104 protein-coding genes and 1 tRNA gene (1 of these 105 running past the window's edge) are annotated in these 115,343 nt (G+C 37.6%); 42 read left to right on the forward strand and 63 right to left on the reverse strand.

All coding sequences use genetic code 11. The features are described from left to right. Window positions 1–139 precede the first annotated feature (139 nt). From HMPREF0693_RS05980 to agaR, 11 genes are all read right to left on the reverse strand, one after another. Window positions 140–1,210: a glycoside hydrolase family 88/105 protein gene (locus tag HMPREF0693_RS05980; protein ID WP_004244200.1), complete on the reverse strand. Its 1,071-nt coding sequence runs from the start codon at window positions 1,208–1,210 to the stop codon at window positions 140–142. A 17-nt stretch (window positions 1,211–1,227) separates the two neighbouring features. Then, complete coding sequence (gene kduD / locus HMPREF0693_RS05985; protein ID WP_004248613.1) at window positions 1,228–1,983, reverse strand: 2-dehydro-3-deoxy-D-gluconate 5-dehydrogenase KduD; 756 nt, start codon at window positions 1,981–1,983, stop codon at window positions 1,228–1,230. Between the two features lie 81 nt (window positions 1,984–2,064). Then, a complete protein-coding gene (gene kduI, locus HMPREF0693_RS05990; RefSeq protein ID WP_004244203.1) occupies window positions 2,065–2,895 on the reverse strand; it encodes a 5-dehydro-4-deoxy-D-glucuronate isomerase in 831 nt (276 codons plus the stop codon). A gap of 42 nt (window positions 2,896–2,937) precedes the next feature. After that, window positions 2,938–4,107 (reverse strand): N-acetylglucosamine-6-phosphate deacetylase, encoded by a 1,170-nt coding sequence (gene nagA / locus HMPREF0693_RS05995; protein WP_004244204.1) that lies wholly within the window; start codon window positions 4,105–4,107, stop codon window positions 2,938–2,940. Next, on the reverse strand, window positions 4,104–4,538 hold the full coding sequence (gene agaF / locus HMPREF0693_RS06000; protein ID WP_004244205.1) for a PTS galactosamine/N-acetylgalactosamine transporter subunit IIA: 435 nt from the start codon (window positions 4,536–4,538) through the stop codon (window positions 4,104–4,106). The genes nagA and agaF overlap by 4 nt, the downstream gene beginning before the upstream one ends. 99 nt (window positions 4,539–4,637) lie before the next feature. Beyond that, a complete protein-coding gene (locus tag HMPREF0693_RS06005; protein ID WP_004244207.1) occupies window positions 4,638–5,528 on the reverse strand; it encodes a PTS system mannose/fructose/sorbose family transporter subunit IID in 891 nt (296 codons plus the stop codon). Next, window positions 5,518–6,285 carry a PTS N-acetylgalactosamine transporter subunit IIC gene (gene agaW / locus HMPREF0693_RS06010; RefSeq protein WP_004244210.1) on the reverse strand — a complete coding sequence of 256 codons (768 nt, stop codon included), beginning with the start codon at window positions 6,283–6,285 and terminating at the stop codon, window positions 5,518–5,520. Before agaW ends, HMPREF0693_RS06005 begins: the two co-directional genes overlap by 11 nt. 49 nt (window positions 6,286–6,334) lie before the next feature. Beyond that, window positions 6,335–6,829, reverse strand: coding sequence for a PTS N-acetylgalactosamine transporter subunit IIB (agaV, locus tag HMPREF0693_RS06015; protein WP_004244211.1), 495 nt, complete (start codon window positions 6,827–6,829; stop codon window positions 6,335–6,337). Between the two features lie 24 nt (window positions 6,830–6,853). After that, window positions 6,854–8,044 (reverse strand): SIS domain-containing protein, encoded by a 1,191-nt coding sequence (locus tag HMPREF0693_RS06020; protein WP_004244212.1) that lies wholly within the window; start codon window positions 8,042–8,044, stop codon window positions 6,854–6,856. 12 nt (window positions 8,045–8,056) lie between these two features. After that, the gene (gene kbaZ, locus HMPREF0693_RS06025) at window positions 8,057–9,337 is read right to left on the reverse strand and encodes a tagatose-bisphosphate aldolase subunit KbaZ (protein ID WP_004244213.1); all 1,281 of its coding nucleotides are present in this window, start codon (window positions 9,335–9,337) and stop codon (window positions 8,057–8,059) included. Window positions 9,338–9,391: 54 nt separating this feature from the next. Then, entirely contained in the window at window positions 9,392–10,171 is a 780-nt protein-coding gene (agaR, locus tag HMPREF0693_RS06030) for a transcriptional repressor AgaR (protein ID WP_004244214.1), read from the reverse strand. Window positions 10,172–10,707: 536 nt separating this feature from the next. On the opposite strand from agaR, the gene HMPREF0693_RS06035 reads away from it, so the two are divergent. From HMPREF0693_RS06035 to HMPREF0693_RS06065, 7 genes are all read left to right on the forward strand, one after another. Further along, window positions 10,708–11,943 (forward strand): anaerobic sulfatase maturase, encoded by a 1,236-nt coding sequence (locus HMPREF0693_RS06035; protein ID WP_004244215.1) that lies wholly within the window; start codon window positions 10,708–10,710, stop codon window positions 11,941–11,943. A gap of 45 nt (window positions 11,944–11,988) precedes the next feature. Further along, complete coding sequence (locus HMPREF0693_RS06040; protein ID WP_004244216.1) at window positions 11,989–13,599, forward strand: sulfatase family protein; 1,611 nt, start codon at window positions 11,989–11,991, stop codon at window positions 13,597–13,599. 53 nt (window positions 13,600–13,652) lie between these two features. Continuing rightward, complete coding sequence (locus HMPREF0693_RS06045; protein WP_004244217.1) at window positions 13,653–15,128, forward strand: DUF2264 domain-containing protein; 1,476 nt, start codon at window positions 13,653–13,655, stop codon at window positions 15,126–15,128. A gap of 114 nt (window positions 15,129–15,242) precedes the next feature. Further along, the gene (locus HMPREF0693_RS06050) at window positions 15,243–16,097 is read left to right on the forward strand and encodes a tagatose bisphosphate family class II aldolase (protein ID WP_004248618.1); all 855 of its coding nucleotides are present in this window, start codon (window positions 15,243–15,245) and stop codon (window positions 16,095–16,097) included. After that, window positions 16,094–17,065, forward strand: coding sequence for a sugar kinase (locus HMPREF0693_RS06055; protein WP_004244221.1), 972 nt, complete (start codon window positions 16,094–16,096; stop codon window positions 17,063–17,065). The genes HMPREF0693_RS06050 and HMPREF0693_RS06055 overlap by 4 nt, the downstream gene beginning before the upstream one ends. Further along, on the forward strand, window positions 17,046–17,684 hold the full coding sequence (locus HMPREF0693_RS06060; RefSeq protein ID WP_004244222.1) for a bifunctional 4-hydroxy-2-oxoglutarate aldolase/2-dehydro-3-deoxy-phosphogluconate aldolase: 639 nt from the start codon (window positions 17,046–17,048) through the stop codon (window positions 17,682–17,684). The genes HMPREF0693_RS06055 and HMPREF0693_RS06060 overlap by 20 nt, the downstream gene beginning before the upstream one ends. Before the next feature lie 5 nt (window positions 17,685–17,689). Then, complete coding sequence (locus HMPREF0693_RS06065; protein ID WP_004244223.1) at window positions 17,690–18,271, forward strand: DJ-1/PfpI family protein; 582 nt, start codon at window positions 17,690–17,692, stop codon at window positions 18,269–18,271. An 88-nt stretch (window positions 18,272–18,359) separates the two neighbouring features. On the opposite strand, the gene HMPREF0693_RS06070 is transcribed toward HMPREF0693_RS06065, so the two are convergent. Next, a complete protein-coding gene (locus HMPREF0693_RS06070) occupies window positions 18,360–19,775 on the reverse strand; it encodes an NAD(P)/FAD-dependent oxidoreductase (protein WP_004244224.1) in 1,416 nt (471 codons plus the stop codon). Window positions 19,776–20,379: 604 nt separating this feature from the next. Here HMPREF0693_RS06070 and HMPREF0693_RS06075 point away from each other — a divergent pair. After that, complete coding sequence (locus HMPREF0693_RS06075) at window positions 20,380–21,267, forward strand: PhzF family phenazine biosynthesis protein (protein ID WP_004244227.1); 888 nt, start codon at window positions 20,380–20,382, stop codon at window positions 21,265–21,267. A 130-nt stretch (window positions 21,268–21,397) separates the two neighbouring features. Here HMPREF0693_RS06075 and HMPREF0693_RS06080 read toward each other — a convergent pair whose 3' ends face one another. Both HMPREF0693_RS06080 and HMPREF0693_RS06085 read right to left on the reverse strand, forming a co-directional pair. Continuing rightward, window positions 21,398–22,687, reverse strand: coding sequence for an arsenic transporter (locus HMPREF0693_RS06080; protein WP_012368266.1), 1,290 nt, complete (start codon window positions 22,685–22,687; stop codon window positions 21,398–21,400). A gap of 75 nt (window positions 22,688–22,762) precedes the next feature. Further along, window positions 22,763–23,098, reverse strand: a complete 336-nt coding sequence (locus tag HMPREF0693_RS06085) for a metalloregulator ArsR/SmtB family transcription factor (RefSeq protein WP_004244232.1) — start codon at window positions 23,096–23,098, stop codon at window positions 22,763–22,765. A 431-nt stretch (window positions 23,099–23,529) separates the two neighbouring features. Here HMPREF0693_RS06085 and HMPREF0693_RS06090 point away from each other — a divergent pair, with 431 nt between their 5' ends. Further along, entirely contained in the window at window positions 23,530–24,240 is a 711-nt protein-coding gene (locus tag HMPREF0693_RS06090) for a fimbrial protein (protein ID WP_004244233.1), read from the forward strand. A 154-nt stretch (window positions 24,241–24,394) separates the two neighbouring features. Beyond that, window positions 24,395–25,021, forward strand: a complete 627-nt coding sequence (locus HMPREF0693_RS06095; RefSeq protein ID WP_004244234.1) for a GrpB family protein — start codon at window positions 24,395–24,397, stop codon at window positions 25,019–25,021. 190 nt (window positions 25,022–25,211) lie between these two features. Here HMPREF0693_RS06095 and HMPREF0693_RS06100 read toward each other — a convergent pair whose 3' ends face one another. Further along, window positions 25,212–25,883 carry a DUF7424 family protein gene (locus tag HMPREF0693_RS06100; protein ID WP_004244239.1) on the reverse strand — a complete coding sequence of 224 codons (672 nt, stop codon included), beginning with the start codon at window positions 25,881–25,883 and terminating at the stop codon, window positions 25,212–25,214. Between the two features lie 403 nt (window positions 25,884–26,286). Between HMPREF0693_RS06100 and HMPREF0693_RS06105 the strand changes: the two genes are divergently transcribed. Further along, the gene (locus HMPREF0693_RS06105) at window positions 26,287–26,982 is read left to right on the forward strand and encodes a type 1 fimbrial protein (protein WP_004244241.1); all 696 of its coding nucleotides are present in this window, start codon (window positions 26,287–26,289) and stop codon (window positions 26,980–26,982) included. Window positions 26,983–27,068: 86 nt separating this feature from the next. On the opposite strand, the gene HMPREF0693_RS19860 is transcribed toward HMPREF0693_RS06105, so the two are convergent. Together HMPREF0693_RS19860 and HMPREF0693_RS06110 are read right to left on the reverse strand one after the other, a co-directional pair. Then, window positions 27,069–27,245 (reverse strand): phage tail fiber protein, encoded by a 177-nt coding sequence (locus HMPREF0693_RS19860; protein WP_004244242.1) that lies wholly within the window; start codon window positions 27,243–27,245, stop codon window positions 27,069–27,071. A 225-nt stretch (window positions 27,246–27,470) separates the two neighbouring features. Continuing rightward, window positions 27,471–27,547 (reverse strand) — tRNA-Arg (locus HMPREF0693_RS06110). A gap of 190 nt (window positions 27,548–27,737) precedes the next feature. Here HMPREF0693_RS06110 and folD point away from each other — a divergent pair. From folD to fruK, 3 genes are all read left to right on the forward strand, one after another. Continuing rightward, window positions 27,738–28,610 (forward strand): bifunctional methylenetetrahydrofolate dehydrogenase/methenyltetrahydrofolate cyclohydrolase FolD, encoded by an 873-nt coding sequence (folD, locus tag HMPREF0693_RS06115; protein ID WP_004244243.1) that lies wholly within the window; start codon window positions 27,738–27,740, stop codon window positions 28,608–28,610. A gap of 3 nt (window positions 28,611–28,613) precedes the next feature. Next, entirely contained in the window at window positions 28,614–28,826 is a 213-nt protein-coding gene (gene ybcJ, locus HMPREF0693_RS06120) for a ribosome-associated protein YbcJ (protein WP_004244244.1), read from the forward strand. 636 nt (window positions 28,827–29,462) lie between these two features. Next, window positions 29,463–30,404: a 1-phosphofructokinase gene (gene fruK / locus HMPREF0693_RS06125; protein WP_004244246.1), complete on the forward strand. Its 942-nt coding sequence runs from the start codon at window positions 29,463–29,465 to the stop codon at window positions 30,402–30,404. 65 nt (window positions 30,405–30,469) lie between these two features. On the opposite strand, the gene cysS is transcribed toward fruK, so the two are convergent. Beyond that, window positions 30,470–31,861: a cysteine--tRNA ligase gene (gene cysS, locus HMPREF0693_RS06130; RefSeq protein WP_004244247.1), complete on the reverse strand. Its 1,392-nt coding sequence runs from the start codon at window positions 31,859–31,861 to the stop codon at window positions 30,470–30,472. Window positions 31,862–32,252: 391 nt separating this feature from the next. Between cysS and ppiB the strand changes: the two genes are divergently transcribed. The 6 genes from ppiB to HMPREF0693_RS06160 all read left to right on the forward strand — a co-directional run bounded on the left by ppiB (window position 32,253) and on the right by HMPREF0693_RS06160 (window position 37,695). After that, window positions 32,253–32,747, forward strand: coding sequence for a peptidylprolyl isomerase B (gene ppiB / locus HMPREF0693_RS06135; protein ID WP_004244249.1), 495 nt, complete (start codon window positions 32,253–32,255; stop codon window positions 32,745–32,747). A 12-nt stretch (window positions 32,748–32,759) separates the two neighbouring features. Further along, the gene (locus HMPREF0693_RS06140) at window positions 32,760–33,482 is read left to right on the forward strand and encodes a UDP-2,3-diacylglucosamine diphosphatase (RefSeq protein ID WP_004244250.1); all 723 of its coding nucleotides are present in this window, start codon (window positions 32,760–32,762) and stop codon (window positions 33,480–33,482) included. A gap of 132 nt (window positions 33,483–33,614) precedes the next feature. After that, window positions 33,615–34,136 carry a 5-(carboxyamino)imidazole ribonucleotide mutase gene (gene purE, locus HMPREF0693_RS06145; protein WP_017627898.1) on the forward strand — a complete coding sequence of 174 codons (522 nt, stop codon included), beginning with the start codon at window positions 33,615–33,617 and terminating at the stop codon, window positions 34,134–34,136. Then, window positions 34,133–35,200 (forward strand): 5-(carboxyamino)imidazole ribonucleotide synthase, encoded by a 1,068-nt coding sequence (gene purK / locus HMPREF0693_RS06150; protein ID WP_004244253.1) that lies wholly within the window; start codon window positions 34,133–34,135, stop codon window positions 35,198–35,200. Before purE ends, purK begins: the two co-directional genes overlap by 4 nt. A 123-nt stretch (window positions 35,201–35,323) precedes the next feature. After that, window positions 35,324–36,592 carry an MFS transporter gene (locus tag HMPREF0693_RS06155; RefSeq protein WP_004244255.1) on the forward strand — a complete coding sequence of 423 codons (1,269 nt, stop codon included), beginning with the start codon at window positions 35,324–35,326 and terminating at the stop codon, window positions 36,590–36,592. A gap of 77 nt (window positions 36,593–36,669) precedes the next feature. Then, window positions 36,670–37,695: a mechanosensitive ion channel family protein gene (locus HMPREF0693_RS06160; protein ID WP_004244256.1), complete on the forward strand. Its 1,026-nt coding sequence runs from the start codon at window positions 36,670–36,672 to the stop codon at window positions 37,693–37,695. Window positions 37,696–37,794: 99 nt separating this feature from the next. On the opposite strand, the gene ybbP is transcribed toward HMPREF0693_RS06160, so the two are convergent. Further along, window positions 37,795–40,236 (reverse strand): putative ABC transporter permease subunit YbbP, encoded by a 2,442-nt coding sequence (ybbP, locus tag HMPREF0693_RS06165; protein WP_004244257.1) that lies wholly within the window; start codon window positions 40,234–40,236, stop codon window positions 37,795–37,797. Beyond that, window positions 40,233–40,919, reverse strand: a complete 687-nt coding sequence (gene ybbA, locus HMPREF0693_RS06170; RefSeq protein WP_004244258.1) for a putative ABC transporter ATP-binding protein YbbA — start codon at window positions 40,917–40,919, stop codon at window positions 40,233–40,235. Before ybbA ends, ybbP begins: the two co-directional genes overlap by 4 nt. Here ybbA and tesA point away from each other — a divergent pair. The 5 genes from tesA (at window position 40,890) to HMPREF0693_RS06195 (ending at window position 44,785) form a co-directional block, all read left to right on the forward strand. Next, complete coding sequence (gene tesA, locus HMPREF0693_RS06175) at window positions 40,890–41,519, forward strand: multifunctional acyl-CoA thioesterase I/protease I/lysophospholipase L1 (protein ID WP_012368271.1); 630 nt, start codon at window positions 40,890–40,892, stop codon at window positions 41,517–41,519. The genes ybbA and tesA overlap by 30 nt on opposite strands. Window positions 41,520–41,569: 50 nt before the next feature. After that, window positions 41,570–42,355 carry an SDR family oxidoreductase gene (locus HMPREF0693_RS06180; protein ID WP_004244260.1) on the forward strand — a complete coding sequence of 262 codons (786 nt, stop codon included), beginning with the start codon at window positions 41,570–41,572 and terminating at the stop codon, window positions 42,353–42,355. Window positions 42,356–42,440: 85 nt separating this feature from the next. Next, window positions 42,441–43,298 (forward strand): co-chaperone YbbN, encoded by an 858-nt coding sequence (locus HMPREF0693_RS06185; protein WP_004244262.1) that lies wholly within the window; start codon window positions 42,441–42,443, stop codon window positions 43,296–43,298. Between the two features lie 39 nt (window positions 43,299–43,337). After that, the gene (locus HMPREF0693_RS06190; protein WP_004244263.1) at window positions 43,338–44,261 is read left to right on the forward strand and encodes an SPFH domain-containing protein; all 924 of its coding nucleotides are present in this window, start codon (window positions 43,338–43,340) and stop codon (window positions 44,259–44,261) included. 2 nt (window positions 44,262–44,263) lie between these two features. Continuing rightward, on the forward strand, window positions 44,264–44,785 hold the full coding sequence (locus tag HMPREF0693_RS06195) for an NfeD family protein (RefSeq protein WP_004250295.1): 522 nt from the start codon (window positions 44,264–44,266) through the stop codon (window positions 44,783–44,785). On the opposite strand, the gene cueR is transcribed toward HMPREF0693_RS06195, so the two are convergent. Beyond that, window positions 44,751–45,152 carry a Cu(I)-responsive transcriptional regulator gene (gene cueR / locus HMPREF0693_RS06200; protein WP_004244266.1) on the reverse strand — a complete coding sequence of 134 codons (402 nt, stop codon included), beginning with the start codon at window positions 45,150–45,152 and terminating at the stop codon, window positions 44,751–44,753. The genes HMPREF0693_RS06195 and cueR overlap by 35 nt on opposite strands. Window positions 45,153–45,286: 134 nt before the next feature. Here cueR and copA point away from each other — a divergent pair, with 134 nt between their 5' ends. From copA to ybaK, 4 genes are all read left to right on the forward strand, one after another. Further along, the gene (copA, locus tag HMPREF0693_RS06205; RefSeq protein ID WP_004244267.1) at window positions 45,287–48,241 is read left to right on the forward strand and encodes a copper-exporting P-type ATPase CopA; all 2,955 of its coding nucleotides are present in this window, start codon (window positions 45,287–45,289) and stop codon (window positions 48,239–48,241) included. 335 nt (window positions 48,242–48,576) lie between these two features. Next, on the forward strand, window positions 48,577–50,127 hold the full coding sequence (locus tag HMPREF0693_RS06210; RefSeq protein ID WP_017627894.1) for a YadA-like family protein: 1,551 nt from the start codon (window positions 48,577–48,579) through the stop codon (window positions 50,125–50,127). A gap of 125 nt (window positions 50,128–50,252) precedes the next feature. Beyond that, window positions 50,253–51,062 (forward strand): TraB/GumN family protein, encoded by an 810-nt coding sequence (locus tag HMPREF0693_RS06215; protein ID WP_004244270.1) that lies wholly within the window; start codon window positions 50,253–50,255, stop codon window positions 51,060–51,062. A gap of 46 nt (window positions 51,063–51,108) precedes the next feature. Then, entirely contained in the window at window positions 51,109–51,588 is a 480-nt protein-coding gene (ybaK, locus tag HMPREF0693_RS06220; protein ID WP_004244271.1) for a Cys-tRNA(Pro)/Cys-tRNA(Cys) deacylase YbaK, read from the forward strand. A 123-nt stretch (window positions 51,589–51,711) separates the two neighbouring features. On the opposite strand, the gene ushA is transcribed toward ybaK, so the two are convergent. After that, window positions 51,712–53,376 carry a bifunctional UDP-sugar hydrolase/5'-nucleotidase UshA gene (gene ushA, locus HMPREF0693_RS06225; RefSeq protein WP_004244272.1) on the reverse strand — a complete coding sequence of 555 codons (1,665 nt, stop codon included), beginning with the start codon at window positions 53,374–53,376 and terminating at the stop codon, window positions 51,712–51,714. 888 nt (window positions 53,377–54,264) lie between these two features. On the opposite strand from ushA, the gene ybaL reads away from it, so the two are divergent. Then, entirely contained in the window at window positions 54,265–56,025 is a 1,761-nt protein-coding gene (gene ybaL, locus HMPREF0693_RS06230) for a YbaL family putative K(+) efflux transporter (RefSeq protein WP_004244273.1), read from the forward strand. Between the two features lie 110 nt (window positions 56,026–56,135). On the opposite strand, the gene HMPREF0693_RS06235 is transcribed toward ybaL, so the two are convergent. The 8 genes from HMPREF0693_RS06235 to HMPREF0693_RS06270 form a co-directional block, all read right to left on the reverse strand. Further along, window positions 56,136–57,446 (reverse strand): inosine/guanosine kinase, encoded by a 1,311-nt coding sequence (locus tag HMPREF0693_RS06235; protein ID WP_004244274.1) that lies wholly within the window; start codon window positions 57,444–57,446, stop codon window positions 56,136–56,138. A 102-nt stretch (window positions 57,447–57,548) separates the two neighbouring features. Then, window positions 57,549–58,667: an LPS O-antigen length regulator Wzz(fepE) gene (gene wzz(fepE) / locus HMPREF0693_RS06240; protein ID WP_004248652.1), complete on the reverse strand. Its 1,119-nt coding sequence runs from the start codon at window positions 58,665–58,667 to the stop codon at window positions 57,549–57,551. A gap of 163 nt (window positions 58,668–58,830) precedes the next feature. Next, entirely contained in the window at window positions 58,831–59,799 is a 969-nt protein-coding gene (gene hemH / locus HMPREF0693_RS06245; RefSeq protein WP_004244277.1) for a ferrochelatase, read from the reverse strand. Between the two features lie 159 nt (window positions 59,800–59,958). Further along, window positions 59,959–60,603: an adenylate kinase gene (gene adk, locus HMPREF0693_RS06250; RefSeq protein WP_004244278.1), complete on the reverse strand. Its 645-nt coding sequence runs from the start codon at window positions 60,601–60,603 to the stop codon at window positions 59,959–59,961. 182 nt (window positions 60,604–60,785) lie between these two features. Further along, complete coding sequence (gene htpG / locus HMPREF0693_RS06255) at window positions 60,786–62,669, reverse strand: molecular chaperone HtpG (protein WP_004244279.1); 1,884 nt, start codon at window positions 62,667–62,669, stop codon at window positions 60,786–60,788. A 203-nt stretch (window positions 62,670–62,872) separates the two neighbouring features. Continuing rightward, complete coding sequence (purT, locus tag HMPREF0693_RS06260; RefSeq protein WP_004244282.1) at window positions 62,873–64,072, reverse strand: formate-dependent phosphoribosylglycinamide formyltransferase; 1,200 nt, start codon at window positions 64,070–64,072, stop codon at window positions 62,873–62,875. Between the two features lie 111 nt (window positions 64,073–64,183). Further along, entirely contained in the window at window positions 64,184–65,095 is a 912-nt protein-coding gene (rarD, locus tag HMPREF0693_RS06265; protein WP_017827520.1) for an EamA family transporter RarD, read from the reverse strand. A gap of 240 nt (window positions 65,096–65,335) precedes the next feature. Beyond that, a complete protein-coding gene (locus tag HMPREF0693_RS06270) occupies window positions 65,336–66,283 on the reverse strand; it encodes an aminoimidazole riboside kinase (RefSeq protein WP_004244286.1) in 948 nt (315 codons plus the stop codon). Window positions 66,284–66,512: 229 nt separating this feature from the next. Here HMPREF0693_RS06270 and HMPREF0693_RS06275 point away from each other — a divergent pair, with 229 nt between their 5' ends. Next, entirely contained in the window at window positions 66,513–67,979 is a 1,467-nt protein-coding gene (locus HMPREF0693_RS06275; protein ID WP_004244287.1) for a glycoside hydrolase family 32 protein, read from the forward strand. A gap of 44 nt (window positions 67,980–68,023) precedes the next feature. Here the strand turns inward: HMPREF0693_RS06275 and HMPREF0693_RS06280 are convergent, their stop codons facing one another. Beyond that, a complete protein-coding gene (locus HMPREF0693_RS06280; protein ID WP_004244288.1) occupies window positions 68,024–69,019 on the reverse strand; it encodes a LacI family DNA-binding transcriptional regulator in 996 nt (331 codons plus the stop codon). 474 nt (window positions 69,020–69,493) lie between these two features. On the opposite strand from HMPREF0693_RS06280, the gene HMPREF0693_RS06285 reads away from it, so the two are divergent. The 6 genes from HMPREF0693_RS06285 (at window position 69,494) to allS (ending at window position 75,720) form a co-directional block, all read left to right on the forward strand. After that, complete coding sequence (locus tag HMPREF0693_RS06285) at window positions 69,494–70,129, forward strand: response regulator transcription factor (RefSeq protein ID WP_004244289.1); 636 nt, start codon at window positions 69,494–69,496, stop codon at window positions 70,127–70,129. Window positions 70,130–71,079: 950 nt separating this feature from the next. Further along, window positions 71,080–71,748: a CDP-alcohol phosphatidyltransferase family protein gene (locus tag HMPREF0693_RS06290; RefSeq protein WP_004244291.1), complete on the forward strand. Its 669-nt coding sequence runs from the start codon at window positions 71,080–71,082 to the stop codon at window positions 71,746–71,748. Continuing rightward, entirely contained in the window at window positions 71,745–72,425 is a 681-nt protein-coding gene (locus tag HMPREF0693_RS06295) for a lysophospholipid acyltransferase family protein (RefSeq protein ID WP_004244292.1), read from the forward strand. The genes HMPREF0693_RS06290 and HMPREF0693_RS06295 overlap by 4 nt, the downstream gene beginning before the upstream one ends. Further along, complete coding sequence (locus HMPREF0693_RS06300; protein WP_004244293.1) at window positions 72,418–73,353, forward strand: phosphatidate cytidylyltransferase; 936 nt, start codon at window positions 72,418–72,420, stop codon at window positions 73,351–73,353. Before HMPREF0693_RS06295 ends, HMPREF0693_RS06300 begins: the two co-directional genes overlap by 8 nt. A 272-nt stretch (window positions 73,354–73,625) precedes the next feature. After that, window positions 73,626–74,447, forward strand: a complete 822-nt coding sequence (locus tag HMPREF0693_RS06305; RefSeq protein WP_004244294.1) for a CPBP family intramembrane glutamic endopeptidase — start codon at window positions 73,626–73,628, stop codon at window positions 74,445–74,447. Between the two features lie 358 nt (window positions 74,448–74,805). Beyond that, window positions 74,806–75,720: an HTH-type transcriptional activator AllS gene (gene allS, locus HMPREF0693_RS06310; protein ID WP_004244295.1), complete on the forward strand. Its 915-nt coding sequence runs from the start codon at window positions 74,806–74,808 to the stop codon at window positions 75,718–75,720. Window positions 75,721–75,769: 49 nt separating this feature from the next. Here the strand turns inward: allS and HMPREF0693_RS06315 are convergent, their stop codons facing one another. From HMPREF0693_RS06315 to HMPREF0693_RS06340, 6 genes are all read right to left on the reverse strand, one after another. Beyond that, the gene (locus HMPREF0693_RS06315) at window positions 75,770–77,014 is read right to left on the reverse strand and encodes an MFS transporter (protein ID WP_004244297.1); all 1,245 of its coding nucleotides are present in this window, start codon (window positions 77,012–77,014) and stop codon (window positions 75,770–75,772) included. Window positions 77,015–77,038: 24 nt separating this feature from the next. Next, window positions 77,039–77,944 carry a carbamate kinase gene (locus HMPREF0693_RS06320; RefSeq protein ID WP_004244298.1) on the reverse strand — a complete coding sequence of 302 codons (906 nt, stop codon included), beginning with the start codon at window positions 77,942–77,944 and terminating at the stop codon, window positions 77,039–77,041. Window positions 77,945–77,991: 47 nt separating this feature from the next. Then, the gene (locus HMPREF0693_RS06325) at window positions 77,992–78,816 is read right to left on the reverse strand and encodes an oxamate carbamoyltransferase subunit AllH family protein (RefSeq protein WP_004244299.1); all 825 of its coding nucleotides are present in this window, start codon (window positions 78,814–78,816) and stop codon (window positions 77,992–77,994) included. Between the two features lie 36 nt (window positions 78,817–78,852). After that, window positions 78,853–80,118: a YlbE family protein gene (locus HMPREF0693_RS06330; protein ID WP_004244300.1), complete on the reverse strand. Its 1,266-nt coding sequence runs from the start codon at window positions 80,116–80,118 to the stop codon at window positions 78,853–78,855. A 12-nt stretch (window positions 80,119–80,130) separates the two neighbouring features. After that, window positions 80,131–81,798: an acyl-CoA synthetase FdrA gene (locus tag HMPREF0693_RS06335; protein WP_004244301.1), complete on the reverse strand. Its 1,668-nt coding sequence runs from the start codon at window positions 81,796–81,798 to the stop codon at window positions 80,131–80,133. Between the two features lie 598 nt (window positions 81,799–82,396). After that, window positions 82,397–83,074, reverse strand: a complete 678-nt coding sequence (locus HMPREF0693_RS06340) for a hydrolase (RefSeq protein ID WP_004244302.1) — start codon at window positions 83,072–83,074, stop codon at window positions 82,397–82,399. Between the two features lie 279 nt (window positions 83,075–83,353). On the opposite strand from HMPREF0693_RS06340, the gene HMPREF0693_RS06345 reads away from it, so the two are divergent. Further along, window positions 83,354–84,229, forward strand: a complete 876-nt coding sequence (locus tag HMPREF0693_RS06345) for a pirin family protein (protein WP_004244304.1) — start codon at window positions 83,354–83,356, stop codon at window positions 84,227–84,229. 73 nt (window positions 84,230–84,302) lie between these two features. On the opposite strand, the gene HMPREF0693_RS06350 is transcribed toward HMPREF0693_RS06345, so the two are convergent. After that, the gene (locus tag HMPREF0693_RS06350; protein ID WP_004244305.1) at window positions 84,303–85,208 is read right to left on the reverse strand and encodes a LysR substrate-binding domain-containing protein; all 906 of its coding nucleotides are present in this window, start codon (window positions 85,206–85,208) and stop codon (window positions 84,303–84,305) included. Between the two features lie 510 nt (window positions 85,209–85,718). Between HMPREF0693_RS06350 and HMPREF0693_RS06355 the strand changes: the two genes are divergently transcribed. Continuing rightward, window positions 85,719–87,191: an anion permease gene (locus HMPREF0693_RS06355; protein ID WP_004244306.1), complete on the forward strand. Its 1,473-nt coding sequence runs from the start codon at window positions 85,719–85,721 to the stop codon at window positions 87,189–87,191. Between the two features lie 53 nt (window positions 87,192–87,244). On the opposite strand, the gene HMPREF0693_RS06360 is transcribed toward HMPREF0693_RS06355, so the two are convergent. From HMPREF0693_RS06360 to HMPREF0693_RS06395, 8 genes are all read right to left on the reverse strand, one after another. After that, window positions 87,245–87,598: a helix-turn-helix domain-containing protein gene (locus HMPREF0693_RS06360; RefSeq protein ID WP_004244307.1), complete on the reverse strand. Its 354-nt coding sequence runs from the start codon at window positions 87,596–87,598 to the stop codon at window positions 87,245–87,247. Beyond that, window positions 87,591–88,574: a fimbrial protein gene (locus HMPREF0693_RS06365; protein ID WP_017827518.1), complete on the reverse strand. Its 984-nt coding sequence runs from the start codon at window positions 88,572–88,574 to the stop codon at window positions 87,591–87,593. Before HMPREF0693_RS06365 ends, HMPREF0693_RS06360 begins: the two co-directional genes overlap by 8 nt. Beyond that, entirely contained in the window at window positions 88,555–88,848 is a 294-nt protein-coding gene (locus HMPREF0693_RS06370; protein WP_004248670.1) for a helix-turn-helix domain-containing protein, read from the reverse strand. The genes HMPREF0693_RS06365 and HMPREF0693_RS06370 overlap by 20 nt, the downstream gene beginning before the upstream one ends. Window positions 88,849–88,870: 22 nt before the next feature. Next, window positions 88,871–89,368, reverse strand: coding sequence for a fimbrial protein (locus tag HMPREF0693_RS06375; RefSeq protein WP_004244312.1), 498 nt, complete (start codon window positions 89,366–89,368; stop codon window positions 88,871–88,873). Between the two features lie 12 nt (window positions 89,369–89,380). Next, window positions 89,381–89,902, reverse strand: a complete 522-nt coding sequence (locus HMPREF0693_RS06380; protein WP_004244313.1) for a fimbrial protein — start codon at window positions 89,900–89,902, stop codon at window positions 89,381–89,383. Window positions 89,903–89,968: 66 nt separating this feature from the next. Next, window positions 89,969–92,476, reverse strand: coding sequence for a fimbria/pilus outer membrane usher protein (locus tag HMPREF0693_RS06385; protein WP_004244315.1), 2,508 nt, complete (start codon window positions 92,474–92,476; stop codon window positions 89,969–89,971). Between the two features lie 16 nt (window positions 92,477–92,492). Further along, the gene (locus tag HMPREF0693_RS06390) at window positions 92,493–93,158 is read right to left on the reverse strand and encodes a fimbrial biogenesis chaperone (protein ID WP_004244317.1); all 666 of its coding nucleotides are present in this window, start codon (window positions 93,156–93,158) and stop codon (window positions 92,493–92,495) included. Window positions 93,159–93,228: 70 nt separating this feature from the next. Then, complete coding sequence (locus tag HMPREF0693_RS06395; protein ID WP_004244318.1) at window positions 93,229–93,753, reverse strand: fimbrial protein; 525 nt, start codon at window positions 93,751–93,753, stop codon at window positions 93,229–93,231. Between the two features lie 694 nt (window positions 93,754–94,447). On the opposite strand from HMPREF0693_RS06395, the gene HMPREF0693_RS06400 reads away from it, so the two are divergent. Continuing rightward, the gene (locus tag HMPREF0693_RS06400) at window positions 94,448–95,377 is read left to right on the forward strand and encodes a Dyp-type peroxidase (protein WP_004244320.1); all 930 of its coding nucleotides are present in this window, start codon (window positions 94,448–94,450) and stop codon (window positions 95,375–95,377) included. A gap of 131 nt (window positions 95,378–95,508) precedes the next feature. On the opposite strand, the gene HMPREF0693_RS06405 is transcribed toward HMPREF0693_RS06400, so the two are convergent. The 13 genes from HMPREF0693_RS06405 to licT form a co-directional block, all read right to left on the reverse strand. Then, window positions 95,509–96,528, reverse strand: a complete 1,020-nt coding sequence (locus tag HMPREF0693_RS06405; protein ID WP_004244321.1) for an MrpH family fimbial adhesin — start codon at window positions 96,526–96,528, stop codon at window positions 95,509–95,511. Window positions 96,529–96,599: 71 nt separating this feature from the next. Continuing rightward, on the reverse strand, window positions 96,600–97,145 hold the full coding sequence (locus HMPREF0693_RS06410; RefSeq protein ID WP_004244322.1) for a fimbrial protein: 546 nt from the start codon (window positions 97,143–97,145) through the stop codon (window positions 96,600–96,602). After that, on the reverse strand, window positions 97,138–97,704 hold the full coding sequence (locus HMPREF0693_RS06415) for a fimbrial protein (protein ID WP_004244323.1): 567 nt from the start codon (window positions 97,702–97,704) through the stop codon (window positions 97,138–97,140). The genes HMPREF0693_RS06410 and HMPREF0693_RS06415 overlap by 8 nt, the downstream gene beginning before the upstream one ends. A 15-nt stretch (window positions 97,705–97,719) precedes the next feature. Then, window positions 97,720–98,223, reverse strand: coding sequence for a hypothetical protein (locus tag HMPREF0693_RS06420; protein WP_004248673.1), 504 nt, complete (start codon window positions 98,221–98,223; stop codon window positions 97,720–97,722). A gap of 23 nt (window positions 98,224–98,246) precedes the next feature. Further along, window positions 98,247–98,957, reverse strand: coding sequence for a fimbrial biogenesis chaperone (locus HMPREF0693_RS06425; protein ID WP_004244325.1), 711 nt, complete (start codon window positions 98,955–98,957; stop codon window positions 98,247–98,249). 33 nt (window positions 98,958–98,990) lie between these two features. Next, the gene (locus HMPREF0693_RS06430) at window positions 98,991–101,489 is read right to left on the reverse strand and encodes a PapC/FimD family outer membrane usher protein (RefSeq protein WP_004248675.1); all 2,499 of its coding nucleotides are present in this window, start codon (window positions 101,487–101,489) and stop codon (window positions 98,991–98,993) included. 77 nt (window positions 101,490–101,566) lie between these two features. Beyond that, complete coding sequence (locus HMPREF0693_RS19445; RefSeq protein WP_004244329.1) at window positions 101,567–101,830, reverse strand: hypothetical protein; 264 nt, start codon at window positions 101,828–101,830, stop codon at window positions 101,567–101,569. Window positions 101,831–101,891: 61 nt separating this feature from the next. Beyond that, complete coding sequence (locus HMPREF0693_RS19450; protein ID WP_004244330.1) at window positions 101,892–102,134, reverse strand: fimbrial protein; 243 nt, start codon at window positions 102,132–102,134, stop codon at window positions 101,892–101,894. Window positions 102,135–102,193: 59 nt separating this feature from the next. After that, window positions 102,194–102,745 (reverse strand): fimbrial protein, encoded by a 552-nt coding sequence (locus HMPREF0693_RS06440; protein WP_004244332.1) that lies wholly within the window; start codon window positions 102,743–102,745, stop codon window positions 102,194–102,196. Between the two features lie 185 nt (window positions 102,746–102,930). Continuing rightward, the gene (locus tag HMPREF0693_RS06445) at window positions 102,931–103,239 is read right to left on the reverse strand and encodes a helix-turn-helix domain-containing protein (RefSeq protein WP_004244333.1); all 309 of its coding nucleotides are present in this window, start codon (window positions 103,237–103,239) and stop codon (window positions 102,931–102,933) included. Between the two features lie 758 nt (window positions 103,240–103,997). Beyond that, window positions 103,998–104,822: a PHP domain-containing protein gene (locus tag HMPREF0693_RS06450; protein ID WP_004244334.1), complete on the reverse strand. Its 825-nt coding sequence runs from the start codon at window positions 104,820–104,822 to the stop codon at window positions 103,998–104,000. 83 nt (window positions 104,823–104,905) lie between these two features. Continuing rightward, window positions 104,906–106,795, reverse strand: coding sequence for a beta-glucoside-specific PTS transporter subunit IIABC (locus HMPREF0693_RS06455; RefSeq protein WP_004244336.1), 1,890 nt, complete (start codon window positions 106,793–106,795; stop codon window positions 104,906–104,908). Window positions 106,796–106,902: 107 nt separating this feature from the next. Then, window positions 106,903–107,763, reverse strand: a complete 861-nt coding sequence (licT, locus tag HMPREF0693_RS06460) for a BglG family transcription antiterminator LicT (RefSeq protein ID WP_004244338.1) — start codon at window positions 107,761–107,763, stop codon at window positions 106,903–106,905. A gap of 416 nt (window positions 107,764–108,179) precedes the next feature. Between licT and HMPREF0693_RS06465 the strand changes: the two genes are divergently transcribed. Both HMPREF0693_RS06465 and mutS read left to right on the forward strand, forming a co-directional pair. Beyond that, entirely contained in the window at window positions 108,180–108,617 is a 438-nt protein-coding gene (locus HMPREF0693_RS06465; protein WP_004244339.1) for an acetyltransferase, read from the forward strand. Between the two features lie 200 nt (window positions 108,618–108,817). Next, entirely contained in the window at window positions 108,818–111,382 is a 2,565-nt protein-coding gene (gene mutS / locus HMPREF0693_RS06470) for a DNA mismatch repair protein MutS (protein WP_004244341.1), read from the forward strand. A 65-nt stretch (window positions 111,383–111,447) separates the two neighbouring features. On the opposite strand, the gene rpoS is transcribed toward mutS, so the two are convergent. The 4 genes from rpoS to surE form a co-directional block, all read right to left on the reverse strand. Beyond that, window positions 111,448–112,437, reverse strand: a complete 990-nt coding sequence (gene rpoS, locus HMPREF0693_RS06475) for an RNA polymerase sigma factor RpoS (protein WP_004244343.1) — start codon at window positions 112,435–112,437, stop codon at window positions 111,448–111,450. A 674-nt stretch (window positions 112,438–113,111) separates the two neighbouring features. Next, window positions 113,112–114,236 carry a murein hydrolase activator NlpD gene (gene nlpD, locus HMPREF0693_RS06480; RefSeq protein ID WP_004244344.1) on the reverse strand — a complete coding sequence of 375 codons (1,125 nt, stop codon included), beginning with the start codon at window positions 114,234–114,236 and terminating at the stop codon, window positions 113,112–113,114. Between the two features lie 153 nt (window positions 114,237–114,389). Continuing rightward, window positions 114,390–115,016, reverse strand: coding sequence for a protein-L-isoaspartate(D-aspartate) O-methyltransferase (locus HMPREF0693_RS06485; protein WP_004244345.1), 627 nt, complete (start codon window positions 115,014–115,016; stop codon window positions 114,390–114,392). Further along, window positions 115,010–115,343: the final stretch of a 5'/3'-nucleotidase SurE gene (surE, locus tag HMPREF0693_RS06490; RefSeq protein ID WP_004244347.1), read on the reverse strand. The gene runs 431 nt beyond the window's last position; 334 of the gene's 765 nt are visible here — the last part of the coding sequence; the start codon falls outside the window, past its right edge — the gene reads right to left on this strand; its stop codon occupies window positions 115,010–115,012. Before surE ends, HMPREF0693_RS06485 begins: the two co-directional genes overlap by 7 nt.

A 115,343-nucleotide genomic window follows, 5' to 3' on the forward strand; every position in this document is an offset into this window, starting at 1 on the left:
CCAAACAGTTTGATTCTGCCTCCATTTTTATCGGAGCGCAAGAGGAAATGAAAAAGTCGACTTTTATTTTAGCCAATATATTAGTTAGAAACAAATTAAAAGGAATAGGTATTAAATTACCAATTATTAATATAAAGAGCTAATTATTTAACGTCATTTTTAATACTTCACTACCCGCTAATAAGTATGCTCCAGCGCCATAATCCATATTATGCTCAAATTTTACCTCTCGCGGATTAAATGCCGGAAGTTGTACCCAACCAATCATGCCATTATCATGAATACAGGATTGTAATGCTGACCACGCTCTATGTAATGCGGGAAAATATTCTTCTTTATTTAATTCACCCTGATTTATTCCCCATGCAAGTCCATAACAAAAAAGCGCGGTAGCTGAACTTTCAGGTGCAGGGAAATTATCAGGATCTAATAAACTGGTGCGCCAAAAACCATCTTCATGTTGGTAATCTAGGATAGAACGCGCTAATTGTTTAAACAGTGTTATATAACGATCGCGCTCATGATAATCATCAGGCATATATTGAAGAATGCGAGGAATAGAAGCCAAAACCCAACCAATACCGCGACTCCAAAATACTTTTTCACCATTAGCTTCACGCATTTCATTTCCCTGACCATCAGGAATATAGCGGTGATCGCGGAAAATAAGTCCAGTTTCAGCATCACGTAAATGTTCAATAGCATCCCAATAAGCGGTATGCATATAATCCAAATAACGTCGTTCGCTAATAATTTCAGCCAAAGCAGCAAAACCAGGAGGTGCCATAAAAAGTGCATCGCACCACCACCAGTCTTCACGCCCTGGTTTTGGATCATTTAGCATGATATCAAACGCTTTAATCGTCGGTTCAAGAATTTCAGATTGTTCAAACAAAGGACTTATCGCCAAATAAGCTTGAGCGCAAACATGATCATCCGCAAAACGTGCATTAGGACCTGTTCTAAATCCAGTATGTAAGGTGTAATTTAACACACCATTAAGGTACTCTTTATCTTGTGTCGCTTGCCATGCCGCACTTACACAGGTCCATAAAACACCGCGTTCCCAATCTGTATCTTTAATAAAACGAGTTTTACCACTACGGCGACGAACACTACGAACTTGATGAGCCGATTGATAACGATAAACCCGTTTCATATTTTGTAACACGAGATCTCTTTGTAAAGCCTCTGTATTAGCGTGTTCCATCCTAGTTCTCCATAAGATTATCGAGCTAACCAACCACCATCAACCGCAATGGTATATCCATTGATATAATCACTAGCTTTAGAGGCTAAAAATATGGCAGGACCTGCGACATCTTCAGGTGTTCCCCAACGCCCCGCAGGAATACGCTCTAAAATAGCAGCATTACGCGCTTCATCAGCACGAAGTGCAGCGGTGTTATCGGTTGCCATATAGCCAGGAGCAATTGCATTTACATTAATATTATATTGTGATAATTCCGTCGCTAATGCTCGTGTTAATCCCATTACCGCGGATTTACTTGCCGTATAAGAAGGAACTCGGATACCTCCTTGATAAGAAAGCATTGACGCGATGTTGATTATCTTGCCACCTTCGCCTTGTTTGACAAACTGGCGAGCCACTTTTTGCGATAAGAAAAACAGTGTCTTTTGGTTAATATTAATCACATCATCCCAATCTTTTTCACTAAATTGCAAAAGATCTTCACGGCGAATAATACCGGCATTATTCACTAAAATATCAATACGTCCCATCACCTTAACAGCCTCATCCACTAAAGCATCTAATCCATCTTGTTGGATTAAATTTTGCGTGATGTAATGAAAACGACGGCCTAACGCTTCGACTTTTTGACGCGTTTCAGGAGCATCTTGAATACCCACGCCAACAATATCCGCACCGGCTTGTGCTAAACCTATTGCCATTCCTTGCCCTAAGCCTGTATTACACCCAGTAACAATGGCAACTTTGCCTGTTAAATCAAATAAATTCATGATTAAAACCTCTAGAAGTGTGGCAATAATTGCCACACTTTTTTTTGTAGGAATAAAGAATAAAATGTAATTAATTATCTGTTATTTCAGATCTTTCATAGCAACATGATCCATATCGTGGAATACCTGGTTTTCACCCACCATTCCCCAAATAAAGGTATAAGATGCGCTTCCTACGCCAGAATGAATTGACCAACTAGGACTAATGACAGCTTGTTCGTTGCGTACCACTAAATGACGAGTTTCAGTTGGCTCTCCCATATAATGGAAAACCACATTGTCATCTTTCATATCGAAATAAAGATATACTTCCATACGACGTTCATGAGTATGACATGGCATTGTGTTCCACAAGCTACCCGGCTCAAGCACTGTCATCCCCATGGATAATTGACATGTTGGTAACACTGAAGGATGTAAAAACTTATAAATCGTACGAACGTTACAATTTTCTGCATTACCTAACTTTTCAGGTGAGGCCTGCTGTTGAGTAATTTTGCGAGTAGGATAAGTGTGATGTGCTGGTGCACAGTTAATATAAAAACGCGCCGGTGTCTCTACAGAATCACTGGTGAATTCAACAGATTTGGCTCCCATACCAATATAAATGGCTTCACGAGGGCCAATTTCAAATACCTCACCGTCTATAATAACTTTACCCGCACCACCAATATTAATAGCACCTAATTCACGTCTTTCTAAGAAGAAATCAACACCAAGTGCTTTACCCGCCATTAATGCTAAAGGTTGAGTTGTTGGGACAACTCCCCCAACAATAATCCGATCTATATGGCTATAAGTGAGATTCATTTCCCCTTCACAGAATAGGTTCTCAATCAGGAACTCTTTACGAAGTCCTTCTGTATCAAGCCTTTTAGCATGTTCACTATGAATTGGCTGACGAATTTCCATTATAAATACCTCATTTTTACTGATGGGAGCATAACGAAAAGGTTATGCATTATCCCCGGATACAGAGTAAATATGATTTCCTCTGATGAATGTATCGGTAAGATGAAAACACTCATCCACCACGGCAAAGCTGGCTTGTTGACCTGCTTTGATATAACCCAATTTATCCCCTATGCCGAGATACTCAGCGGGGATCGCCGATGCCATTTGAACTGCTTCCCACTCAGGAATATGTGCAAGTTGCACCATGTTTCTTAACGCACTATCAAGACTGCAAGTGCTACCAGCTAGCGACCCATCGGCAGTTTTTGCCTGTCCATTGGTGACGGTGACCGTTTGAGCACCTAATGTGTAATCACCATCAGCTAAACCTCCCGCTCGCATACAATCTGTAATTAGGGCAATCTGTTGATATCCTTTCATGCGATATGCCAGTTGCATCATTACAGGGTGAACATGGATACCATCAGCAATAAGTTCAGCTAATACACTGTGATATAACACTGCACCACAACATCCCGGCTCACGATGATGAAGCCCGGTCATGCCGTTATACAGATGCACACCACAATCAGCACCGTGTGAAAAAGCTCGTGAAGCTTGTTCATAAGTTGCTGCTGTATGTGCCACACTTGGTTTAATTCCTCGGCTGACCAACCAATCAATCGCATTCATCGCACCTTCAGCTTCAGGTGCAACAGCAACACGCAATAGCGATCCCCCAGCACTGTCGAGTAATGTTTCTAATTCACAGATGGTCGGCGCTTTGAGATATTTCACAGGGTGTGAACCACGATGGCGTTCTGTAAAATAAGGGCCTTCTAAAAAGCTACCGAGTAACAACGCACCTGTTGCTTGAGGTTTTGATACAAACTCACGGACTTGTAATAGCGCATGACGGATATCCTCCATCGGTGCTGTGACAGTCGTTGCAACCCAAGCCACACCCCCTGTTTTAACCAGCGCATCGGCTATAGTTTGTAGCCCTTGTTGCGTTGCATCCATCACATCAGCCCCTTCACGACCATGAATATGGATATCCACAAAACCGGGTAATAATGATTTTCCTTTTAAGCGAATAACTGGGCAATCTGTTGGTGCTTGTGTGGTGATTGATTCAATATTTTCACCATTAACATGGACATAGCAGAGATAACGGATACCTTCAGGTGTAAAGGTTCTATCTGCTAAAATGGCATATCGCTGATTCATAAGCCGTCTTCTTCTTCAACATCATGACTATCTATTTGTGCCAATTGCTCTCGAATATCTTGAATGCTGTCTTGACCAATTTCGCGTAGCGTTTGCACCAATTCCGTCGTTGAACACCCTTCCCGTTCAAATGCCGCATTAACAATCATGGGTAAATTAACCCCAGCTAACACCTCAACAGAGGGATTTTGCATCATGATTGCCATTGCGCGATTACAAGGGGTACCACCAGGTAAATCTGTTAAGAACAGATATTGCTGGCATGACATAGCGTTAATCGCTTCACGCATTTTTTGTTCAAGCTCATCAGGAGAAATTGACTCAATAAAATCAATAAACGCGATATTTTCTTGCTCACCAGCAATCGCCTTTACAGCGGATGCCATACCTGTAGCAAAATTAAGATGTCCTGAGACAATAAGACCTATCATGAGTAACTCCTTGCGAGTAGCAGATAGTTCTACTACCCGTTTGTAGCAAGTTAATAATGTATTTCGATTAACAGTGTCGACAATTAGGGCATCTCTTTTTTATAAGAATCCTAATACATGCCCAATAACGCCAAATGCTAGGGTTGAAAAAATCAATACCGGGGGCTTACCCCAAAAACCGGTACTTTTCACCATTTTGTACATTAAGAAAACTAAGCACAGTGGCAGTAAATTCGGCATAATTTTGTCGAAGAGGGCTGTTTGTAATTCAACGACTTTTCCGCCAAGTTCCAGCGAGGCGGTGGTTTGCACTTTGATAAAGGTCGCCGAGAGCGCACCAATAACAAAGATCCCCATAATATTTGCCGCTTTCGCTAATTTTTCAGTGGCATCGCTCATATTGACCATTGCCGCAGTACCTGCGCGATAGCCCATAAACATCAGTCCGAAATACACTAAAAAATGCACAATTTGATACAAGAAGAAGAAAACGAAAGGTCCTGCAATCGAGCCTTCCATTGCAATAGAAGCACCTAATGCTAAGGTCAAAGGCATTAAGGTCATATGGTCGATAGCATCGCCAATGCCCCCAGTCGGCCCCATTCCTGCCACTTTCATCACATTAACAGTCGATGGCTTTTCTTTGTTCTCTTCCATTGCCACCGCCGTTCCTAATAAAAAGGTAAACAGCTTTGGACTGGCATTAAAAAATTGCAGATGGTTTTTCAACGATGTTGCATAATCGCGTTTATTATTGCCGTGAATTTTCTTCAATGCTGGAATAATTGAGAAAGCGAATCCACCACCTTGCATACGTTCAAAGTTGAAGTTACCTTCCATAAATAAGCCACGGAATGCACACTTCCAAAGTATGCCTTTAGTAATAACTTTTCTGACAGCAGTATCTTGATACTCATCAATGCCATCAATCAAAGAACCTGTTTCTGGTTTATCCTGCGTTTTCAATGCGGTGCTGTTATCAGATACCATCTTCGAAATCCTCATTCTGCTGACTTGAATTTTTATTGTTACCACTAAAGAAGAAGTAGAGTGCGGCGGCTGATGCGCCTAAAATAGCGACGGCCATAATTGGGAGTTTGAGATAGGTTGTCATCACGAAACCAATAAAGAACACACCGGCCACTTCTTTTGACCACATAATTTTTAGAAGCATTGCAAAACCAATTGCGGGTACCATTTTCGCCCCAATACCTAATCCTTCTAATAAGACTTTTGGCGTGTTCTCATCAATCCATTGAGCAGCATGTTCACCAAAATAAACAGTAACAAAAGCGACTAAAGCATAAAGGAGTGAACGGACAATAAGTGTAATAATCAGCAAGCGAGAGATCCCCGCACCGTCAGCCTTTTCTGCATATCGATCCGCTTTACCCATGGTAAATGCAGTCATAGCAAAGAAACCAATCACCAACATCTGCATTAAAACAGCAATAGGCATACCTATTCCCATTGCAACTTCCGGTGATTGTTTTGTCATTACCGCAAAAGCAACTGCTGCAATGGTGCCTAATGTCACATCTGGTGGCTGAGCTCCGGCATTAGGTACAAGCCCTAACCATGCAAGTTCTAAGGTAGCACCTGCAATTAATCCTACTTGCATATCTCCCATAATCAGACCGACAACGGGCCCTGTAATTAATGGTCGATGGATATTTAATGCCACGTCGTACTTATCGATACCGCAAAAGAAGGCCCATAAAGCCACTAAAGAAGCTTCAAAAATCATAAATTATCCTCAAACCTGCCTATAGCAGGTTTTCTTGATCAGGAAATAATCAGGCTGATGCGAGTGTTAGTACATCAACAGGAGTTTGATCTGGTGTGTTTTGGACTGTGCAAGTAACCCCTTTTTCGATAAGACGCTTAAAAGCACTAAGATCTTTTTCATCGATAGAGACTGTTTTCGCAATTTGACGTTTACCTTCATGAAAATGCATATTGCCAACATTACAATGAGTAATAGGCACGCCACCTTCAACTAAACGGGCTACATCAGTTGGGTTATTACACAGAACAAAAATTTTCTGACGAGGAGATGCTTTGCTAATAACATCAATAGTTTTTTGAATAGAGAAAAAGCGAACCGCATATTCGCCGCCAGCAGATGCTTTCATTCCCGCCTGCATAAATGCAGCATTGGGACCTTCAGCAGCATCATCATTAGCGACTAAAATTAGGTTTGCTTCCGTATGTTTACCCCATGTAATGCGGATTTGTCCATGAAGTAAACGTTCATCAATGCGGGTCCAGACAATATTAGGTGTGTTCATAACTAGCTCTCTTATTATATTTTATTAATTTAAAGCAGACTGTGTGTCTTCTGTTTTAAGTGAGAACGGATAAATTGTGACGCCTTGTACAACTCGATTGATTTCTCCGGTTGGAGATGGATTATCAGGCGTATTCCCTAGTGCAATAGAACTGTGAAATGCAAATGATTGCGCCAACATCAAATAAGGGAACAATAGCGCCACATCTGAACAGTTCTCTAACGCTGGAATATAAACAAAACTCTCTGGTGAAAAAGTTTTATCATTTCGTGCGGTGATCGCGATCACCTTGCCTGATGCATTATCGTGAATAACCTCTCGTAATAAATCTGTCTCGTATTGACGTGTATAAGGATCATTAGAGAAAAACATCACCACAAGGGTTTCTTTATTTACGATGGATTTAGGCCCGTGTCGAAAGCCTAATGGGGTATCAAAATTGGCTACGACTTTACCCGCCGTCAGCTCTAACATTTTTAATGCGGCTTCTTGTGCTAGCCCTTGTAATCCTCCGCTACCAAGATAAATAACGCGTTTGAATTTTCCTGCGTATTGATGGCGGATAATTTTATTTGCTTTGTCAAATTGCGCTTTGTAATCACTAAAAAACGGCGCAATAGCATCAGTAAATACACTATCGCCTAAAAAGATAGTGACCGCCGCCATCATCATTGAAGAAAAACTTGATGTCATTGCTAATGAGCGATCGTTTGACTCTTCCGGCATTAATAACGCCAATGCCTTATGACTATTTTGGCAATATTGATAAAGCTGGCCCTGAGGGTTACAGGTTAAAACTAAGTGGTAACATTGCGATAAGCACTTCTTTGCAATATCTAACGCAGCCACACTTTCGGGGCTATTCCCTGAACGAGCAAAAGAAATCAGTAATGTAGGGATATCTTCGGCTAAATATTCTTGAGGATCAGCAACTAAATCCGTTGTGGCAATAGCATCAACACGACGTTTTATAGCTCCCGTCAAAATAGGTGCTAACGCTCTACCGGCAAACGCGGATGTTCCAGCTCCCGTAAGAATTATTCTGCTATTTGATGCCTCCAATGCTTTTTCTAAAAAAGACTCAATATCAGCACGTTTTTCTCGAATTGATAGCCATGTTTTTTTCCAGCACTCTGGTTGCTGGTCAATTTCTTTCGCTGTCCAAAATGCGTTTAACTGCTCAAGTTCAGCGGTTTGATAGCTTAAATATTCCATGGTTTCCCTCAATTAATGGACATTGCACGCATCGGCATAAACCGACAACACATCACGAATTTTCGCAATAACAAATGACTCAGGCGTACCCGCAATTTTCCCCTCTCTAAACTGGGTAAATTGATAAGGCAAATATTGGCTAAGTAAGGGAAGTGGAATAGGCTTAACAGATAAATTATCCATTAATGTGTCAATAGCAGTATTAATCTCGGCATCAGGCCAATAATAACGAATACGATCACTAAAACTATAAACACGAGCAAAGGCGAGTTGACGTTCATCACCGTGATAATATTTTTGCCAAAAATTAGGCTCACGGCACATCAATTGTTCCATTTTTTCACGTAATCGAGAGCACTTCTCAAGAGGAAATAATGTTTCTTCAATGGCGCAAAGTGCATATAAACCTTCACGCATAGCAAATGTTAGCGCCGGCCCAACTTTTAAAATAGCAAAGTGATCATGGACGAGTTGCTGATAAGCTTGATTGGTTTGATAATCTGTAGAGTGAGCTTCAAAAACCAGATGAGAATAGTCATTTACTACTTGGCTTAACGCTTGTGCTTTTTCAGATTGATAATCAATAATACCGGTATGATCAAATTCAACCCCAGGCTGTACAACTAAACCTATAACACGAGTCCAACACTCTCCCACACCAGCGTCATAAAATGCTTGGCGATGGCACGCTAATGTTTTACGGGCAGCATCAGGTGAAGTCACCTCAACGGTATCAAGCTCTTCAGCAGCACCACCAGGAACGGGGACTTCTGTGCCAACAACATAAACAATATCACTAAAACCAAATATCTTTTTGGCGGTATTTTCTGCAATAACAGCAAGACGAGCTGCACGCGATGCCACGATTTCATCTGTTAAAGGAATAGGATCATCTGCACAAGACATACTGCAATCAAGATGGATTTTTTTAAATCCCGCGGCAACATAATGTGCAATAAGTACATCCGCATTTGCCATCGCTTCTTCAGCATTAAGATGCTGCCAGCGATTAGGCCCTAAATGGTCACCACCAAGGATAAGCTTTTCGACAGGAAAACCGACATTTTCCGCTTTCTCAATAACATATTGGTAAAAATCAGCGGGAGTCATACCTGTATAACCACCAAACTGATCAACCTGATTAGAGGTGGCTTCAATCAGCAGAAAGGAATCATCGTCCAGCGCTTGTAATAAAGCAGCTTCTATTACTAAAGGGTGGGCAGAACAAACAGAATAAATACCATTCTGTTTGCCTGATTTATGTTGCTGAACAATCTTTTCTAAAGGATGCATGTAAATACTAACTCCATAATCAACACCGGCGGTGTTGCTAATGGAGTTAGCAAATTACGCTGTCTTATCGTCCACGATGATAACGTCGATTTTATGATCTTTCAGTTCCTGAACATACTCATCAGGAATACCTGAATCCGTCACTAACACATCAATATCACCAAACTCTCTGATCATATGACAGCTGCGTTTACCGAATTTCGTAGAATCTGCAACCGCAATAATCGTTTCTGAGATATCACACATTAAACGGTTAAGACTGGCTTCCTGTTCATTGTGAGTAGTGATACCAACACGTAAATCAAATCCGTCAACACCAAGAAAAACCTTATCGAAACGGTAATTTCTTAGACTATTTTCAGCTTGTGAGCCAGAAAAAGACAATGCACTTTTTCGCAATACACCACCTGTCATTAAAACTTCAACACCTGTGGTATTTGCTAACTCCATTGCGACATCCAGACCGTTAGTCATGACGACTACATTTTCGCGCGACTTTAAATGTGTCGCGATTTCGCGTGTAGTTGTCCCCGAGTCAAGAATGACGGTGTCTCCATCCTTTATCAGCGTTGCGGCAGCTTTCCCGATTAATGTTTTAATGCCCGCATTTTGTCCACGTTTTTCATGGATACTCAGTTCAGCAATAAAGCCTGTATTAGGAATTGCTGCGCCATGAGAGCGAACGATATAGCCATTTTTCTCAAGAAAACTTAGATCGCTGCGGATAGTGACACTTGAGACTTTAAATAATTCAGCGAGATCTTCGACTCTGGTTTTGCCCTGTTGGTTAACCATATCGAGGATTTCCATACGCCTCTCAACTGCCGCTTTCACTTTCGTCTCCTTACGAAACCAAAAGATTTACTTTCGATTGATTTCGAATGTAGTTTACTACGCCAAATTTAACCGACAACGCAAAAAAACAAAACTTTTGATCTCTTTCACAAAGTTTCGATTTAACTGTCGATTGCTTACGATTATTTTCGTGTCATGTCAATGATAGCCTTGAGGGCATCAGTTTCCAATAAATAAAATGATATAAGGTAATGTCACTCTTATGATTACACCATATATAGCTATATAAAATGCCATGAAATAGAGTTAATAGCGAAATATTTCACAAAAATCAGATTAAAAATTCAAAATGATTATTTATTTTCGAAAAATAAAAGAGTCATATCGCTCAAATAATCAAAAGAACACGAAATTATCGCCATGAGAACATCGTTAAATTGAAAATTATTGTGTTATATACTTATCAATAAACTTTCATTTACTTTCGATATTCTATATTTGTGATTTTAATCTCTTTTGTTTTGTAAAAATTTACGTAATGTAACAGGATAAAAAATAAACTCAGGAAATAAATAATGGCATCAAATCAACCTGCTTTATTTCATATGATGGCAAAGCCGACAAGCTACCACTGTAATATTAAATGTGAATATTGCTTTTATCTGGAAAAAGAAAATATTTTTCAAGATGAGACAAAAGAAACAGGCCATACAGTGATGCCTGATGGTGTACTTCGTCGTTATATTAAAGACTATATTCAGTCACACAGTGGCGATCAGGTTGATTTTGCTTGGCAAGGTGGTGAACCAACGCTGGCAGGATTAGCTTTCTTTGAGAAAGTGGTCAAATACCAAAAGCAATTTGCTAACGGCAAGACAATTACCAATAGTGTACAAACCAATGCGATTGCCATTAATCGCCAATGGGCACAATTCTTTGCTGATAACCACTTTCTATTAGGCGTTTCAATTGATGGCATTGAAGCCGTTCACGATAAATATCGTATTTCAGTCAATGGTAGCCCAACATTTGAACGCGTAAAACGCGCCATCAATTTACTAAATGAGTATGGTGTTGAATTTAATACATTAACCGTTGTAAATGATCAAAACTGGAATAAAGGAAAAGAGACTTATCAAGCTTTAAAAAATTTAGGTTCAACTTTTTTTCAATTTATTCCCATAGTCGAAGTGGATAGACGTTTCCCACACACTCATGGCGGACATTATGCTCCCGGTCCTAACGCACAATTAGCGGCTTTCTCTGTTCCCGCTGAAGGTTACGGAAAATTTATGACCGATATATTCAATGAATGGATACGCCAAGGTGATGTAGGAAAAATATACATTCGCTTATTTGATAGCTTATTAGGGACATGGATGGGATATCCTGCATCAACATGTATTCAATCTAAAACTTGTGGTCAAGCATTAATTATTGAAGCCAATGGTGATGTTTACTCTTGTGATCACTATGTTTATCCCGCTAATAATTTAGGCAACATACAACTAACAAGTCTTACACAGCTTGCAACATCAAAAACACAGCAACGCTTTGGTCAAAATAAATACGATAAACAAACCAACCTTTGCAAACAGTGTGAAGTGCAAAGCTTATGTTATGGCGGTTGTCCTAAACATCGCATTATTGCTATAGAAGGCGAAAAATATCGCCACAATTATCTATGTCACTCTTATAAAAAAATATTTCATCACACGGCAATCGGCATGCAATTAATGCGTCAAGCGATAGCTCGTGGAGGCCTTGCCAGTGATGCACTTGGGGCGATGCAAAAAAACTATCTCAAGTGACTCTTATTTTATTTTATTTCATTTTATTTATTTTGGAGACAATCTGTGACCTTACCTTTTGTTAAAAAAAGCATACTCGCGGGGATCATTGCCACGTCATGTTTAAGCCTTCCAATATCAGCCCATGCTGGTGGCACACCTGAAAAACCGAATGTACTGTTAATCGTAATGGATGATTTAGGCACAGGACAACTTGATTTTGTACTGGATACCTTAGATGTAGATGCGTTAGCTCAGCGACCAACACCTCCTCGTTATAAAGGTGATATCAATAAAATGATAGAAGCCGCACGTATTGCGATGCCTAATGTCAGTGATATGGCAGAAAACGGTGCAAAAATGACTAATGCATTTGTAGCTCATCCCGTTTGTGGCCCTTCTCGTGCAGGTATCTTTACAGGACGCTCACCCGCCAGTTTTGGTACTTACAGCAATGATGATGCCATTTTAGGTATACCCCAAGATATCAAATTGTTACCCTCACTTTTCCAAGAAAATGGCTATGCCACTGCCAGCATTGGTAAATGGCATAATGCAAAAGTTATCCGTAAACCGAAAATAAATGAAAATAAACAAACCCGTGATTATCACGACAATATGATCTCAACCCCTGAAGCGGGTTATGCGCCTCATGAGCGGGGCTTTGATTACGCCTTTAGTTATTATGCATCAGGTGTTGCCTTATGGAATTCGCCTGCATTTTGGCGTAATGGTGTCAATGTTCCTGCTCCGGGTTACACCACCCATCTATTAACGGATGAAACACTAAAATTTATTGATGAACATAAAGATAAACCTTTTTTTATCAATCTTTCTTATAGCGTTCCACACATACCGTTAGAGCAAGCATCTCCTGCTAAGTATATGGATAAATTTGATACAGGGAATGTGGAGGCAGATAAATATTTTGCCGCCTTAAATGCAGCAGATGAAGGTATTGGACAAATCATTGCGAAATTAAAAGAAAATGGTGAGCTAGAAAATACATTAATTTTTTTCTTATCTGATAATGGTGCAGTTAATGAATCCCCCATGCCCATGAATGCCATGGATAGAGGCTTTAAGGGCCAGATGTTTAATGGTGGAGTTAGAGTACCTTTTATTGCTTATCAACCCGGAACTATTCCCGCGGGAACAAAAAGCGATGCGATGATCTCCGCACTTGATATTTTGCCAACCGCGTTACAAGTCGCTGATATTCAAATTCCTGATAGCCTGCAAGTAGAAGGTAAAAATATTATGCCATTGCTTAAAGGTGAAACAACGCGTTCGCCTCATGCTTATCTGTATTGGGCAGGCCCCGGCACTAAGCATTATAGTGAAGAAAACCAAGAGTTTTGGCATGGTTATCATCAATGGATCACCTATCAACGTCAAACGCCTCCAGTAAACCCTAACTTAGAGAAACTGTCTAAAGGTGCTTGGGCAGTGCGTGATGGTGAATGGGCGCTCTATTTTTATGATGATGGTAAAAATCAACCACAGCTTTTTAACGATAACACCGATCCTGGCGAATCAATCGATTTGGCAAAACAAAATCCACAAAAAGTGGCTGAACTAAAAAATGCGTATTACCAGTGGATCAAAGATAAACCTAAACCTGTTATTTGGGGGCAAGATCACTATCAAATACTAGTAGATTCAGCCAAACCTTAAACTCAACTTCCGTTTTGTTTCGCAAGGATGCGTCTTTTTTCTGAGATACGAAAATGGTTATTGAAATTGCATCTAAACCACGGCCTAAACTGCCTTATGAGCACCCTGATGTAAAAATTTATCAACGCTTATTTAAAGAAAACATAATCCGGCGATTAGTCAGAAAATCGGCTTATCACCGTCATGATAATGCTATTGCTGATTTTTTTAAGGATGAAACACACTCTCTTTTTTCGCTCTGTGAAAGACTTACTCAGTATATTACAGAAGCTTTTCATCACTATCAGGTTTGGGGTTATTCCCATGCCTATTACCCCGGTAGTCCTGGCCAACAAACCGTCAGAACCGATGCGCTAGAAGGGGTTAGTCGAGTACTTCCTTTACTTGCCGCATGGACAGTAAATAGCAAAAAAAGCACATTACTAGGTTTAAACCAGCAAATTTACCATTTACCCTCAATGATAAAACAAAGCTTTATTCATGGAACAGATCCTCTTCATAAAGGCTATTGGGGAAAACTTGAAAATTACGATCAACGAATTTGTGAGGCATCTGATCTCGCTCTTACTCTTTGGATCAGCCGTGAATGGGTTTGGGATACGTTATCTTCGGAGATCAAACAGCAAATAATTAACTGGTTTGAACAAGTTAATCACTGCGAAATTGTTGATAATAACTGGCATTTTTTCCCACTAACCGTCCAATTTGTTATTAAAGCACTGACAGGTAAAGATACCATTGCCCATTGGCGTTATGAAAGATTAAAAGAATTTTATGTCGGTGATGGATGGTTTCGTGATGGGGCAAAAGGTAATTATGATTACTACAATGCGTGGGGATTTTATTATTCTCTTTATTGGCTAGCGCAAATTGATCCACAATTTGATCATGATTTTATTACTCAATCCCTGAATAATTTTAATCAACACTACCTTTATTTTATCACCCCAAAAGGTATTCCTTTTTTTGGTCGTAGTGCTTGTTATCGTCTTGCTGTTTCTGCGCCATTACTCGCAGGCGTTGATTTACAATGCCCTTTTGTCAAAGTTGGAGAGGCTAAACGGGCTTTTGAAAGCAGCTTACGTTATTTTATTTCTCAAGGTGCACTCAAAAATGGCGCTCCCACTCAAGGGCTATTTAATCATGATGCTCGTTTAGTTGATAATTACAGTGGTCCAGCAAGCTCTTTTTGGTCATTACGGGCTGTCATTATCGCTCTTTATTGTGCTGATCGTATTAATTTATGGCAAGCACCATCACTTCCTTTACCTATCGAAAAAAATGACTTTCGTTTCGAAATACCCGCTATCCAAGCATCAATTATCGGGGTGAAAGCAACACAAGAAGTCAGTGTTATTTTTCGAGAGGATTATACACAACAACAATCACCTTTAACTCGCCGTTTAGAAAAACAAACGCGAGTACAAAAAATCACAGAAACTGTAATTGGACAATCAAGACGCCCTAAAAACAACCTATTACGCAAAGGAGTCACCAGTTACAGTTCTAAAATGACACATTTCTTCTGACTTACTTTCATTTGCTTTCGGTGCGAAGGGAATAAAAATGTGATTTAGATCTTTTACCTTTCTATTTCTTTCGTTTATTATTAATCGTAATTAAACGAAAGATGAGAGGCAAACATGTATCTGGTTTCTACTCGTAATATGCTCAATAAAGCACAGCATGAAAACTATGCTGTGCCCGCTTTTAACATTCATAACTTGGAAACTATCCAAGTGGTAATGGAAACTGCGGCTGAAATGGCATCACCTGTGATCTTAGCAGGCACACCTAGCACGTTTGCTTATGCTGGTAGTGATTATTTAATTTCGATTTGCCAGCAAGCGGCTGAACAATATCGCATCCCAGTAGCACTACATTTAGATCATCATGAAAATATTCCTGATATTTGCAATAAAGTGATTTCGGGGGTGCGATCAGCCATGATCGATGCTTCTCATTTTCCTTTTGAAGAAAACATTCGCCTGGTTAAAGAGGTCGTCAATTTCTGTCATTATTGGGATTGCACCGTAGAAGCTGAATTAGGTCGTCTTGGTGGGCAAGAAGACGATTTAATCGTTGATGCGAAAGATGCGCTATTTACCGATCCTGATTCAGCAGTACAATTTATCAAAGCCACGGGAATTGACTCATTAGCAGTGGCGATTGGTACAGCACATGGTATGTATAAACATGAACCACATCTTGATTTTGATCGTCTACATGCCATCCGCCAAAAAACAGAGATCCCTTTAGTACTACATGGCGCGTCAGGTATTCCTGATACTGATGTACGTCATTGTATCGACTTAGGTATTTGCAAAGTTAACGTAGCAACCGAACTTAAAATTGCTTTCTCTAACGCAATTAAGCAGTACTTTTTAGATAATCCTGATGCCAGTGATCCTCGCCATTATCTAGTGCCAGGTAAAGCGGCGATGAAAGCGGTGGTTGCAGATAAAATTCGCGTCTGTAAAAGTGATGGGAAACTGTGAAAATAAATAGAACTGTCGCCATTATTGGCGAATGTATGATAGAGCTAAGTGGCCAACCTTTTTTGCCACAACAACAGCGTTTTGGGGGCGATACATTAAATACAGCACTGTATTTAGCGCGCCTCATTCCTACATTACATCCGCAATATATAACAGGTTTAGGCACTGATAATTACAGTGCCTTAATGCAAAAAGCATGGGAAAAAGAGGGGATCAACTGCCAGTCAGTGATCACCATTCCCGAAAAACTTCCCGGTTTATATGCCATTGAAATTGATACTTGTGGTGAGCGTAGCTTCCATTATTGGCGTAGTGATGCTGCTGCACGTTATATTGCAACGGACAACCGTTTTGCAACACATCTAGATACCTTGCCCGACGATAGTGTTATCTATCTTAGTGGTATTTCACTGGCCATTTTAACGCCGAAAGGAAAAGAAGCGTTAATCACGCAATTAATCCGCCTTAAACAGCGAGGGCTCACCTTAATTGTCGATTCAAACTTTCGGCCTCGTTTATGGGATCTAATACCTCATGCGCAAGAGTGGTTCGAAAAACTATATCGACTCAGTGATATCGCTTTAGTCACCGGAGATGATGAACAAGCTCTCTGGCAACAACCCAGCCTTACTGAGCAAAAAATTGTCGAACGCCTTCATCAATGGGGCAATAAAAACGTCATTGTTAAACTAGGAGCAAAAGGGGCTTTCTGGTCTGATGGTGAAAATACCGGTTATATCTACCCCAAACCGATACAGCATGTCATAGACACTACAGCAGCCGGGGATTCTTTTAATGCTGGTTTTATTGCTGCATGGCTACAAAACTACCCTTTGCCTACATGTTGTTTATGGGGAAATACATTAGCAGGATTAGTTATCCAACATCATGGCGCCATTATTCCCCATAACATCACTGATTCATTCTATTCACTCATCAAGGATAACCATGAGACAGTCAATTGTTGATACACTTTCAGTACTGAAAGTGATCCCCGTGATCCAAATTAATCGCGCCGAAGATGCAATTTGGCTGGGTGAAATACTAACCCAAAATCAATTACCTATTGCTGAAATTACCTTTCGTACTCCAGCAGCCGCCAAAGCAATAAAGCTGATGAGAGAACACTTTCCTGAGCTTATTCTTTGTGCGGGTACCGTATTAACAGCGCAACAAGCTGATATAGCAAAAGAAGCGGGTGCAAGCTTTGTTATTTCTCCCGGTTATAATCCAAAAACCGTCGATTATTGCCTTCATAATGGCATTGATATTGTGCCTGGAATAAATAACCCAAGCCAAATTGAAGTTGCTCTTGAGCGGGGTTTAACCTTGCTAAAATTTTTCCCAGCAGAAGCTTCTGGTGGAGTAAAAATGCTAAAAGCAATGGCGGCACCTTACTCTCAAGTTCAATTTATGCCTACTGGAGGAATTAGTCTAAACAATGTTAGTGATTACCTCGCTATCGGGCAAGTTATCGCATGTGGTGGCAGTTGGATTGCTACTACTGAGGCAATTGATAATCAAGACAAACAGACTATTGCTCGCAATATTCAAAATATCCATTCATTACTTAAGAATAAAGGATAAACAAAATGAAACAGGTTGCCGTTTTATTGGCTGATGGTTTTGAAGAAGGTGAAGCGGTTGTTTTTATTGATATCATGCGTCGCCTTGATATTCATGTAGATGTACTTTCTTGCATGGATACACTGGTATTAAACACCTATTTTAACACTAAGATCAGTGCTGATTACCTATTAACCGAAAAATTCACACACAGTTATGACGCAGTAATGATGCCGGGTGGTCCTAAAGGTACAGATCGTCTATGTGCAAATTCACTCGTGATTGATTTTATTAAACGCCATATTGCACAAGACAAATACATTTGTGCTCTATGCTCTTCCGGTGCAAAAGTATTAGCAGCACATCATCTTCTTGAAGGTCGTTATTACAGCACTGGTGATAAACTTGCTGATAAATATGATGATGGTCATTATCTTGACCAAGATGTTGTTGTTGATGGGAAATTTATCAGTGCCAAAGGATTAGGTGTTAGCTTTGAATTTGCCTTTACGGTAGCTAAATATTTGCTCAGTGACAATGTAGAAAAAGTAGATTGGCAAGCTAATCACATTTACTTTAAACATTGGCCGTTGTCTTACCTTGACTAAATATTAAATAACTAAGCCCTCTTTTTAAACCGCCGTTAATAACAGAGCGGTTTATTAGAGGGCTTTCATTTCTTATCAAAAAAAAGAGTTAGAAACGATACAGACTAAATGGTTTGGCATCTAATACTGGTTTTTTGCCTAATAATAAATCTGCTGTAATTTCTGCTGATACAGGGCTTTCAGTCATTCCCCAACCTGTTGCAGTATTAATAACTAGACCTGGATACTCTTTAACATCAGAGATAATTGGGTTTTCATCTGGTGCAATCGCCATCGCACCACTCCACTGATCAATTAACGTTGATTCTTTAAATGCTGGGAACTCTTTTTTCAGTTTTTCCAGTGAGGCATTTAATTCTGGCAGATCAGGCAGAGCGGTCATATCACGATATTTTTCAAATGGCGACTCTTCATTAAGATCCCAATGTGTTGATTGCATAAAGGAATTAATCAACTGCTCATTTAACGAAATATGTACTGGGAAATCAGGTAAAGCCAGCAGAGGTAAATATTTATAGCCGTAAGTAAATGATTCTTTTACTACCGGAGCAACAATGACACGAGGAGAAGTTGCATACGTTCCATCCGCTTGTTCACGAAAGAAAATTCCGCCGGGTAAAGCAACGTTTCCACCTGGCGCATTTGGTGCTGCGCTAATTAATTGCTGTGATTGATAAGCAGGTAATGTTGGTACATCAACATTTAGGTTCTGCATAAATAAACGTGACCAAACACCACCGGCGACAACAACACGAGAGGTTTTAATTGGTCCTTTTTCTGTTACAACATCAGAAATAACACCAGCTTGCGTTTCTAAACCACGGGCTGCACAGTTTGTGAAAATTTTGATACCCATTTTTTTGGCATATTCTGCCATCACAAAAGTCGCAACTTCAGGATCGAAACTTCCTGAGTCTTCTTCGAAACCAGCAATTTTCCAATCAGTGGTAGCGCCACGTAAACGCTGTTTTAACTCAGCGCCTTCAATCATTTTTGTTCTAAATGGAATGTCTGAGCCAACATCTTTGCTTTTAGCATCAATCCATTTTCTTACGTTTTCTAAATCTTCTTCATCTAAAGGAACTTCTACACGACCTTGTGTACGATAAGTGGTATCAATACCAACTTTAGCGTTCATCTCACGCCAGCGGTGCTTCCCGAGGTGATGTAATAAGAAGGTTTCATCTGGCATTTTATAGCTAATAGCTTGACCATAGAATCGAGATGATTGTTCGCCGGCAATATTTCCTTTTTCAACGATTGTGACAGATAAGCCACGCTCAGCAAGGTTAATCGCGGTCATGATACCTAAAATACCCGCACCAATTACAACAACATCATCTTGTTTCGGTAATGGACCGCCAGTTCCCTCAACAAAACCATGTCTCGGCGTACCAGGAACAAAACGCCCTTCTCGCGTTAACATAGGTGTTAAAACCCCAGCGCCTGCAGCAACAGCAACCACTGTGCCACCAAGAATAAATTTTCTTCTACTTATTGCCATTTCGAAACAATTCCTTTCATGCAGTGAATAATTATCATTATATAATCACGGCATTTTATTCTATTTGTAACGCAATAGTAAACCAGTTGTGATTATTTTTTTGGTGAATAGTATATGAATGAGCTAATATATTCAAAATGTAAGCAATTGATTCAAGATGTTAATATTTAAGGCATTATTGGATTAAAATAATTTTTTTAATAAAAAATTTAATATTTTCATTAGGTTTATATAAATCAAGTTCATAATAACTGATAGAAAAATAACTATTGATACAAAATTTTTCACTAAAAAAGCTATTATCATGGCGTTTTTTATCATAGCGGTGTTAATATAATTTCATCTATTAACGCACTTTTTGATCAAAGAATATTCAGGCAGATAAATAACGTTGGAATAATGTTAATCTTTTCCTCTATTTTAGAGATGCGTATTGATGCTTATTTCAATAGTGTGTTGTTCTTTCAGACTAGATATTTATATAATTCAAATTGCTTAAAAAATAACGCCCTACCCATCATCAAAATTAATTATCTATTAAGTACTGCTATCCCATTATTTAATAACTATAAATCAATCGGTTAGCCTCAAACACGGTGAGTAAATGCAAAATCAAGTCGCACAATCAATGAAAAACAGTATCAAGGTATACTTGGTAAACTCATTTACTCGTGATCATTGCGGTGGCAACCCTGCCGGAGTCGTTCTCAATCCTCCCAAGCTAACGACAGAACAAAAAATCGCCATTGCTCAACAAGTTGGATTTTCTGAAACGGCATTTGTCTATTCGGGTGATGACACTGATTTTAAAGTAGATTTTTTTACTGCTGAAGGAGAAGTTGATTTTTGTGGGCATGCAACATTAGCGGTTTTTTTCACTCTGTCATCGCTTAAGTTACTCAAACCTGGCGATTATAGCCAAAAAACCAAGGCAGGAATTTTAACCGTTACCATTAATCACGATAATATTGTGATGGAACAAACGCTTCCTATTACCCGTAAGGGGCCTTGTGTTAACGATGTCGCAAAGGCGCTGGGCATTCTACCTGAAGTGATAGAAAAGACAGATTTACCAATAGAGATTGTCTCAACAGGATTAAACGATATTTTTGTTCCCGTACAATTTAGCTATTTAGATGCTTTACAGCCTGACTATCAAGCTATCACTGCTTTAAGCCATAAATTTGATACTATCGGCTTTCATGTCTTTGAACTTAGTCATGATCAAAATATTACTGCCCACTGCCGAAACTTTGCACCACGCTATGGCATTAACGAAGAATCAGCCACAGGTAGCTCAAGCGGTGCTTTAGGGTGTTATCTTGTTCATCACCTTTTGCCAAACAAAAGGCAATTTTTGTTCGAACAAGGTAGAGCAATGCAATGCTCTTCTTTAATTGACGTATTTATTGATTCGACAGCAAAAAACGTCACTCGCGTTCAAGTTGGTGGAAAAGCGACATTGATTGGTACAAAAATAATTGAGATCTAAAAATACTATATTTAATAAGTGGCGTTGAACCGATGATTATTTATCATTTGGCAACGCCACTATTACGAATCAAAACAAGTTGATAGAGCAAAACGTCACAATTTAACAGGTGATAGTCACTGTGTTGCTCTTAATTAAACAGTGAAAGCCGAAGCACTAAAGCAACGAGTGTAACAATGAGCACAGGGATAGTCATGATGATCCCTGTTTTGAAATAATATCCCCATGTGATCGTCATATTTTTTTGTGATAAAACATGTAGCCACAATAATGTTGCCAAGCTACCTATTGGTGTAATTTTTGGCCCCAAATCAGCACCAATCACATTGGCATAAATCATCGCTTGTTGAATTACCCCTGTCGCGTCACTTCCTTCAATGGATAGAGCACCAATTAATACCGTTGGCATATTATTCATTATTGATGATAAAAAGGCGGTAATAAATCCCGTACCAATTGTTGCTATCCATAACCCTTTATCAGCAAGGTAATTAAGTATTTCAGAAAGATAATTAGTTAATCCTGCATTTCTTAAACCATAAACAACCAAGTACATACCTAAAGAGAAAATGACGATTTGCCACGGTGCGCCACGCAACACTTTTTTAGTATTAATCGTACGGCCTTTGGCTGCAATTACCCAAAGAATTAAAGCGCCAATTGCCGCTATTGCACTAACAGGAATGCCTAATGGCTCTAAAATAAAAAAACCAATGAGCAATAACAACAATACAAGCCAACCTGCTTTAAACGTAGTCATATCCTTAATAGCTAAAGCTGGCTCACTCAGCTTTTTAACATCATATTGGTTAGGAATATCTTTACGGAAAAACCAATGTAGCATCACAAGCGTTGCAACAATTCCCGCAATATCGACTGGCACCATAATTGATGCATATTCAGTAAATCCAATATTAAAGAAGTCCGCAGAAACGATATTCACGAGGTTCGAAACAATCAGCGGCAAGCTCGCTGTGTCTGCGATAAACCCAGCTGCCATAACAAAGGCTAATGTCGTACCTTTGTTGAAACCAAGTGCAAGTAACATCGCAATCACAATAGGTGTTAGTATCAATGCTGCACCATCATTAGCAAATAAAGCAGCAACCATTGCACCAAGTAGCACGATATAACTGAATAGTAATCTTCCTTTCCCACCACCCCACTTGGCAACATGTAATGCCGCCCATTCAAAAAAGCCACTTTCATCTAAAAGTAGGCTAATAATAATTACTGCAACAAATGTCGCTGTGGCATTCCACACAATGTTCCAAACAGTCGGAATATCTTGAAAACTGATCACACCAAAAAGGAGTGCCAATATAGCGCCGGCCGTTGCACTCCAACCAATACCCAACCCTTTCGGCTGCCAGATAACCAAGGTGATCGTTAAAACAAAAATTAATGCAGCAACAAACATAACAACCTCGTTTAAAAGGTGCATTCACACACACCTAATCATATATGTTTTTTCGAATATATTTAGTTAAATTTTTTACACAGAACAACGATGACCAGACTCTTTTTTCTCTAGGATCTTGAGTAAATCTGCAACTCTATTTTTCTCTGTGGTATAAGTTATATCAATGATACTTTTCACCCACGGCAGTAATACAGGAGATAATCGATAATGAACCCATTTGCCTTGCTTCGAATCGAGCAAAAGACCCGACTCTCTCAGCATAGCTAAGTGTCGAGATGTCTTGGGTTGCGATAAATTTAACGCAGTATAGATATCACAAACACATAGCTCACCAGATGCTTTTAAAAGCAATACGATATCTAGTCTGGTTTGATCACCTAAAATTTTAAACAGTTGTAATGGTTTCATGTATCCCCCTTTACGATCTTTAGCTTAAAAATACCCCCATCAAACACATACGTCAAATCATATATGAGTTATACATTATTGTGGCATAATGTCGCTATCTATTATGCCTATAATAAATACTTATTATCGAGTTCTATTTAAATGAATTATTAATTTAATTAAATATTGATAGGAAGATTATAGAGTTAAAATAAAAAAATCAAAATAAGATACGTTATTTATCATAATTTCACTGCCACATCCAACCTATTAAAAATAAAAAGTTCAACTTGAATTATTTAAATAAAACCTACTATTAAAATAACATCAAATTAAGAAAGTCTTAATTAGAGAAATTAGAAATATATACTTACTCATTATTAATTAAATAAATAAAAGGTGTATCATATGTATATTAGTTTGTTGTCTACTTTATAAAAAGGAATAATTATATGAAAAAAACATTACTCAGTCTTGTTATGCTGACTGTAATATCAACGCCAGTATTGGCTAAAACGCCTATCGCTAATTTGAAAATCAATGGTGATATCAAACCACCAACTTGTACTATTAATGGCGCAACACAAAGTGATGTTATTTTTGATTTAGGTAAAATTAGTCCATCGCTGATCCCTAAATCATCAAATTATATATATCCTCATAATACAACCTCGACTAACGTCACTATTGAATGCGATGCAAACACTTATCTTACATTTAAAGCCACTGATACTTATGTAAACAGTCAGCTTGATCTTGATCAAACCAGTAAAACTAAAGCTAGTGGGATATTTCACCTGGTTAATAAAGACCAGGTAGACACTTCCGTGGGGGGAATACTATTCGTTTGGTACAATGTGACTGTAGATGGAAAACCCGCATTTATTAGCCGGGCAAATGATGCAACGGTAGGTTTTTCAGATAATAAAACTGTTATAGTTAAAGAAGTCACTAATGGTTGGACGACAAAACAACAAGAAAATGTAGATAAAAATAGTTTAGATTTAATGCCAGGTCAGATTTTTTCTACCAGCATTTCAGCAGGAAAAGCATCTTCTGCATTTATTTTATCTAAAGATTCATTAAATAAAAAAGGCATAGATATTTCTAACGGATTAGATTTTATCGGCGAGGCTGTTCTCACTTTTAACTTTGGTGTCTAAACCTAAAAAATAATTGATAATCACAATATAATGAAATTAATTTTTGTATTGTGATTATCTTTTTATGTCAATATTAATAAACTATCGATTTACAGCTCTTAGGTAAAAGTGATAATAGTAACATCATTACCTAACATGTTAATTTTGATATTTTATGGGATTAGATATTGTCATGTTTAAAGATCAATTTACACCACAACAAAAAATGGATATTTGCACTTTTGAAGAAGGTGATCCGACGGAAAACCCTTGGGTTAAAGGGAAACCTGCCCAAATACACATTGAAATTGTCCCCCATAATCCTAATTGGCTTATACAATTTAATGAACAAAAATCGTTAATTCAGAATGCATTGTCAGATATAGCATTATCAATTGAGCACATAGGATCTACTGCGGTTGCAGGATTGGCTGCTAAGCCAATAATCGATATCGATTTAATTATAGAAAATCCTAAAGATGAATCGTCCTATATTCCCCAATTAGAGGCATTGGGCTATGAACTCATTATTCGTGAACCTTCATGGTATCAGCACCGTATGCTTAAACTGAGTAATCCGATGGTTAACTTACATGTATTTGGAAAAAATTGTCCCGAACATTGGCGCCACCTATTATTCAAGCAATGGTTAACAACACATCCTGATGATTTAGCCAATTATGCGACGATTAAACAGTTTGCTAAGCATAATGTAAAGACGACTCAAGATTATAACCTGAAAAAACAGAGCCTTGTACGTGCAATTTATCAGAAGATTTTTACCTCATTGATTGGCGACTAATAACCCGTTATCAGTGCACAGTGCGTTATTGATGTTCTGTATATCAATTTTTTAGACCGTCTTTATGGGTTTTCTAAGGTGTCCAAAAACTATTTTAATTCCAATGCCAACTTGTCAATGACTAACTATTTACTCATCATAATTAAGCCCCAACTCACCGTTAAAGGGCTTTAATATGATGATATATCTGTTACTTATATAGTGTGAAATATTCAGGAGTTACTAAGAATGGAACCATACCGTATTGCATTAATTGGTTTACTGACACATCTGATAATTTAAAAGTCAGTGGTTTATTGCCAAATTTAATTCTGCTTATTAATACTGGATCATTTTTAGATGTATCTCCTGTAAATGTCACGCCTAACGCAACTACCTTATCCATTTTCACGTTACCGGGCATAAGAATAATGCTGATACTAAAATCCATCTTTTGATGTGAATTTTTTTCTGCTTGCTTGATCCTTTTAATTACCCCTTCTGAAGCATAAACCCCCGCCAATATCTCTTTGTAAGAGAAGACCATTAGATCCGTATCAACAGTGTTTTGGCCGTCTTCAACCTTGCCAACACCAACAGGTATTGAGAAATGGGCGAATGAATTAAGTTTTTGCTTATAACATTCAACATATTCCGCATCTCTGAAAATCTCAGGAACTTTATTTTTTAATTCTATCAATGACTTAGACTCTTTCCTTGAGTCTTCAAAATCATTACATGAAGAGACTTCGAAATTAATATCTCCTTTAACAATATTTTGCTCACTAGACAATAAGTTATCTGTATTTATTTTCGTTTCTAAATCAACCTTACAGCCAACTAATAAGGAAGATATAACGGCAACCATAAATATTTTTTTCATCAAAAAGCCCTTATGATAATTAAATAAAAATTTACAATTCTATTTAACCATCACAAGGGCTTATAGCAAGCAAAAAAATAAAGAAGAGGATTTTATTAAAGATAAGTGTTCTAAATTTTGTTAATTTAATTATATTTATATGGCAATATAAAACCATCAAAATAAGAGTATCTAATTACACGTCTTATTTAATAAATATAAAACCCACACTTACCACATCTAAGTTAACACTCTATTTTTAATTCTTTCTTTTAAAGAATATCGGATAGTAAAATAAACTCACTTTAAGAAAGTCTTAATTAGACATATTAAAAATACATATTCTTTTAACATTAAATAAATAAACAGAAGGTGTATTATATAATATTACTTTGTTATTTATCCTCTAAAAAGGAATAATTTTATGAAAAAAGTATTACTTAGCCTTACTATGTTGGCTATAATGTCAACGCCAGTATTGGCTAAATCCCCTGTAGCTAACTTAAAAATCAACGGTGATATTAAGCCGCCAACTTGTACTATTAATGGGGCGACACAAAGTGATGTCCTTTTTGATTATGGAAGAATAAGCCCATCACTTATCCCTCAATCGAAAATTTACTCTTACTCTGGCATTGTAGCTCATAATGTCGTTACGGTTGAATGCGATGCAAAAACATATTTAACATTTGTTGCGTCTGATACTTATGGTGACACGGAATTAAGTGTTAATAATACGTCAGAATGGTTTCATTTAGTTGATAAAGCAAATCCTGAAAATACAGTTGGAGCGGCTGATTTCATATGGAGTGATGCTACGGTCGATGGTAAGCCAGCATTTATTTCACGGGCAAACGATGTTGCTATTACAGGAAAAAGCTACAACAACGTCCTATACAAAGGGCCAACTAATGGTTGGACATCAGAACAACAATCAGGCGTTGATAAAAACGCCCTGGCTCTAATTCCAGGTGAAGTTTTCCAATCAAATTTCAGGCATGGTAATTCAAATGGCACCTTTATTTTATCTAAAGATGAATTAAGTAAAAAAGGAATAGATTTATCTAATGGTTTAGATTTTATCGGGGAGGCTGTTCTCACTTTTAACTTTGGTGTCTAATTTTTAGAATAATTGATAATCACAATATAAAGATTTATTATATTGTGATTATCTTTTTATATTAATATGAATGAATGTTATTTATGCTATCCTAGCTTTCTTCCTCTTCTTTCTGTCTGCATTTTTTCCGCTTTCTGTGCTTCTTCTATCTCACGTATTCTCACGAGAATAGAACCGTCCTCTATAACTGCAGAGTCGTCCCAAATAAGTGACTGTTTATTAACATCGAGTGGCGTTTCAATACTGTTATCAACACAGCCCAATTTAGTTGACAGAGAAAAGTAAAACTACGTTATGGAGAATGTATGCAAAGAGAAAGGAGTTTCCAAAACCACAAAAAACGAAAGCTGGCACATTTTTAGATTAGCCAGAGCATGTCTATGAAGAGTGGGTTAAAAGCGAAAAATGGTAATGCTAATTTGACCCGTTACTTGACCCGCATCTCTCGCGGGTTTCTTTTTAAAATCTCATAACTCATTGATTTTAAATGGTACGCCCTACAGGATTCGAACCTGTGACCTACGGCTTAGAAGGCCGTTGCTCTATCCAACTGAGCTAAGGGCGCCTAGAGGGGAAATAGACGTTAGCATTTATGCTGATAACGGGTGTGAATTATACTTTCAACATTCTGAGAGTCAACGATTTTTCCACAAAATCAAACTAGATGGTTAAAATATGGTAAGTAATCAACTGACAGATTGCTTATGATCTGACAAAATAGAGCAATACCATAATTGAATAATTTGGATGTATAGATGTCAGCAAGAATTATAGATGGGAAAACGATTGCGCAGACCATCAGAAGTGAAGTGGCAGAAAAAGTAAAACAACGTATTAAGATAGGAAAACGTGCACCGGGTTTAGCGGTTATTTTAGTCGGTGATAACCCTGCATCGCAAATCTATGTTGCTAGTAAACGTAAAGCTTGTGATGAGGTAGGATTTATCTCTCGCTCTTACGATCTACCGGATACTACAAGTGAAGCAGATTTACTCAATCTCATTGATACTCTAAATGAAGATAATACTATTGATGGTATTTTAGTGCAGCTCCCTTTACCTGCGGGAATTGATAACGTCAAAGTATTAGAACGTATTCATCCTGATAAAGATGTTGATGGCTTCCATCCTTACAATATTGGTCGATTATGCCAACGCGCACCTAAGCTACGTCCTTGCACCCCTCGTGGTATTGTCACACTCTTAGAGCGTTGCAATATTCCAATGAATGGCTTAAATGCGGTAATTATTGGTGCTTCAAATATTGTTGGTCGCCCAATGAGTTTAGAGCTACTGCTTGCAGGTTGTACAACGACTGTCACTCATCGTTTTACTAAAGACTTACGTTTTCATGTTGAACATGCTGATTTGGTGGTTGTGGCAGTTGGTAAACCTAACTTTATTCCTGGTGAATGGATAAAACCTGGCGCTATTGTCATTGATGTCGGTATTAATCGCCTTGAAAACGGTAAAGTGGTTGGTGATGTTGATTTCGCACAAGCCTCTCAACGCGCGGGGTGGATCTCCCCTGTTCCGGGTGGTGTAGGTCCAATGACTGTAGCGACTTTGATTCAAAATACGTTGCAAGCCTGCGAAGAATATCACGATCCTGATATAGGAAATAATTAATCAATGGAAACATTTCAATTAGATGGTCACCCCTATGTAGAACTGTGTGATCTATTAAAACTCCAAGGCTGGACAGAAAGCGGAGCCGCTGCAAAAAATATTATTGCTGAAGGCCTCGTTTGCGTTGATGGTGAAGTAGAAACACGTAAACGCTGTAAAATTACTGCCGGTAAAGTCGTCACACTCGGTGAGTTTGCTGTCACTGTCAGCAACTAGTTCAGCTAATCATACTCGTTACTCAAGCGTTACTCTTTAGTAACGCTTTTTTTATCTTTCTACCCTTTTTTTACTAAACACGCTATTTTTCGAGCTTTTATTTGAGCCTGTAAAATTAGTGGACTAATCCATTGATTTTAAATTGATTTAATTGCATCATTTTAAGATAATAATAGTAGGTTATTATTTTTGCTATTCATATCAGTGATAATACTTTATCTCGCTTCAGCACATTAACGCTTTGATAAAGAATAAGTTAAATATTGATTACATAACCTATTATTTTTTATATAAATAATACTTAGTCTGCTAGTAGTAAGAATTTCAGCAACCTTATTCCGTTGGATGATTTTTACGTATTAATAATCGCTTTAATATGCTAAAACGTGATTTAGATCTAACTTTTCCTTTGTTTTATTAGGCAAAAGAACATTGTTTATACTAAATTAGACATTATAGTTTGAAACGATTCAGCCTGATAATAAAGTATGAAGCGTTATTTTTAATTTTTATGTTGTATTTGATCCTTAATCTAATAGGAGTTCTTATGTTTAACCTACCAATCCAAGGTGTCTCTCTGCTTTTCTTGCAACAGAAAAGTGATACCTATGATTTTACTACAGGTAAGGTACAAGCATGAGACGTCGAGTCGCTACCATTACATTAAATCCTGCTTATGATCTTGTGGGATTAAGTACCCCTATTGAATTGGGTGAAGTTAACCGAGTAACAACGGCGGGATTTCATGCTGCCGGTAAAGGTATCAATGTAGCCAAAGTATTAAAAAGCCTTGGTATTGATGTCACTGTTGGCGGTTTTTTAGGTAAAGAGAATCAAGATGGCTTTCAAAAAGAGTTTAGTGAAGCCGGGATTGCTAATCGCTTCCAAATGGTTGAAGGTCGCACACGTATCAATGTCAAACTCACTGAACCCAGCGGTAAAGTAACTGATTTTAACTTTTCAGGGTTTGAAATCACTAAACAAGATTGGACTCGTTTTGTAAATGACACACTCAGCTGGGCGGGTCAATTTGATATGATTTGTGTCAGTGGAAGTGTACCACCAAGTATTGATTTAAATGATTTTACTGCTTGGATGAAGCGACTACGTAGCGAATGTATGTGCCTTATTTTTGATAGTAGCAGAGAAGCATTTGTCGCGGGGTTAAAAGCGTTACCTTGGTTAGTAAAACCCAATCATCATGAACTAGAAATTTGGGCAGGTAGACCCTTACCTGAACTCTCTGACGTAGTACAAGCTGCCCATGAATTACGCCAGCAAGGTATTGCTCATGTTGTTATCTCGTTAGGTGAACAAGGCGCTATGTGGGTTAACGCCTCTGGTGCGTGGATGGCAAAACCGCCTAAATGTGATGTGGTCAGCACGGTAGGTGCCGGTGACTCTATGGTAGGTGGGTTGATTTATGGTTTGATGATGAGGCAAACCAGTGAACATACCTTACGTCTTGCTACAGCAATTTCAGCTCTTGCCGTCAGTCAAACTAATGTTGGAATAACTGATCGTGAACAATTGGCAAGAATGATGACCGAAGTTGAATTAACGCCACTAAAAATCTAAAAAAATATCGGATAATAATTACCCGATATTTTTGACTTTATCTGCTTTATCAATAGGTAGCAATATTAGCTATTACGACGCCATGTTGTACCTTGTGGGCCATCTTCTAATACAATTCCCATTGCTGTTAAAGCATCACGAGCGGCATCCGCAGCTGCCCAATCTTTATTCTTACGAGCATCATTGCGTTGTTGAATTAACGCTTCAATTTTTTCTACTTCATCAGCATCGTCTGCTTGCGCACCACTTTGTAAGAAGTGTTCTGGTTGTTGCTCTAATAGGCCTAATACTTTGGCCAATTTACGCAACACCGCTGCTAAACCATTAGCCGCCTCCATATTGACGGTTTTTAAGCGATTCACTTCGCGTGCTAAATCAAATAATACAGAATAGGCTTCTGGTGTATTGAAATCATCGTTCATTGCTTCAATAAACTGCGCTTCAAACGCTTCACCACCAGCAGGTTGAGCATTTGCATCAGTGCCACGTAAAGAAGTATATAAACGCTCTAATGCGGTACGCGCCTGTTTTAAGTTCTCTTCGGTATAATTTAGTTGGCTACGATAGTGTCCTGATAATAAGAAATAACGTACCGTTTCAGCATCGTAATAGGCAAGAACATCACGAATAGTAAAAAAGTTATTCAGTGATTTAGACATTTTTTCTTTGTCTACCATCACCATACCGGAATGCATCCAATAATTAACATAAGGACCATCATGAGCGCAGGTTGATTGTGCAATTTCATTTTCATGATGCGGGAACATTAAATCTGAACCACCGCCATGAATATCAAAATGATGACCTAATTCTTTACCATTCATGGCTGAACATTCAATATGCCAGCCTGGTCGCCCTTCTCCCCATGGTGATGTCCAACTTGGTTCACCGGGTTTTGACATTTTCCAAAGCACGAAATCCATAGGATTGCGTTTTACGTTAGCGACTTCAACCCGAGCCCCTGCTTGTAGTTGCTCTAAATCTTGACGAGAAAGCAAGCCATAATCCGGATCGGTATCAATGGCAAACATCACATCACCATTTTCTGCTACATAAGCATGACCACGTTTAATTAATGTCTCGGTAAGAGCAATAATTTCTGCAATATGATGTGTGGCTCGTGGCTCTGAATCAGGGCGTAAGATATTCAATGCATCAAAATCTTTATGCATTTCCGCTAACATACGTGTCGTTAATTGTTCGCAAGTTTCATTATTTTCAATCGCACGCTTGATGATTTTATCATCCACATCAGTGACATTGCGCACATAATTCACATCATACCCTAAATAACGTAAATAGCGGGTTATGGCATCAAATGCCACAAATGTACGTCCATGACCAATATGACATAAATCATAAATAGTGATGCCACACACGTACATACCTATTTTTCCTTTATGGATAGGTTTAAATTCTTCTTTTTGTCGAGTAAGAGTATTAAAAATCTTTAGCATCAGAGGACGTTCCCATTTTTAACTGTACGTGTTGATTACGTATTTATGTATATAAAATAACGACTACAGCGATAAAAATAACCACATAACATTACCTTTATAAGGGTTTTAATGCCTAAACTCAAAGGTAATCCAATTAATAGCCTCTTATATTACTCTGCTCTGCGTTTATTTTCACTGTTCAATCGTTAACAGTAAGGCGCCAAATTGAGTTTATTGGTGAAATAATTGGCGAAAAATGTTTTCTATTACTATTTTCGCGCTTTTTAGCGTGAAAGTCGCCATGAACAAAAGATGAATACTGACTAAATAAGGTAACTGTGGTATAAAAAAACGGTCTATTGTTTCAGCCCACATCTGGGTAAAACTAAAATTATACTAGGATCTGAATATGGTTACTTTTCATACCAATTACGGCGATATCGTGATTAAAACATTTGCAGATAAAGCACCTGCAACCGTAGAAAATTTTTTAGATTACTGTAAAGAAGGGTTCTACGATAACACTATCTTCCACCGTGTTATTAATGGTTTTATGATCCAAGGTGGTGGTTTTGAACCTGGTATGAAGCAAAAAGAAACTAAAGCCCCGGTAAGAAACGAAGCAAACAACGGTCTTGCCAATAATCGTGGTACATTAGCGATGGCTCGTACCAACGATCCACATTCTGCAACAGCACAATTCTTTATCAACGTAGCAGATAACGACTTCTTAAACTTCCGTGCAGAAAATGCCAATGGTTGGGGATATTGTGTATTTGCTGAAGTTGTTGAAGGGATGGATGTTGTAGACAAAATCAAAGCCGTTTCTACTGGTCGCAGTGGTTTCCACCAAGATGTTCCTCGTGAAGATATTATCATTAACAGTGTTACTGTTAGCGAATAAGTAGCGCTTTTTATGTGCACCCTGTTTATTGCAGATCTGCATTTAAGTGAGCACGAACCGGCAATTACTGCCGGTTTTCTTCGCTTTTTACAAGAGCAAGCGATCCACGCAAATGCACTTTATATTTTGGGTGATTTTTTTGATTTTTGGATTGGTGATGATGATCCTAATCCACTACATCAGCGCATAGCCCAAGCATTAATGGCATTAAAAAATGCGGGAGTGCCCTGCTATTTTATTCATGGTAACCGCGATTTCTTAATCGGCTCTCGCTTTGCAAAAGAGAGCGGAATGACACTGCTACCACAAGAAAAAGTGCTTGAGATAGAGCAACATCGCATTTTAATCTTACATGGTGATACACTTTGCACCGATGATGATGCCTATCAACGCTATCGTAAAAAAGTCCACAATAAGTTTATTCAACGCTTATTCCTACTCCTTCCTCTGACCATTCGATTACGTATTGCTAAAAAAATGCGCTCTCGTAGTCAAAGTAGCAACCAATACAAATCTGAAGCGATAATGGACGTTAATGCTCAAGCCGTTATCAATACCTTTAAACAATTTAATACCCAATGGATGATCCACGGTCATACTCATCGACCCGCGATCCACACCGTCGACATTGATGGGAAACCACATTATCGAGGTGTATTAGGAGCTTGGCATACTGAAGGCTCAATGTTTAAAGTCACCTCGGATAAAATCGAACTGATCCAATTTCCATTTTAAATAGATGATACTTTTTCGGCTATTGTAGCATATTTTTCTTTACGCAAACGTTTTCCTTGACGTATTAGCGTGATACTATCATGCTCAGTTTCTCTGGCTATATCCGTTTATGCTTACAGGAGCAGTTAAGTAATGTCTTCTCAAGTTGGTCTCAATACCTCATCCCCTCGTATCGCCATTGTGATGGGTTCGAAAAGTGACTGGGCGACAATGTGTCATGCCGCAGAAGTCCTAGACGCGTTACAACTTCCTTACCATGTTGAAATTGTTTCCGCACACCGAACACCGGATAAATTATTTCGTTTCGCAGAACAGGCCAAAGAGAATGGTTTTGACGTGATTATTGCGGGTGCTGGCGGTGCTGCACATTTACCGGGGATGTTGGCAGCCAAAACCTTAGTTCCTGTATTAGGGGTTCCTGTACAAAGTGCTGCATTAAGTGGTGTTGATAGCCTTTATTCTATTGTACAAATGCCGAAAGGTATTCCCGTTGGCACACTGGCTATTGGTAAAGCGGGGGCTGCTAATGCCGCGCTACTTGCCGCACAAATTTTAGCATTACACTCTGCTGATATTTTTAATGCATTAACACAATGGCGAGCAACACAGACACAAGAAGTCCTTAATCACCCTGATCCAAGGGAGGCGCTATGAAGCCGGTTTGTGTTCTTGGTAATGGACAGTTAGGTCGAATGTTACGTCAAGCGGGTGAGCCATTAGGTATTGCGGTATATCCCGTGGGACTTGATGCTGAACCCGAAGCGGTACCTTATCAAAAGAGTATTATTACCGCAGAAATTGAGCGTTGGCCGGAAACCGCATTAACCAATGAGTTAGAGCACCATGCTAACTTTATTAACCGAGATATTTTTCCATTACTCGCAGATCGCTTACCACAAAAACAACTCCTTGATGAGCTTCATTTAGCGACGGCACCTTGGCAACCATTAACTTCGGCTGAGCAATGGCCTGAGCTATTCAATCAGCTAGGGGAGTTTATTATCGTTAAACGCCGTGTTGGTGGTTACGACGGACGAGGTCAATGGCGGATACACCCAGGTGACGAACAACAATTACCAGCCGAAATATATGGTGAATGTATTGTCGAACAAGGTATTCCTTTCTCTGGAGAAGTCTCTTTAGTTGGTGCAAGAAATCGTCAGGGGGATTGTGTTTTTTATCCACTCACTCACAATCTTCATCAAGATGGCATTTTACGCATGAGTGTTGCGCTACCAAATCCTCCCGAGGCATTACAACAATTAGCAGAGGATATGCTTAGCAAGATCCTCAATAAACTAAATTATATCGGTGTAATGGCCATGGAATGCTTTATTGTCGGTGATAAATTACTGATTAATGAACTCGCACCTCGCGTCCACAACAGTGGTCACTGGACACAAAATGGTGCTTCTATTAGCCAGTTTGAACTTCACTTACGTGCTATTCTTGATTTACCGATGCCCAAACCTAATGTTTGCCAATCGGCGGTAATGGTTAATCTTATTGGAACGGAGATCGACACCAAATGGCTATCATTACCTTTAGTTCATCTACATTGGTATGAAAAAGAAGTGCGTCCAGCCCGCAAAGTAGGGCATCTCAACTTAGTACATAATAACCATCAAGCTCTGCAAAAGACCTTAAGTGCATTAAGTCCCCTGCTCGATGAAGCCTATCAATATCCGATTAAATGGGCGCTAGAAAAATTAAGCTAGCAGTCCGACTCAGAAAGTTAGAGAATAATAGCCTTTAAATGTACTGGCCTGTGAATACAAGGCCAGTTATTCGCTATTTTTTCCTGAACATTCAGGATACTGCACCCGTTCTATGGAGTCAGGATGCCAGTCACGCAACAAAATTTTGGTCCTATCTATCAGTGGAGCATACTGATACTGCTAGGTTTAGTGTACTTTCTCGCTACCGCAACAACATTTACCTCTTTAGGTGTGGTTCTACCTAGTATGATAGCTGAACTAGAGTGGAACTGGACACAAGCTGGCCTTGGTTTTACTTTATTGGGCTTAACCTGTGGACTTGCGAGCTTTTTACCCACTTTACTTATCCGTAAATTAAACGTCCGCTTCACACTCCTCATTGGACTGATTATTTTTGTCAGTGGATTCTATTTTCTATATGAAACCAATACCATCACACGCTACTTTCTTGGTACCGCCTTACTTGGGGTAGGTTTTACGCTATTAGCAACCGTACCGGGCACTTACGTGCTATCGCGTCTATTTGAAAAACAGTCTTTTGCTTTTGGTGTCTATTTTACTATTGGTGGATTGGGAGGGGTTGCTGGCCCTTGGATCTATTTTTTAGCCACACATCTTTGGCACACATGGCGTATGCATTGGCTTATTTCAGCTATTATTCTATCAATTATTACCCTGCTGACTATTTTAGTATTACGAGAAGGCTCAGCAGAAAAAGCGCATGCGAAAAAAATCAGTCAATTACAAAGTAGTAAACGTATTTATCAAACCAAAGCGATATGGACCGCACGTCATGCTTTACGAACATGGCAATTTTATGTCATTGCTGCCACTTACACCGCTTTTCTATGGTGCGGGATCACAGTAAATAGTTTTGCAGTTGCACATATTATTGAAAATGGTTTTAGTGAAACTATTGCTGCAACGCTACTGAGCACCATGGCTTTTATCAATGCATTCTCACGATTAGCCGGTGGGGCGATTGGGGAATGGTTAGAGCCAAAAAAATTACTGATTGCCAGCTTAACGATTATTATTATCGGTCTATTAGCACTGAGTATGGCTAATAGTTGGATCTACCTAATGCTATTTACCCTTTGTGTGGGGATCGGTTATGGTATGACCTTCTTAGCCTCAAGTGTGTTACTGGCTAACTATTTTGGTCGCGCACCTTATTTAGAACTATTTTCGGTGATGAACCTGATCTCAACATTGGCCTGTTTAGCCCCCTTCTTTGCTGGGGCTATTAAGGATATTTCAGGTAGCTTCACACCTGCATTTTTAATTCTCACTATCCCTGTTTTAGTTATTTTGGTGATCACACTATTTATGCGCCCACCAATTTATCCTAACTTCCAACATGCCAGTGAAAAACATAATGCGCCAAGATAAAAATAAAACCGCAAATCTAGTTTAGAAATCCAATCAATATTATAGAGAAGCGGTTTTAGCGAGGAGAGATCGAGCAGATGAATGAAGAATTAATCATGAAATACTCAATTGGTATCGGCATAGCTTTGGCGTGTTTTATCGCCTTTCTTGCCATATCTTTTTTACATGATAAACAAAAAAAACGTCGTAGAAACATAATTATTCACATCATCCAAGCTATTTTACTTTGTAGTTTAGTGGCTATTGTAAGCCAATACTGTGAAATGGCGGTGGTAGATTTTAAACTACACTTTATCTCTTTTCAGATGATTAATTTCTTTAGCTATCTTGCTATCGCATTAATCCTGATGAGAAAATTTTTCTTACTCATTAATTTATTAGAAAAATCACAAATTAAAAAAGGCAGTGATCCTACCTCAGCCCGTATTATTTCGCGTATATTTAAAATCACTCTTCTTGTCATCATGATCTTACTGTTCGGTGAACATTTTGGCATGAGCTTATCGGGCTTAATGACATTTGGTGGTTTAGGCGGTATTGCCATTGGTATGGCAAGTAAAGACGTTATGAGTAACCTTTTTTCAGGTGTTATGCTCTATTTTGATCGCCCTTTTAACATTGGTGATTGGGTACGTTCACCCGATCGCAATATCGAAGGAACTGTTGTTGAGATTGGCTGGCGTATCACGAAGATAATGACCTTTGATCATCGCCCGTTATATATTCCAAACTCAGTATTTTCCTCCATTAGTGTTGAAAACCCTGGCAGAATGACCAATCGACGTATTGAAACAGAATTAGGGTTACGCTATGAAGATTCGGACAAAGTTGGGGTTATTGTCGAAGATATCCGCACGATGCTACAACAAAACGACAAAATCGACACCAAACAGACTTTATTGGTCTATTTTAATCAATTCGCCGATTCATCATTAAATATTATGGTGTACTGTTTTACCAAAACCACGGTATGGGCAGAATGGTTAGATGCGCAGCAAGAAGTTTATTTAAAAATGATTGATATTGTGCATCAACATGGCGCTGACTTCGCCTTCCCATCACAAACTGTATATATTGAAAAATCATCGCCTGTATCACCATAAGCATCCGATAAAAAAATGCTGATATCCGTTCGATATCAGCATTTTTAATTCAATATCACGTATCACTTCATTTAATGATAACTAGATAACTAATGGCGACTATTCTCCCTGAATACGACGATATTGGCCTTTATCTTGTAATAGCCTAACCCCTAAAATACTGCCACAAAGTGAAAGTAATACGGCGGCAAGAGCGGGAACAACTATCCACATCATCCATTGTGGTTGCCATGGGAAATTAAATACCGATTTTTGCAACAACCCTAATGCAACTTCAGCCCCTATCGCTGCAGCTAAACCGGCCATTAACCCTAATAAGGCAAACTCCGCCCAAAGCGTGCGTCTTAATAGTGACTTACTCGCGCCTAATGTTCGATAAACCACCAACTCGATACGACGTTGTGTCATACCGACTTGAATTTGTGCCACTAATAGCAATGCCCCACACAGCATAACTAATCCAACCATAATTTCTAATGCTCGGCTGACTTGCTGTAAGATCTGCTGAACTTGCTGAATTAATGCCCCCGTATCTAGCACACTGACCGTAGGAAATTGTCGATTTAATGCGGTGATCAAACTTCCATCACCATTGTAATAAAAACTGCTCATCCATTTTTCAGGCTGATTGCTTAGCCCTTCTTCTGCGAAAATAAAGAAGAAATTTGGTCGCATATTTTCCCAATCAACATGGCGAATGCTGGTGACAACAGATTTAAACTCGCGAGTATCACCAACAAAAGTTAGCTCATCCCCCAGCTTTATTTCTAACTTTTGTGCAACCCCCTGATCGATTGAAACGCCATTACCGACGGGAGGCCATGAGCCTTCGACAATAACATTATCTTTAGGAAGTTCACTGTGCCACGTTAAATTAAGCTCTCTTCGTACGGTATTATTCCCCGCATCCCGTGCATCTGCCCACACTTTCGCATTGTGATCATTAATCGCTGTTAAACGTGCTAACACAACCGGATAAGCATCTGTCGGTGCCACATGATAAGTGGCTAATAATGTATTAATCTGCTGTACCTGAGGCTTTGACATATTAATCAAGAAATAGTTAGGACTATCTTCAGGTAACTGCTGTTGCCATTTTTCCAATAAATCCCCTTGCAGCAAAACCAATAGCGTCAATAGCATAAAGGATAATGAAAAAGCGGCTAATTGCGTCATGGTTTGGAAAGGCTGGCGTAATAAACGTGTCACCGCTAAACGGGCACTCAATTGCTTAAATTTAAATTGCTTTAAAAGCCATAATCCAAGCCAACCAATCACGCCAAGCAAGAAAGCAATGACGACGATACCTAATAAAATAGACCACAATAAAACACCCGTTCCGGCAAACAGAGTTAAAGCGCCAACAACAATCAATGCAACGATGGGTAAATAATAACGTAGTGGCCAACTAGGTGCCGTAGTACCACTTCTCAACACGCGGGAAGGTTGCGTTGACATTAATTGATGATAAGGGCGTAACCCCGTCAATAACGCGATGAGTAGTAAAGAGCCAACCGACCATAGCCATGGCATAAAGCTCGCATCAGGTAAACTTTTTGGTAATACCGGTGCTAAAATCTGCAACAATACTAATTCAAAGCCCCAACCGACCAGTGAGCCGACCACGATAGCCGCAACAATAATCACCCCCCACTGCCCTATAATCCATTTACGTAATGCATGATTATCGGCACCTAAGGTTTTTAATACCGCAATTAGCGTATGTCGACTACGGCAATAATGTGTCATTGAAACCGCGACGGCAGAAATCGCCAATAATAGTGTTAATAATGCAGATAATAGTAAAAAGTTTTTTGCTCTCTCCATTGATTGAGATAGCGCACCATTATCTTGTTTTAAGCTATTCCAACGCTGGTCAGGTTTTAATAAGGGATCAAAGCGTTGTTGGTATTCATCAATTAATGCTTCATTACCCGCAAACATATAACGGTAAGTTAAGCGGCTTCCCGGCTGAACGGCACCAGTCGCTTCAACATCAGCAAGATTAATTAAAATACGCGGGGCAATTTGAAAAGGATTAAAACCACTGTCAGGCTCTTGAACTAATACACCGCTAATTGTAAAAGTGGCATCACCGACATCAATATTATCACCAACCTTGATACCCAAAAGCGCCAGTAACCTTGCATCTACTAACGCCGTGCCTTTCTCCGCTTTTAGCCCTGTGGGCTGAGTTTCTAGCTCACCATAGAGTGGATATAAGTTATCCGCGGCTTTTACCAACGCCAATTGAGGAGTATCACCTTCTGGGGCATAAGACATGGTGGTAAATTGCATTTGACGACTGAGTGTTAGCCCCATTCTTTTAGCTTCAGCTAGCCAATTTTCATCAACAGGATACGAGGCGCGTAGCACTAAATCACCGGCGATAAGATCACGACTTTGAGCATAAATACTTTTATCAATGCGATCACCAATACGCCCTAACGCCAGCACACAAGCCACCGCCAGCGCTAAAGAGAGCCAAACAATTAATAAAGCCGGCGAGCGCCACTCACGCCAAAACCAACGCCAGATCATGACTCCTCCTTAAGTTGCCCATCAACAAGACGTAATCTTCGCTGACAACGAGCGGCAAGCTCATTATCGTGGGTGACCAAAATTAATGTTGTGGCATAATCACGATTAAGGGAAAACAGTAAATCGGCAATTTTATCTCCCGTTTTTCGATCAAGATTACCTGTTGGCTCATCAGCAAACAGGATCGCCGGTTGGGTACAAAAAGCTCTTGCTAATGCAACACGTTGTTGCTCACCACCGGAAAGTTGTGCGGGCATATGATACAAGCGCTCACCCAAACCCAATTGTTTAAGTAAATCAACGGCTCGCGTATGGCTCTGTTTTTCTGACTCACCTTTTAATAACGCAGGAAGTTGCACATTCTCTAAGGCATTTAACGTTGGAATTAGCATAAAAGATTGAAAAACAAATCCGACATGTTGTGCACGTAATTTGGCCCGCTCTTCTTCATTCATTTCGGTCAGATCGTGTCCCATTAATTGCACACGACCAGCGCCTCCATCATCTAATCCTGCAATAATACCTAAAAGTGTAGATTTGCCCGATCCTGACTCACCAATTAAAGCAATTGTCTGTGCAGACTCGACAACTAACTCAACACCCTGCAATATAGAGATCTGACTATCACCTTCTCCTACTTGTTTGGTTAACTGATGAACTTCAAGAACCTTTTCCGTCGACATACTTGTTTCCTTATCGTCATGATGATGTTTAGCTTTAAGTCTATCGCTGCTGATACCTTTTTGATCTTTGGTGACAGCCTAAGTGCCGGATATCGCCTTCCTATTGAAAGCGCATGGGCGCAACGCCTCGCGGATAAGTGGAAATTAACTTATCCTGAAATAAATGTCGTGAATGCAAGCATCAGTGGCGAAACCGCATTTCAAGGTCAAAATAGGCTCCCTGATTTATTAAAACAGCACCAACCTCGTTGGGTTTTGATTGAACTGGGTGCAAATGATGGCTTACAAGGCTACCCTGTAGCCCAAACGAAAGAAGCGTTGCAAAACATCATTACCCAAGTAAAAGAAGCGGGAGCAACGCCACTCTTTATGCAAATTATGATTTCGCCTAATTATGGTAAACGCTATACGCAATCTTTTTCTGCGATTTACCCACAATTGGCGAAAGACAATGCTCTTGAGCTTATCCCATTTTATATGGAGCAAATAGCAGATAAACCTGAGTGGATGCAAAACGACAGCATTCACCCAAATGAAGCGGCTCAGCCTTTTATTGCTCAATGGATGGATAAAACCCTATCCCCTTACCTAACACGTTAAACTATTGTGACAGTAGTTAACCTAGATTAAATGAGATTAATTGTAAAATTATGCAAAAAACGGTATTGATTACAGGAAGTTCTAGTGGGATTGGACTATGTGCGGCAAAAACACTCAAGCAAAAAGGATATCGAGTACTGGCTGCTTGTCGCAAAGAAGATGATCTTAACCATATGGAAACATTGGGGTTTGAGCCTATTTTTCTTGATCTCGATGATGCAGAAAGTATCGAAAAAGCCATATTAGAAGTCATTCGCCTTACTAATGGGCGTTTATATGGATTATTTAATAATGGTGGTTTTGGGGTTTATGGTCCATTAAATGCGATTAGTCGCCAGCAAATGGAAAAACAATTTTCCACTAATTTCTTTGGCTTACATCAGCTTACTATGGGGTTACTGCCGGCGATGTTACCTCATGGCGAAGGACGTATTATTCAGACGAGCTCGGTAATGGGATTAATATCCACTCCCGGCCGAGGTGCTTATGCGGCGAGTAAATATGCCGTTGAAGCTTGGTCTGATGCATTAAGAATGGAACTTGCCTCTACGGGGATAAAAGTCAGTTTAATTGAGCCGGGTCCAATAAAAACACGCTTTACTGAAAATGTTAATCAAGCCCAACAAGATAAACCGGTAAAAAATCCGGGGATTGCGAGTCGTTTCACATTAACACCTGATGATGTAGTGAAAAAACTAATCCATGCTTTAGAAAGTCCAAGACCTAAGTTACGTTATCCTGTGACCTTACTCACTTATGCCGTCAAAGTGTTAAAACGACTCCTCCCTGATAGACTTATGGATAGGATCTTAAACGGCCAAAGTAACAAGGCTTGATTTTTGTAAAATTCATCCTTATTTATTAATGAAATAGCGTAATAAACAGCATTTATATTTAAAACTCTCAAAAAGGGATAAGTTAATGTTAGCAACTGCACATATTGTTGATGTAAATGAATCGAATATTCAGCAAGTTATAGAACAATCGATGACAAAACCGGTCATGATGTACTTCTATTCAGAGCGTAGTCCTCATTGTGCAGAGCTTGGGGCAACGTTGGATAAACTAGCGGCTGAATTTGCTGATCAGTTTGTATTAGCTAAATTAGATTGTGATGTTGAACAGATGATTGCCTCGCAATTTGGTCTACGTGCGATCCCAACTGTTTATATATTGCAAGAAGGTCGTCCTGTCGATGGGTTCCAAGGCCCACAACCTGAAGAAGCTATTCGCCAAATCCTTGCCAATATCTTACCTAAACCAGAAGAATTAAAAGCAGCGCAAGCTTCAGCACTATTAGCAGAAGGTAAAGCAGACGAAGCATTACCACTGTTAAAAGAAGCACACCAAATTGATCCTAAAAACAGTGAAATTACCTTAGCCCTCGCAGGTGCTTTAATTTCATTAAATAAACATAATGAAGCAGAAGAATTATTAGCCGCAATTCCATTGCAAGATCAAGATAGCTACTATCACAGTTTATTAGCTCAAATTGAACTGCAAAAACAAGCTGCCGACACACCTGAAATTCAGCAATTACAAGATAATTTTAATCAGCAACCTGACAATACTGAACTCGCTATTCAACTGGCGTTAAAACTGCATGAAGTGGCACGTAATGATGAAGCCCTTGAATTGCTATTTAATTTTCTGAAAAAAGATCTTAATGCCGGTGAAGGACAAGTTAAGAAAACCCTGATGGATATTTTATCTGCTTTAGGGACTAATGATAATCTAGCATCTAAATATCGCCGAATGGTGTATTCTTTACTTTATTAATATTCATTTTATTTATTAAAGCAGGCTAAGGACAGATACATGGAAATAGTTATTGGTATTATTATCTTATTCGCCATTATTTTAGTTTTAAGTGGTGTAAAAACCGTTCCACAAGGTTATCAGTGGACTGTCGAGCGTTTTGGACGTTATACACGTACCCTTGCTCCAGGCCTTCAACTCCTTATTCCATTTATTGACCGTATTGGTCGTCGTATTAATATGATGGAACAAGTATTAGATATCCCTTCTCAGGAAGTGATTTCTCGTGATAACGCCAATGTCAGTATTGATGCGGTCTGCTTTATTCAAGTTATCGATCCAGTAAAAGCTGCTTATGAGGTGAATAACCTAGAGCTTGCAATCATCAATCTAACGCTAACCAATATCCGTACTGTGTTAGGCTCTATGGAACTGGATGAAATTCTTTCACAACGTGATCAGATCAATAGCCGTTTATTACTGATTGTTGATGATGCAACTAACCCATGGGGTATTAAAATTACCCGTATTGAAATTCGTGATGTGCGCCCACCACAAGAGCTAATTTCAGCCATGAATGCGCAGATGAAAGCTGAGCGTACTAAGCGTGCTGATATTCTAGAAGCAGAAGGTATCCGTCAAGCGGCAATCTTAAAAGCGGAAGGTGAAAAACAAGGGCAAATCTTAAAAGCAGAAGGTGAACGTCAGTCTGCTTTCTTACAAGCCGAAGCCCGTGAGCGTGCAGCAGAAGCGGAAGCAAAAGCGACGCAAATGGTATCAGAAGCTATCGCTAAAGGGGATATGCAAGCCATTAACTACTTTATTGCACAAAAGTATACCGATGCCCTGTCACAAATTGGTTCTGCCGATAACAGCAAAGTTGTAATGATGCCATTAGAAGCCAGTAACTTAATGGGTGCAATTGGTGGTATTTCAGAATTATTAAATACCAAAAAAAGTGACTCAGGTAACAAGAGCAATTAATGATGATTGAATGGATTAGTGCTCAGCCAGCACTTTTCTGGCTTTGTCTTGGTGTCTTACTATTAATCGCCGAAATGCTGGGCACTGCAGGCTACTTACTATGGTCTGGTATGGCCGCATTATGTGTTGCATTAATCGCATGGATCTTACCTATTGGTTGGCCCATTCAAGGTATTCTATTTGCATTACTCACCGTTATTAGTGCAATCCTTTGGCGTATCTGGCTTAAACGCAAAAAGTTATCCAAAGAAGCAGAAAACCTAAACCAAAAAAGCCACCAACTTATTGGTATAAAAGCAGTTTTGTTATCGGATACTGAAAATGGTTTTAGTCGCATAAAGCTTGCTGATGGGAGTTGGCGAGTCTATTCTGACACGCCATTAAAAGCAGGTGATACAGTCAAAGTGATTGCTATTGATGGTATCACCTTGCACGTCACCTCATTTTCTCCCACCACTCGCTCGGCATCATCAACACAGCATGCTGCTGTTATTGATGATGACAACAACCAGAAAGATGATTGATGATTGGGCATTCCGCCCCATCATCGCCAGGGCATTCATTTGCTAATAAGAGAAGCCGTTGACGAATGGCATTTAATTCGTTAATGGTTTTCTCTATCTCAGCCACTTTCTTTAAGGTTGCCTCTTTCACATCAGCACTGTGACGTGAGGGATTACGTAATAACATCAGCAATGAACGACACTCTTCTAAACTAAACCCGACTTCACGAGCTTGCTTTAACAGTGTTAATTCTTCGATATGTTGCGGTAAATAGTATCGATAGCCATTTTCACCTCGATGAGGTGGGGTTATCAGATCTTTTTCCTCATAAAAACGGATTGCTTTTGTCGTCAAACCGGTTTTGGTTGCGATTTCACTAATATTCAAAATTCCCCCTTGACCTTCCCCTTGCGGAAAGGTTTAGCCTTTATCTCAGATAAGAAAAAACCTTTTCAAGAAAGCAAGTTATCCCATATTACGCCATAATAGAGGTAATCGCTTTTTATTTGGAGATATTGACCATGGCAAAAACTACGCTACTCGCACTACAAGGGCTTTCATGCTCCCACTGTGTTAACAGTGTAAAAAAATCACTTGATGCCCGCAATGATATAGAACAGTCCACGGTGACTATTCAATACGCTAAAATTGACAGCGACGCAACTGTTGAAAGCTTAATCAAAACCATTGAAGAAGCCGGATATGAAGCTCATCTAGCCACTCAAGCTGATGTAAAACTAAATTTGAGTGGACTTAACTGTATGAAATGCGTTGGTAAAACAGAAAATGCGTTATTAGCCGTTGACGGTGTTGTTGCGGTCAATGTAGACAAAACATCAGCTGAAATTTTTGGTACAGCAAACGCAAAAGATTTAATTGCCGCCGTTGTTGCTGAAGGTTTTGAAGCCTCATTAGCAAACGAAGAAGAAAATAAACCAAAAACTATTGAACTGACTTTATCAGGCTTAAATTGTGGTCATTGTATTAATTCAGTGAAGAAAGCTCTTGAAGGGACTGATGGGGTAGAAAGTGCACAAGTGGAATTAACTCATGCCACAGTAACAGGTACGGCAAACACAGAGCGTGTGATCACAGCCATTCAAGATGCTGGTTATGATGCAAAATTAGCAGGAGCCAACCACCCAAAAACTGAGCCGCTGACGCAAACGGATGCACCACTGGAAGCATCGTCAGCGGCGATTTGTGATATTCCAGTAGAAGAAGCCATCCTTGATAATAATAATGCTGATATCAGTATCGATGATGATAGCACTCAGCTATTAATCGACGGTATGACTTGTGCAAGCTGTGTTAGCAAAGTACAAAAAGCCTTACAAAGTGTTTCCGGTGTTGAAAATGCACGTGTTAATTTGGCTGAACGTAGCGCACTTGTAACGGGTCATGTTAATCATGATGACCTGATTAATGCGGTCGAAAAAGCAGGCTATGGGGCAGAAATTATTCAAGATGATGTAAAACGTAGAGAGCGTCAACAAGAAGTCGCTGTTGCTAATATGAAGCGTTTTCGCTGGCAAGCAGCCTTAGCCTTAGTCGTTGGTATTCCTGTAATGGTATGGGGAATGATCGGCGATAATATGATGTTAACGGAAGCTAATCATAATATCTGGTTAACTATCGGTATTATTACGCTTATTGTGATGATAGCTGCAGGTGGGCACTTTTATCGTAATGCGTGGCAAAGCCTAAAAAACGGCAGTGCCACCATGGACACGCTCGTTGCGTTAGGTACAGGGGCGGCTTGGCTCTATTCAATTAGTGTTAACTTATGGCCTGAGGTGTTTCCTGCCCAAGCAAGACATCTCTATTACGAGGCCAGTGCGATGATCATTGGTTTGATAAACCTTGGTCATATGCTTGAACAAAGAGCCCGTCAGCGCTCTTCTAAAGCATTAGAGCGTCTATTAGACTTAACACCACCAACAGCAAGAGTAGTAACAGATAATGGCGAAGTTGAAATGCCATTAGCGGATGTGAAACAAGGTATGATCTTGCGTTTAGCAACCGGTGATAAAGTTCCCGTTGATGGTGAAATCACCCAAGGTGAAGTGTGGATGGATGAGGCAATGTTAACTGGTGAGCCTATTCCACAACAAAAAAGCCTTGGTGATACTATTCATGCAGGTACTACCGTGCAAGATGGCTCAGTGCTGTTTAAAGCTGCAGCAGTAGGCAGTCAAACTACCCTTGCCAGAATTATCAAACTGGTACGTCAAGCACAAAGCAGTAAACCCGAAATAGGTCAATTAGCAGATAAAATTTCCAGTGTATTTGTTCCTATCGTCGTCGTTATTGCGTTAATTGCAGGGGCTATTTGGTACTTTTTTGGTCCTTCACCACAGATTACTTATGCACTCGTCATTATCACAACGGTATTAATTATCGCTTGTCCTTGTGCTCTAGGATTAGCGACCCCCATGTCGATCATTTCAGGTGTGGGACGTGCCGCAGAATATGGCGTATTAGTGCGTGATGCGGATGCATTACAACAAGCAAGCCAATTAGATACCTTAGTTTTTGATAAAACAGGTACCTTAACTGAAGGCATGCCACAAGTAACTGAGATCCACACATTCAATCAGATAAGTGAAACTCAAGCGCTAGCATTAGCAGGCGCACTAGAAAGTGGCTCTAATCATCCATTAGCAAAAGCGATTTTAACCAAAGCTGAAGGCATTAAATTACCGCAAATAAACCAATTTCGAACCCTTGCTGGTATGGGATTAAGTGGTGAAATTGACGGCAATATTGTGCTGTTAGGTAATCCTAAACTAATGAAAGAATCTGGCATTGATATAAGTGAGATAACCCCCCTAATAGAAAACCAATCAGCGAAAGGGGTAACCCCCGTCTTATTGGCGCAAAATGGGAAAATAGCGGCCCTACTTTCTATTCGTGATCCACTACGAGAAGATACCGTCAGTGCATTACAGCGTCTACATCATCAAGGTTATCGTTTGGTCATGTTAACTGGAGATAACCCTATTACAGCCAATGCGATAGCTAAAGAAGCAGGTATTGATCAAGTGATTGCAGGCGTTATGCCAGAAGGTAAAGCGCAAGCGATTAGTCAACTACAGGCAGAAGGTCGTCGCGTAGCAATGATTGGGGATGGTATTAACGATGCCCCAGCACTGGCTAAAGCAGACGTTGGTATTGCGATGGGTGGTGGCAGTGATATCGCCATTGAAACTGCGGCCATTACCTTAATGCGCCATAGCTTACATGGTGTTGCTGATGCGGTTGAGATCTCAAAAGGCACACTGCGCAATATGAAACAAAACTTGTTTGGTGCATTTATATATAACAGTTTAGGCATTCCTATCGCTGCCGGTATCTTATATCCTTTTACCGGTACATTATTAAACCCTGTGGTTGCAGGGGCTGCCATGGCCTTATCATCAATCACTGTCGTCAGTAATGCCAACCGATTATTACGTTTTAAACCGAAAAAATAGTCGCAATTAATCAGTCAAATACAGCCTCTTCTATCTTTAGATACCAGAGGCTTTTTTATTATCCAGAGAGAATTATCATCATTTCAATAAGTTAAAAAAAAGCCGATATTGCTATCGGCCAGTCAAAGAGGAATTTTTCATTATACAAGAGAGTCATCACTCCGCCCTCTTAACGATAGAATAGCAATTTATTATCAATAATTCATTATATTTTATTATTTATAAATATATTCATTAATAAAAATTAAAAGGCGTTTTATTTATAGTGATTAAAAAAACATTTTATAAAATAAGCCACTTATTTTTATACTTTATATTTTTATAAGGACTTTTTAATGAATTATAATAAATTATTTCTTATTTCTTTCTCTTTAATTTATTCTGCAAATGTTTTTTCTAATACGGATAGCCCATTACCAATGGATAATCTATCTCCATCTATGACTTTTAGTCCACCAGTAATTAGCCCAAGCCCATTACCAACAGATAACCCTTCACAATTAGGAAATGGTTCTATGGTAGAATCAAGTGTAGATATTCCCCCCACATCAACGGCTTATCTGCCACAACCACCATTAATGCCTCATCTACCGCAACCACCATTAATGGGTTATCGCGCACCAACAATAGGTAATACATCAGGATATAGGACACAATTTCCAAATACAGATGCTAATCCAATTAAAACAATTAAAGCAATTAAAACATACCTTGACATGACTGATCATGCAACCGATTATCATAGTAAATTGATAGGTGAATACATTTCAGCCTTTATTTCTATTTCTAGACCTTCTACATCTACATCATCTGAAAATATTTTAGTCAGCCTTTCTAAACCTTTTTTTGATCATATGTCTAAAGCAATAGATGTTGATTCTGATGAAGATGGAAGTATGTTAGTGGATAAAAGTAAAAAGGATATCGCTCGTACTATGTCTTCTTATTTAGAAAGTCTAGAAGCAGGCTTTTTAGAAACAATGAACGATGAAAATACTAGTGAGATAAGACTAACACAGATGGCATTATTACATCAGATACAAGATTTTAAAAATATTGTTGACGAAAGTATAGAAAAAGGTACCTCTTTTACTATTGTTGCAAATCAAGATCTAGAAACAGCAGAACCATTAACTGAAATCCAAATGATTACTAAGCGATTATCGCAACCAGTAACACGAGTTGATATTGCTAATGCATATGTTTTATTATCAGGAAAAATAGATAATGAAGTTGGAGCTATAGCGAATCAACAACAAATAACTACTGAAACGTTAACTTTACAGGATAATAAAATTACTAAAGTAGAAAGTGATGTGAAAAAAAATGAAGGTAATATAGCTGTTAATAGAGAAGGTATTACTAAAGTAGAAAGTATTGTAGAAAAAAATAAAGAAGATATACAAACAAATAAAGAAGATATACAAACAAATAGAGAAAATATTAATCAAGTTAAACAAACTGCTGACGAAAATAAAAAATATGTAAAGCAATACCTAGCTAATGATTTCGATGTTAATGAACAATCTAAAAGTTTAGTAGGTCATCTTGGCTCTTTATATGCAGGAAATAAGTTAAACACAGATAATATTAATGCCATTAGAAATGATCTTAGCCATTTTAAAAATGAAACCAATAATCGTTTCTATAAAGTTGAAAAGCGCGCTAATCAAGGAATTGCCTCTGTTGCAGCGATGAGTAATTTACCCTTTAATGATGCAGCAACCTTTAGCACCGCAATGGGTATCGGTAATTATCGTAATGCCACAGCATTTGCATGGGGAATGCAATACCGTATCAACGAAAATGTTAAAGTTAAAGCCTCAACCGCTTGGAATGACGCTAACAATTGGGTCTCTGCGGGGGGGATCGGTATTAGTTGGTAATATAAATTTATAAATATAGCGGTAAAGATAAGGAAAGCTAGGTAAAACTCAGTTTTCCTTGTTTTATTCAATACAAAATCCGTTATGCTACAACCTTGTGGTTTATCCCATGAGGAGCGTATCAAATGAAGGATATAATACAGAAAATCAAGAAATGGATCGGTATACAGAAAACATCTTATTACCCCTATCCTGCTATTGATATTTCACTCCCTAATCATGTCTCTTTACATCTTGTTGGTAGTATCCATATGGGCGTGCCAACGATGTCACCATTATCCAATGTGCTGATTAATAAAATAGCAACAGCGGATGCGGTTATTGTCGAAGCTGATATTTCAACCGAAACTCAGCCCTTTGATCAGCTATCGTTATTGCGAGAGCCATTAGAACAACGAGTAAATGAAACACAACTTGCCACTATCATCAGCCATTGTGATCTTCTTTCTATTCCACGTTACCAAATTGATGATAAACCACTGTGGCAAATCGCGCTGATATTACAATCAACCCAAGCGATGCAACTTGGATTACAACCACAGCACGGCATTGATTATCAAGTTATCCAACAAGCCAATAAACAACAAAAAGCGATTATAGAGCTAGAAGGTATTGAGCGTCAGGTCGCATTATTATTAGATTTTCCACAAGACGGCGCACAATTACTCGAAGATACGCTAAAAAATTGGCATGAAAATGCACGGGCATTGCAAATTATGATCAATTGGTGGTTAAATTATACCAGTGAAAAGCACCCTTCTCCTTTGCCAAATACTTTTAGCAAAGCAGTATTTGATATTTTAATGGAAAAGCGCAATCAAGTCTGGGCAACAACGCTTTCTAATCTTCCAGCAGGCCACTATGTTGTCACCGTCGGTGCTCTTCACTTATTTGGTGAAGATAATTTAGTTGATCGATTAACTTATCAAGCATAACAAGATCACGTTCACCATTGCTCTCACCTTATGAGTAGGAATAATTATGACTCCCGCAGTGAATTTACTGGAAAAACAAAAAATTAAATTTACTCTTCACCCTTATGAACATGATGCGAATGTACATAACTTTGGTGATGAAGCCGTTGAAAAGTTAGGACTAGATAACCGTCAAGTGTTTAAAACGCTTCTTGTTGCGTTAAATGGTGATGCTAAAAACCTAGCCGTTGCGGTCACCCCAGTATCAAGTCAACTTGACTTAAAACGAGTCGCCAAATGCCTTAAAGCTAAAAAAGCAGAAATGGCCGATCCACAAATAGCACAAAAAGTAACAGGTTATTTAGTCGGCGGTATAAGCCCATTAGGACAAAAAAAGCGCCTTCCCACGGTGATTGATGATCAAGCACTTAAGTTTGACACTATCTATGTCTCAGGAGGTAAGCGAGGGCTGGATATTGAACTAGCGGCTGAAGATTTATGCTCAGTATTAGGTGCACAATTTGCCCTGATCCGTAAAGAGGATTAAGAGTAACTGATTGCTTATTTTAGGCTTTTATATCAACCAAGCTGCCAATAAGAAATAAAATAACAAAAGGCGACATCCTCTGCCGCCTTTTGGGAATTATCTATTGTATATTTTCAATAAATACTATTTTTTATACACAATCTCGCCTTGCGGTTCAAAATCAGCCGCTTTTAGTGGTGAGTGTTTTTCGATATAACCTTTTAACACTTCTGCATCAACAAAGCCGGTATTGACATATCCTGGGTGTGAATCAATCTTAGGATAACCATCACCACCAATACCGTTAAAGTTTAATGTCGCCATACGATAATTTTTAGTTTTATCTAATGGTTTGCCCGCAATTTTTACATCACTCACTTTACAATCTGCATCTACGGTTAAACTTACATTGTAAAATTGTGCATAAGCGCCTGAGTCTACTTTCATGCAAGCAACTGCGGATAGATAAGGTTCAACTTCTTCACCTTTGAAATCAACATAGACGAGTTCGTTAGCAAAGGGTTGTACTTTTAATACATCTTTATAAGTAATATCGCCAGATTCAATCGAATCACGTACACCACCACCACTCATAATGGCAAAATCAGCATTTGCACGCTCCGCCTGAGCAGATAACAGTAAACGCGCCATATTCGTTTGTTCAAAACGAACTTTGCTACGATCGCCTTCTAATTTACCAACCACTTCCCCCACTTTCACATTCAATTGCTCACCACCTTTCTCTTGATAAGGGGTCAGTAATTTCATCATTTCAGGGTTATGAGGGATCTCCTCTGTGTAGTAAACTCGCTCAGTAGTTCCGTCTTCTTTTTTCACTTTCTTATTTAAGTTAATTGGAATTAACTGATAGTGTTTTAATGTGAACTCACCATTACGGAACTCAAAATCAGCGCGACCTACATATTTACCCCATTCATGGGCTTGAACAATCCATGTGCCATTTTGATTATCTGGAGCGCAAGGTGTGCCGGGAACATAATCTGCTTGTTTGTAATTTTTATTCTCTTGAGACATACAAACCGGATCTTGTGAGTGTCCACCGACAATCATATCTAAATAGCCTTTCGGCAAAGCACGCGCCATTTCAACATCACCCGGTGCATTAGAGCCATGATTACCATCGTCATAATGCCCCATATGGGTAGCAGCGATAATAATATCGGGTTTTTCTGTGGTACGTAATTCTTCAACGACTTTTTTCGCTTCATCTGCCGGTTTACGGAACTCAGTATCAGGGAAGTTAGCAGGATTACCAATACGCACCGTATCATCGGTAGTTAAACCTAATACCGCAATTTTCACTCCTTGCTTATCAAAAATAGTATAAGGTTTAAATAAACGTTCACCGGTACTTTTTTGATAAATATTCGCAGATAGGAAGGGGAAAGTAGCCCATTTTTCTTGTTGGCGTAGCACTTCCAGTGGATTATCAAACTCATGGTTACCCAGCGCCATAGCGTCATAACCGACAAGATTCATCCCTTTAAAATCAGGCTCTGCATCTTGTAAATCAGATTCAGGAACCCCCGTATTAATATCACCACCAGACAGAAGCAATACGCTACCGCCATTTTTAGCGACTTCATCGCGAATATTGTCAACGACGGTTTTTTGAGCAGCTAAACCGTACTCGCCATGATCATTGTGCCAAAAGTGACCGTGATGATCATTAGTATGTAGGATGGTAATTTGGTAAGTTTTATCTTTTTCCCATGCCTGAGACATCACAGGCGCCATTGCTAAAGTCACTGTCAGTGCGCATGCAGATAATTTAAACGATAAGCTCATGGTCTATCCCCATGTATATTATTTATTGAGAAGGCTCTGCCCTGTATTCACAGTAGAAAAAGCAGAAAGAAGTAAATAGTTTTACTGTGTTTTATGACGTAGGTTATATATTTTTATTATTATTTCATTGTTCCAATAGTTTTTTTGAGACATCAGTCAAACTCTATTTGCTATAAATGGAGTTGACGTAAAATAGATATGGACGACACTAATAACAATAGCAATAACTTACTAACAAAAAAGCATCCATTAAGTTGTGATAACAAATTTTTGGCTATTTTTACTCCATTATAGGTAAGAACGACTATAATTTAACTTAAAAAATAAATTTCAGTTATGAACATCTCGGGGACAATGTTGCCCGTTCCCCTATCGCAAAAACAAAGTCTGCTTATTGATATTATGTTAATCACAGCATTTTCTACTGTGTAGCATAGTGCTCAATAGTTATTCACTACTGAAATAACCATAGTTAGCATTTTTTATTTTATCTGAGTTTTACTTGGGGCAATATGAGGGATACTCGTCTTAGCGATTGCTCTCTAATTTAAAAAACATTGAACATGTTGAGCCTAATGACACTTATCTATCTTTATTGATTATTTCCATACTTTTTCTTCACCAGATCCTGACCAATAAAGCTAAATAAGTTGTATTTATTTTTACAACCTACAACCAATCTAAATACTCTATATCAAGCTTATACAAAGAATAACTACCAAAAATAACACAGAAACACTCAGTTACATTATAAATCTAAATCAAATTGATATTTTTATAAAAATTCAATAAATTTTAGCGAATTTAGCGCTTAGATACGTTAAACTAACAGTCTGCTGTACCACTCGCCCCCCGATACATGTAGTTTAATAACAAGAAGGAGAATTGATGCCGCATTCAACCCCCCTCATTACCACCATTGTTGGTGGCTTAGCACTTGCTTACATCTTAGGCATGATTGCTCAACGGCTAAAAATCTCACCTTTAGTAGGATATCTTGCTGCGGGTGTGCTCGCTGGCCCATTTACCCCCGGCTTCGTTGCTGATACCTCTTTGGCGCCTGAGCTTGCTGAAATCGGTGTTATCTTACTGATGTTTGGCGTAGGTTTACATTTTTCTTTAAAAGATCTAATGGCTGTAAAAGCTATCGCGATCCCCGGTGCCATAGCACAAATTACCGTTGCCACCTTATTAGGGTTAGGGTTATCCACTTTCTTTGGCTGGGGTCTATTTAGTGGCATTGTCTTTGGATTATGCCTTTCAACGGCAAGTACTGTGGTATTGCTACGCGCACTCGAAGAAAGAGGTTTAATTGATAGCCAACGCGGTCAAATCGCTATTGGTTGGTTAATTGTCGAAGATCTCGCTATGGTATTAGCCTTAGTATTACTACCAGCTATTGCCAATATGCTTGAAAGTAGTGACCAAACAAGTATTTCACAGTTATTAATTAACTTAGGTATCACTATTGGTAAAGTAGTTGCCTTTATTTTAATTATGATGATTGTCGGTCGTAAGCTTATTCCGTGGATCTTAGCTAAAACGGCTGCCACTGGCTCTCGTGAGCTTTTTACCCTATGTGTGTTAGCACTAGCTTTAGGTATCGCTTACGCAGCAGTGACGCTATTTGATGCTTCTTTCGCATTAGGCGCTTTCTTTGCCGGTATGGTACTTAATGAGTCTGACCTCAGCCACCGAGCAGCACAAGATACTTTACCTCTACGTGATGCCTTCGCCGTTCTGTTCTTTGTCTCTGTCGGCATGCTATTTGATCCTATGGTATTAATTGAGCATCCTCTAGGCATTTTAGCCACACTTGCGATCATTATTATAGGTAAATCCTTAGCAGCCCTAGTGCTCGTTCGTATGTTTGGGCATTCACGCAGAACCGCATTAACCATTTCAGCCAGTCTTGCGCAAATTGGTGAATTTGCCTTTATTTTAGCTGGAATGGGGGTTGCACTAAATGTTTTAGAGCCAGATGCACGTAACTTGGTTCTTGCCGGCGCCTTAGTCTCTATTATGCTTAATCCTGTTCTCTTCTCTTTGTTAGACCGTTATCTAGCAAAAACAGAAACCAAAGAAGAGCAAGAGCAACTTCAACAAGAAGAGATGGAAGAAGAGATGCCTGTGCCTGTCGATATTTGTGGGCATGCCATTATCGTCGGTTATGGTCGTGCAGGTAGTATGCTAGCTGAAAAGCTACAACCACAAGCTATCCCATTGGTCATTATTGAAAATAGCCGTAATAAATTTGCTGAGTTAAAAGAAAAAGGCTTAAACGCCGTACTCGGTAATGCTATGACCAAAGAATCGCTGGCATTAGCGCGTGTTGATTGTGCTAAATCGCTACTACTAACCATTCCTAACGGTTATGAAGCAGCAGATATCGCAGAAACAGCAAGAAAAATGAACCCTGATCTTAATATTATCGTTCGTGCTCATTTTGACGATATTATTGTTCGTGCTAACTATGATGAAGAAGCTTCCTTTATTCTTGAGAAAGGGGCAAATCATGTGATAATCGATGAAGATCAGACCGCTTCAGCAATGGCTGAGATGCTAATACAAGAAGTCGAGTTCGGTTGCGCCATTGATGACACACCTGAAGAGGGTCAACAAATTATTGCGCCCAATGCAGCGCAATAATAGAGATTTATTTTTAAAATAAAGGATTAACAAACTAAAAAAGCAACACCTTTATCGCGTGTTGCTTTTTATTTTCTCTCTTTCACAAAAGAAGAGCGCGACGACTTAACTTAACGTTCCCAGTAAGCTTCTTCTAAGCTATCTTCTTTCTCAGGCAAACCGCGAGTCAAACGTGGTGAGTGTTGGCTTAATACTTGATAGCTTACACGGTTAGCATATTTACACACTTGCGCCAATGAAGAGTAAGTCAAATAACTACGTGGGTGTTTACTCGAATTAGGTACATTAATGCGATGATAACTATTTGCCGTAATATCATGTAATAGTGCAGATAATGCCGCATCGCCAGCACCATTGGTATTCATGATTTTTTCCGGCCCTCCCATATAAGGCTCTATATGCGAATAGACTTTTTCCGGCGTTTGGCAATCTTTAAAACGCATAGCACGGCTAAACTCGTAACGATTAAATTCAGCAATTGCACCTGGAAGTAACGGATGAGTGGTTTGGCGTTTAAAATCACTCTCTGTAAAACCTGCCATATACAACCCTGCAGGGCCTGCGGTACATAAGACTAAATCAACCCACTCTAAAGCCGCATCTGATGCTAACAATGGATCAGCATGACCTGTAAGCTCTAGGGCTTCATCTTCATTCATTGCCACTACCGAGACATGCTCTTTTAAGAAATCTCTCCACCACTGAGGATCGTCGGCAATCACGTATTTAGTACCCAACGTTAAGACAACCGGTACATCATGCTTTTTGGCATATTCTATCGCTTTCATAGTTGCCAACGGCATTGGCTCTCCCGGTTTGCAACGGACGAGATAAGCAGTTAAAACTAATGCCGATGCATCTGCAATCACATCCTCAGGAATACTTTCGGGCTGAAGTTGATTCATTTGACCAGGACTGATAGCAAAAGTACGTTCACCATTTTCAGTAATGAGGGTAAAGCAACGCCCTATTGCACCATCAACACCTTGTAAATAGTTTAAATCAGTACGGCTTGAGGTATTACATAAGTAGCGATAAGCATAACTACCAATCTGAATATTGTTGCACATAGTCCCCAATAAAACAGAACGATCATCCGCTAATACGGAGTAGTTATGTAGTGTGTTACCAATAGTGCCACCCGCAAATTCATGGGTAATAAGATTATTAACCGTTAATTCGCGATAAAGGGCTTCCGCTACATCATCTTCAATAACCAGAGAGTGTCCCTGACTCAAGTTATAGCGATTGATAAACGCTTCATCTACCTTAGCTTCAATATCAACTAATGTTTGGTCGATGCCAACAATATAAGCCCGAGAAGATTCGCTCTCAGTCATATTGATGATAGGTTTTAATAATGGATCTCGTAAACTAACGGGAAAATAGTGTTTGGATTTTCTTTTGCCAGGGAATTTCATTGTGAACGATGCTACAAGCTAAAAAAGATGCGCAATGTTAACACAATATTAGTGGAGAGACAGTAGGTGTACGTCTGTACACCTACTTTTATTTGTGGATATTTACGCTGTTTTACGGCGATTTCTTGCCATATAGCCCAGTAAAACACCCATTACAGAAAGGATAAAACCAACAAATGCGGCACCGACTAAGATTAATGCACGTTTAGGCGCATCTTTCTTAGTTGGTTCATAAGGTTTTAGCATATATTTGAAAGGAACAAATTGCAGATCACCCAATTTTATTTGTTCTAACTGCTGGATATTATATAAGCGGTTTTTTAATTCAGAACTGACCGTTGTAGGATCAGTAATCGCTTCTGTTATCGCTAATTTGCTACTAAGTGCATCAGCCCCCATGGCAATGGAGTAATCAGGATCATCTTTAATTTGTGCACCTTCACTAGAAATAGGCTTTTTAACCCCCGCAGCATTGGCAATTTCTAGTGCATATTTTAAGCGCTGAACATTAACATTACGCGCATTCGCAATACGTTCTAAATCCATTTGATACGCTTTTTGCGCATGGTTTAATTTACGCTCAATTTGATCATCAATTTCGTCTTTCACTTCTACCCGTACTTTAGTAGAAATAAAGCGAATATAACCTGATAGTAAATCGTAAGCTTCTTCAGAGGTTGGCGCAGTAAAGCTTAAGTTAATTTCGCCACTAAATTCTTCATCACTATTTTTACTGTCTGATGCTTTTAAATTAATATCTTTAGTAACAATAGTTTCGATTAATTTACGTTTATCCAATGGCGTAGGATCGTCCATCTTAGCCAATAAGTTTTTATAGTAATCCGTATTGACTAAATATTCTTCACGTAATACACGGGAATTGTAGTTATTGATAAATTTTTGGTAAACAGAAGAAGCATTTACGCCAGTATCAACATCAACCAAGCTTAAATCATTTAAGGTTGCTCTTAACTGCTTCATCTCATCTAACATTGGTTTTGTAATAGCCGCTTGGCTTGTCCATTTCTGGGGCAGAAAGCTCGCAACAGTAAAACCTACGATAGCAAATAAAAGTGTGATCCCAATAATGACAAATTTTGATTTATAAAGAACAGAGAATAACTCAAACAGATCGATTTCATCGTTCTGTTTTAGATAAAAATCGTCGAAATGCCCTTTATCAACTTCTGAAGATTGTGGTTTTGAAAGCTTACTATTCATTTTCCTGCCTAAATTTGTGTAATGCAGCGTCCGTTTATCAGCCATTTTAGTGCACAAGACTAAAATGGTTAAAAAATGAGAAAAGATAAGTTTATATATAACTGAAATATGATCAAATGAATATATCACCTAATCCGATAATCGTATTTAGTGAGCTTATCTATTATTTTTCACATATGTCGCGGATTATAGCTTCAAGTAAGTCAATATGCTCAACTTTATCATTCAAAGCAGGAATGTATTCATACTGTTTTCCACCACCATGTATAAAGAACTCACGGTTCTGTTCATTAATTTCTTCTAATGTTTCTAAACAGTCTGATGAAAATCCGGGACAAATAACCTGTACATGTTCAACCCCTTCACTACCCAGTTTTTCCATCGTTTTATCAGTATAAGGTGATAACCAAGGCTCACGACCAAAACGTGACTGGAAAGTCATCATCACTTTTTCTGCTGGATAATCAAGTTGCTGTTTTAATTTTTCTACTGTAAGGCAACATTCATCAAAATAGATATCCCCAGTTTTAATAAATCGTTCAGGAATGCCATGAAATGAAAGTACTAAACGATCCGGCTTACCATGTTGCTTGAAACTCTCGTCAATGCTATTTACCAGCGCTTTAATATAAAGTGGATGTTGAGCATAACTACGAACAAAATGCAGTGAAGGAATAGTTCGCATCGTTTTAAACAGTTGGCTAATACCATCAAATACCGCCCCCGATGTCGAACAAGAGTATTGAGGATAGAGAGGTAATACAATTAACTTTTCAACGCCCTGCGCCAATAATCGCGTCAGTCCTTCGTTGAGGGAAGGATTGCCGTAACACATACCTAGTTCAACAGGTATATGCGCAAAACGTTGTGCTAACGCTTTTTGCTGTGCACGGCTATAGACTAAAAGAGGAGAGCCGTCTGGCAACCAAATTTGTTGGTATAATTTGGCCACTTTAGGTGAGCGAAATGGCAAAATAACCCCATGAAGAATGGGTTTCCAAATCCACGGGGAAACATCAACAACGCGAGGATCGCTAAGAAACTGAGCTAAATAGCGCTTCACTGCATCTGGTTGAGGTGCATCAGGGGTGCCAAGATTGACCAAAAGAACGCCGTATTTAGCATCATTCATACCAAGACTCCTTAGAGCTGTTTTATTAACATAACCAAAAGTAAAAGAGTAAAGGAAAATAGTGAACTCTGTTTGTCAATTAATCGGATTGTATTCTTTTTATAAATATTTTGTAAAAAAAATCCCGGTCTAACCGGGATTGCTCTTCGGTGCTATAGATTAACCGAGGATGTTTTTCAGTTCAGCATTAATTTCGCTTACTTTCTGTGTACCATCAATTTTGTGGTACTGCGCGTTACCCGCTTTAGCTTCATTTTGGTAATAAGAAACTAAAGGTGCTGTTTGAGAATGATATTCGATTAAACGTTTACGCACTGTTTCTTCTTGGTCATCTTTACGAGTTGTTAACTCTTCACCTGTCACATCGTCACGGTTTTCAACTTTAGGTGGATTAAATTTAATGTGATAAACACGACCTGATGGCGCGTGCACTCGACGACCAACAATACGTTCAACAATAATTTCATCAGGTACAGCAAATTCCAGTACGAAATCAACATTGATACCCGCTTCTTTCATTGCATCAGCTTGTGGAATTGTTCTTGGGAACCCATCCAACAAGAAACCATTACGGCAATCGTCTTGTTTGATACGCTCTTTCACTAATGCTATTACTAATTCATCAGTCACTAATTGACCGTTATCCATCAATGCTTTTGCTTTCAGTCCTAATTCCGTGCCTGCGCTAACCGCAGCACGTAACATATCACCGGTTGAAATCTGTGGGATACCATAGTTTTCTTTAATGAATTGAGCCTGAGTGCCTTTACCAGCGCCTGGAGCGCCTAGTAGAATGATACGCATCGCGTAAATCCCCTTGCATTTAATTTTTTATAGTTAAACTCGAAAACGCATTACCATACCATTTTGTGAGGTCATCGCTCAAGAAATCACGTTATCGATTGCACTTTATTTTTATCGCAAAAGAAAAAAACCACGCTCTCTTGCGCAAAGAACGTGGTTTAAATGATTGAAAACGAATATGGTTACGCGTTTTTAGCTAATAGTTGATTCACTAAACGAATAAACTGGTTTGGATCTTCTAAAGTTCCTCTTTCAGCAAATAGCGCTTGATCAAGTAATAAATTGATCCAATCCGCGAACTGTGTTTCATCGGTCAACTCAGCCGTTTGTTTGACTAATGGATGGTTAGGGTTTAACTCAAAGTTGTATTTAACTTCGGGGACTTGTTGACCTGCAGCCGCAAAAAGTTTCGCCATTTGCGTACTCATTTCATCCGCGCCAGTAGTAACAATAGCAGGCGTATCCGTTAAACGATGAGTTAATTTCACCTCTTTAACTTTATCACCTAGTAAGGTTTTTACACGCTCAACAAAAGGTGCCAGTTGTTTATCTGTCTCCTCCTGCTGCGCTTGTTTCTCTTCATCAGCCAGTTTATCTAAAGATTCATCTGCTTTGCTCACAGATTGGAATGATTTACCATCGAATTCAGTGAGATAGTTCATCATCCACTCATCAATGCGATCGGATAGCAGTAGAACTTCAATACCTTTTTTACGGAATAATTCTAGATGAGGGCTATTTTTGGCCGCAGCATAGCTATCTGCAGTGATGTAATAGATTTTATCCTGACCTTCAACCATACGACTCACGTAATCTGCCAATGAAACAGTTTGTGCATCGCTGTCATTATGAGTAGAAGCAAAGCGCAGTAATTTAGCAATGGCTTCAATATTAGCGTGATCTTCTGCAGGACCTTCTTTTAACACTAAACCGAACTCTTTCCAGAAAGTTTGATACTCTTCAGGATTATTGTCAGCCAGTTTCTGTAACATTTGTAATGCACGTTTAGTTAATGCGCTACGTAAATTACGTGTCACAGAGCTATCTTGTAAGATCTCACGAGAAACGTTCAACGGTAAATCGTTAGAATCGACTAATCCGCGGATAAAACGCAAATAGTTAGGCATAAACTGTTCAGCTTCGTCCATAATAAAGACGCGCTGTACATACAGTTTTAAACCATGTTGATGTTCACGGTTCCATAAATCCCAAGGTGCTTTAGAAGGAACATACAGCAGGCTGGTGTACTCTTGTTTACCTTCAACCCGGTTATGTGCCCAGCACAGCGGATCAGCAAAATCATGAGAAAGATGCTTATAAAATTCTTTATATTCATCATCACTGATTTCTGACTTATTACGCGTCCATAACGCTTGAGCTTTATTTATTTTTTCCCATGTAACAGTGCCGTCTTCTTCATTTTTAGTTTCTATTTCGACAGGTAGGGAAATATGATCAGAGTATTTGCTGATAATACTACGCAGACGCCAATCATCTAAATATTCGTCTTCACCTTCACGTAGATGCAGGGTAATTTCGGTACCACGATCCGCTTTTTCAATATCAGCAACCGTATAATCACCTTCACCTTGTGACTCCCAGAAAACACCTTTATCAGCAGGTTGCCCCGCGGCACGGGTACGTACCGTCACTTTGTCTGCCACAATAAATGCGGAATAAAAACCGACACCAAACTGACCAATTAATTGGCTATCTTTCGCTTGGTCTTGTCCAATAGACTCTAAAAATGCTTTAGTCCCTGATTTCGCAATAGTCCCTAAATTATCAATCACTTCATCGCGGGTCATACCTATGCCGTTATCACTGATAGTCAGTGTTCTTTTTTCTTTATCAGTGGCAATGCGGACATGAAGTTCACCCTCATTTTCATAAAGAGCTGCATCGGATAATGCACGAAAACGTAACTTATCCGCCGCATCCGATGCATTAGAAATCAATTCGCGAAGGAAAATTTCTTTATTAGAGTAAAGAGAATGGATCATTAATTGTAGAAGTTGCTTAACTTCAGACTGAAATCCTCTCGTTTCCTGATCTTTCATACTCATTTTTACCTCAATTTATCCTAATTTGGCGAAAAAAATCGATATGACTTAAAAGGTGGGGATAGTTAAGCAAGTTTCAAGGGAGCAGAGCTTAATAACATTAATAAAAATACTGAAACGTCATATAAAGAGGAAAAATCAATTACATAACAGCTAGGAATAACCGCCAAGGCAAGCATGATATAAAGCCATTGGCGGTATGTAGATCACTGCGATAAATGGTTATCACCATCATGGGCTAAAATCGCTTGTGCACCTAAATTCGCCTCTTCAATAGCATGTTTTATGGAATCGGCATGAGCAAGCACCACACCTAAACGACGATGTCCTGAGATTTCAGGTTTAGCAAATAAACGAATTTGTCGATTTGCCTTAAGCGCTTTTTCTAACCCCGTATAGACAATATTAGTACTAGACAACTCAGGTAAAATCACCGCGGAAGCACAAGCACCTAATTGGCGAATACCACCGATGGGATAGCCTAAAAAAGCACGCACATGGAGCGCAAATTCTGATAAATCTTGTGAAATTAAGGTAACAAGCCCTGTATCATGAGGACGCGGTGATACTTCATTAAAAAACACCTCATCACCTTGGATAAATAGTTCCACACCAAATAACCCATAACCGCCCAAATTCTCCACTACTTTACTAGCGATATGTTGTGCTTTGGCAAGGGCAATATCACTCATTTTTTGTGGTTGCCATGACGCACGATAATCGCCTTTTTCTTGCCGATGACCAATAGGCTCGCAAAAATGAATACCATCAATAGCACGAATCGTGAGTAATGTTATCTCAAAATCAAACGGGATCATCTTTTCAACAATCACGCGCCCTTGCCCTGCTCTTCCCCCTTCTTGAGAATAAGTCCATGCACTAGTGAGATCTTGCTCTGAACGAATAACACTTTGTCCTTTTCCAGATGAGCTCATCACCGGTTTTACAATGCAAGGAAAACCAATCTCAACCGCCGCTTTTCTAAAAGCCGCTTCATCATCAACAAATTGATAAGGAGAAGTCAGTAAGTGTAATGTTTCTGCAGCGAGACGGCGTATTCCTTCCCTATCCATAGTGAGTTTTACTGCACGGGCACAAGGTACAACTTTTTGACCATTATTTTCTAATTCGACTAATAATGAAGTAGCAATAGCTTCAATTTCAGGCACCAAAAAATCGGGTTTCTCTTGAGTTATAATCTGTTTTAATGCCTGGCTATCAAGCATATTGACGACATAATGGCGATGAGCAACATGCATTGCCGGCGCATTGGCATAGCGATCAACCGCAATAGTCTCAATGCCAAGACGTTGGCATTCAATGATCACCTCTTTACCTAATTCGCCTGCACCTAATAACATCACTTTTGTGGCATTAGTGGTCAGAGCCGTTCCCAAAATGGTCATTTTCGATCCTTATCTCAGTCAGATAATACGCATTACGCAAACGTTTGCATTTAGTGGTAGCATAACGGAATTTAACAAAGAGAAAAATAGCCATAGTAAAATTTAAATACTTTATATTTTTTGGCTATGCTGACCTTTATGAATTTTTAAGGCATTAAGGCGCTTTCTAATCAGCGCAAAAATACAACACAATAGCCCTAACCAAATCAATGAAAAACTTACTCCTTTCACAGCATCAAATGCTTCATGGAATAGGAATACGGCCAGTAAAAATTGCATTGTCGGTTCAATATACTGTGCTAAACCAATAACGGTTAAGGTGGTTCTTTTTATTGCTGCGGTAAAAAACAGTAAAGGGAGAATAGTCACTGGCGCGGTTAAAATATAATAGAAACGAGTTAAATTGTCTGCAGAAGAAAACGCACTTTCATCTCGCATAATCAGCCAAATCATCACCCCTATAGCGACCGGAATTAGCCACAAAGTTTCAATAAATAATGAAGTTATGACATCAAAACGAATAAATTTACGAATGAGTCCATAAATCGCAAATGCTCCTCCCATCACGAGTGCCAGTATGGGTAATTGACCATACATCCATAATTGATATCCCACTCCTGCACAAATTAATATTACCGCCAATTTTTCAGCAGGATTTAATTTCTCTTTAAGAAAGATAACGCCCAATACAATAGAAAAAAGTGGATTAATAAAATACCCCAGACTGGCGGCTAAGACTTGTTGATGCGTAAGTGCATAAGTAAAGGTGCACCAAGAGACTGCCATTGCTAATGAACTAAATAAACACATAAAAATAGAGCGTCTATCTTGGAGAACAGCACGCCAGCGAGTTCTATTTTTAATAAATAATCGAACCAGTAATAACAGGGGAATAGACCAAATAAGACGTTGTGCAAGTAACTCTAATGGTTGAGCACCGGGTAATAGCCGATAAAAAAGAGGGGTTATTCCCCATAAAATATAGGAGCAAATGGCTAATAACACACCTGACTGAGCCCACATATGACTTTCCACCAATAGCGTTAAAGAGACCTTACTATCATACGCCGAAAACGAATCAAACAATATGATCATATCCGCTACTTATCAGCGTCAAAGTAAGCGATTATCAAAATAAACCACTGAGTAAAACATAAAAAAAATCTCTATAAATAAAGTTGTATAAACCTTATTTATAGAGATCACAAAAAGACCAGAGCAAAGGGGAAAATAGGACTTACAAGCAAATAAACAAATAATCCATTAAAAAATATCTCGTACATGTAACGGCGGTTGTTTACTGACAAATTCACGCAATACTTTTCGGCTCGGTGCTGCAGCAATAGCGCCCTTTTTAGTGGTTGCTAATGCGCCACAGGCCGCGGCTTGCGTAATAATTTTTAATAAATATTGTTCATCATCAGCAAAACCATATTCTGCAACTGCGGCTAATAATCCTGACATAAAGGCATCACCTGCCCCTGTGGTATCAACACAATTGACGGTAAAGGCACTCAAGGCAACTTGTGTTGTAGGCGTCAACACTAAACATCCTTTAGAGCCTTGGGTGATCACTTTTAAACGAGCAGGATAATCAGCTAATTTTTTTAATGCATTTTCTAAGGTAATTTCCTGAGTCATCCAAGTCAGTTCATCTTCAGATAATTTCAAAATATCTGCTTTATGAGCATATTCATCGATGATCGCACGCATTTCTTCATGATCACGCCACATTTGGGGGCGTAAATTAATATCGAAACTCAGTAAAGAGTCGCTATTTTTTACTTTACTAATAGCACTATCTAGCGTCGAGCGACAAATTGGATTAACTAAAGCAAGTGAACAAAAATGTAAAATGTCTTTTTCAAATACAGGCAGTGATTTATTGGTAAGAAATTGATCAGCAGAGTCCGCAACTAAAAAAGTAAAATCTCGTTCGCCATTTTCTTGCAACGAAACTAAGACTGTACTGGTACGATGTAACTCATCAAATTCCATTGTGCTGGTATCTACACCGAGATCAAATAAGGTTTTTTGCATAAAGTGACCAAATGCATCTTCACCGACCCGACCAATAAAGCCACTTTGCTGTCCTAATTTTGCAACACCTGCAGCGACATTCACTGGTGCTCCACCAGCACATGCTTCATATTGCATATTTTGCAGTGGAATTAGGTCAACAACCGCATCACCTAAAGACCAGACTTTCATAATCTCTCCTGAAGATAAGCCACTATTTTTATTCACTATATTGTATTTTTATCAGTATTAATAACTAAAAAAATAAAGATATTGCTCGAAAAAACATCCTGATAACGTTAACATAATGGTGTACAATAATAAAGATAAATTCAAACAACACGCTTTTTAACCCTAAATGTTATCGCTAATAAGGGTGACATATAGCTTACAGAATAACTGATAAAATCAGGATAATGAGATGAAGCAACGTTTAGAACAATCGACAACTGCCCTAAATGCCTTACAAAAAAAACGTGGAGAGCAATTTTATCCTCAATTCCATTTAGCCGCTCCTGCGGGATGGCTTAATGATCCTAATGGCCTTGTTTATCATAACGGCTTATATCATGCATTTTATCAACATCATCCTTTTTCTGAACTTTGGGGGCCGATGCATTGGGGACATGCTACCAGCAAAGATATGATCCACTGGCAACATCAGCCAATCGCCCTTGCTCCGGGCAATGAGTATGATAAAAGTGGTTGCTTTTCCGGATCAGCGGTAAGTCATGAAGGTAAATTATACCTCTTTTATACCGGCCATAACTGGTTAGCAGAAGAAGGCGATGACAGCCAAATTTACCAAGCACAATGTGTGGCAGTCAGTGAAGATGGGATCCATTTTGAAAAGAAAGGCATTATCTTACCGCCACCACAAGGATATATGCACTTTCGTGATCCAAAAGTTTGGTTTCAAGAAGGAAAATGGTGGATGGTAGTCGGTGCCCGCGATGAAAAAGACCAAGGCCAAGTGTTACTTTTCTCCAATGACACCCTATTTGAAGAAGGGAAACAATGGCGTTCGGAGTACAAGGTATTAGGCAAAACCGATGATAAAAACGTCTACATGTGGGAATGCCCTGACTTTTTTCCTATCAGTGATGATAACGAATTTGCTCTTGTTTTTTCACCACAAGGAAAACGCGCTGAAGGTTATCAATACCGTAATCTGTTTCAAACCGGTGCACTGATCGGTCAGTGGTCACCAAAACAACCTTTTATCATACATGGTCATTTTACTGAGCTTGATAATGGTCATGACTATTATGCTCCACAATCTTTTGTTACTGCTGATGGTCGCCGTGTTTCTATGGGATGGATGGATATGTGGAACTCCCCTATGCCTTCACAACAGGAGTTTTGGGCTGGTTGTTTCACGCTTCCTCGTGAAATTAACTTTGATAAAAGGGCAAACCGTTTACGTATGACCCCGATAAAAGAAGTTGAAAGTCTAAGACAAACAAGAAATACGATAAAGATGACCACACTCAATAACCAAACGCTTAAATTACTCGATAAGACACCGGCTATTGAGTTAAATTTAACCTGGTCATTAGATAGCCAAGCGGAAAAATTTGGATTATGGCTAGGAAAAGGTTTAGAGGTATTTGTCGATAATCAATCAAATCGCTTTGTGATCCGTCGCCATTATCCACAATATAATATCAGTGGATCACGTAGCACACCGTTGCCAGTAGGAAGCGAAATTAACTTACGTATATTTATTGATCGCTCATCAATAGAGGTTTTTATCAATCACGGAGAGCTGACCTTTAGTAGCCGTTATTATGCAGATGAAAATGATCGCGATTTATCGCTATTTGCCACAGATGGCAGTGCCACATTAATCGCTGGCGAATATTGGACACTATCAACGATAAGTTAAGCGTTGTGATGTTTCTATACTCTCTAACGGAAAAGAGAGTCTCGTTACAGAGACTCTCTTTCAATTAACTGACAGGGGACTTGTACTGTTTTATTATGATTACGCTCTTGAATAATATGTAATGTTGCTTCTTTACCTAAGTCATAATGTGGCAACTGTACTGTGGTGAGTGGCGGATAGAATAACTCCCCCGTTCCTATCATATTGTCATAGCCTAATACAGCCACTTGCTCAGGAATACGTAATCCCATCGACAGTAAAACTTGATAAGCCAAAAATGCGATACGATCATTACCACAGATTAAAATATCAAAATCTGCTTTTTGCTGACGACAGTGTTGCTGTAACAATCCAATCACATCACGGTAATGTTCATCGCCAAATAACATTGTGTATTGACGCAATGATGACAAAGGTAAGCCGGCATCTTGCCAAGCATCTTCGACCGCTTTACGGCGAATAGGGCCTGCAACGGTATCTTCGGGTAGATAAAAACATAACGGATGCCGATAACCTTTTTCAATCACGTGTTTTATCGCAAAATATTGTCCGTGATAATCATCAGGAATATAGGTTGGAAAAGTTTGATCTTTAGCTAGGCAGTTGGCAAGTACCACATTTTTATCACGTAGCTTTTCATGTACCGTGATTTCTCGCAATCCCATTGTGGTATAGATGATACCATCTGGACGTTGAGCTAACAGTTGCCAAATGGCTTGATCATACCCCTCTTGTTCAGTGAGGTTTACAACAAATGAACTCCAGCCAAACTGACGAGCGGTACGCTCGATGGATAAAATCATTTCCACGGAAAAAGGAGTCGTTGCGGTATCAATACCAAGCACACCGATCGATGAGACCTTAGTCCCTTGACCTCGAATTTTTCGCGCTGAAAAATCGGGCACATAATTCAGTTCTTCGATTGCACGTTGGACTTGTTTCAACGTATCTGGTTTTAATAACTCAGGGTTATTAATCGCTCTTGAGACTGTCATCAAAGAAACAGATGCAAGTCGAGCAACATCTTTCAGTGACGCCATAATATTGGCTCGATTGGGTTGTTAAGTAAGGTAATTATAAATAATGCTCTATTTTACAATAAGTAAAGAGAGAAATCCACATTCTCAAGACCATACAAATATAAGTATGACAAATTATTTTAGTTAATAAACTAATCAAAAAACAATTATCAATATTAATTATACTCACACTAGATGTTTAATATAGTTAAAAACACTTACGATAAAAAACTTAGTTACAATTAATAACAGTTATATGAACTTCGTTTATAGAAGAAAAATATCTTTAACGATAAAATAGAAATATTGAAACAAAACAAAGTTCTGATATTTTATCTATAATATAATGAAAAAGTATTAATACTTTTTTATTTAATATATCCTTATTATGGCTCCGTTACGTGAATACTACTCTACATAGAAAATTTATAAATTAGTCAAATTTCGTTACTCATTTACTCTTGATTAAGAGAGGAATAAAATTGGGAGCAACATATGGAATCGATAATCCATCTGATCACTTTCGAAGATGACAGCACAAAAGTTCAACTTAAAGCAGTGCTTTCTTCTTTAGCGGCAAATGTGAAAACCTATTCAAATGAACAGGCATTTTTAAAGTACTATTTTTCATCAACTAAAGGGGCTCATAAAGAGTGCATCATAATTAACACTAAAAGTAGTGCATCGCCATCAATTGCGTTGGTAAAAGAGTTAAACAAATTAAAGAATATCATTCCTGTTATAATTATTTCGGGAGATGCATCGATAGAAAGTTGCCGTAACGCATTTAAAGCGGGGGCTTTCGAATATTTAACTCGCCCTTTAAACGTCAATGAGCTTCTTAATATTGTGTCAGAATCTTTTTTACACTATGAAAGTGAGGTTGAGCAATTCAGAACCTATATTTCTTTAAAAGATAAGTTTAGTAAACTATCAAATAGAGAAAAAGAGGTAATGGAGATGATCCTTGACGGTAACACCAGTAAAGAAGCAGCCGAAAAGCTCTCTTTATCACCAAGAACAGTGGAAGTTCATCGTTCGAATATGTATACAAAACTAAAAATAAGATCACTACCACAACTAGTACAAGAATATGATTTCTTTAAAAAATATGACTTAAGAGCCAATTAAATTTAGCCCGTATATCTTCTTTATCATTAGATGATATCCAGCGCTTGTATAACAGCTTAATCGACTTTCGTTTCATTATTATTTATTAATGAGAGTAAACTGTATTGTAAAAATATTCTATTTTTGATGAATAAGTATTGAATATGGAAATAATAAATATACTAAGCTCCATTCTGCAACAGAAGGGAAGGCTATCCTATTTTGACGCCTCCCTTTCATAAGTCATACAAATACTCCAACCTCTAACCTGAACAATTAGTATATTTTATTTTTATAATCGCTATTATTAATAACGCCCTCCCTATTCATTGTTAATAATGGCGAAACGATAAAATAAATACTATTTAATTTGACATAAATCATTTTTCACCTCTTACAGACATAACTACTATTGACAATCAATTTCTGATTTACTGTCTTATTTTTTAACTAAAAATATTGCTGATTAAAAAAGAACAAAAAAGGAATCGCTGTCTCTTTTTTATGTCTAGATAAAGTACAGTAATTGTCTAGTGACTTTAAATTAATCTATATTTACCTTATAGAAAAAATAATTAAAATAACAAAAAAATCATAAACAACCTCATAAAATAGCTGATGGATGTCATAACTCTGGTTCTTTTTAGTCTATTATTTAGAAATTAATTCTCTTTATTGTTGAGCTATTTTAATATATAACAAATTTTTTCTACTCACCCACATCATAATAGGAATATCATTTTAGGAAAAAATGATTACGTAAAAACAACTAAACAAAAATAAGTATTAACACCTAAAGAATAAGTATTTTTTGTCGATTGAATATTTATCCTAGCTTAATCAATGAGCCTACTTTTTTATTCACTTATAAAATTTATTAGATAATCTTATAATTTGATCTTCATTTTCTTTTTACTTAAACGTATTATGCTAATACCTTGTGTACTCACTAATATTTTTTTGTAAAAAAAATGAATAATGAAGAAAAAAATCGTCGTCCTATAAAAGCAAGACAAACCAACTGGGCAACTCGCTGTAGTCGCTGGCTGCAAAGCAAAGGCGCTACCCCCAATGGGATCTCTTTATTTAGTATCCTATTCGCTGCTATCTCCGGTTTGTTTCTCTACTTTGCTCTCGCTCACTCCCAAGGCCTACTTCAATCAATCCTTCTTATTTTAGGTGCATTAGCTATCCAGGGTAGACTTATCTGTAACCTACTCGATGGTATGGTCGCAGTTGAAGGCGGATTAAAAAGTCCTGCTGGTGCCGTTTATAACGAACTACCAGACCGAATAGCTGATACATTGATTATTATTGGTGTAGGTTATGGTTTATCCATCACTTTTCCTATCGCTATTACCTTAGGCTGGGTAGCTGCTTTCTTTGCGGTAATGACAGCTTATATCCGTGTATTAGGTGGTAGTTGTGGGTTAGAGCAGCGTTTTACGGGGCCAATGGCCAAGCAACATAGAATGGCATTATTAACCGGTATTGCCATTATCTCTGCATTTATTCCCGCTGAATGGGGAGCATGGCTCTGTTTAGTCTCCCTGTGGATCATTATCTTCGGCTCTGTACTTACTACCATTTTGAGAACTCGCCAAATTTTACGCGATTTAACACAAGGAGTTGATGAATGAAAAATGGCAAACTCTCTTTCGATGCAAAAATCATATCATCAGTCTTAGTCTCTATCTGCCGTTTTTTAACCGGGATCAGAGCCAAACAAATATCTCCGATTGAGAAAGATAAACCTTGTATTTATTATGCAAATCACTCAAGTCATCTAGATGGTTTAGTTATTTGGTCTTCACTTGCCCCCCATATTCGCCCATTTGTGCACCCTGTTGCTGCAGAAGATTATTGGAATAAAAACCGTTTACGTCGTTATCTTTCTCGTCGTATCTTTCGTGCAGTTTTGATCCCACGCCACGCGAATAAAACAAATGTTAGTGAAGGAAATGGTGAAACAACAACTGCACCTCAGAAAGTAAATGCTCTTACACTGATGCAGGCTGTTTTAGATAAAGGTGAATCGCTAATTATTTTTCCTGAAGGGACTAGAGGTAACGGTGAGTCTATTCAGGATTTTAAAGCCGGTCTTTGGCATTTGTCCCGTAACAATCCACAGGCTCAATTAGTCCCTATCTATCTTGAAAACTTAAACCGCGTACTTCCTAAAGGCTCTCGGCTTGTTGTTCCTATCATTTGTAGTGCCACATTTGGCCCGCCTATTGAACCGACACATGAAAATGAAGATAAGACTGAATTTCTATTAAGAGCCAAAAGTGCGTTAGAGGAGTTACATCATGGATAGTATCAACAATGAAATTCTCTGGATCTTTATCGGGCTATTCTCCTTTTTAATTATTGCCAGTATTATTGGTGCGATCCTTGCGGCACTCAAAGGTCCTACCTCAACCATTACCAATCTTAATTCTCGAATTAAAGCTTGGTGGATCATGTGTATCATTTCTGCCGTCGCTATTAGTATTGGAACAATAGGCTCAGTTATCCTCTTCGCCTTAATTTCATGGCTTGCATTACGTGAATTGGTTACATTAACCCCGACTCATCGAGGTGATCACGAAGCACTTTTTTGGTGTTTCTTTGTCGTGCTGCCTATCCAATATATTCTCGTCGGTGTGCAATGGTATAATTTGCTAGCCATCTTTATTCCGGTTTATGCCTTCTTATTAATTCCAACACGTATGGCGCTTTCCGGAGATACTCATCACTTTCTCGAACGCATGGCAAAAGTGCAATGGAGTGTCATGATAGCTATCTATTGCCTTAGCTACGCTCCAGCATTATTAATGTTACCGATAGAAGGCTTTGAAGGACGTAATATTAACTTATTACTGTTTTTGATGATCGTGGTACAGACTTCTGATGTTTTACAATATGTGTTTGGTAAACTATTTGGCAAACATCCTATCGTACCGAAATTAAGTCCTAATAAAACCATCGAAGGTTTCTTTGGCGGCATTATTTCAGCAAGCCTTATAGGGATGATGTTATGGTGGGCAACACCTTTCACATGGTGGGCTGCTTTTTTACTCTCTTTAGTCATCACACTCGCAGGCTTTGCTGGCGGTTTATGTATGTCAGCCATAAAAAGAGACAGTGGCGTAAAAGATTTCGGTACTATGATTGAAGGCCACGGCGGTATGATGGATAGAATGGATTCTTTGTGCTTTGCCGCCCCTATTTTCTTCCACGTTATTCGCTATTTTTACGTGTAATTCCCTTTTGAATAAATGCTGGTAATCTGCAAAATTATTACCAGCATTTCTATAAATAAATCATCGAGTTATTATCGTCAATGTAATTAATCGCTTGTTTTAACTCAATTAAAAATACCTATACTTAAGCTTTATTTTTATAAATCAACATATTAAATAAGAATAATCCCATACTCGAAATCCGACCACTTCTTTTTTTAACTTATTGTCATAGATCACATTATTACTATCTTTTAATCTAGCGTTTCCTTTTTATTTTTTTGTAGATAATTATGATCACTTGGTTACTTCTTGCTTTATCTTTATTGTTATTAGGGTTCCATCGCAAACTTGCACTTACTACTTTAGCTATAACCACCATTAGCGCATTTATAACAGGTGTTATCACTTGGTATGTACTTCCGGTTATATTGAGCTTAATTTTACTCTCTTATGCATATCGCCATTACAAAACCAATCGTCTTATTGCCACTATTGTTATTCTTGCATTTATCGCCATTATTGTTGGGTTAACTTTTCATTTTATTCCTGGTTTTAATAACTTACGCTACATTAAACATGTTCCATTAGGGCAATATAGCCCCCCTTTCTCTTTTTATTTCAATGCCGATAAAGCATTAATCCCTTTTATTTTAATGATTTTTATTCCTACATTATTTAAAACGGAACCAGTAAAAAAAGCCAATAAATATCAATGGGTTTTACTGGCTATGGCGATCCCCGCACTGTTATTATTCGCAATGGCATTGGGTGGACTCGCTATTGAATTACATTTGCCACAATGGCTACCCGCCTTTATGTTAGCAAATATTTTCTTTGTCTCTCTTGCTGAAGAAGCACTATTTAGAGGAGCCATACAGCAAAGTCTATCTCGCTATTTATCTCCCTATCTCGCGCTATTTATTACCGCTATTTTATTTGGTTTAGTCCATTTTGCCGGAGGAATATTACTCATTATCTTCGCCTCATTGGCAGGTATTATTTATGGCTTAGCGTGGATGTGGAGCGGTAGGCTTTGGGTTGCTACACTCTTTCATTTTGCACTGAATCTCACTCACCTGCTCTTTTTCACTTACCCTTTTAAAATCGCGTAAGTGCTATATTATTCTGCTGTATTTTAAGTTTTAGTCTTTCCGTCTCTTTACTCGTTTAATACTAATACGAGTAAAGAGGATAGGTGAAACGTGAAAGCAGTCACACTATTAACTTATCGATCATCTTAATTTTCCCATCATTAGCTGAAATTTTTTGTTAGTATGCCCTTTATCGCTTATCTATAAATAACAAAAATTTTATACAACATATAATAACAAATAAGCCAAAATAACAGCGATTGACAGCATAAAAAATACCCACTATTGCACTGTGATAGGTATCCATCACACAAAAATAGATTATTTTTACCATACACATTATGTGACTTTTACCTCTTTCACCATCAGGAAAAAGAATATGTTAGATCAAGAGATGATCCGTACTTTTATTCAAGTAGCAGATTGCCAAAGCTTTACTAAAGCGGCGGAAATGTTACACAAAACATCTGCGGCCATCAGCTATCGGATCAAAACCCTAGAAGAGAATATTGGTACACAGTTGTTTAATCGTACGACAAGAACCGTCACATTAACGCCGGCAGGTGAATATTTATTAGAGAAATGTCGCCAGTGGATTGTTTGGCTTGAATCAATGCCTATCGAGCTACAGCAGATGAATGCAGGAGTTGAGCACCAAGTTAATATTGTTATTAATAACTTACTCTATGATCGTACCGCCGTGGCCAGTATGTTAGCCTGCCTGCACCAGCGTTTTCCTTCTACCCAATTTCATATTACTCGACAAGTTTATATGGGAGTATGGGACGCGTTAATTAATGAAGATTACCATTTTGCCATTGGTGTCACAGGTAATGAATCACTGAAAAATAATATTAATATTTGTGCTATGGGGGAAATTCAATGGCAATTTGTCGTGGCACCAAATCATCCATTAGCCAATGTTAGTGGGGTATTAAGTGATGATCAAATGCGGATATACTCTGCCGTCAATGTTGAAGATACTTCACGCCATCTTTCCAAACGCACCGCTTGGCGTCTATCTGGACAACATGAAATTAAGGTGCCTGATTTACATACTAAACTAGCATGTCATTTAAAAGGTGTCGGGATCGGTTTTTTACCATTAAGTCTATGTAAGCCACTGATTGATAGTGGACAACTTATTGCAAAGGAAGTGAAAAATCGTCGCCATAATTCTCCCCTATCATTAGCTTGGTGCGAAGATAAAAAAGGTGCCGTTGTCAGCTATCTGGTTGATTTGTTCCGACAAGGGCATCCCAGTGTGCAATCTTTTTACGATCCCCTTAACTAAAAAAGGCAAACCGAAGTTTGCCCTTGTTGATAACATTTAACTTAATGCGTTAGTTGGTCGCTGTGGCGTCAGGATTTTCTTTAATAAATAAGCTTGCCACAATACCTATGCAAATCAGGATAGCAGCAAAATAGAAGCCGGAATCCATACTTCCTGTTTTATCTGATAAAAAACCCGTTAATGTAGGGGCAAATACTGAACCTAGCATACCAATACAGTTATACACACCAAAAGATGTCCCTAATGCATGGCGTGGTGAATTATCTGCCACTACCGCCACTAATACTGGATTAGTACTAATTTTCCCTACGATCCCGTATAAGATCAGTGCACCAATCAGTACCGGCATAGAATCTGACATAGGTACAGCAAGAATAGCCACTAAAGATAACGGTAACATAATTAATAGCACAGGCTTACGACGGCCTAATTTATCAGAGAACCAGCTAAATAAGAGTGAGCCAGGAATAGCAAACCAAGGCATGAGTGATGCTATGGTAGAGATCTGTGTTCCTGTAATACCACGCTCGGTTTCAAGATAATAGGGTAACCAAGTGACTAAAACAAAGAACCCATAGATTGAACAGAAGATAGTAATATAAGCAAGGTTAATATTACGGTTACCAAATAAATCTTTAAACGTCAGTTTTGTTTTCTGTTTTGGTGCATTAGGAGCCGTATCCGTAGCTTTCGTTTTAGGTTTATCTTTTATTATCCATAACATCATCAAACCAATGATAATAATAGGTACCCCAATAATATAGAATGGTGCACGCCAGCTCATCCCCATCTCACCGACAGAAATACTAGAGATGTAGTAACCGATGGATAAACCAAACGCCATACCACTATTGATAATGGCACTACCTAGCGTAATACGATGTTTTGGAATAGCTTCTGAAGATAAACCATATTGTGGACCATAATAGAATCCTTGGAATACCCCGACCATCACCCATGCAAACATAAAGGTGACATAAGTTGGCATCATCCCTGCGATAATGGTAAATCCACCAAAGAGTACAACACCCGTGACTAAGACTTTTTTCTTACCTAAATAGTCACCAATTATGCCTGATGGAATGTTCAGTGCTGTATAACCAATAAAGAAAATACTCATAATTGAGCCAAGTTGCGCTTTGGTAAGATCAAACTCAGCACCAATATTCACCATTAAAGGACCGACAATGGCACGGCTACCATACAGTGCAATCCAACCAAAAAAGAAAATAATCGTCAGCTTGACCCAATAAGGGACTTTGCCTTTACTTTCATTCACTTGTGCATCGTTCATAATGACGCTCCTGACAGAATGTTATTAAGACTTATAAATTAAAGTGCCAGACTGACCTTCAATAACCTGTTGAATGTTTTGTAATGCGCCAATATGAGCTTGTTGTCCTGTGGCATTTACAAAATCACTGACAGCCATGATTTTTGGTCCCATTGCGCCATCAGCGACTGCCATTGGTGCAAGTTCTTCTGGTGTTGCTTCACGAATAGCAGCTTGTTCTGGTGTTCCCCAATTTTTATAAATGGCATCAGCCTCTGTTAAAATAACAAAGTGCTCTGCATTTAACTCACGAGAAATTAAAGCTGCAGTTAAATCTTTATCTATAACGGCTTCACTACCAATAAATTCATTATTTATATTATTAACGGGAATACCTCCTCCACCGCCACAAATAACAATATGACCTTTATCTAATAAAAGCTTTACTGCCTCTATATCAATTATTTTTTGAGGTGCTGGTGAAGGTACGACACGGCGATAATATTGCCCATCTTTTTTAAATGTCCATTGATATTTATTTATTAATTCTTCTTTTTCTGCTTCCTCATAAATAGGACCAATAAATTTACTCGGCTCTCTAAAAGCCTCATCATTAATATCAACAGAAACACGAGTCATTACTGTAGTAATTGCTTGCGTAGGATTATTTTGATTGATTTTCTGCATCATCATATAACCAATCATCCCCTGGCTTTCCGCGACCAAGATATCCAACGGATAGGCTGGAACCGCTTGATAAGCAAGATTTTGTAATGCTAACAACCCAACCTGAGGCCCATTACCATGTACTAAAACAACACGGTACTCTTGCGCTAATTTATTAATTGTCTCTGACATTAATTCAATATTTTTATATTGATTTTCAGCAGATAAAACTTCGCCACGCTGTAATAATGCATTTCCGCCTAAAGCAATAACAATTGTTTTCATAATTATCCGTTTCCGAACGTTTATAATTTCTTTTTAATAAAAAAAGATTAATCTATACGCTGTTGTTGTTTAATTTGATAACCAATCCATAATCCCAGTAAAGTATCTGCACCGGAATGATGACCGATAGAGAGTATTTCCAACATATCTTTAAAAATAATCTCTTTATTTTTTATTTTTTTACCTAGTTGAATAAGATAGGTAGAAAATATTCCCCGTGTGGCGTATTCCAAATAATGTTGACTCACTATCGTAGTTAATGACGATAATGGTGGTGTTTCATTAAAAAAATGTTCAATCGATTTTTCTGGCTCTGCTAAATAATGCGCAAATAACATTCCCACCAGCATATCATCTGAACTCGGTGTTAACCCTGGACCTTTACCAATAAACATCGCCCAATTAACCGCTTTTCCAGACAATTGATGATAAAATAACTTTGTTAATAACTTAATTTCATCAAGTCGGGCGATTTGACGATAGTTTTTTAATGGCCCATAGAGTCCTGTCGCTATCACCGGAGATAATAGAGAAAAAAAACTCTCTAACCATCGTAAATCTAATGTCGCTTTATCTTGTAAACGCAAATTTTCACTATCACCGGCAATCAATGTCATATTATCTGCGATTGCGATTTGATTGTTTTTCATCCGCATTTTCAAAGCGGGGTGACACTGCTTAGCCAAAGAATCAAAATCGGCTTGTTTCAGTAACCACCCCATCGGGCTTAATCCTCTTCCTTGACGATGAAAAGTGATTAAGCGTTGCTGAGGGCAAATAAAATTCAAAGCATGTTCATAAATGCCGACACATTTAAACTCACCTTCAAAAGCAAAGATATGCTGACTGGTTTGAAGTGCTTGAATTTGCATATTGCCCCCCGACGACCGTGTTATTACAAAACGTGATTAAGCTTCAATGCCTAATTCTTCTGCTAATGCCACTATCGCTTTTTCAAAACAGCCTAAAGGTGCACGTACCGTTCCTGCGCCAATTTGCCCAACCCCCGGCTCTTTATGAGCAATACCCGTATTAATTAGCGGTGTAATACCCGTTTCAACAACTCGACGAGCATCTAAACCTAAACACGCACCTTGGAAATCCCAAGTCGGTATTTGTAGCATCATATTACGAGCAAGGTAGATTTCAGCCATCTCTTCTGTCACTTCACGTGCTGCATCCATACCACCCGATGCTCCGACAAAGCGGGTTACTCCCGGAGCTGCAACCATTGCTGCACCACCAATACCGAAAGTTTCAGTAATAGCACTATCACCAATATCAGGGTTGGCATCTGCTTGGCTAAAACCAGAGAAGAATAATCCTTGTGGCGTATTAACCGGTGCAGTAAACCATTGATCACCCATACCACTTATTTTGATGCCAAAATTACTACCATTACGCGTCATTACCGTCACAATCGTACCTTGCTTAATTTGTGCTCCTGCGTCCATCGCCGCTTTACAATAAGCCATGGCTAAATTAAGGAAGAATTGGTCAGTAATACTGAGGAATTTGGTCACTTTAGTTATCTCAGCCGCATCTAAATCCAATGTGCTAAGAATTGGCGCCAGCTCTCGTAACAATAGTGCAGAAGCTGCAATATTACGTTGGTGGAATTCATCCCCCATCGTAATGGCTTGACCCATAATTGCCGTAAGGTCTATCCCATTCTCAATGGTGGCTAAAGCTGCTTTTAATACCGGAGCTAAGCTATTACGCATCCAATGCAAACGTTCTTGTACATCAGGACCATAAGCACCAAAACGCATCACTTTACCAATACCTTCGTTCATATTGCAGTAAGCATAGTTACCGTGAACATGGTTTTTAATCACTAGCATTGGCATATGAGCAGAAGTAATACCGCCCATCGGCCCTACTGCATTGACATTATGGCAAGGAATAAACTCAATCTCTCCCGCCTCTAACATAGCCAAGGCTTGCGCTTCATTTTCAGCCCAACCTTCAAATAAGCTAGCACCAATACAGGCGCCACGGACAGGGCCACTCATTTCTTGCCAAGTTACAGGAGGTCCTGCATGCAGTAATTTTTTTCCTGTTGCTAAAGTTGGTACTACTTCTTTTGCTAAACTCACATCACACCAGTGAGGACGGGCTTCACGGATACGTTCGATAACTGCTTCATTCGCTTGTTCGATAGTTGAGTACATATCTGCAATTCCTTATTTCAATTTCTTTAATATTTCAGCCAGTTTTTTATTACCACCTGCGACAGGTGCCCATTGATAATGAACAACAGGCGTACCACTGGATTGCAGATCGTCAGCAAAACTGCGTAATCCGGCGTTGATCACGGAGATCCCATTTAAAAGTGGTGAAATTTCAGCAGCGGCTTCTACTGGATGTGGCTGGATTAATTCTTTGGCTAACAGTACGACTTCTGGCAAGGTATCCATCACAATAATACCTGCATCTTGTAGCTGTTTTTGTTGCTCACTACGGTTTTGAGGATCTTCCTGCGTACCGGTAATAGTGGCGATAGTGATCAGTGGATTAGCTTCACCACGTTTTTCATTTAGTTTTTTAATTTCTTGAATTAATGCACCTGCTGGATCTGACGTTGCACCATAACCAATCACAAAGTCGACCAGTAATACGCCAATATCATGCTTATTACTTAATTCACTAATAAATTTATTGCGAGTAGAAGGATCTATCATTGGATGGGGTTTGCCTTGGGTATAAAAATCATCGCCCATATCAATAATTTTATGCCCTTGTGCATCGAGCATCGTACCTTGCTTATGTTCGTTATCTACCGCCACATTGAGTTGCTCAGATAACAACATCGCGCATTCTGCCGCTAATGTTCCACCAGCATATAATCCAATAATCTTTTTACCTGTCACTTTAGGTAACTGAGCAGCACTATCTTCAACACGTGCTAACGTAGCCGCAATACGCGCCGTTTCGTCTAAGGTGCGAGTAAAATAGATATTATCGTCTTGATATTTCTCTGGTGTTGTTCCTAAGAATTGCGCCACTATCGGTTTATTATGACGCTTCATTTCTGCAATGATTTTTTCACGTACTGCAGGCGCGGGAGGTTTAGAAACAAAAGCAATCACACGGGTTTGAGGATCTGCCGCCAGCATATTAATAGCCGTGATAGCACTAATGCCACCAATTTGCTCGCTGAGATCTCGTCCCCCCAGACCTATTGCATGAGAAACCCCTTGGCGTTGTAATACAATTTGTGAGGTGATCTCTTGAATTCCTGTCCCTGATGCACCAACGATACCAATAGAGCCTTTCGGTGCAATGTTAGCAAAGGCTAAAGGTGCGCCAGCAATATTTGCCGTACCACAGTCAGGCCCCATAACTATCAATCCGTTAGCGGCGGCTTTTTCTTTTAATGCTTTTTCATCAGCAATAGAGACGTTATCGGAAAATAGCATCACATTACAGCCATCTTCTAATCCCGTATCAGCTAATTCCGCCGCATACTCACCGGCAATAGAAATAAGCAACATATTAGCGTTAGGACTTTTTTGTTTAGCCGTACGCCAGCTACGTACAGTGGTTAATTTATTACCACTTTTTTGACCGTTAGCAATATCAGCTAAGGCTTCTTCTAACGCACTGGAGATAGTCTCGATAATAGCGGGATCGTCTGATTCAGCTTTAATCGAAACACAGATATCATTAGGTGTCGCTTCGTTAAAAATGTCATGCCAAAAACCGGTGACATCAAGGAGAGATTTATTCGCTGGTGTTCCCATCATGACGGAAATTTCTTCCACCTCAGGGGCTTCACTTAATTTTCGGGAAATTATCATCAGGCTGACGGAATCCTGAAAGCTCCCTTTTTTAATAAAAGCATGGATCATTATAATATCCTTAACGCATTTAATATATGTAACTGCACATATCTAGTTGCATTTCGTTTTTTTGATAATAAGAAGCCTATTTACTTAATAGCTTAAGTAATATAAATAAAATTCGAGATAGACATGTTTGAAACTCTGTATACAAACATACTGAATAAATATCAAAAAGTAGAGTGATTAAAGTCACAGTTATTTATTGTAAAAAATTTTTATTTAATCAGTCGCTATTTATTAAATAAATTATAATGAGTGGAATGAGTAAAAATAAAAAACAACAGATTGAGTAAATTAATTTATATAAAATAAATTAATCATATAGTTAGCCATACCAAATGGTATGACAAATCAAGGGATTTATAATAAATTTAACAAACAAGTAACATAACGCAGTTAGCCGATATTATCAACAAATAAAAAGCACTTTATTAATAAACAAAGTGCCTTAAATAATTTTCATATAAATAAACATAAGTCTACACTTTACTTTTACACCCTTGTTAAAAACAATATTATTGAAAAAAAGCAAAAATAATGCCTATAAAAATAATATTTATAGGCATTTTTAAATTAATAAGTTTTAAATAAATTCAAGAACAAATTAACGTTGTGAATCTAAAGTTTCATTATTCTTTATAACATCTTGAGCTTTACTATAACTTTCAATTAATAACTGATAAGCAGGGAATATTTGGGTATAAGCTTGAGCCCATTCAGCGGCATCTGCACGGTTCCAAGTTTTTTGCATTTCAGAAGCCACTGCTGCCGTATCCATAGGCACAACACCGGCTTGAACAATACGTGCTAAGGTAATTTCTTCTGCCATTTTGCTATACGTTCCTGATGCATCAATCACAGCAAAAACTTGATAACCTTCAGCAACAGCACTAATTGCTGGGAACGCCATGCAAACACTCGTAATAGTACCAGCAATAATTAATTGCTTTTTACCCGTTGCTTTCACAGCTTCAACAAACTCAGGGTTATCCCATGCGTTAATTTCACCTTTACGGGCAACATATTTAGCATGTGGTGCATTTTGATGAATTTCTGGAATTAATGGGCCATTAGGACCTTGAGGGACAGAAGCCGTTGTAATAACTGGCATCTTCGCTAATGTTGCCATTTTTGCTAATACCGCAGCACGAGCACGTAATTCCGTCATTGGCATATCGCCAACGGTTTGGAATAAACCACTTTGGTGATCGATCAATAACATAACAGCATCATCTGGATTAATAACTGGACGTTGACCATTGAAATTTGCAGGAGTACTCATTTATTTATTCCTTCTAATTAACAAAAACGATTATTAACAATATGAAGAAGATATAAGGAAATAGCGTTAATTATCTCCTCGCTCTCGATATAATTAACAATAGTCAATTAATTAAAAAGTCGGTAGTAGCAATAATGATAAACACTATTCTAAAAATAGAACACTGAAACACTTTTGTCATTGTTCTATTTTTAGAATAATGAAACCTATTTTCCCCTCTACTCAAATCAATATAGCTCATTAGAATACCACCTATAGAAATTTTATAGGAATATCATTATGAAAAAAGTTATTGGTGTTTATAAAGCGCCTCGTCAACATTGGGTCGGTGATGGCTTCCATGTACGCTCACTATTTAGTTATGGTGATCATGGTAAATATTTAAATCCATTTTTATTATTAGACAGAGCTGGCCCGACTGATTTTCCAGCCTCTCAAGGCCATAACCGTGGTGTAGGCGAACACCCTCACCGTGGGTTTGAGACTGTGACTATTGTCTATAAAGGGGAAGTGGCACATCACGATTCTACAGGTGAAGGAGGAGTGATTGGCCCTGGAGATGTACAATGGATGACCGCAGCATCAGGTATATTACATCAAGAGTATCACTCTGATGCCTTTAACCAAGCGGGAGGCATACTTGATATGGTGCAGTTATGGGTAAACCTCCCATCTCATGCTAAATCAGCGCCTGCTGGCTATCAGTTACTCAAAGAGAGTGCTATTCCAGTGCTTCCATTAGCGAATGATGCCGGACAACTGCGCGTAATTGCGGGGGAATATCATCAAACTCAAGGAGCGGCAAAAACCTTTTCACCTGTTGACGTTTGGGATATTCAATTGAAAAGTGGTAAATCTACGACCTTACCAAGTAAAAAAGATCGCTATGTGGGATTAGTGATACTCCATGGTAGCGCCTATCTTGATAGCCAAACTCAATTAAATACGGGCGATTTGGTTATTTTAGATAATCAAGGTGGCTCAATTAATCTTGAAGCCATTGAAGATGCGGTTGTGTTATATCTTAGCGGAGAGCCAATTAATGAGCCTGTAGTTGGTTATGGTCCATTTGTGATGAACAGCAAAGATGAAATTAGGCAAGCTATTGATGACTTTAACCAAGGTAAATTTGGTCGTATCCCAAACGAAATATGATTAATACTCTCCTTGTTCTATAACTTTTATAACAAACGGCTGCTCACTTAGAGCAGTCGTTTATATCTATTTTTTACTCTTTATATGGAGCCATATTCTGCGCTAAATAATCTAATAACACTTGAATAGCAGGTAATAAACCTTTTCGTGACGGATACACGGCATGAATAACATCTTTAGGAAAACGCCACTGTGGTAAGACTTCCACCAAAGAGCCATCTGTTAACTCTTTCTCTACGACACTCAATGGTAAACGCGTGATCCCAAGTCCCTTTAATGTTGCTTTATATAAGGTCATCACATCCGTTGTCGCTAATTTAGGTGTAACATGTTGCGTTGAAACGGTACCATCATTATGGGTAAGCGTTAGCGTATACTGCTGCGAATGTTCGCTATTAGCTAAAATAGGATAATCAGCAAGTTGCTCTGGAGAATCAGGCGCACTGTTGGTTGCAAATAATAGCGGATTAGCAACTAAAACACGGCGAGAATAGCCTAATATTTTCATCGTTAAGCCAGAATCATCCAAAGGTAATGCTCTAACTCGTAAAGCTAAGTCAAGACCTTCATTGATCACATCCACAGGGCGGTTAATCGCTAAAATTTGTATATTGATATCAGGATATTTTGCCATAAAATCCACCAAAATATCTTGAATATAAATTTGCAGTAATGCAACTGGGCAAGAGAGTTTGATCGTGCCGTGAGGGTGCCCTTGTGCTGAACAAATAACCTCTTGAGCAATCTCCGCTTGTTCAACGACATTTTTACACTGTTGGTAAAAAGTTTGCCCTATCTTAGTGACATGAAATTGACGAGTTGAACGATAGATCAGCGAGACCTTTAGTCTCTCTTCTAAATCAGCAATACGACGACTAAGTTTTGATTTAGGAATACCTAACGTTTCGGCCGCTTGTGAAAAACCGCCAAACTCCACCACTTTAACAAAATAATAGAGGTCATTTAGATCATACTTCATCGCCTATTACCTATTTAATTGTCATTATATAAAAACTGAATTGTTTCAGCTTCGGAAATTATGATACATATATTATGATCTATTTTCACGCTAATAATATATTATAGGCTGATATTTTAGTAAAATAAAAATAACCATTAATTATAGCAATATAATATAAATAAAAATGGAGATTATTTTAATTCTGTGATGCTTATTTTTAATCACATAACACAATAAAGAATAAAAAAACAGGGATAGTTAAAAAGATTATTACTATTTAAATTAATTTAACACAAAACAACTAGCCTGAGCAAACAATAAATCACCTAAACAATAATGACTATAAAACAAATAGTTACTTAAAAACTTAATAATAAATCAAGATGTTAAAATTTAATTTTATTTTTATGATATTAATCAATGTATATTTAAAAATATGTTAATAAGATTATAATTAATAAAAATACTTATTTACATAATCTGTCACTTACAATTATTTCTTACACCTGTTTTTAATGGAATAACCTGATGAATAAATTAACTCCATTACGACCTATACCTACCTTAATTGCGGTTGCTATTACCCTTATCATTTGGTTTGTTATCCCTGTTCCCCAAGGGGTAGATCCCAATGCTTGGCACTTGTTAGCACTGTTTGTTGGTACTATTGCGGCTATTATCGGCAAAGCCTTACCTATAGGGGCAGTATCCATTATTGCTATTGCGCTTGTTGCCGCAACAGGCGTCACTAACCCAGACTCAACTAAAGGGGCGATTAATGATGCATTAAGTGGCTTTTCCAACAATCTTATCTGGTTAATCGGTATTTCTATTATGGTTTCAATGAGTCTTAATAAAACTGGATTAGGTGCTAGAATTGGCTACTATTTTATTTCGTTATTTGGTAAAAAAACCATTGGTATCGCTTATTCTCTAGCTATTGCAGAAACGATCCTCGCCCCTGTTACGCCAAGTAATACAGCTCGAGGTGGTGGAATTATTCACCCAATAATGCGATCTATTGCCGATAGCTTTAATTCAAAACCCGAAGAGGGTACTAGTGGTAAGATTGGTCGTTATTTATCGCTAGTCAATTATAATATCAATCCTATCACCTCAGCGATGTTTATTACTGCAACCGCGCCTAATCCTCTTATTGTAAGCTTAATTATCGGTGAAACAGGGCCTGAAAATGAGTTAACTTGGTCAATGTGGGCAATAGCGGCTTTTGTTCCCGCCATTGTTTCATTATTTTTAATGCCGATTGTGATCTACTTTTTATATAAACCAGAGATAACCCATACGCCGAATGCTCCCCACTTTGCCAAAGAGCGTTTAGCTCAATTAGGCCCTATTTCATTGCCAGAAAAAATCACTTTGGGAGTATTTGCACTGTTATTAATTATGTGGGCAGGAATACCCGCACTATTATTTGGTGATGCTTTTAGTATTAATGCGACTACTGCGGCTTTTATTGGTTTATCAATCTTATTATGTACTGGCGTATTAAATTGGGATGATATTTTAAAAAACAAAGGTGCATGGGATACCGTGGTTTGGTTTTCCGCATTAGTAATGATGGCCTCTTTTTTAGGAAAATTAGGTCTAATTAAATGGCTCTCATTAAGTGTGGGTGCCGGTATTGATAGTATGGGGATAAGCTGGGTAAGTGGTATGATATTACTCGTGCTGATTTATGTCTATTCTCACTATTTCTTTGCTAGCACCACGGCTCATATTACCGCCATGTTTGCTGCATTCTATGCCGCAGGTTTAGCTCTTGGCGCGCCACCAATGTTATTAGGACTTATTTTAGCTTTCTCTTCTTCATTAATGATGTCTTTAACTCATTACGGTACAGGTACTGCACCGATTATTTTCGGCTCAGGCTACGCGACCTTAGGTGAGTGGTGGAAAGCAGGTTTTGTTATGAGCATTGTTAACCTCATTATCTGGATAACCCTTGGTAGTTTATGGTGGAAGGTGCTGGGGTATTGGTAAAATAATAAAAACCAAAATATGATGCCTAATCAGCCTGTTAGGCATCATATTAACTAGCGCCAAAGTTCACACTTTTCGACAATCGTCTCAGAATGATAATAACTTTCTTTATAGGCTATTCCTTCTTGATCAAAACAATCATTTATATCCTGAAAAAAATAATTTAATTTAACTTTAAAAATATAAGATAATAAGTAAATTACATCCACATGAATATTGCACTCCCCATTTTCAAAGCGTGATTGATGTTGCTGGCTTACTCCTAATAAAGCACCAAGCTCACTACCCGTCATACCATGTTGTTGTCTTAACATTTTTATTCTTGCGCCAACTATCTTTGATATTTTTTTATTCATAATCGCCTCGAATGACAAAACCATATCGAAAAATATATTATTATCACTCATATAAGATATTTACTGTTGCTGTTGAGTTAGCACTACCAGGCGTTATTTTATTACCTGTTTTTATATATCTTGCTTTCCAACCAAATATATAATCACCGGAGGAGACCCCATTTTGTAGACTATTTTTTGTATTTAGTTTTATCGGGTTATTGTTTTTATCTAATAACTGAATGGCAACACCAGTGGCTCGATTAGTGCCCGATAGGTTTAATTTCCCTGTATTTGCATCTATATATCCAGCACTACTTGTCACTGTCGCTTTAATGTTAGTGCCAGCCGCACAGTTTAATGTAATAGGAACATCTACACTTTTACTGACATCACCAATATTTTTAAATTGAGTATCATACCAAGTCCCCATATTAATATTATAATTTGATGATTTTGTAGTACATTTTAATGAATTTATCTTTATTGCATTAAGAGGCAAATAAAGTGAAGTTAAGTTCCAAGTTGTGTTTTTAGGTTGTGTATTATTTTGTACTGCTTGAGCAATCTTGCCCCATTGAAGGCTTCCTGATTGCGTTACTCTGCCTGTTTTTATAATTTTGACTGTCCAATAAGGGGTAAGAAGTCGATAAGAATTGCCACTTGGGTCCTTTGGGGTCAAATACGTTGTATTTAATGCACCTATTCCAGCAAATTTAACCTGTATCCCAATACCCGCAATATTGGTCTGTGCTATTTTATTCGCATTAGGCAACCAGCCATTAGTATAATTGGCAGTGATTGATGCGTTCCCACACCGCCCATCGTTACCTGAAAAAGTTGTTATAGGCCCATTGGCATAATTAATCTGAAACTCATCTAATACTCTTGTCCCTATATCATCATATTGAATTGAATAGGTTTTATTGGGGATCCGAGCCTGAATATTTTTTAAATTAGGATTCTGAATACAAGCTGCAAAGACGTCAGCAGAAAAAAAGAAGATTGTACCTAATAAAAAAAGTCTTTTACCCATCAAATGGTTCATTTTTATTACCTACCATATTTGATATTTTATTTTCTATTTCTACTTTCTCTTCATCATCTAATTGAAAAAGATCACTTAAACTAATACCGAAAAAGCAAGCATATTGATAAAGCCTATCTAGACTCACTCGATTAATTCCCCGTTCATATCTTGATTGCTGCTGTTGACTTATACCTATTTTCTTAGCCAATTCACTTAATGTGAGGCCATTTACTCTACGGTAATAAGCGATTTTTTTTCCTACCATCTTTGATGCTGGATAAGAGCGATTCACTTGAAACCCCTTTATGACACATTTAATTATAAATAAGAGTAAATTCAAGATGGCTCTTAAATGATCCCACCGTTATATTATTTCCATAGCCAACCATTCTTGCCGATAAAGCAAATTCAGCATTATGGTTATATTTATTAACAGCCGTCATTAATTTATCATTATTTTTTACAATACCTTTATTATTTTGCATTGCTAAATTTAGTGCTATATCTTTAGCCGTCCCACTATTAATAAAATATTCCGAATAATTAGGAACACTTTGGCCTCTTAAAATCATAGTGACTTTCTCTGTATTAACTGGGCAATTTTTTAATTTTATAGAAAAATCTATCCAGTCTGATGCTTGACCATTTTTAATATTTCTAATATTGATTTTTTTTAAATCAATTAAGTGGTTTTTCGTTTCTAACTCACAAGGTGAGGCTACTACTGATCCATATACATTAATATTAACAGTGTTGCTTAATGCGATAGGAGAATATGAAAATAATAAAAATAACGTTAGTGATTTCCACATAACACCCTCTTTTTATTGATAAATAAGCGTTGCTGTTATTTTGGCGGACACCGTCCCCGGTGTTGCATTACCTAATTTACTAAATGCTCGTGTTCTTAGTGGAACAGTAACCGATGGTTTACCATTAACCGCGATATATAAATTTTTTCCATTACCTAATGGAATTTCGCCATTACTGTTTTTATTTTGTAATTGAACGGCAATATTTTTTGCCGTCCCCTCATTTTTATATAAATTATTCACATCTGCATTATCAGGCGTTCCAGAAAAAGTCAGCTTTACTTGATTTACCCCCGGAGAACAATCTATTAACTTAATATTAAAATCATTCCAAACAGAACTAGAGTTTACTTTATTAAATAAACTTTCTGGCATCTGTTTCAAATCAATATTAATATTTTTACTACCAGAAACATTACAAGTCGCGGCTTTTATATTTCCAGAAAATTGAAGTGTCACAGTACTTCCTGCAGATGAAAAAAAACTTATTCCAATAGTAGTTATAAGAAGGAAGAGCCTCATTACTTTTATCATTTTACTTTCCTACAGGTAGCAAACATCAATAGCTATAAAAATAACCATGTTTGATATTTAAATTAATTAATAGCAAGTTACAGTAGTTTTATAGAGCCCTAAATAATCTGGAATATCAGATAGATCATAATTTACCTGACAGCTTTCATTGTTGTATTTAATAGTAAAGTTTCCTTTCTGTTTTAGCCCTGATAAATAAACTTCTCCATCATTACCTACAATACTATTTAACTGACTATTGTCTTTAAAAATAGCTTGAGCGCCAAATGGTACTGGCTTTTTGTTTTCCAAATTTATCGTCATTAATACACGATAGCCTACATTTGCTGAAAAATTCGCTTTTACTAAAGCCCCTCGACTCGGTAAAACCGTCTGACTGGTAAGTTCCATTTCAGCATTCTCTGGCAATCTTAATGTATCGATCTCGACAGTATTTTTACGATATGGTGTGACATAAGGAACTAATGCATACCCTGAGTTATTAGTCCTAACTCCCGCTTGATTTAATATCGTAATATCACCCGCATTAGGAATATCTACGATTGCCGCGGTTTCTCCCAGTTGCTGTCCAAAAACAACTCCCTGAGAATGAGCAACGACGCTACCGCTCACACCATAGTAAAGATTATGATTATCTTTGCTATAACTGTACCCCCCCGTAATATCACCTAGTTGGCCTTTGTAGGATGCATTGATATTTCCAGAAGATCCTTGATCTTGATTGGTAAATGCTTGTTGCACACTCCAATTTAGTCGATTATTTAACTGAGATGCCGATATACCTACACTTCCTGTACTTGAACTATTATTGTTACTATTCGCATTAAAATTATAATAAAAAGTATTATCAAATACGCTAAAGGGCACATTCACCGAAAAAGCCAACAAATGTTCATCATCATTTTGTCTTTTCTGATCAGAAATATAAGAATGATTAACTGTATTTTTATTGTAGGTATAATTTATTCCATAGCTGATACCTTGCCAGCTATTATTATAACCAAGTGTTGCTGATTGTTTTTTGCTTTTGCTGTTCCAATAATCCTCTTGTATATATCCGATAGCTAAAGAGCCATATTTATCACCTAAATTTTGATTAAGCGTTATCTCCGCACGATGACGGCGTTGCTCAATTTCAGGGCTATAATGAGTACGACGAAAACTATCAAATACTTCAGATAAACTATAAAAGCCACTCGTTGAATAGCGATAACCTGCTAAAGCAATATTGGTTCCTATATTGTTCAAATTCTTGTTATATCTAAACCGATAAGACTGACCTTGTTGCTTCCTTCCATCATTAAAAGTTGACTTAGCCTGTGTAACATCAACAGAAACAGCACCAAATGAGCCTAAATTCTTCCCAACACCTAGGGAGTAAGATTGATAATTTTGACTCAACTGACTTCCCCCATAAGCAGTAGTGCCATAAGGTAAACCATAAACTAATGTAAACTGACCAAACTTCGTTTTATCTACATTATTATCATAAGCACGATATTCACCGCCCGTTACGCTATAAGTGAAATGACCTTCACGCTGTAATACAGGTAAAGAGGCGAAAGGTACGATTTGATGTTGCTCACTACCATTAGCACCCTTAATCGTAACGTATAAATCCCCACTACTACCTGATGGATATAAATCATTAATTTCAAAAGGGCCAGCTGCCACTTCAGTTTGATAAATAGTATATCCATTTTGTTTGATAGTTATTTGCGAGTTACTTTTTGCAATCCCTCTAATGATAGGCGCATAGCCTCTTAAACTTTCTGGATACATCTCATCATCTGTTGATAATTGCATGCCTCGAAACGGAACACTATCAAAAACATCAGATGAAGATATCCCATCCCCTAGTATTAACTGACTTTTTATTTTATTTATATTCCTAGATAAATAGGTATAAAGGGTGTTCCACTTCCCTGATTGATTACTTGTACTCGACCATGTTGTGTAGTTTCTTAAACGCCATGGTCCTAAATTTAAACCTGGTCTTAAATTTATATAATTTGAAGTTGTATTTGAACTGCCATTCTTACGATCATAGTTTTTAGAACCACTATAACTATAGTTTAGTAATAAGGCATTTATACCATTATCAATATTATCTAACTCTATATATCCTCTTGGGTTTTTAGATAATGCAATTTGCGGAATACTTAAATATAACCTTTGTGAATCAAAATCTAATTCACTTTTAGCTTCTGGTATCGCAGACAAATTGACACAGCTAGTATATTCAGAATAAAGCCCAGGATAATCTGTTGTTTTAACCCCAAAGTCATTTAGATCATTTACTGATAAACAAGGTTTAAGCTGATTATTTTTATCTTTATCAAATCTAATATTTTTAGTTAAAATTAAATTAGTGTTAACATAAATATCAACATAATAGTCACCTGCTAGCTGTTGGTTATTCTCAAAAGAAGATAAATCAATAATATCTTTATTTGGCAGCTCTAAAAAATCTGGATCAAAATAGATATCATCTAAATTATTATTTTCTGCATATAATAAAGCTGCATAGCCTAAGTATAAAATGAGGCTAATACATACCTTACTTATTTTCATATTAGAAACCTAATTATTATATTCTAACTTCGGATAAATCCACATTAGCCCCATAATCATTAATAAGCTCCCAGCTTATAAGACCATGTTCATTATTATCATTTATATCAAATGATTTAGTTGAAAAAGGTTTAGCATAAGAAACATCATCAACCAATTTTCCATTAAATTTTATTGTTTGAAAATTCATAAAATAAGGTGTGGGATTATAAACTATGACTTTCCCTCTTTCCTTTGACCAAGATAATTTCTTTTGTTCTTCTTCAAAATTAACGTCTTTTAGACTTTTAGGTCTATAGATCAATTTCATTTGCGTTTTAAATGCAATTTGTAATGAATTTTCTGTTTTTTCTGTAGCAGGGATCGTTTTTATATTTAACCAAAAAAGAGATTCTTGATCACTTGGTAGCCCTTCTTCTGTTAAAAAGATCCTCAATGTATTCTCTTTATCTGGATTCAATCTAAATAAAGGTGGCGTGATCGTAAATTTTGACTGTTTTTTTTCCTCAAAATCATCTATCCATGACTGGATCAAATAAGGCATTTTATCTGGGTTTTTCACGTTAATGCTGACATTCTTATTGCCTTCATTATAAATTACCCTTGTGCCACTAATAATAACACCTGCATAAGATGTATTAATAATAAATAAAGAAATAAAAAATAGAATAATAGACTTCATATTATCACCATAAAATGATTGTATAATAAGGTTTAAATCCCTTTAAACCTTATGACTTACCTAGTTATTTTTAATTATAATTAATAGTAAATGTTGCATTCGCATTTGCTAAACCCGCAGTGACAGAATCTGTTTTAGCAATATAACGAGCTCTAAAGTCTAAATTATTTTCAACACCTTCTTTTAATGGATAAGTTTTAGATGCGGTAAATAAAGGGACAACAGTATTTGCATCATCCGTAATTTGAATACCGACACCTGTTGCCACTCCCGACTCTTGTTTTAGCGCAATAACAGTATCGTCTCCAGAATAAGACTCTGCATCAAATTTAACAGATGCAGTACTTACTGTTGCAGGGCAATTAATTAATTTAATCGTAAATTTAGTTGCCGCAGCAGTAACTCCGGCACTAGGTAATGCTGTTTTAGATACCTTACCTAAATTAACTTTTAGAGCATCAGATCCAGCTGCTAATTCACATGCGTTATCGATAATTTCTCCTGTAAAATCGATTGTTCCATCTGCAGCTAATGCATTATTCGCGACAAAAATAGACGTTGTAGCAATCAACATTGCAATAAAGCTTTTTCTCATTTATTTCTCCAAATAATTATTTTAAACACATTGAGATAATAGAAATAAGATTAATTAACTCAATACGCGAGTATTATCTATTTATTATTTGAAATAAACAAGTTTCGGTTATTACAGTATAATGTTAATAACATTTTAATATTAAATAGTGTTATTAACTAATAAAACACAGTATAAGTTAAACAATATTTTTTACTTTTAATAAATCTTATTTTTAATAATTTGAAACAAAAATAAAAATAAAAATAAAAATAAAATTTTTCTTTTTTAAATAAAATATTTTTTTGTTTTTTTTTATAACTCATATAGTGTTAATCGTATATTAATGTTCAATAAAAGTGAGTTTTCTGATTAAAATAAAATAAATTCTAGCTGTATATAAGCTCTAAATGCTTATTTAATCAACACTATGGCTAAAAAACATCAATACTATATTCTAAATACCTGTATAAGTTAGTGATTTACTCTAAAGAAAAGCTAAGAATTTTTTCAAATTTATATAAAAAGCATTATTTATCACAAAAATCACAGTTCGATTGTTTTCCAACCAAAAAAATATTTACTATTCATCTTTAATGATAAAAATCAAAAACCATGCTTTGTAAAAGGAAATACTTTGGTGTAAAACTAAATTTAGTTTTTACTTATATCGCATTAAGCAAAATTTTCTGCCACGTATCTATTAGGAAGCACTATGAAATATCAAGATGTAACAAAAACCCCCTGTGAGAACGCTTATTTTCTAGTCTTTAATCTTATTAACTCATCGGAAACCCGCCCTACTCTTATCGACTTTTGTAATAATCTATCAGGTCTTCTTCGTAGTATGAGAACCCGTTTCCCTGAATTAGACGTAAGTTGTGTGATGGGATTTGGTGCTGATGCATGGTCTAAACTATTCCCTAATCAAGCTAAACCGCGAGAATTAAATACCTTTAAGCAAATCAACGGCGATGTGTATACCGCAGTATCGACACCTGGCGATCTGTTTTTTCACATACGGGCACTAAAGGTATCCGCTTGTTATGAATTAGCTGCAATTATTAGCCAAAAATTAAACTCTATTGCCACCTCAGAAGATGAAGTACATGGTTTCCGCTATTTTGATGGTCGCTCAATTATTGGCTTTGTGGATGGAACAGAAAATCCTGAGTTTGAAGATGAGCGTGTCGCTTATGCGGTTATTGGTGATGAAGATCCACTGTTTACCGGTGGAAGTTATGCATTTGTACAAAAATACATTCATGATATGGCGGCTTGGGAAAACCAATCTCTCATCGAGCAAGAAAAAGTGATCGGTAGGCATAAATTCAATGATGTTGAACTAACTGATGAAGAAAAAGATCCAGGCTCACACAATGTCGTCACCAATATTCAAGATGAAAACGGTGATGATTTAAAAATCGTACGAGCAAATATGCCGTTTTCAAATCCCTCCAAAAATGAATATGGTACCTATTTTATTGGTTATGCTCGCTATTTCTCAACAACAAACCGTATGTTAGAAAATATGTTTGCAGGAACACCTGAAGGACATACCGATAAACTACTAAAATTCAGTACTCCCGTCACGGGCACATTATTTTTTGTCCCATCTCCGGCGTTTTTAGATGATATAGAATAAAAGTTGATTATCAGTACAAACAAAAAGTTAATAGCAATAGCTCATACACTGCTCTATATTCGATAAGAACAAGAAAGAGCTATTGCTATTCAATATGATGACGGCATTAACTTACAATATTAAGCGCCTGATCAGTCAACCAATACCCGCAAAATAGCACTTCCTTGAAAACTACCTTCAACAGGGTTTCTTATATCATTAGGATGAAAGGTTGATGTGATAGAAAATGTTTTCGCAGCACCTGCGTTAAGTTTAAATTTACCTTTATATTCGGTATCGTTATATTTCAACTCACAAGAGCCACCATTACCACATTTTGTATAGTTTTCCGTTTTTCCAGAAACAGGTGCACTTCCTATTAATGAAACGGATACTGATGCATCATAATCACACGTTAGTTGATAGTTATAAGGCGGGGTAACATTGTTAATAGATTCTTCTGGGGTCATATTTCCATGAGATAAGTTAATAACTTGGTTTTTAATATTACATTTACTTGTGATACTCACAGGAATATTAATATAACTATTCATATAAGGCTTCATTGCATTACCAAATTGAAGATAACCCGTACTGTTACCACCAGACCCTTTATTTTCTTCATAAGCCCATGCAAAAGGAATATTTAAATTATATGATCCCGGATAAGCCGTCGCTCTGGACACCGCCACAGTTAATGACATAGAACGATCTAACGGAAGCACTGCAGAACCTAATCCCCAAACGGTTCCAACACTATGGCAACCACTCGGTGACTGCTTAGCATAATAATTTGGCCCTACATAAACCTGATTATTGTTATTATTGGTACCTGCTAGTGTCCAAGAGAGATTGGACAAATAATAGCTCAATCCTGATGAATGTTTTTGCCAAGTATTTGTTTGTGGCAATCTAATCCAATAGCGGTAATTTCCTTCTTCTGCCATTGAGCCTGAACCACTACAGTAAGAAGCGATAACCCGCCACCCTTTAACCTGAGGTATGGTCACCTTAATTACACCACTGGCGTTAGCATCTGTCACATTAAGCGCAGGGGCTGTTGCTGATGCAGTACTACCATTTGACGGTACATGCAAAAAATTTTGTTGCCAGCCTACCGCATATGGTGTGGCTAAAGAAAATAAAGCTATTCCTATTAATGTCTTATTCATTTAAACCGTCCTACTTTTTAGGATTACATAAACCTCAGTCTCTGATACTCATCATTGACTCTGTTTTAGGTTTAGTTATAAACAATGCTTAATGATGCGGAGGCCGTAAAATTTCCAGGAGATAAATCAGCAGTACCTGTTTTAAAAGGAACAGCAGTAATAGTAAATTGGCTCCTGTCTTGCCCTGTATTAGAAAAACCTTTTGTAATGGCATAACCTCGAGGGGCTGAACCATTCAAACGCAAAGGATTATTCTCATCAACACTCTCTCCTTGATATAAGGCAAGGCCAAATCGATTTGAATTCACGCTATCTGCGGAAACTTTAAGCACATTATCAGGCGCTCCAGCTAACTGAATGCCAGATACTTTGACGTAAGGTGAGCCCTTAAAATAAGTACATGTAATAGGAATATTTTTTGTGATAGCGCTTGTTTGACCATCGACTTTATAAGTCATTATTTGATTAAAAGAAAACTGTATAGGGATATTATTATTAACAACACAAGGTGGAACATAAATAGCGCCTGTAATAGCTATATTTATATCAACTGCCCGTGCAGTTCCTGATAGTAAATATAAAAAAATAGGCAGTATAAAATATTTACTTTTATTCATAAGAAACCTCAAATTCTACCGTGGCATTATAAACTCCAGGTACAACACTTTTTTCCTGTATTGCTTTTGGTGTCGCTTCAACAAATGCATTAAAGGTTAGCAACATCGTGCCATCGTTAAGTTGAGTTCCATTTCCACCGTTATGGTTTTCACCTAAAGTAATACGTTGGTTTCCATCTATATCAATTAATCCAATGGCTAACTTACTTTTATTAACGCCAGAAGAAAGTGTAAGGTACTTTTGTTGTTCAGCCCCCATCTCTGGCTCTGGCTGCCCATTAAATTTAATTTTCACTGATTTCCATAACGATTTTGCATCACATTGGATCAGTTTAATGGTAAATTTTTCTGCAGGTCTAACCGCAGGATATTTCCAATAATCCCTTGGTGTGCTATTTAAAAAAACCACATTTTGATTTAAACTTGGCTGATCAATTCTACATGGCGTATCAATCAAAGTACCATCAAAATTCATTGTTGTAGCCGCATTTGCAACAGGTAAAAAAATAAGCATAAAAAATAATATTTTTACCCATTCTCTATAAAAATAAATAACCATATGATCTACCTTAAATTAATTATACTGCAATTTAAGAGTTAATATATTTAACTTCCGGTCAAGAATATTTCTCTTTATTTCATCTGAAAAGAGGTAATTCAAAATAACATTATCTTTATAATGCTTTAATCTATTCATTCTTATATCAATATTTTCTACGTTATCGTTGATTTTATTTGTGAAACTTAACACACTAGTAAACGCAGGTTTACTATTTGAGCTGTTTTTAAAATCACTATAAATATTACAACCACCAATAACGACATCAATATCTTTTATGTATAGCTCTTTTAAACTAATTTCATTCGAAATAAGCTCACAAGGAGCATTTAAAAATGAGCCTTTTATATATATAAAACCATGTTGATTTTTTTCATTTTGATTATAAAAATCAATTTTTGCTCTATTAATATTAAAGAATGATTTATCTCGAGCAACAGGTTCTGCAAAGCCAATTTGAGAAATAAAAAGGCCATTAATGTAAAGCATCAACATAAAAATAAATTTTCTATTCTTCACCTTTCTATCTCCAAAATCAGTTTTTATTTTTTCTCTGCTACACAACGATTAGCTTGACATTGAAATTTAATTGTCGGTCTTCCACCATAATCATTTATATAAGATAAGTATGGCGTTGAGTACACTTTACTATTAACCCTTTGTGACGATTTAGGGGCAATCATGACTGCATTAAACTCAGAATCAACCGCTTCTTTCTTTGAACCACCAATACCGAATACAGTGACGTAATAAGGTGTTGGATTCTCTATTTCATAACCGTCAGATAGCTTATTTAAAACTAATTGATCTTGCCAAATAGCATTTGGCTCTCTCAATATTTGTTTCGGTCTATAAAACAATTTTATTTTTGTATGCAAGGCAATTTGTAATACATTATTGTCTTCAGCTTTAGGTGGAACTTCTCTAACATTAAAATAAAATAATGTTTCTCTATCGTTAGGTAACTTTTCAATATCTGGTGTCGCAGATACTTTAATTAACGCTTTATCACCAGGCTCTAATCGCTGAACTAATGGTGTGGCAATTAATGGCCCTAGCTCAATTTTTTCATTCTTATCATTTTCAATCCATGTTTGGGCTAAATAAGGTAATTGTTTATTATCATTAGTAATATTAATAACTAATGCATTTGACCCACCTTCGTATATAGCTCTTGTTCTATCTAAAGAAATTGCTGCATAGGAGTTTGATGTAACCATTAATCCTAATAATAAAAATGATATTTTTTTCATTTCAAGACCTTTGTCGTTTATTAATTACCGATATTATTTTTCACACAATAATAATATCTTATTACTCGGTTCTATTTTATTTGGAAGTTTAGCGACACATTGTTGTTCAGCTCCCCAAGATACTCTAATTTCTTCATTTGGGTTAATACCTGTTAGCCAAGCAAAACCATCATCACTAATTATTCCTAGCTCTCGTCCTTTAGCATTACTAATTATTGAACCAAATGGTGGATAAGAGTTATCAGCTAACCTAATTATTGCAAAGGCCTTCTCACCTTTTAACACTTCAAATTTTCTATAACCAATAGCACCTTCAGTTAATGAAGATTCTACAATCGCCTGTGTCGCTTCTATATTATTAGGTAATTTAGTTAAATCGATCGTTGTTTCATTGCGATAATAACTATTAATATCGGTAACAACACCATAACCCCAATTATTGGTTGTTACACGGCCACCATCAACTGGTACTCCTGCAACACCTTCAGTATCAACTAATAAGCGAGTACCACCATTAAATCCATCTGGGTGAAGTGCTGCTCCTTTAGCGGTAATCGTTAAGCCCCCATTAGCAGAAAAACCAAATGATGAGGTATTTTTATTTGAGATAGTGGCATTCGCATTAATATTAGCGATTGAAGTATAGCGTCCATAATAGCCAGAGAAGCTTGAACTACTATCCATATCATCGCCATATGTCGTTGAAACATTTAAATTATAATTAGCTAAGTTATCTTCCGTGGTATTAAAGTACCCTATATTATGCGTATAGTTCCCCGAATTTCTTGAGCCATCATAATTTATAAATCCTCTATTATTCTCTAATGGAATACTGACTCTCGCAAAGAAGACATCATTATCTTTGCCATAGTATTTAGATCTCGATGCAGATAAATTTAATGAAATATTTTTAACTGCAAAAACATCCATATATTTATTTAAGTTAATAGAATAATAATCGGAATTACTTTGATCCCAATATGTCTGATGATTATATTGCACCCCAATTGATGTGTTATATTCAGAAAGACCTTTATTAAAGGTTACTGTATAGAGTTCTTTCTCTTTTCCAGTAAAATCATCACGATAACGTGCATCTAAATAATTTTGCATCGTCATATAATTACGTTCATTAAATCGGTATCCAGCGAAGGTTACATCCGCATCCAAATTATCAAAACGTTTAGAGTAACTGACTCGCCATGACTTACCTTGCATAGTGCCACGATCAGGTAATCGAGCATAAGATTGTGTAATATCGGCAGATACCGCACCGAAAGCGAACATATCGCGCCCAACCCCAAGTGCTACACTATTATAATCACCGGCGAAAATGGTACCACCATACATAGTCCAAGCATTACTTAAACCAAAAGCAGCTTCAGTCGTACCAAATATAGGTCCTTCTGTATTATGTAATTTATCTCTAGAGCGTCCTGCAACAACCTTATAACGAACTTGTCCCGGTCTTGTTAAATAAGGAACATAGGCTGTATCAATTTGAAATTTATTCGTCTTTCCATTTTGCTCAATAATCTCAACATCCAATTTACCACGCACCGAACTGTCTAAATCTTGAATGGCAAATGGACCTGCGGGTACTGTTGAATCGTAAAGAATACGTCCTTGATGCTTAACAACTACCCTTGCGTTAGTTTCAGCGATCCCTGTAACTTGTGGTGCATATCCCCTTAGTTGAGGAGAGAGCATCCGATCATCACTTTCTAAACTAATCCCCGTATAACGCCAGGAATTAAATATATTGGAGTTTATAAAGTTTTCACCGATGGTTAGGTTAGACTTTAAACTGCGGATCGCGCGATATCCATAAACTCGAGTAAAATTTAATAAATCTTTATTGTTTTCCGCATCACCAGAGGTTCGATTATAATTCCCTTGATAATCAGAACGAATACGCCAGCTACCGAAGTTATAACCAACAGTACCATTGTAATAAATACTTTGCGTATTGCTTCCTTCATGAGGGATATTAACATTGGTGTTAATATTATAATCAAGGATCAAACCTGAGATCCCATCATCCCAGCGAGATGGTGGTAACCAAGTAGCACTTGTATACTCAAGCCATATTTGAGGTATTTTAATTGATAATATACCTTCATTTAATTTTGTTGTAACTTCAACACCATCTAGGCTTAATAAGTCAATACATTTTCCATCATTCCATGTTGGTAGATTATTTTCTATTTTTTCCTTTAATCCTAAAGATGAAATAATATCACCTGTTAAACAGGCTTGAGATAACAGTTTTTTATTTTCATCTTGAGATTTATTTTCTCTTTCTAATACGTTAACAGTATATGTTGATGAACCGATCCCTTGTCCATTAAGTACTAAGTTAAGCTGATATTTACCCGGTAAAATATAACCGGCTTCACTAAACCTAGCAAAGTTAATATTATCTTTAGATTTAGAGTCAACAACATCTAAGTTAAACTCTACAGAATATACATTTTGAGAATAAATTATAAATAATATAGTTGCCAAAATGCTTGTAGATCTTCCACTCATATTCTCTCTGTTCATATTGGCTAATAACCTTAATTATTTAAGTCTTAAAGTTTTAATGAGAAGTTGAAAGCAGCTAATCATTCATAATTTATTTTGAATAAAACGCTTGCATAATAATCACCAGGAGTAATTACATCCAACTTTTTTACAACGTCTATTTTGTAATATAGATATGTATTATCCCCATCAACATATATTAATGGTAATGACTCTCCAGAATTAGCGCTATATCCATATTCATCTATTATTTTAAAATAGACTTCATCACTGTTATTAAATGAAAATAAATCAGCTTTAGATCCACTAACATCTGAATAAAATGTTAACGTAACGCCTTTCACTTTATCGATATTTTTAGTCTTATTAATAAATTGGCAATCAGATAATTTTATTTTTATTTTTTTACTTCGCTAATAAATCATCATTATTGTTCATTTTATTAACAGGTATAGTACCTAGATCAACCAATTGATATTTACTATCCATATCTAATGTGCAAGCAGGCGAAATTACTTTTCCTAAAAACTTTGCTGTTCCTTGCCACCAAACTTTATCTGATGGGATATATTTATCCAATACAGCTCCGCTTGCATATGTTGAAAAGATTTTAGTGAAAAATAATAATATTATGATTTTTTTAAACATAGATTTTGGCCTTAAATAATCGAGAGCAGATTAACTGCTCTCGTTAAATTTAATATTTTTTATTCATAGGCTAATGTGAAGTTTGTTGTAGCGTTAAACTCACCTTCAGCAATTGTTCCGTTTGTTGCTTTCTTAGCCCAAGCTGTATACATCAGCGTATTATCATTATTACCCAGTGCTTGTAATTCACCTGCTTCATTGAATTTAACCATTGAACCAGTTGTTGTTCCTGAAATAACAATAGCAGTCCCTGTATTACCAGTTGTTGCTAACTCTTCTGTTGCACCAGTAATAGTATTTCCATTAAAGGTTACTTTTACGCCTTTATAAGAACCTGCAGCACCAGTATCAGAACCGGCTTTAGTTAAATCACAATTAACCAATTTAATTGGGATTTGTTTAACTTGAGAAATACCATCTTTCTCTAATAGGCTTTTGCTGATTTGACCAAAATCGATAGCTTGGTTAGCACTTTCGGTAGCAATACCACAAGGTGCATCAATAACTTTACCAGTGAAAGTAATAGTACCATCACCTGAAGCCGCTTGAGCAACAGTCGCAGAAAAAGCCATTGATGCAATAGCGAACATCGCTAATTTATTCAATTTCATATTTTTACCTTTATATTTAACGTAGGAATTAAAGCGTTAAAAAATTAACTATGATATATAGTTACACACATTATCCTCATCCCATCCAGAGATGATATTGTTACTTCCATTACTTTTAAAAACTTATGACTATTTAAATTTTTATATAAAATTTAAACTGTATTTATACAGATGATATAAATCATCTAAACACGCAAATAGAATGGAAACGAATCACTATTTTTTAATTTATGTTTTATAATATCTACGACAAGAACTTTTCGATAAAACTCAGACCAGTCAGCATCCAATAATTTTAATATCATATCTAATGTTTCAATATTGATACTTGTTATTCCATTTTCATATCTTGATATTTGTTGCTGACTCACATCAAGTAATTCGCCTAATTGGGCTCCTGTTAGAGATTTACGTATACGAGATTCTCTAATAAAATTTCCAATATTCTTCCTTAATAATAAAGAATCAGATCCTCTATTCTTATCGATATTCATGAAAAGCCACCTTCGTATATGTAAATTACCACTTACTTTATTCTCATTAATAAATTTAAATAGAAAAATTTAAAATACGATTTACATCTGATTTGCAGAGACAATAGTTTGCTTATCAATTTATGTAAACATGTTTAAAACGATAGATAATCAAAATACGATAGTTTACAACTATTGTTTGTTAAATATTTATCTATTTTTTGTTTCATGCATGTAGAAAAAAATGAATAAATTCAATAGTAAAATTACTTAGTCTAAATTCGTTAATAAATGCAATTTTACACGCACTGCGTGTTAATTATTTTCACTTAAGTTAAATTAATTTAGTTTACTTTAATTTTTGCGATATATTTACAATCAAAAAAAGAGCATCTCAATAAGATAAAATTAAGTAATTGATGTTTTTTTAATAATTACAACGTTCATTTTGCTTAAAATAACACGGCTATATTGATTAGATATCCCCATCAAAGTGGGTAAAAATTATGATGAGAAAAATCGGTTTTGCTCAAATTCGCAAATCAATTTTTTTAAAATCATACTAATTCAGATATAAAAATAGCTGGTGTCTATCTCAAAAATAAGATTAGTAACAGGGTTTACTGACAATGTCGATTAAAAATCAGACGACCAAGCAGAAAAAGAAGATGTAAAATGGGTTGGATAATGTGAGAAAAGACAATATGGGGGCTTAAAGATAACGCCCAATAAACCATCTGGGCGTTTAATCGTTTCATTATATCAAGTCAGATCATTACTTATTTATTTGCGTCCTTTTTTAAGGTCTCAAATTGTGTTTGATTTAGGCCAAAATCGCCAAATTTAAGTAACGCAGGATCATGGAAGTCACTACCGCCACTTTTTAGCAAACCAAATTTATTAGCATAGTTTTGGGTCAGTTCATAGTCGATAGGTTTCATTCTAGAATGACTTATTTCTAATCCTTTCAATCCAAACTGGACATATTTTTCTATTTCATCATAGTTGTCATAGACACATGGGTGAGCAAGTATAGGAATACCACCATCTTGTAAGATAGCAGCAATTCCTTCATCAACAGGGATATATCCCATTTTTAAGTCTGTTTCTATTTTTGTTTTAGAGCCAAAAAGTTGTTTATAACGCTCTTTGGTCATTTCCTCTGGATATTTTTCTCTCAATGCTTGGAATATATTCATTTTAAAAACGATATTATATTTTGAGAACTTTTTCGCATCTTCATAACAAATATCGTAGCCTTGTTGATTGAGAGATAATATTAATTCTCGGTGAAACTGATCACGACAGTTGAGAGTGTTATCACACAGCTTGTCAACGTTGGGCGTTTTTTCGTTAAGCCAAAGTCCCACTACATGGACTTTTTTATAAACGTCAAAGTCATAACAACTCATTTCAACACCTTTGACGATATTTAATCCAAGACGCTCCCCTTCTCGGTAAATTTCGTCATAATGATTGGTAGTATCGTGATCGGTGATCGCAATAGTCTTAATGCCGTTTCTAAATGCATTTTCAAGGACATCTTTTATTTCACAAACACCATCACTATGGTTTGTGTGAACATGTAAATCAGCATAGATCATGAAGAAGTACCTCTGTTAATTCTTCCATTAAAAATAGTCGCGCAATAATCGTTAGTTACCATAAGCTTGTTATTCATATTGTTTTAACCCACGGTTAGTAAAACTGTATTTTGGTCGACATGTTTTTTATCGGTCTGAACAACGTCTAGCTTATTATCATCATTAGTAATGATGATCATCGTTGTTGGATCATAGCCTGCGGCTATTATCGCATCTAAATCAAATTCAATTAGCGTATCACCTTTTGTCACCTTCTGACCTTTAACGACACAGCATGTGAAGTGCTGTCCCGCTAAGTTAACGGTATCAATCCCCACATGGATCAGCATTTCAATATTGTTAACCAGTGTTAAGCCAATCGCATGACCAGAAGAAAAGGTAATATCAACAACGCCATCTGCAGGTGCAATCACTTTTCCTGTTGTGGGGATAATTGCCATGCCAGGTCCCATAATGCCAGAAGCAAATGTTTCATCATTAACCTCTGAAAGTGCAACCGTTTTACCTTGTAGAGGTGAAATTAACCCAACAGGTAATTTACTATTCGCTATTTGTGGTTTTTTGTTGGTTGATGCAGCTTGTTTATTATTTTCTTCTTCGTCACGGATTGGGTCATCAGTAGGATCATCAAAACCAATAATAAGCGTTGCAATAAAAGTGGCTACACTGGCAATCAATAAGGTGATTATTGCATTTACCACTTGGTTATCTGTATCAGATATCCACATTGGTAAACTTAATAACCCCGGAGTGACATAGACGAACGCTTTTAACTTAACAATACCAGCAAATAATCCTGCAATAGCACCACCAATCATACAAGCGTACATTGGTTTTTTCAGTTTGAGGTTAACCCCATACATAGCGGGTTCAGTTATACCACCAAAAAAGGCGGTAATACTGGCAGAAAAAGCTAATTGTTTTAAGGTTTTGTTTTTAGTACGTACAGAAACAGCTAAAGAAGCAGCAGCCTGAGACATATTAGAACATAGCGCCATCACACGAATAATGGGATCAAAGCCTTTTTGTTCCACTAACATAATACTGACAGGACTAAGTGCTTTATGCATACCAATAGATACTAACCATGGATAAATAGCCACTAATAATGGAATAGCAATAAAACCGGTGTGCTCTTGGATTAAGATCACCCCATCAGCAATTAATTGAGCGAACCATGAAGTGACAGGACCGACCGCAATCAACGCAATAGGTGTCGAAACTAAAATCACCAATAAAGGCACCATAAATACTTTAACCATTTCTGGCACAATACGAACAATAAAGCGTTCTATATAAGACATCATCCAAACAGTAATTAAAGCAGGGATCAGTTGAGATGAATATTTAACCAAAGCGACAGGAATATGCATAAATTCGACAGGCTCACCGGCTTTAACTAAGCTTGTCCATTCAGGGCTGACCATCGCTAAACAGACCATCGCAGCTAAATATTGGTTACAATTAAATATTTTCGCCGCCGAGAAACCAATAAATACCGGCATAAAATAGAAGGCCGTATTAAAGATAAAGTTAAGGATATAATAGGTTTGGTCACTTTTATCCAACCAACCTAGCATCGTTAATACAATAAGTAACACTTTCCCCATACCGGCACCCGCTAACAGAGGGATAACCGGAGCGATAGAGCCAGTAATTGCTGATAATATTTTATTTACGATAGACTGTTTCTTCTGGTCTTTATTATTATCATGAGGAGTATTATTTGTTTTTATCATTTTTGTTAGTTCATTAAATACTTTATCAACATCATTACCGATAACCAGTTGATATTGTCCTCCCTTCATCACATCAGATAATATTTTACTATTTGCTTTGGCTTTTGAAGGATCAATTTTATCTTCATTATGTAATGTAAAACGTAATCGAGTCGAGCAGTGTACTAATGACTTTATATTATCCTCGCCACCAACAATAGCGAGAATTTGTTTTGCAAATTCTTTATAATTCATAGCATTGCCTTTTATTTATTCTGTAAAAATAAATTAAAGATATATGGATAGAGTTGGTTATCGCCTAACCAACTAAATTTAAATGATTTATTATTACGGCATATTTTTTATTTATTCATCTTTTTATTATCCTCTGCAATTTTTGCAATATGGATTATTAGATATAAAATTTCATTGTCATCTAAGGTGCAATTATATTTATCTTTAATAAATTTACTTATTTTCAAACAGCACATATAAGGTTGATGGTACTTGTCTTTTATTATATCGAGTAACTCATTTTCTAAAGGTTCGTGATCATTTTCAGGTTGTGAAAATAATCGGATGGAGAAATAGCGAAGGTGTGTCACAAAACGACGATAATTTAACGATCCTATGTCGTACTCTATATTTAAATAATATTTGACTATATTAGTAATGCTTTGGATAAAGTGGGTCACTTTGTAGGTTTGCTGAATATTATCGTTTGTTCTAATACTGGCGATATGTAATGCAATAAATCCTGCTTCATCTTCTGGCATTGAAATGTTAAATCTATCATTAATTAATTTTAAGCCATAAAGACCAATATCAAACTCTTCACTATAAAAATTTTTTATCTCCCACAATATTTTATTTCTTATAAAAGTCCCTTCTTTATACCGTTCAATGCTGGCTTGAATATGGTCAATCAATGCAATATAGATACTATCTTGTGTATCTAAGGTCATTTTTTCTTTTGCATACTGAATAATATTGTCCGCAATTTCTACGTAATCTAACGTAATATTCGATAAAAGATCGAGCACTCTCTGCGGACAATTTTTAGGACTTAAGATAAATTTTTTGGTTATTTGTTCAGATGTTATCTCATCACCTACTTTTTTGGCGTAGGCAATCCCTTTTCCCATGACGATAATTTCTTTTTCTGCTTCATCCAGAGAGATCACAACACTGTTATTTAATATTTTTTTAATTTTCATGTTCATCTGGCATGCTCAAAAATTTTCTTTTATTAAGGCTTAAAAACGCAAAAACCCATTTGTAGACAAAAAATACTTTTCATCTACAAATGGGTTTTGTGTAGTAAGCCAGGTACTATTACAATCCCTACGTTTACTAGGACGTTAACATGGGATATTTATATCGTCAAACTTAGCACGGTAAAGTTAGTAATAGATCACATATTTATCCGACTTATTAAAAAAAGATTGTTTAAGGTAAGAACGATACCAGCTGATGGCTTTATATTTTAATTTATAACCATATGATAATATTTTATAAAAAATAAATATCCTCTAGATTAGCTCCAACACTTAAAAATAACTTTTTTATCAGAAAAAATGACATTAATATCATTAGTATAAGTTTATTTTAATATAATAGGTCTATCTAAAGGTAAAAAATGTTAAAAATCAGAATATCACGCCCTTCAGAAGCACCTGAAATCATACAAATCTGGAAAAATTCAGTCGATGCTACACATGACTTTCTGACAGCTGACGATCGCCAAGAGATTGAAAAAGAAGTTATCGGTTTTTTTTCCGAAACACCGGTATGGGTTGCTACTAATCAACAAGATCGCCCACTCGGCTTTATGTTTTTACATGACGGTCATCTAGAGGCGCTTTTTATCGATGCATCAGCACGAGGGTTAGGGATAGGAAAACAGTTAATATCACACGCATTAACTCTTCATCCTAATTTAAGCGTTGATGTCAATGAACAAAATCAGCAAGCCGTCGGTTTTTATCAGCATATGGGCTTTCAAATATCGGGACGTTCGGAGTTGGATAATCAAGGAAGAGCGTACCCATTATTGCATCTAAGTAGAGCTAAGTAAGACAATAAGAAAACATAACTATTATTATTTTTCCAAAAAAATAAGCCATCACTCATACTTTTATTGGCAAAGATATTTAGATGATTAAAGCAACACACTGAAACCTTATGGTATGATGTTTGTGAAATAAAACCAGATAGAGTTTAACAACCAATACTCACAAACGAGATAAACTTCAATACGTTAAGAAAGACGACACCATGACTGACAGCCAAAATTTCGAATCCCACACCCCCATGATGCAGCAGTATCTTAAGCTTAAGGCAGAGCACCCAGAAATCTTACTGTTTTATCGTATGGGTGACTTTTATGAACTGTTTTTTGATGATGCTAAAAAAGCCTCACGCTTATTAGATATTTCATTAACAAAACGAGGTCAGTCGGCAGGTCAACCTATCCCTATGGCTGGCGTTCCTCATCATGCGGTTGAAAACTATCTGGCTAAATTAGTGCAATTGGGAGAATCCGTTGCCATCTGTGAACAAATTGGTGATCCGGCCACCAGCAAAGGCCCTGTTGAACGTAAAGTGATCCGTATTGTCACACCGGGCACCGTTACGGACGAAGCGCTACTTGAAGAGCGCCAAGACAATCTATTAGCCGCTATCTGGCAAGATAAAAATGGCGCTTTTGGTTATGCCACTTTAGATATTACCTCTGGACGTTTTCGGGTCACTGAAATGCCGGATAGTGAAAGTATGGCTGCCGAGCTGCAACGCACTCACCCAGCAGAACTACTCTATCCAGAAACCTTTGAGTCAATGGCATTAATTGAGCGTCAGCAAGGTTTACGCCGGCGTCCAATTTGGGAGTTTGAGTGTGAAACCGCCAAACAACAACTTAATTTACAGTTTGGAACCCGTGATTTAACTGGATTTGGTGTTGAAAATGCCCGACTTGCACTTTGTGCCGCAGGTTGCTTATTACAATATGTTAAAGATACGCAACGCACTGCGTTGCCTCATATTCGTAGCATTACCATGGAGCGTCCACAAGATACCATTATCTTAGATGCAGCCACTCGCCGTAATTTAGAATTAACCCAAAATCTTGCTGGCGGTTGTGATAACACCTTGGCATCTGTACTTGATCTGTGCGTGACCCCAATGGGAAGCCGCATGCTCAAACGTTGGATACACACCCCTTTACGCCAGCGTGAACAGTTAATTAAACGCCAAGATGCCATTAGTGCCTTACAACCCCTCTATTTTGAATTACAGCCTTTTTTACGTCAGGTGGGTGATTTAGAGCGGGTACTTGCTCGTTTAGCATTGCGCTCCGCTCGCCCTCGTGACTTATCACGTATGCGCCATGCCTTTCAACAATATCAAGATATCCACCAAGTGCTTGATCAGGCGGATATGCCCTATATTAAAGAATTACAGCAGCGTATCAGCCAGTTTGATGAGTTGCGTGAATTACTGGAAAATGCCATTGTTGAAACACCACCCGTATTAGTACGCGATGGGGGTGTGATAGCCCCTGGTTATAATGCAGAATTAGATGAATGGCGAGCACTGGCTGACGGTGCGAGTGACTATCTTGAAAAGCTTGAAGTTCGTGAACGTGAAAAATGGGGTATTGATACCTTAAAGGTTGGCTTTAATGGGGTTCATGGTTACTACATACAAGTCAGTCGTGGCCAAAGCAATTTAGTCCCAATGCACTATGTGCGTCGTCAAACACTGAAAAATGCTGAACGCTATATTATTCCTGAACTAAAAGAGTATGAAGACAAGGTATTAACCTCTAAAGGTAAAGCATTAGCAATTGAAAAAATGCTCTACGAAGAGCTTTTCGAAAAACTATTACCTCATCTAACCGCCTTACAAACCAGTGCTGAAGCGTTAGCTGAAACCGATGTTCTGGCTAATCTCGCTGAGCGTGCAGAATCACTCAATTATACACGCCCTGAATTAACAGAAAAAACAGGTATTCAAATCACTGATGGACGTCACCCTGTTGTAGAACAAGTACTGAGTGAGCCATTTATCTCAAACCCTCTACAACTCGCGCCTCAACGTCGTCTACTCATTATTACCGGCCCTAATATGGGCGGTAAAAGTACCTATATGCGTCAAGCGGCATTAATTACGCTACTGGCTTATATTGGTAGTTTTGTGCCCGCAGAAAAAGCGGTAATAGGCCCAATTGATCGTATTTTTACCCGCGTGGGTGCCTCTGACGATCTGGCTTCAGGTCGTTCAACATTTATGGTGGAAATGACAGAAACCGCAAATATTCTTCATAATGCCACTGAAAACAGTTTAGTGTTAATGGATGAAATTGGCCGAGGCACTTCTACTTATGATGGGCTTTCTCTCGCTTGGGCTTGTGCCGAAAATTTAGCGAATCGCATTAAAGCGATGACACTCTTTGCCACACACTATTTTGAATTAACGACACTGCCAGAAAAACTAGAAGGCACTGCCAATATTCACTTAGATGCGGTAGAGCATGGGGAAACTATTGCCTTTATGCACAGTGTTCAAGAAGGTGCTGCCAGTAAAAGTTATGGTTTAGCGGTTGCGGCATTAGCCGGTGTGCCAAAAGAGGTGATCCGCCGTGCAAAGCAGAAATTAAAAGAGTTAGAAACCCTATCTGGTCATTCAGGGGCAAGCCATGTAGAAACGTCACAACTGATGTTATTAGCAGATATTGAGCCTTCTGAAGTTGAATTAGCATTAAATAAAATTGATCCTGATTCATTAACTCCAAAACAAGCGTTGGAATTGCTCTATCACTTAAAAGAGCTAAATAAATAACAAAAGAAAAGCCGATTAGTTAATTTAACTAATCGGCTTGATAACGCATTGAGCATCTAAAGCAACTAGTTCATCTTAAAAAGTGCCTCTATGCATAATCCTTGCCCTTGCAGAATATCTTTTAAACGACGCAATCCCTCAACTTGGATCTGACGAACCCGCTCTCTTGTCAAACCAATTTCTCGACCAACATCTTCTAATGTTTCAGCCTCGTAACCCAGTAATCCAAAGCGACGCGCTAATACTTCACGCTGTTTTGGATTTAATTCAAATAACCATTTTACGATATTTTCCTTGAGGTTATTATTTTGAATGGTTGCTTCTGGCCCTTCTTCATTTTCGTCTGAAATAATATCTAGTAAGGCTTTATCTGAATCCCCACCAATCGGTGTATCAACAGAAGAAATACGTTCATTTAAACGTAGCATTTTGCTGACATCATCGACCGGTTTATCCAGCGTTTGCGCAATTTCTTCAACACTTGGCTCATGATCGAGCTTATGTGCTAATTCTCTTGCGGTTCTTAAATAGACATTGAGTTCTTTAACGATATGAATGGGGAGACGAATAGTGCGGGTTTGGTTCATAATGGCACGTTCAATAGTTTGACGTATCCACCATGTGGCATAGGTTGAAAAACGAAACCCTTTTTCAGGATCAAACTTTTCAACAGCACGAATAAGGCCTAAATTACCTTCTTCAATTAAGTCAAGAAGAGCTAACCCTCGGTTCGTATAACGGCGAGATATTTTAACAACTAAACGTAGATTACTCTCTATCATCCGTTGTCTTGATGGGATATCACCTCGTAACGCTCTACGAGCAAAGAATACTTCTTCTTCAGCACTCAACAATGGAGAATAGCCAATTTCTCCTAAATAGAGCTGAGTTGCATCTAACGCACGCTGATTGACTCCTTCAATGAGTTCAATTTCATCTTGAGCGTCAGATTCATTTTCAGCCTCTTTTGTTGCGGCTGCTTCATCGAACTCTTCCATGTTCTCATCAATATCATCAGTATATAACTCGTCTACTCTTAGCGTACTTTGGCTCATCAGCTGCTCCTACCCTTGATAATTTAGGTAAACGACGCTCTTAATGAGATCGATTTACCAGTTTATCGCTGTGTCACGACACAACGGGTTTACTGATTTTCCCTTGTAACGAATTACAAAATAAAAAAATAACATAATCTGTTTTACTGTTAATTTACTTTATAGTTTATTCAATATATTTATTAACTATAAGTATTAGTTATTAACAGCAATTATTATTATTTTACGTATATTTATCTATACGTATATTCACTGTTTAACAAGCAATATGTGACAATGTACATCAAAAAAAAGATAAACAAAAATCCGCAATAATAAAATAATATTCAATAATATATATTATTCTAAAGATAAGACAAAAAACAAACCTATAATAAAAACAATAAGTTAATTCAATACACTATCTTTGAATACATTAGATTTTTATTCATACTTTTAACTAACGTTTTTTAGCATACTCATTCATTGTTCGATAATCAACAGTCTAATTTAATCTTATCTATAATTTGACAGAAATATCTCATTTTGCTTACGTTCCAACTAAGCAATCTTACTTAGTGAAAGAAATTTATTTTCAAGGTTTTAATTAATTTAATAACTAAAAAAGCCCTTTTGTTAATATTAACAAAAGGGCTTAATTTTCAGATTATTCACTAACAACGTTAAGCGTTTATTTATCTTTTAGGTAAATAGCTCATTGGGTTAAGTGATTTTTCTTTATAACGGATCTCAAAGTGTAATCGAACAGAACTAGTACCAGTACTTCCCATGGTCGCAATTTGCTGTCCTGCATTTACATTTTGCTGTTCACGTACCAAGATTGTATCGTTATGAGCATAAGCACTGAGATATTCATCATTATGTTTAATGATAACTAAATTACCATAACCTCGTAATGCGCTCCCTGCATAAACCACTTTACCTGCGGCTGTTGCCACAATGGGTGAACCTCGTGTACCACTAATATCAATACCTTTATTACCACCAGGTGCATTTGAGTAGCTCTCAATAATTTTACCTTGTGCTGGCCATACCCATTTACCTGTTGCGGCTGCAGGTTTAGAGGTTGCCGTTGTGTTATTACTGGTTGTTGCCGAAGTTGTTGGTGTCGAAGTCGTTGTCTTTGGCGGTGTCGTTGTTGTTGGTTTCGTGATCAACGGCCCCATTGAGCTATTATTATTTGACGGCTTAGTTTGTGCCGTCTGAACGCCTTCACTACTTGGTTTATTAATTACTGAAGTATTTACATTGGTATTGGTACCGGTATTAACTTGACGGTTACCAATCTTAAGTACTTGTCCAACATTTAAGCTATATGGCTCTGGAATATTGTTCATTGAGGCCAAATCTTTTACATCACTATCCGTGATCCACGCAATATAAAACATTGTATCGCCACGTTTAACCGTATAAGTGTTACCGCTGTAATTCCCTTTAGGGATATTGTCATAATTACGGTTATACACAATGCGTCCGCTACCATCCGTATTGACATTTTGAGGGGTAACATTTTGCGTACGAGGCTGGCTTTGAGGCTGCGCGGTTGTGTTATTCACTCTAATAGAAGGAGGAGGCGTTGTTTGTAACGGAGTTGAACCTCTTTCAATAGGTGTTGCCACTCCTGCATTACTGTTAGTTGTAACAGGTGATGTAGAAACGGTACGATTTGACGAACTATCATTGACAGAGGTTATCGGTGCAGGACGATAAGGCGTGTCGGCACAGCCTGTTAATGCAAATCCGATTACCGAACACATGATTGCCCAGCGGACATGCTTAATTGGGCTTTCTGAATTCATACTTCCTTCTCCCTTTTAAAAGGCATTAGCGTCTAGCAATTTGTTGAGTAACACAAAGAGACTGCAATTTTTTGAAAATATTTCATTTATTAGTGCAGATTACGACAAGCTACAAAAAAGCAGTAATAAAAAATGGTCAGATTTATCTGGAAGTTATGCTAACTCACCCGCAATTAGGGGGACAAAGCGTACAGCCTCGATAGATTGATAGTGAAAATCATTACCTAAACGACGAATAAACTTAAGCATCTGCTGCTGTTCACCGACAGGAATGATCATCCTGCCACCATCAGCTAATTGCATCAAGAGTCGTTGCGGTACTTCTGTTGCACAGGCAGTAACAATAATAGCATTAAAGGGGCCTTTTGATACCCAACCTTCCCAACCATCACCATGACGAGTCGAAATATTATGTAAATCAAGGTGTTTAAAGCGTCGTTTTGCCTGCCACTGCAATATTTTTATCCGTTCAACTGAACTGACATGATGCACTAAGTTTGCTAATACTGCAGTTTGATAACCAGAGCCTGTGCCAATCTCTAACACAGAATCCGTTGCTTGTAATTCAAGCAGTGATGTCATTTTAGCAACAATATAAGGCTGTGAAATAGTTTGACCATTACCAATAGGTAAAGCCGTATTTTCATAAGCCTTATGGGAGAGCGCTTCATCAATAAATAGCTCTCGGGGTACTTTGCTCATAGCTTCCAACAGACGCTCATCATTGATGCCGTGTTGTTTTAACATTGTCAGTAAGTCTTTCATTGACCGACTTAACATGTTTTTTCGACCTCTGCTTTATTTAACCAATCTTTTAATAACTCAAGCGCTTTATACGCTGTTGAATCAACATGTAATGGTGTGATGGAGACATAACCTGCATCAACCGCTGCAAAATCTGTATCCGGCCCCACATCATTTTTTTCGCCAGGAGGCCCGATCCAATAAAGGGTATTTCCTTTTGGATCTGTTTGTGTATAAACATGTTGTGAAGCATGACGACTTCCACAACGTGTTATACGAAAACCTTTGATCTCCGCTAACGGAATATCAGGCACATTAATATTTAAAATATTCCCAGCTCTTAAAGGTACTCGTTGTAGCATA

It is taken from the genome of Proteus mirabilis ATCC 29906 (assembly GCF_000160755.1).
Taxonomy (GTDB): Bacteria; Pseudomonadota; Gammaproteobacteria; order Enterobacterales; family Enterobacteriaceae; genus Proteus; species Proteus mirabilis.

Coding starts and splice junctions, on each gene's coding strand:
- HMPREF0693_RS06375 (WP_004244312.1), bottom strand. CDS start 89,368: ATGTGGAAATCACTAACGTTATTTTTATTATTTTCATATTCTCCTATC.
- HMPREF0693_RS06380 (WP_004244313.1), bottom strand. CDS start 89,902: ATGATAAAAGTAATGAGGCTCTTCCTTCTTATAACTACTATTGGAATA.
- HMPREF0693_RS06430 (WP_004248675.1), bottom strand. CDS start 101,489: ATGAGTGGAAGATCTACAAGCATTTTGGCAACTATATTATTTATAATT.
- rpoS (WP_004244343.1), bottom strand. CDS start 112,437: ATGAGCCAAAGTACGCTAAGAGTAGACGAGTTATATACTGATGATATT.
- HMPREF0693_RS06345 (WP_004244304.1), top strand. CDS start 83,354: ATGAAAAAAGTTATTGGTGTTTATAAAGCGCCTCGTCAACATTGGGTC.
- rarD (WP_017827520.1), bottom strand. CDS start 65,095: ATGTGGGCTCAGTCAGGTGTGTTATTAGCCATTTGCTCCTATATTTTA.
- htpG (WP_004244279.1), bottom strand. CDS start 62,669: ATGAGTATGAAAGATCAGGAAACGAGAGGATTTCAGTCTGAAGTTAAG.
- purK (WP_004244253.1), top strand. CDS start 34,133: ATGAAGCCGGTTTGTGTTCTTGGTAATGGACAGTTAGGTCGAATGTTA.
- nagA (WP_004244204.1), bottom strand. CDS start 4,107: ATGAATCAGCGATATGCCATTTTAGCAGATAGAACCTTTACACCTGAA.
- HMPREF0693_RS06285 (WP_004244289.1), top strand. CDS start 69,494: ATGGAATCGATAATCCATCTGATCACTTTCGAAGATGACAGCACAAAA.
- HMPREF0693_RS06095 (WP_004244234.1), top strand. CDS start 24,395: ATGGGATTAGATATTGTCATGTTTAAAGATCAATTTACACCACAACAA.
- nlpD (WP_004244344.1), bottom strand. CDS start 114,236: ATGAATTCAGAAAGCCCAATTAAGCATGTCCGCTGGGCAATCATGTGT.
- HMPREF0693_RS06275 (WP_004244287.1), top strand. CDS start 66,513: ATGAAGCAACGTTTAGAACAATCGACAACTGCCCTAAATGCCTTACAA.
- HMPREF0693_RS06450 (WP_004244334.1), bottom strand. CDS start 104,822: ATGATCTATGCTGATTTACATGTTCACACAAACCATAGTGATGGTGTT.
- HMPREF0693_RS06075 (WP_004244227.1), top strand. CDS start 20,380: ATGCAAAATCAAGTCGCACAATCAATGAAAAACAGTATCAAGGTATAC.
- HMPREF0693_RS06045 (WP_004244217.1), top strand. CDS start 13,653: ATGGTTATTGAAATTGCATCTAAACCACGGCCTAAACTGCCTTATGAG.
- HMPREF0693_RS19450 (WP_004244330.1), bottom strand. CDS start 102,134: ATGTTTAAAAAAATCATAATATTATTATTTTTCACTAAAATCTTTTCA.
- licT (WP_004244338.1), bottom strand. CDS start 107,763: ATGAACATGAAAATTAAAAAAATATTAAATAACAGTGTTGTGATCTCT.
- HMPREF0693_RS06415 (WP_004244323.1), bottom strand. CDS start 97,704: ATGGTTATTTATTTTTATAGAGAATGGGTAAAAATATTATTTTTTATG.
- HMPREF0693_RS06215 (WP_004244270.1), top strand. CDS start 50,253: ATGAAGGATATAATACAGAAAATCAAGAAATGGATCGGTATACAGAAA.
- HMPREF0693_RS06325 (WP_004244299.1), bottom strand. CDS start 78,816: ATGCAAATTCAAGCACTTCAAACCAGTCAGCATATCTTTGCTTTTGAA.
- HMPREF0693_RS06280 (WP_004244288.1), bottom strand. CDS start 69,019: ATGGCGTCACTGAAAGATGTTGCTCGACTTGCATCTGTTTCTTTGATG.
- HMPREF0693_RS06050 (WP_004248618.1), top strand. CDS start 15,243: ATGTATCTGGTTTCTACTCGTAATATGCTCAATAAAGCACAGCATGAA.
- kduD (WP_004248613.1), bottom strand. CDS start 1,983: ATGAATTTATTTGATTTAACAGGCAAAGTTGCCATTGTTACTGGGTGT.
- HMPREF0693_RS06270 (WP_004244286.1), bottom strand. CDS start 66,283: ATGAAAGTCTGGTCTTTAGGTGATGCGGTTGTTGACCTAATTCCACTG.
- HMPREF0693_RS06300 (WP_004244293.1), top strand. CDS start 72,418: ATGGATAGTATCAACAATGAAATTCTCTGGATCTTTATCGGGCTATTC.
- HMPREF0693_RS06340 (WP_004244302.1), bottom strand. CDS start 83,074: ATGAGTACTCCTGCAAATTTCAATGGTCAACGTCCAGTTATTAATCCA.
- purE (WP_017627898.1), top strand. CDS start 33,615: ATGTCTTCTCAAGTTGGTCTCAATACCTCATCCCCTCGTATCGCCATT.
- HMPREF0693_RS06385 (WP_004244315.1), bottom strand. CDS start 92,476: ATGAAAATAAGTAAGGTATGTATTAGCCTCATTTTATACTTAGGCTAT.
- fruK (WP_004244246.1), top strand. CDS start 29,463: ATGAGACGTCGAGTCGCTACCATTACATTAAATCCTGCTTATGATCTT.
- HMPREF0693_RS06190 (WP_004244263.1), top strand. CDS start 43,338: ATGGAAATAGTTATTGGTATTATTATCTTATTCGCCATTATTTTAGTT.
- ybbP (WP_004244257.1), bottom strand. CDS start 40,236: ATGATCTGGCGTTGGTTTTGGCGTGAGTGGCGCTCGCCGGCTTTATTA.
- agaW (WP_004244210.1), bottom strand. CDS start 6,285: ATGATTTTTGAAGCTTCTTTAGTGGCTTTATGGGCCTTCTTTTGCGGT.
- HMPREF0693_RS06390 (WP_004244317.1), bottom strand. CDS start 93,158: ATGAAGTCTATTATTCTATTTTTTATTTCTTTATTTATTATTAATACA.
- HMPREF0693_RS06335 (WP_004244301.1), bottom strand. CDS start 81,798: ATGATCCATGCTTTTATTAAAAAAGGGAGCTTTCAGGATTCCGTCAGC.
- HMPREF0693_RS06405 (WP_004244321.1), bottom strand. CDS start 96,528: ATGAATAAGACATTAATAGGAATAGCTTTATTTTCTTTAGCCACACCA.
- ppiB (WP_004244249.1), top strand. CDS start 32,253: ATGGTTACTTTTCATACCAATTACGGCGATATCGTGATTAAAACATTT.
- ushA (WP_004244272.1), bottom strand. CDS start 53,376: ATGAGCTTATCGTTTAAATTATCTGCATGCGCACTGACAGTGACTTTA.
- copA (WP_004244267.1), top strand. CDS start 45,287: ATGGCAAAAACTACGCTACTCGCACTACAAGGGCTTTCATGCTCCCAC.
- HMPREF0693_RS06315 (WP_004244297.1), bottom strand. CDS start 77,014: ATGAACGATGCACAAGTGAATGAAAGTAAAGGCAAAGTCCCTTATTGG.
- HMPREF0693_RS06235 (WP_004244274.1), bottom strand. CDS start 57,446: ATGAAATTCCCTGGCAAAAGAAAATCCAAACACTATTTTCCCGTTAGT.
- HMPREF0693_RS06005 (WP_004244207.1), bottom strand. CDS start 5,528: ATGGTATCTGATAACAGCACCGCATTGAAAACGCAGGATAAACCAGAA.
- HMPREF0693_RS06485 (WP_004244345.1), bottom strand. CDS start 115,016: ATGTTAAGTCGGTCAATGAAAGACTTACTGACAATGTTAAAACAACAC.
- HMPREF0693_RS06410 (WP_004244322.1), bottom strand. CDS start 97,145: ATGAATAAAAGTAAATATTTTATACTGCCTATTTTTTTATATTTACTA.
- ybcJ (WP_004244244.1), top strand. CDS start 28,614: ATGGAAACATTTCAATTAGATGGTCACCCCTATGTAGAACTGTGTGAT.
- HMPREF0693_RS06090 (WP_004244233.1), top strand. CDS start 23,530: ATGAAAAAAACATTACTCAGTCTTGTTATGCTGACTGTAATATCAACG.
- HMPREF0693_RS06085 (WP_004244232.1), bottom strand. CDS start 23,098: ATGAAACCATTACAACTGTTTAAAATTTTAGGTGATCAAACCAGACTA.
- HMPREF0693_RS06445 (WP_004244333.1), bottom strand. CDS start 103,239: ATGAATATCGATAAGAATAGAGGATCTGATTCTTTATTATTAAGGAAG.
- HMPREF0693_RS06295 (WP_004244292.1), top strand. CDS start 71,745: ATGAAAAATGGCAAACTCTCTTTCGATGCAAAAATCATATCATCAGTC.
- HMPREF0693_RS06330 (WP_004244300.1), bottom strand. CDS start 80,118: ATGTACTCAACTATCGAACAAGCGAATGAAGCAGTTATCGAACGTATC.
- HMPREF0693_RS06305 (WP_004244294.1), top strand. CDS start 73,626: ATGATCACTTGGTTACTTCTTGCTTTATCTTTATTGTTATTAGGGTTC.
- HMPREF0693_RS06210 (WP_017627894.1), top strand. CDS start 48,577: ATGAATTATAATAAATTATTTCTTATTTCTTTCTCTTTAATTTATTCT.
- HMPREF0693_RS05980 (WP_004244200.1), bottom strand. CDS start 1,210: ATGGAACACGCTAATACAGAGGCTTTACAAAGAGATCTCGTGTTACAA.
- HMPREF0693_RS06440 (WP_004244332.1), bottom strand. CDS start 102,745: ATGAAATTGAATAAATTAGCGATGTTCGCTATTGCATCAATGGCTTTT.
- HMPREF0693_RS06355 (WP_004244306.1), top strand. CDS start 85,719: ATGAATAAATTAACTCCATTACGACCTATACCTACCTTAATTGCGGTT.
- kbaZ (WP_004244213.1), bottom strand. CDS start 9,337: ATGCATCCTTTAGAAAAGATTGTTCAGCAACATAAATCAGGCAAACAG.
- HMPREF0693_RS06065 (WP_004244223.1), top strand. CDS start 17,690: ATGAAACAGGTTGCCGTTTTATTGGCTGATGGTTTTGAAGAAGGTGAA.
- HMPREF0693_RS06080 (WP_012368266.1), bottom strand. CDS start 22,687: ATGTTTGTTGCTGCATTAATTTTTGTTTTAACGATCACCTTGGTTATC.
- HMPREF0693_RS06180 (WP_004244260.1), top strand. CDS start 41,570: ATGCAAAAAACGGTATTGATTACAGGAAGTTCTAGTGGGATTGGACTA.
- tesA (WP_012368271.1), top strand. CDS start 40,890: ATGAACTTCAAGAACCTTTTCCGTCGACATACTTGTTTCCTTATCGTC.
- cysS (WP_004244247.1), bottom strand. CDS start 31,861: ATGCTAAAGATTTTTAATACTCTTACTCGACAAAAAGAAGAATTTAAA.
- ybbA (WP_004244258.1), bottom strand. CDS start 40,919: ATGTCGACGGAAAAGGTTCTTGAAGTTCATCAGTTAACCAAACAAGTA.
- HMPREF0693_RS06020 (WP_004244212.1), bottom strand. CDS start 8,044: ATGGAATATTTAAGCTATCAAACCGCTGAACTTGAGCAGTTAAACGCA.
- HMPREF0693_RS06320 (WP_004244298.1), bottom strand. CDS start 77,944: ATGAAAACAATTGTTATTGCTTTAGGCGGAAATGCATTATTACAGCGT.
- ybaK (WP_004244271.1), top strand. CDS start 51,109: ATGACTCCCGCAGTGAATTTACTGGAAAAACAAAAAATTAAATTTACT.
- HMPREF0693_RS06400 (WP_004244320.1), top strand. CDS start 94,448: ATGAAATATCAAGATGTAACAAAAACCCCCTGTGAGAACGCTTATTTT.
- hemH (WP_004244277.1), bottom strand. CDS start 59,799: ATGAATGATGCTAAATACGGCGTTCTTTTGGTCAATCTTGGCACCCCT.
- HMPREF0693_RS06425 (WP_004244325.1), bottom strand. CDS start 98,957: ATGAAAAAAATATCATTTTTATTATTAGGATTAATGGTTACATCAAAC.
- HMPREF0693_RS06160 (WP_004244256.1), top strand. CDS start 36,670: ATGAATGAAGAATTAATCATGAAATACTCAATTGGTATCGGCATAGCT.
- allS (WP_004244295.1), top strand. CDS start 74,806: ATGTTAGATCAAGAGATGATCCGTACTTTTATTCAAGTAGCAGATTGC.
- HMPREF0693_RS06455 (WP_004244336.1), bottom strand. CDS start 106,795: ATGAATTATAAAGAATTTGCAAAACAAATTCTCGCTATTGTTGGTGGC.
- HMPREF0693_RS06465 (WP_004244339.1), top strand. CDS start 108,180: ATGTTAAAAATCAGAATATCACGCCCTTCAGAAGCACCTGAAATCATA.
- HMPREF0693_RS06360 (WP_004244307.1), bottom strand. CDS start 87,598: ATGAGTGATAATAATATATTTTTCGATATGGTTTTGTCATTCGAGGCG.
- ybaL (WP_004244273.1), top strand. CDS start 54,265: ATGCCGCATTCAACCCCCCTCATTACCACCATTGTTGGTGGCTTAGCA.
- HMPREF0693_RS06105 (WP_004244241.1), top strand. CDS start 26,287: ATGAAAAAAGTATTACTTAGCCTTACTATGTTGGCTATAATGTCAACG.
- kduI (WP_004244203.1), bottom strand. CDS start 2,895: ATGGAAATTCGTCAGCCAATTCATAGTGAACATGCTAAAAGGCTTGAT.
- HMPREF0693_RS06100 (WP_004244239.1), bottom strand. CDS start 25,883: ATGAAAAAAATATTTATGGTTGCCGTTATATCTTCCTTATTAGTTGGC.
- adk (WP_004244278.1), bottom strand. CDS start 60,603: ATGCGTATCATTCTACTAGGCGCTCCAGGCGCTGGTAAAGGCACTCAG.
- mutS (WP_004244341.1), top strand. CDS start 108,818: ATGACTGACAGCCAAAATTTCGAATCCCACACCCCCATGATGCAGCAG.
- HMPREF0693_RS06035 (WP_004244215.1), top strand. CDS start 10,708: ATGGCATCAAATCAACCTGCTTTATTTCATATGATGGCAAAGCCGACA.
- HMPREF0693_RS06395 (WP_004244318.1), bottom strand. CDS start 93,753: ATGAGAAAAAGCTTTATTGCAATGTTGATTGCTACAACGTCTATTTTT.
- agaF (WP_004244205.1), bottom strand. CDS start 4,538: ATGATAGGTCTTATTGTCTCAGGACATCTTAATTTTGCTACAGGTATG.
- HMPREF0693_RS06195 (WP_004250295.1), top strand. CDS start 44,264: ATGATTGAATGGATTAGTGCTCAGCCAGCACTTTTCTGGCTTTGTCTT.
- HMPREF0693_RS06155 (WP_004244255.1), top strand. CDS start 35,324: ATGCCAGTCACGCAACAAAATTTTGGTCCTATCTATCAGTGGAGCATA.
- agaV (WP_004244211.1), bottom strand. CDS start 6,829: ATGAACACACCTAATATTGTCTGGACCCGCATTGATGAACGTTTACTT.
- HMPREF0693_RS06185 (WP_004244262.1), top strand. CDS start 42,441: ATGTTAGCAACTGCACATATTGTTGATGTAAATGAATCGAATATTCAG.
- HMPREF0693_RS06290 (WP_004244291.1), top strand. CDS start 71,080: ATGAATAATGAAGAAAAAAATCGTCGTCCTATAAAAGCAAGACAAACC.
- HMPREF0693_RS06140 (WP_004244250.1), top strand. CDS start 32,760: ATGTGCACCCTGTTTATTGCAGATCTGCATTTAAGTGAGCACGAACCG.
- folD (WP_004244243.1), top strand. CDS start 27,738: ATGTCAGCAAGAATTATAGATGGGAAAACGATTGCGCAGACCATCAGA.
- HMPREF0693_RS06365 (WP_017827518.1), bottom strand. CDS start 88,574: ATGAACCATTTGATGGGTAAAAGACTTTTTTTATTAGGTACAATCTTC.
- HMPREF0693_RS06350 (WP_004244305.1), bottom strand. CDS start 85,208: ATGAAGTATGATCTAAATGACCTCTATTATTTTGTTAAAGTGGTGGAG.
- HMPREF0693_RS06070 (WP_004244224.1), bottom strand. CDS start 19,775: ATGGCAATAAGTAGAAGAAAATTTATTCTTGGTGGCACAGTGGTTGCT.
- purT (WP_004244282.1), bottom strand. CDS start 64,072: ATGACCATTTTGGGAACGGCTCTGACCACTAATGCCACAAAAGTGATG.
- HMPREF0693_RS06060 (WP_004244222.1), top strand. CDS start 17,046: ATGAGACAGTCAATTGTTGATACACTTTCAGTACTGAAAGTGATCCCC.